This is a genomic window from uncultured Enterovirga sp. (genome assembly GCF_964242715.1).
Lineage (GTDB): Bacteria > Pseudomonadota > Alphaproteobacteria > Rhizobiales > Beijerinckiaceae > Enterovirga.
The window spans coordinates 1-84,592 of sequence record NZ_CAXTAZ010000013.1 but is presented as its reverse complement, the minus strand read 5'-3'; the positions used below and the strand labels follow the sequence as shown (position 1 = coordinate 84,592).

At 64.8% G+C, this 84,592-nt stretch carries 77 protein-coding genes and 11 pseudogenes; 28 read left to right on the top strand and 60 right to left on the bottom strand.

Annotated elements, in window-relative coordinates; all coding sequences use genetic code 11:
- Window positions 1-2,795 (top strand): beta strand repeat-containing protein (locus ACFE87_RS09200; RefSeq protein ID WP_375459323.1); only part of this gene is annotated, 2,795 nt, incomplete at its 5' end.
- A gap of 353 nt (window positions 2,796-3,148) precedes the next feature.
- On the opposite strand, the pseudogene ACFE87_RS09195 reads toward ACFE87_RS09200, so the two are convergent.
- The 12 genes and pseudogenes from ACFE87_RS09195 to ACFE87_RS09140 all read right to left on the bottom strand — a co-directional run.
- Window positions 3,149-3,318 (bottom strand): annotated as a pseudogene (locus ACFE87_RS09195) (IS5/IS1182 family transposase); the annotation flags it as partial.
- 71 nt (window positions 3,319-3,389) lie between these two features.
- Window positions 3,390-3,593, bottom strand: coding sequence for a hypothetical protein (locus ACFE87_RS09190; protein ID WP_375459322.1), 204 nt, complete (start codon window positions 3,591-3,593; stop codon window positions 3,390-3,392).
- A gap of 86 nt (window positions 3,594-3,679) precedes the next feature.
- Window positions 3,680-4,027 carry a HAMP domain-containing protein gene (locus ACFE87_RS09185; protein WP_375459321.1) on the bottom strand — a complete coding sequence of 116 codons (348 nt, stop codon included), beginning with the start codon at window positions 4,025-4,027 and terminating at the stop codon, window positions 3,680-3,682.
- A gap of 29 nt (window positions 4,028-4,056) precedes the next feature.
- Window positions 4,057-5,169, bottom strand: a complete 1,113-nt coding sequence (locus tag ACFE87_RS09180; RefSeq protein ID WP_375459320.1) for a type IV secretion system protein — start codon at window positions 5,167-5,169, stop codon at window positions 4,057-4,059.
- Between the two features lie 3 nt (window positions 5,170-5,172).
- On the bottom strand, window positions 5,173-5,367 hold the full coding sequence (locus ACFE87_RS09175) for a hypothetical protein (RefSeq protein ID WP_375459319.1): 195 nt from the start codon (window positions 5,365-5,367) through the stop codon (window positions 5,173-5,175).
- Entirely contained in the window at window positions 5,364-5,546 is a 183-nt protein-coding gene (locus ACFE87_RS09170) for a hypothetical protein (protein ID WP_375459318.1), read from the bottom strand. Before ACFE87_RS09170 ends, ACFE87_RS09175 begins: the two co-directional genes overlap by 4 nt.
- A 9-nt stretch (window positions 5,547-5,555) precedes the next feature.
- Window positions 5,556-6,266 carry a type IV secretion system protein gene (locus ACFE87_RS09165; RefSeq protein WP_375459317.1) on the bottom strand — a complete coding sequence of 237 codons (711 nt, stop codon included), beginning with the start codon at window positions 6,264-6,266 and terminating at the stop codon, window positions 5,556-5,558.
- A gap of 18 nt (window positions 6,267-6,284) precedes the next feature.
- Window positions 6,285-7,166 (bottom strand): hypothetical protein, encoded by an 882-nt coding sequence (locus tag ACFE87_RS09160; RefSeq protein WP_375459316.1) that lies wholly within the window; start codon window positions 7,164-7,166, stop codon window positions 6,285-6,287.
- Window positions 7,163-9,574 carry a VirB4 family type IV secretion/conjugal transfer ATPase gene (locus tag ACFE87_RS09155; RefSeq protein WP_375459315.1) on the bottom strand — a complete coding sequence of 804 codons (2,412 nt, stop codon included), beginning with the start codon at window positions 9,572-9,574 and terminating at the stop codon, window positions 7,163-7,165. Before ACFE87_RS09155 ends, ACFE87_RS09160 begins: the two co-directional genes overlap by 4 nt.
- 4 nt (window positions 9,575-9,578) lie before the next feature.
- The gene (locus ACFE87_RS09150) at window positions 9,579-9,875 is read right to left on the bottom strand and encodes a type IV secretion system protein VirB3 (protein ID WP_375459314.1); all 297 of its coding nucleotides are present in this window, start codon (window positions 9,873-9,875) and stop codon (window positions 9,579-9,581) included.
- Window positions 9,872-10,174 (bottom strand): TrbC/VirB2 family protein, encoded by a 303-nt coding sequence (locus ACFE87_RS09145; protein WP_375459313.1) that lies wholly within the window; start codon window positions 10,172-10,174, stop codon window positions 9,872-9,874. Before ACFE87_RS09145 ends, ACFE87_RS09150 begins: the two co-directional genes overlap by 4 nt.
- 14 nt (window positions 10,175-10,188) lie before the next feature.
- Window positions 10,189-10,926 (bottom strand): lytic transglycosylase domain-containing protein, encoded by a 738-nt coding sequence (locus ACFE87_RS09140; RefSeq protein WP_375459312.1) that lies wholly within the window; start codon window positions 10,924-10,926, stop codon window positions 10,189-10,191.
- Between the two features lie 148 nt (window positions 10,927-11,074).
- Between ACFE87_RS09140 and ACFE87_RS09135 the strand changes: the two genes are divergently transcribed.
- The 8 genes from ACFE87_RS09135 to ACFE87_RS09100 all read left to right on the top strand — a co-directional run bounded on the left by ACFE87_RS09135 (window position 11,075) and on the right by ACFE87_RS09100 (window position 15,693).
- Window positions 11,075-11,518 (top strand): hypothetical protein, encoded by a 444-nt coding sequence (locus tag ACFE87_RS09135; protein ID WP_375459311.1) that lies wholly within the window; start codon window positions 11,075-11,077, stop codon window positions 11,516-11,518.
- A 1-nt stretch (window position 11,519) separates the two neighbouring features.
- Window positions 11,520-12,140 carry a thermonuclease family protein gene (locus tag ACFE87_RS09130; RefSeq protein WP_375459310.1) on the top strand — a complete coding sequence of 207 codons (621 nt, stop codon included), beginning with the start codon at window positions 11,520-11,522 and terminating at the stop codon, window positions 12,138-12,140.
- Window positions 12,137-12,475 (top strand): single-stranded DNA-binding protein, encoded by a 339-nt coding sequence (locus ACFE87_RS09125; protein WP_375459309.1) that lies wholly within the window; start codon window positions 12,137-12,139, stop codon window positions 12,473-12,475. The genes ACFE87_RS09130 and ACFE87_RS09125 overlap by 4 nt, the downstream gene beginning before the upstream one ends.
- The gene (locus tag ACFE87_RS09120) at window positions 12,462-13,055 is read left to right on the top strand and encodes a thermonuclease family protein (RefSeq protein ID WP_375459308.1); all 594 of its coding nucleotides are present in this window, start codon (window positions 12,462-12,464) and stop codon (window positions 13,053-13,055) included. The genes ACFE87_RS09125 and ACFE87_RS09120 overlap by 14 nt, the downstream gene beginning before the upstream one ends.
- Entirely contained in the window at window positions 13,052-13,594 is a 543-nt protein-coding gene (locus ACFE87_RS09115; RefSeq protein ID WP_375459307.1) for a hypothetical protein, read from the top strand. Before ACFE87_RS09120 ends, ACFE87_RS09115 begins: the two co-directional genes overlap by 4 nt.
- Window positions 13,595-13,708: 114 nt before the next feature.
- Window positions 13,709-14,257, top strand: a complete 549-nt coding sequence (locus ACFE87_RS09110; protein ID WP_375459306.1) for a hypothetical protein — start codon at window positions 13,709-13,711, stop codon at window positions 14,255-14,257.
- 147 nt (window positions 14,258-14,404) lie between these two features.
- A complete protein-coding gene (locus tag ACFE87_RS09105; RefSeq protein ID WP_375459305.1) occupies window positions 14,405-14,971 on the top strand; it encodes a hypothetical protein in 567 nt (188 codons plus the stop codon).
- Between the two features lie 11 nt (window positions 14,972-14,982).
- Window positions 14,983-15,693, top strand: a complete 711-nt coding sequence (locus tag ACFE87_RS09100) for a hypothetical protein (RefSeq protein ID WP_375459304.1) — start codon at window positions 14,983-14,985, stop codon at window positions 15,691-15,693.
- Here ACFE87_RS09100 and ACFE87_RS09095 read toward each other — a convergent pair.
- The 16 genes and pseudogenes from ACFE87_RS09095 to ACFE87_RS09020 all read right to left on the bottom strand — a co-directional run bounded on the left by ACFE87_RS09095 (window position 15,668) and on the right by ACFE87_RS09020 (window position 33,295).
- A complete protein-coding gene (locus ACFE87_RS09095) occupies window positions 15,668-15,967 on the bottom strand; it encodes a hypothetical protein (RefSeq protein WP_375459303.1) in 300 nt (99 codons plus the stop codon). The genes ACFE87_RS09100 and ACFE87_RS09095 overlap by 26 nt on opposite strands.
- A 291-nt stretch (window positions 15,968-16,258) precedes the next feature.
- A complete protein-coding gene (locus ACFE87_RS09090) occupies window positions 16,259-16,582 on the bottom strand; it encodes a helix-turn-helix domain-containing protein (RefSeq protein WP_375459302.1) in 324 nt (107 codons plus the stop codon).
- Between the two features lie 547 nt (window positions 16,583-17,129).
- Window positions 17,130-18,716: a DHA2 family efflux MFS transporter permease subunit gene (locus tag ACFE87_RS09085; RefSeq protein ID WP_375459301.1), complete on the bottom strand. Its 1,587-nt coding sequence runs from the start codon at window positions 18,714-18,716 to the stop codon at window positions 17,130-17,132.
- Complete coding sequence (locus ACFE87_RS09080) at window positions 18,713-20,005, bottom strand: efflux RND transporter periplasmic adaptor subunit (protein ID WP_375459300.1); 1,293 nt, start codon at window positions 20,003-20,005, stop codon at window positions 18,713-18,715. Before ACFE87_RS09080 ends, ACFE87_RS09085 begins: the two co-directional genes overlap by 4 nt.
- Before the next feature lie 165 nt (window positions 20,006-20,170).
- Window positions 20,171-20,563, bottom strand: a complete 393-nt coding sequence (gene cyoD / locus ACFE87_RS09075; protein ID WP_375459328.1) for a cytochrome o ubiquinol oxidase subunit IV — start codon at window positions 20,561-20,563, stop codon at window positions 20,171-20,173.
- A gap of 188 nt (window positions 20,564-20,751) precedes the next feature.
- Complete coding sequence (gene cyoC / locus ACFE87_RS09070; RefSeq protein ID WP_375459299.1) at window positions 20,752-21,432, bottom strand: cytochrome o ubiquinol oxidase subunit III; 681 nt, start codon at window positions 21,430-21,432, stop codon at window positions 20,752-20,754.
- Window positions 21,429-23,435 carry a cytochrome o ubiquinol oxidase subunit I gene (gene cyoB / locus ACFE87_RS09065; RefSeq protein ID WP_375459298.1) on the bottom strand — a complete coding sequence of 669 codons (2,007 nt, stop codon included), beginning with the start codon at window positions 23,433-23,435 and terminating at the stop codon, window positions 21,429-21,431. The genes cyoC and cyoB overlap by 4 nt, the downstream gene beginning before the upstream one ends.
- Before the next feature lies 1 nt (window position 23,436).
- On the bottom strand, window positions 23,437-24,399 hold the full coding sequence (gene cyoA, locus ACFE87_RS09060) for a ubiquinol oxidase subunit II (protein ID WP_375459297.1): 963 nt from the start codon (window positions 24,397-24,399) through the stop codon (window positions 23,437-23,439).
- Between the two features lie 235 nt (window positions 24,400-24,634).
- Window positions 24,635-25,864: an oxalate decarboxylase family bicupin gene (locus ACFE87_RS09055; protein WP_375459296.1), complete on the bottom strand. Its 1,230-nt coding sequence runs from the start codon at window positions 25,862-25,864 to the stop codon at window positions 24,635-24,637.
- A 116-nt stretch (window positions 25,865-25,980) separates the two neighbouring features.
- Window positions 25,981-27,222, bottom strand: a complete 1,242-nt coding sequence (locus tag ACFE87_RS09050) for an OprO/OprP family phosphate-selective porin (RefSeq protein ID WP_375459295.1) — start codon at window positions 27,220-27,222, stop codon at window positions 25,981-25,983.
- A 49-nt stretch (window positions 27,223-27,271) separates the two neighbouring features.
- Window positions 27,272-29,575, bottom strand: coding sequence for an FdhF/YdeP family oxidoreductase (locus ACFE87_RS09045; RefSeq protein ID WP_375459294.1), 2,304 nt, complete (start codon window positions 29,573-29,575; stop codon window positions 27,272-27,274).
- Between the two features lie 506 nt (window positions 29,576-30,081).
- On the bottom strand, window positions 30,082-30,216 hold the full coding sequence (locus tag ACFE87_RS09040; RefSeq protein ID WP_375459327.1) for a hypothetical protein: 135 nt from the start codon (window positions 30,214-30,216) through the stop codon (window positions 30,082-30,084).
- Window positions 30,217-30,765: 549 nt separating this feature from the next.
- Window positions 30,766-30,909 (bottom strand): annotated as a pseudogene (locus ACFE87_RS09035) (integrase core domain-containing protein); the annotation flags it as partial.
- A gap of 116 nt (window positions 30,910-31,025) precedes the next feature.
- The gene (locus ACFE87_RS09030; protein ID WP_375459293.1) at window positions 31,026-31,406 is read right to left on the bottom strand and encodes a helix-turn-helix domain-containing protein; all 381 of its coding nucleotides are present in this window, start codon (window positions 31,404-31,406) and stop codon (window positions 31,026-31,028) included.
- A complete protein-coding gene (locus ACFE87_RS09025) occupies window positions 31,406-31,822 on the bottom strand; it encodes a hypothetical protein (protein WP_375459292.1) in 417 nt (138 codons plus the stop codon). Before ACFE87_RS09025 ends, ACFE87_RS09030 begins: the two co-directional genes overlap by 1 nt.
- Window positions 31,823-32,458: 636 nt before the next feature.
- Window positions 32,459-33,295: a formate/nitrite transporter family protein gene (locus ACFE87_RS09020; RefSeq protein ID WP_375459291.1), complete on the bottom strand. Its 837-nt coding sequence runs from the start codon at window positions 33,293-33,295 to the stop codon at window positions 32,459-32,461.
- A 272-nt stretch (window positions 33,296-33,567) separates the two neighbouring features.
- Here ACFE87_RS09020 and ACFE87_RS09015 point away from each other — a divergent pair.
- The 3 genes and pseudogenes from ACFE87_RS09015 to ACFE87_RS09005 all read left to right on the top strand — a co-directional run.
- Window positions 33,568-33,924, top strand: a pseudogene (locus ACFE87_RS09015) (transposase); the annotation flags it as partial.
- A 135-nt stretch (window positions 33,925-34,059) separates the two neighbouring features.
- On the top strand, window positions 34,060-34,485 hold the full coding sequence (locus ACFE87_RS09010) for a plasmid pRiA4b ORF-3 family protein (protein WP_375459326.1): 426 nt from the start codon (window positions 34,060-34,062) through the stop codon (window positions 34,483-34,485).
- Window positions 34,486-34,519: 34 nt separating this feature from the next.
- A pseudogene (locus ACFE87_RS09005) lies at window positions 34,520-34,860 on the top strand (EmrB/QacA family drug resistance transporter); the annotation flags it as partial.
- A gap of 89 nt (window positions 34,861-34,949) precedes the next feature.
- Here the strand turns inward: ACFE87_RS09005 and ACFE87_RS09000 are convergent.
- Together ACFE87_RS09000 and ACFE87_RS08995 are read right to left on the bottom strand one after the other, a co-directional pair.
- Window positions 34,950-35,747 (bottom strand): DedA family protein, encoded by a 798-nt coding sequence (locus ACFE87_RS09000; RefSeq protein ID WP_375459290.1) that lies wholly within the window; start codon window positions 35,745-35,747, stop codon window positions 34,950-34,952.
- A 282-nt stretch (window positions 35,748-36,029) separates the two neighbouring features.
- Complete coding sequence (locus ACFE87_RS08995; RefSeq protein WP_375459289.1) at window positions 36,030-36,596, bottom strand: HXXEE domain-containing protein; 567 nt, start codon at window positions 36,594-36,596, stop codon at window positions 36,030-36,032.
- A gap of 295 nt (window positions 36,597-36,891) precedes the next feature.
- Here ACFE87_RS08995 and ACFE87_RS08990 point away from each other — a divergent pair, with 295 nt between their 5' ends.
- Window positions 36,892-37,170 (top strand): hypothetical protein, encoded by a 279-nt coding sequence (locus ACFE87_RS08990; RefSeq protein WP_375459288.1) that lies wholly within the window; start codon window positions 36,892-36,894, stop codon window positions 37,168-37,170.
- Here ACFE87_RS08990 and ACFE87_RS08985 read toward each other — a convergent pair.
- The 3 genes from ACFE87_RS08985 to ACFE87_RS08975 form a co-directional block, all read right to left on the bottom strand.
- Window positions 37,154-37,342, bottom strand: coding sequence for an IS3 family transposase (locus tag ACFE87_RS08985; RefSeq protein WP_375459287.1), 189 nt, complete (start codon window positions 37,340-37,342; stop codon window positions 37,154-37,156). The genes ACFE87_RS08990 and ACFE87_RS08985 overlap by 17 nt on opposite strands.
- 659 nt (window positions 37,343-38,001) lie before the next feature.
- Window positions 38,002-38,436 carry a DUF2721 domain-containing protein gene (locus ACFE87_RS08980; protein ID WP_375459325.1) on the bottom strand — a complete coding sequence of 145 codons (435 nt, stop codon included), beginning with the start codon at window positions 38,434-38,436 and terminating at the stop codon, window positions 38,002-38,004.
- A 153-nt stretch (window positions 38,437-38,589) separates the two neighbouring features.
- The gene (locus tag ACFE87_RS08975) at window positions 38,590-38,760 is read right to left on the bottom strand and encodes a DUF1345 domain-containing protein (protein WP_375459286.1); all 171 of its coding nucleotides are present in this window, start codon (window positions 38,758-38,760) and stop codon (window positions 38,590-38,592) included.
- A 23-nt stretch (window positions 38,761-38,783) separates the two neighbouring features.
- Here ACFE87_RS08975 and ACFE87_RS08970 point away from each other — a divergent pair, with 23 nt between their 5' ends.
- The 4 genes from ACFE87_RS08970 to ACFE87_RS08955 all read left to right on the top strand — a co-directional run bounded on the left by ACFE87_RS08970 (window position 38,784) and on the right by ACFE87_RS08955 (window position 41,882).
- Window positions 38,784-39,530, top strand: coding sequence for a hypothetical protein (locus ACFE87_RS08970; RefSeq protein ID WP_375459285.1), 747 nt, complete (start codon window positions 38,784-38,786; stop codon window positions 39,528-39,530).
- Between the two features lie 2 nt (window positions 39,531-39,532).
- Window positions 39,533-39,712: a hypothetical protein gene (locus tag ACFE87_RS08965; protein WP_375459284.1), complete on the top strand. Its 180-nt coding sequence runs from the start codon at window positions 39,533-39,535 to the stop codon at window positions 39,710-39,712.
- Window positions 39,713-39,934: 222 nt separating this feature from the next.
- Window positions 39,935-41,212: an NRAMP family divalent metal transporter gene (locus ACFE87_RS08960; RefSeq protein ID WP_375459283.1), complete on the top strand. Its 1,278-nt coding sequence runs from the start codon at window positions 39,935-39,937 to the stop codon at window positions 41,210-41,212.
- A 100-nt stretch (window positions 41,213-41,312) separates the two neighbouring features.
- Complete coding sequence (locus ACFE87_RS08955) at window positions 41,313-41,882, top strand: hemerythrin domain-containing protein (RefSeq protein ID WP_375459282.1); 570 nt, start codon at window positions 41,313-41,315, stop codon at window positions 41,880-41,882.
- 303 nt (window positions 41,883-42,185) lie between these two features.
- On the opposite strand, the gene ACFE87_RS08950 is transcribed toward ACFE87_RS08955, so the two are convergent.
- The 8 genes and pseudogenes from ACFE87_RS08950 to ACFE87_RS08915 form a co-directional block, all read right to left on the bottom strand.
- Complete coding sequence (locus ACFE87_RS08950; protein WP_375459281.1) at window positions 42,186-42,551, bottom strand: addiction module antidote protein; 366 nt, start codon at window positions 42,549-42,551, stop codon at window positions 42,186-42,188.
- Between the two features lie 31 nt (window positions 42,552-42,582).
- Window positions 42,583-42,816: pseudogene (locus ACFE87_RS08945) on the bottom strand (type II toxin-antitoxin system RelE/ParE family toxin); the annotation flags it as partial.
- Window positions 42,817-43,541: 725 nt separating this feature from the next.
- Complete coding sequence (gene glp, locus ACFE87_RS08940) at window positions 43,542-44,807, bottom strand: gephyrin-like molybdotransferase Glp (RefSeq protein WP_375459280.1); 1,266 nt, start codon at window positions 44,805-44,807, stop codon at window positions 43,542-43,544.
- A 750-nt stretch (window positions 44,808-45,557) separates the two neighbouring features.
- Window positions 45,558-46,427 (bottom strand): formate dehydrogenase accessory sulfurtransferase FdhD, encoded by an 870-nt coding sequence (fdhD, locus tag ACFE87_RS08935; RefSeq protein WP_375459279.1) that lies wholly within the window; start codon window positions 46,425-46,427, stop codon window positions 45,558-45,560.
- 903 nt (window positions 46,428-47,330) lie between these two features.
- A complete protein-coding gene (locus tag ACFE87_RS08930; protein WP_375459278.1) occupies window positions 47,331-50,468 on the bottom strand; it encodes an efflux RND transporter permease subunit in 3,138 nt (1,045 codons plus the stop codon).
- Window positions 50,465-51,799: an efflux RND transporter periplasmic adaptor subunit gene (locus tag ACFE87_RS08925; protein WP_375459277.1), complete on the bottom strand. Its 1,335-nt coding sequence runs from the start codon at window positions 51,797-51,799 to the stop codon at window positions 50,465-50,467. The genes ACFE87_RS08930 and ACFE87_RS08925 overlap by 4 nt, the downstream gene beginning before the upstream one ends.
- A gap of 66 nt (window positions 51,800-51,865) precedes the next feature.
- Entirely contained in the window at window positions 51,866-52,987 is a 1,122-nt protein-coding gene (locus ACFE87_RS08920) for an ABC transporter substrate-binding protein (protein ID WP_375459276.1), read from the bottom strand.
- A gap of 251 nt (window positions 52,988-53,238) precedes the next feature.
- A pseudogene (locus tag ACFE87_RS08915) lies at window positions 53,239-53,932 on the bottom strand (molybdopterin-dependent oxidoreductase); the annotation flags it as partial.
- A gap of 161 nt (window positions 53,933-54,093) precedes the next feature.
- Between ACFE87_RS08915 and ACFE87_RS08910 the strand changes: the two are divergent.
- Window positions 54,094-54,462, top strand: coding sequence for an EAL domain-containing protein (locus ACFE87_RS08910; RefSeq protein ID WP_375459275.1), 369 nt, complete (start codon window positions 54,094-54,096; stop codon window positions 54,460-54,462).
- Between the two features lie 230 nt (window positions 54,463-54,692).
- Here ACFE87_RS08910 and ACFE87_RS08905 read toward each other — a convergent pair whose 3' ends face one another.
- From ACFE87_RS08905 to ACFE87_RS08865, 9 genes and pseudogenes are all read right to left on the bottom strand, one after another.
- The gene (locus tag ACFE87_RS08905) at window positions 54,693-55,847 is read right to left on the bottom strand and encodes an alpha/beta fold hydrolase (RefSeq protein WP_375459274.1); all 1,155 of its coding nucleotides are present in this window, start codon (window positions 55,845-55,847) and stop codon (window positions 54,693-54,695) included.
- A 166-nt stretch (window positions 55,848-56,013) separates the two neighbouring features.
- Window positions 56,014-56,580: an OsmC family protein gene (locus tag ACFE87_RS08900; protein ID WP_375459273.1), complete on the bottom strand. Its 567-nt coding sequence runs from the start codon at window positions 56,578-56,580 to the stop codon at window positions 56,014-56,016.
- A 185-nt stretch (window positions 56,581-56,765) separates the two neighbouring features.
- Window positions 56,766-57,755: an HlyD family secretion protein gene (locus ACFE87_RS08895; RefSeq protein ID WP_375459272.1), complete on the bottom strand. Its 990-nt coding sequence runs from the start codon at window positions 57,753-57,755 to the stop codon at window positions 56,766-56,768.
- A 768-nt stretch (window positions 57,756-58,523) separates the two neighbouring features.
- Complete coding sequence (locus ACFE87_RS08890; protein ID WP_375459271.1) at window positions 58,524-58,745, bottom strand: hypothetical protein; 222 nt, start codon at window positions 58,743-58,745, stop codon at window positions 58,524-58,526.
- Window positions 58,746-58,785: 40 nt separating this feature from the next.
- Window positions 58,786-59,670 carry a LysR family transcriptional regulator gene (locus ACFE87_RS08885; protein WP_375459270.1) on the bottom strand — a complete coding sequence of 295 codons (885 nt, stop codon included), beginning with the start codon at window positions 59,668-59,670 and terminating at the stop codon, window positions 58,786-58,788.
- 80 nt (window positions 59,671-59,750) lie between these two features.
- Window positions 59,751-60,038, bottom strand: coding sequence for a hypothetical protein (locus ACFE87_RS08880; RefSeq protein WP_375459269.1), 288 nt, complete (start codon window positions 60,036-60,038; stop codon window positions 59,751-59,753).
- An 11-nt stretch (window positions 60,039-60,049) separates the two neighbouring features.
- Window positions 60,050-60,961 (bottom strand): alpha/beta fold hydrolase, encoded by a 912-nt coding sequence (locus tag ACFE87_RS08875; protein WP_375459268.1) that lies wholly within the window; start codon window positions 60,959-60,961, stop codon window positions 60,050-60,052.
- A gap of 353 nt (window positions 60,962-61,314) precedes the next feature.
- Window positions 61,315-61,597, bottom strand: a pseudogene (locus tag ACFE87_RS08870) (transposase); the annotation flags it as partial.
- 171 nt (window positions 61,598-61,768) lie between these two features.
- The gene (locus ACFE87_RS08865; RefSeq protein WP_375459267.1) at window positions 61,769-64,219 is read right to left on the bottom strand and encodes a response regulator; all 2,451 of its coding nucleotides are present in this window, start codon (window positions 64,217-64,219) and stop codon (window positions 61,769-61,771) included.
- A 621-nt stretch (window positions 64,220-64,840) separates the two neighbouring features.
- Between ACFE87_RS08865 and ACFE87_RS08860 the strand changes: the two genes are divergently transcribed.
- Window positions 64,841-65,530, top strand: coding sequence for a helix-turn-helix domain-containing protein (locus tag ACFE87_RS08860; protein WP_375459266.1), 690 nt, complete (start codon window positions 64,841-64,843; stop codon window positions 65,528-65,530).
- 522 nt (window positions 65,531-66,052) lie between these two features.
- Here ACFE87_RS08860 and ACFE87_RS08855 read toward each other — a convergent pair.
- Together ACFE87_RS08855 and ACFE87_RS08850 are read right to left on the bottom strand one after the other, a co-directional pair.
- A pseudogene (locus ACFE87_RS08855) lies at window positions 66,053-66,648 on the bottom strand (aldo/keto reductase).
- Between the two features lie 7 nt (window positions 66,649-66,655).
- Entirely contained in the window at window positions 66,656-67,162 is a 507-nt protein-coding gene (locus ACFE87_RS08850) for a hypothetical protein (protein ID WP_375459265.1), read from the bottom strand.
- Between the two features lie 46 nt (window positions 67,163-67,208).
- Between ACFE87_RS08850 and ACFE87_RS08845 the strand changes: the two genes are divergently transcribed.
- On the top strand, window positions 67,209-67,463 hold the full coding sequence (locus ACFE87_RS08845) for a winged helix-turn-helix transcriptional regulator (protein WP_375459264.1): 255 nt from the start codon (window positions 67,209-67,211) through the stop codon (window positions 67,461-67,463).
- Between the two features lie 244 nt (window positions 67,464-67,707).
- Here the strand turns inward: ACFE87_RS08845 and ACFE87_RS08840 are convergent, their stop codons facing one another.
- Window positions 67,708-68,478 carry an alpha/beta fold hydrolase gene (locus tag ACFE87_RS08840; RefSeq protein ID WP_375459263.1) on the bottom strand — a complete coding sequence of 257 codons (771 nt, stop codon included), beginning with the start codon at window positions 68,476-68,478 and terminating at the stop codon, window positions 67,708-67,710.
- 285 nt (window positions 68,479-68,763) lie between these two features.
- A complete protein-coding gene (locus tag ACFE87_RS08835; protein ID WP_375459262.1) occupies window positions 68,764-69,471 on the bottom strand; it encodes an aspartate/glutamate racemase family protein in 708 nt (235 codons plus the stop codon).
- 957 nt (window positions 69,472-70,428) lie between these two features.
- Between ACFE87_RS08835 and ACFE87_RS08830 the strand changes: the two genes are divergently transcribed.
- The 3 genes from ACFE87_RS08830 (at window position 70,429) to ACFE87_RS08820 (ending at window position 73,239) form a co-directional block, all read left to right on the top strand.
- The gene (locus ACFE87_RS08830; RefSeq protein WP_375459261.1) at window positions 70,429-70,872 is read left to right on the top strand and encodes a response regulator; all 444 of its coding nucleotides are present in this window, start codon (window positions 70,429-70,431) and stop codon (window positions 70,870-70,872) included.
- The gene (locus ACFE87_RS08825; RefSeq protein WP_375459260.1) at window positions 70,850-72,082 is read left to right on the top strand and encodes a histidine kinase dimerization/phosphoacceptor domain -containing protein; all 1,233 of its coding nucleotides are present in this window, start codon (window positions 70,850-70,852) and stop codon (window positions 72,080-72,082) included. Before ACFE87_RS08830 ends, ACFE87_RS08825 begins: the two co-directional genes overlap by 23 nt.
- Window positions 72,083-72,336: 254 nt before the next feature.
- Window positions 72,337-73,239 (top strand): alpha/beta fold hydrolase, encoded by a 903-nt coding sequence (locus ACFE87_RS08820; protein WP_375459259.1) that lies wholly within the window; start codon window positions 72,337-72,339, stop codon window positions 73,237-73,239.
- A 129-nt stretch (window positions 73,240-73,368) separates the two neighbouring features.
- Here the strand turns inward: ACFE87_RS08820 and ACFE87_RS08815 are convergent, their stop codons facing one another.
- Both ACFE87_RS08815 and ACFE87_RS08810 read right to left on the bottom strand, forming a co-directional pair.
- On the bottom strand, window positions 73,369-73,713 hold the full coding sequence (locus tag ACFE87_RS08815) for an EthD domain-containing protein (RefSeq protein WP_375459258.1): 345 nt from the start codon (window positions 73,711-73,713) through the stop codon (window positions 73,369-73,371).
- 217 nt (window positions 73,714-73,930) lie between these two features.
- A complete protein-coding gene (locus ACFE87_RS08810; protein WP_375459257.1) occupies window positions 73,931-74,674 on the bottom strand; it encodes an SDR family oxidoreductase in 744 nt (247 codons plus the stop codon).
- A 739-nt stretch (window positions 74,675-75,413) separates the two neighbouring features.
- Between ACFE87_RS08810 and ACFE87_RS08805 the strand changes: the two are divergent.
- Window positions 75,414-75,947 (top strand): annotated as a pseudogene (locus tag ACFE87_RS08805) (IS5/IS1182 family transposase); the annotation flags it as partial.
- Between the two features lie 170 nt (window positions 75,948-76,117).
- Here the strand turns inward: ACFE87_RS08805 and ACFE87_RS08800 are convergent.
- The 3 genes and pseudogenes from ACFE87_RS08800 to ACFE87_RS08790 form a co-directional block, all read right to left on the bottom strand.
- Window positions 76,118-76,591: an Lrp/AsnC family transcriptional regulator gene (locus ACFE87_RS08800; RefSeq protein ID WP_375459256.1), complete on the bottom strand. Its 474-nt coding sequence runs from the start codon at window positions 76,589-76,591 to the stop codon at window positions 76,118-76,120.
- Between the two features lie 266 nt (window positions 76,592-76,857).
- Window positions 76,858-77,109: a hypothetical protein gene (locus ACFE87_RS08795; RefSeq protein WP_375459255.1), complete on the bottom strand. Its 252-nt coding sequence runs from the start codon at window positions 77,107-77,109 to the stop codon at window positions 76,858-76,860.
- Window positions 77,110-77,422: 313 nt separating this feature from the next.
- Window positions 77,423-77,534: pseudogene (locus tag ACFE87_RS08790) on the bottom strand (ClpX C4-type zinc finger protein); the annotation flags it as partial.
- A gap of 960 nt (window positions 77,535-78,494) precedes the next feature.
- Here ACFE87_RS08790 and ACFE87_RS08785 point away from each other — a divergent pair.
- From ACFE87_RS08785 to ACFE87_RS08770, 4 genes and pseudogenes are all read left to right on the top strand, one after another.
- Entirely contained in the window at window positions 78,495-78,947 is a 453-nt protein-coding gene (locus ACFE87_RS08785) for a response regulator (RefSeq protein ID WP_375459254.1), read from the top strand.
- Between the two features lie 456 nt (window positions 78,948-79,403).
- Window positions 79,404-79,985 carry a hypothetical protein gene (locus tag ACFE87_RS08780; protein ID WP_375459253.1) on the top strand — a complete coding sequence of 194 codons (582 nt, stop codon included), beginning with the start codon at window positions 79,404-79,406 and terminating at the stop codon, window positions 79,983-79,985.
- A 179-nt stretch (window positions 79,986-80,164) separates the two neighbouring features.
- A pseudogene (locus ACFE87_RS08775) lies at window positions 80,165-82,280 on the top strand (strawberry notch-like NTP hydrolase domain-containing protein); the annotation flags it as partial.
- 135 nt (window positions 82,281-82,415) lie between these two features.
- Window positions 82,416-83,342: a LysR family transcriptional regulator gene (locus ACFE87_RS08770; protein WP_375459252.1), complete on the top strand. Its 927-nt coding sequence runs from the start codon at window positions 82,416-82,418 to the stop codon at window positions 83,340-83,342.
- Window positions 83,343-83,725: 383 nt separating this feature from the next.
- Here ACFE87_RS08770 and ACFE87_RS08765 read toward each other — a convergent pair.
- A partial coding sequence (locus ACFE87_RS08765; RefSeq protein WP_375459251.1) for a LysR family transcriptional regulator occupies window positions 83,726-84,592 on the bottom strand: 867 nt, incomplete at its 5' end.

Sequence of the window (84,592 nt, the reverse complement as noted above, 5' to 3'; positions counted from 1 at the left end):
GCGCGGGCGCCGACACCATGGCGGGCGGGCTCGGCAACGACGCCTACGTGGTGGACGTCGCGACGGACGTGGTGACGGAAGCGGCGAGCGCCGGCACGGACGAGGTCCGGACCGCACTCGCGAGCTACACGCTCGGGGCCAACGTCGAGAACCTCGTCGGCACGGCCGCGACCGGGCAGGCTCTGACCGGCAACACGCTCGCGAACGCGATCACGGGCGGGGCGGGCAACGACACGCTGTCAGGGGGCGCGGGCGCCGACACCATGGCGGGCGGGCTCGGCAACGACGCCTACGTGGTGGAAGTCGCGACGGACGTGGTGACGGAAGCGGCGAGCGCCGGCACGGACGAGGTCCGCACGGATCTTGCGAGCTACACGCTCGGGACCAACGTCGAGACGTTGACCTATACAGGAGCTTCGACCTTCGCGGGGACGGGCAACACGCTCGACAACCTCCTTGTCGGCGGCTCCGGCAACGACACCCTTTCCGGCAGTTCCGGCAATGACACGCTCTCTGGTGGGGGTGGGTCCGATTCGATGACTGGCGGCGCGGGCAACGACGTCTACGTGGTCGATGTCGCGGGCGACGTCGTGGTGGAAGCAGCGGCCGAGGGAACGGACGAAGTTCGCACGGGTCTCGCGAGCTACACGCTCGGGACCAATGTCGAGAACCTGGTGGGCACGGCCGCGACCGGGCAGGCGCTGACCGGCAACACGCTCGCGAACGCGCTGACGGGCGGGGCAGGGAACGATACGCTGTCAGGCGGCGCGGGCGCGGACACCATGACGGGTGGGCTCGGCAACGACGTCTATCTGGTCGACGTTGCGACAGACGTCGTAACGGAAGCGGCGAGCGCCGGCACGGACGAGATCCGCACAGGCCTCGCGAGCTATACGCTCGCGAGCAACGTCGAGAACCTCTTTGGCACGTCAGCTACGGGACAGACCCTCACCGGCAACGCGCAAGCCAACGTCATCACCGGCGGAGGGGGCAACGACACCCTGAACGGGGCGGCCGAGAACGACACGCTGGTCGGCGGAGCCGGAACGGATATCGCCCAGTTCGCGTCCGCGCGGCAGGATTATTCCGCGACCGAGTCGGCGGGAGTAATTTCGCTCACGAAGACGAGTTCCGGAGAGGTCTACACGATCAGCGCCGTCGAGCAGTTTCAGTTCAGCGACGGCGTGATCACCGCTTCCCAACTCATCGGAGGCGGGAGCACTGGGACCGCCGGCGCCGACACGCTCACCGGGACCGCAGGTCCCGACAGCCTGTCCGGCCTTGGGGGGAATGACTCCCTGTCCGGGATGGACGGCAACGACACGCTCGACGGCGGCACCGGATCCGACACGATGGTGGGCGGGCTCGGCAACGACATCTACATCGTCGACGCCGCGACGGACGTCGTGACGGAGGCGTCGGGCGCCGGCACGGACGAGGTGCGCACAGGCCTTAGCTACACGCTCGCGATCTACGTCGAGAACCTCGTCGGAACAGTCGCGTCGGGACAGGCTTTGACCGGCAATGCGCTCGCGAACGTCGTAACCGGAAGCGGTGGAGCGGACACCCTCGACGGCGGCGCCGGCGCAGACACGATGCAGGGCGGGCTCGGCAACGACGTCTACCTGGTCGACGTCGCGACCGACGTCGTCACGGAGGCGGCGAGCGCCGGGACGGACGAGGTGCGCACGGCTCTCGCTAGCTACACGCTCGCGCTTAACGTGGAGAACCTCGTCGGCACGGCCGCGACCGGGCAGGCGCTGACCGGCAACACGCTCGCGAACGCCCTGACGGGCGGGGCGGGCAACGACACGCTGTCGGGCGGCACGGGCGCCGACACCATGACGGGCGGGCTCGGAAACGACGTCTACGTCGTGGATGCGGCGGTGGACGTGGTCACAGAGGCTGCGAGCGCTGGCACGGACGAGGTTCGCACGGACCTCGCGAGCTACACGCTCGGGACCAACGTGGAGAATCTCGTCGGCACGGCCGCGACTGGGCAGGCGCTGACTGGCAACACGCTTGCGAACGCCCTGACGGGCGGGGTGGGCAACGACACGCTGTCGGGCGGTGCCGGGAGTGACACGCTGACGGGCGGGGCCGGAAATGATCGCCTCATCGCGAGCACCGGCGATGACCAACTCTACGGTGGAGCCGATAGCGACACGTTCGTCTTTGATGCGAACAATGGAAACGACTACATCTACGACTTTGAGACAAACGACGTTCTCGAAATATCGAACGTACCGCTCGCGTCGTCGTACTCCCAAGTCATGGCTAACGCCTTTGAGGCTGGTGGAAATACGGCTATCGACTTCGGCGGCCCAGACGGTGTGTGGCTCGTAGGTATTCTAAAAGCTCAGCTTTCCTCGAGCAACTTTATGTTTGGAACCCAACCTTCGATCATCAATGGCGACAGCGGTGCGAACACGTTGACGGGCACTGCCGGCAGCGACACTATCGATGGCAAGGCCGGCGATGACACAATCAACGGTGGTGGAGGCAACGATCGGATCATTGCTGGCCAAGGAAACGACCAGCTCTACGGCGAAGCGGGAAATGACACGTTCGTGTTCGCAGCCAGCAACGGGAATGACTACATCTTTGATTTTACCCCTGGTTCGGATAAGTTGGAGCTACAAGGAGTAACAATGGCTTCTTCTTACTCACAAGTCATGGCAAATTCGTTCGAAGTAAATGGGAGTACGGCCATCGATTTTGGGGGGCCTGATGGCGTTTGGCTGGTCGGAGTGATGAAAGCACAGCTGCAGGCCAGCGACTTCATCTTTCTGTGAGGGTGTAGCTCCGTCTACGCAGGAGCAAGACGTGGCCTGGAACACGAAGGTATCCTTAGGCGGCCGGAGCGCGTGCAAGCGAAAGGCGACTACGACCGCTCGATCCCTGATCTTTCAGCAGAGGTGCTTGGCGCAGAAGCCTAGCACCTCATTCGCGCCGAGCACCGCGATGTGCGCGTAATCGGCAGTGCTTAGACGGACGGTTGAAGAAGATGCCAAGGGCGCGTACGGTGAATGCCGCGATTTAGGCGTACCGTCTGGTTGAAACGGAGTGATCAATTTCGCCGTCTCCGCGAACGGTGGCGTTGCGGTCTTTATCAAGTACCTGTTCTTATTCGGAAGCGAAAGCATCAAGGGCGGCTTGTTCGGTCCAGGAAGGGGCAGGACTGGTATCGATCCCGCCGCAGCCTGGCAAGATCGACGACTCGGTCGATCGACCAGAGCAGACGGTCGGCCGGCACGTGATTATCCAGCGAGAAGGTGTAAACAGCGCGCCGTGCTCGACCTGCCGCGGCCTTAGTATCTGCTTCGGTTCCCGGCGCCTCTCAGCAGGAATGAATCAGCTGGCCCTCACCGCCGCAACTATCACGTCTTTCAACCGAACCCGCCCGAGTCGGACGGAAGCTGACTCGAATGCGAGTAGTTCCGGGTCGCGCGGATGTCGATCCCCGTCAAGCCGCTGGCCTCGGCGCCGACGCGTGTCGCCTCCTCGGCGCAGAGCGCGAGGAGGTCGACCGGCTCACGACGTTTAACGCTGCCGTCGTGACGGAGCCGGCTCGCGAGCAGAATCTCTTCCACGAGTTCGTCCAGCTCGCCGAGGTCCGCGGCCCCCTCCCGGCGCGTCTAGGGAGAGAGTCCCCGCCGTAGGACCTCGATCGCGATCCTCAGCCGTGCGAGCGGCGACCGCAGCACCGCAGCTCGTGGCTGGCATTCGCGAGGAGAGAGCGATGCGCGGCGACCAGGCACTCGACCAGCGGCGAGGCCGCCGCGTTTAACGCGGCCGCGACCGCCGCGGCCTCGTCGCGCCCATCAGCGACGAGGCGTGCCGAGAGCGAGCCCGCGCCCCAGGCCTCCATGGCGCTCCGGACGCGTTCCAACCTCCGCGTGGTGCGGCGGACGACGGGATAGGCCACGAGGGCGATCACGGCTGCGACGAGCGACAGGACGTAGGCACGACTACCGCGCCCGGCGACCAGCCGCCGCGGCAGCGGAGGAGGACGCGATGTCAACACTCAAAACGTCGGCGACCCTGTCCGGGCAGCTACCTTCCCGGCATCGGCGAGCTCTGGTTCTTGATCTGCTCGGCGAGTCGGCGGGCCTCGGCTGATTGTGACCACGCGGCTGACCTGATCCCGATCCTGGTACGCTGCCGAGCAGCGAGCTCCTCTCGGCGCGAAGTCGAAAGCGGGTTCAGCGGATTGCGGATGGCGAGCCGGGCGGTGTTCGCGGCCATGCCAGGCTTGAACCCGGAAACGACCGCCAGGACGGCGCCAATCCGCGCAGCCGAGATCGGCACGCCGCCCGCAATTGCAGCCGCGACGTTGTTCAGCTGAGATAGCAGCAGCACGCCGATTATAGCGAGGAGCACCACGGGCCCGATCGTCGCCCAGCTCACGGTCACGGAACTCGAGACGCCGTTCAGCGCGTCGAGCGATTGCTGGATGAGGGAGACGTAGAAGGCCAGGAACGCGTAGACCAAAACCTGCACCAGGAAATATTGCACCAGCGCCCCGAGCCACCCCGAGAAGAACCGCGACGTCGCTCCGAACAGGAGCAGGATGATGAACACGGGCGCGAGTGCGAGCAGCAGCCACATGAACAGCTTCGACAGGATGATGAGGAAGATGGCGTAGCCGATCAGGAGCGCCATCACGACGTAGAAGACGGCCGCGAAGATGTAGGGTCCCCAGTTCGTGATGCCGGCGTTCTGGAGGAAGGCCTGGGTTGCCCGGTTGGTTGTGTCCCACATGTTCTGCAGGGCAGACTGCACGCCGTTGACCGAGGTCAGGTTGGCGGATGTCCCTGTGCTGCCAGCCGTGGTGACGGCGTTCAGGAGCGAATTGCCGATCGCCGACGGGCCCTGGTTCATCGCGTTGTAGGCCAGAGTCTGGAAGTCGTTCCAGCTGGTCGCGAGGGTGTAGATGAGGAAGGCCCGGAACAGCCGAAAGGCGTGATCGGCCGGGCCGCCGGTCGCGGTGCCCTGCCAGATGCCGATGCCCCAGACGATTACGTAGAGGGTGAGCAGCAGCCCCGCGACGCTCGTCGCCCCGCCAGCCGTCAGCGCGCTCGAGAGGGCCTGGTAGGCGGTCGAGACATAGTTCTGGCCGATCCGGTCGACGGATTGCAGCAGCGCCGTGATGCTGAAGCTCGACATGGCTCAGATCGGCCGCATCGGGCCGCAGCTGTCCTCGGCCGGCACAAGTTCGCTCCGGCGCGGAGCCTGCAGCGACGAAAAGGCGGTCGCGACGCCACCCTCGTCGGCCGCGCAAGGCGCCTTCAAGGGCTTGTAGCCGCAGCCGGAGAGCGCCGCCGCAACTGTCGCCGCAACGAGGAGGAGGACGGTCGCTCTCACGGCTTCGGTCCCGCAGGCGGCGAGAACGTCATGGCGTCCGACAGGCCATCGCGGGCAGGTAGGTTCGCGGCCGGCGAATCCCGCGCTGCCCGTTTGAAGGCGGATGTCGCGAACGCGAGGATGGCGAGGCCCGAGAGGGCGAGGACGAACGCCAGCAGCAAGTTCAGGCGGCTGATCACAAGGGAACCTCAGTTGGTGAACCGCATGGCGCGGGCGACCGCCGACTCGGCCGCGATGCGATCGAGGTTCGCCTGGTTGGCGGCTGTTGCGGCCGTGTTCACGACTCCGGTGAGCTCGTTGATCGTGTGCCCGGTCTGGACCTGCACCTGCGTGTTCTGGTCGACGCTGCCCTTGAGGTCCGGCGCGGAGCCGATCTGCCGGCCGCCTTGCGTGAACGATGACGAGCGCTGCCGGACCGCGCCTTCCGTCGAGCTGATCAGCCCCGAGAGGGTCGCCGCGACGTTGACGGCGTTCCGGTAGGAGGCGTCGGCCGGGTGGGCCTGGCTACCCGTCTGCCCCGTGATGGTCTGGATGAGCTGCAGCCCGTTGATCAGCTGCGAGACCATGTTCTGCGATCCCGCGCCCAGACCCGCGAACGAGAGCGTGCCGCCCGCGATCACCTGCCCGAGCGATGGCGCCTGGGACATCGAGAACCCCCCGCCGAGCGCCATCTGGGCGAGGCTGCCCTGGGCGAGCGAGCTCCGGTCCCCCGTCACGGCCTGGAGCGTGCGCTGCGTGAACTGCATGATCTCGCGGTCGAGCGTGAGGATCTGCTGGGTGCTGGTCGCGATCTCGGTCGCTTTCGTCAGGTTGGCGCTGTCGATGACGGGGATCTGGGCCTGGGCCGCGGCCGAGAGCGTCGCGCCGGCGATGAGCGCGAGGAGGCGGGTGAGCTGCACGGAGGTCTCCTGTCCTGGCTAGGGAAGTGAGCGAGCGAACGCTGCGATCAGGTCTGCGAGCGACAGCGGCGTCTGTGGGTCGAATGGGACGATGTTGCCGGCAGGTACGCGCGTGACAAAGAAGCCGGTGGCGCCCTGGTCATCGACGAAGCGACCGGTCACGCAGGCCGGATCGCTGACCGCGCCCGCAATCGCGGCCGCACAGACGCCGGGCGAGCGGCAGGGATCGCCGGCCGTGCCGCTGCCGACTGCACCGACCGGGCAAGCTGTAGCGGATGAGCCCGGCGCGACCGCGACCGCCTGCATTCCGATCGCAGCACGGCTCCGATCGTTGGTTCGCGCGAGGTTGAGAGCATTGAGGGCCGTAACCCAGAGGTTGGCCGACCCGGTTGCGCCGTTCCAGGCCTGGTTGACCTGGACGCGCACGGCCGAGTTCGCGTCGAGTGCGCCCATCACGGTCGGAGCTGTCCCGACCTGCTGCCCGGCCATCCGCAGGCTGGTCCCAGCGACACCGATCGTCGATCGGCTCGACTCCACCCCGGCGACCACGTCGCCCGTAGACCTAAAATGCTCCTGGCTGCTTCGCGCCGGGCCCCGCGCCTCGGGCGCCGGCGTTGCCGGCATGGCGGGAGCGTAGGGCTGGATCGAGCGCGCGCCCGCGCCCGGCTGCGGCTTCACGGTCGGATCGGTGATGCTCGCCTTCTTGCCGGTCGTGACCGAGCAGTTGACGCCCTTGTTCGCGTCTTTCCGCTGCGTCGTGATCGGCACGAGCTTCACGGTCGCGGCCGAGGTCTGCGATCGCTGCGTCAGCTGAGCCGCATCATCGGTCGGGATCGCGGCTGCGGCCGAGCCTGACCAAGCGCAGCCTGCGAGGACTAGGGCGCCGGTGAGGAGTCTCACGCGGCTGCCCTCCCCATGAAGATCGGAAGCCAGACCGCCGGATCGTCGCCGACTTGGCGTCGGAGCGCGTCGAGTTCGGCCACGGTCTCGGTCCGGCCGGACAGAACCTTGATGAGGTCCGGCATGCCCGAGAGGTTGAGCCGGGCGATTACGCTGTCGCGGCCGTGCTTGATCAGGAAGGACCGGCTCTCCGGGACGGTCGACCGGATCCAGGCGACCTCGCGGCTGGAGAGCCGGAAGGCGCGAGCGTAGCTCTCATCGTCTGCCTTCGGGTTCGGGAAGAACACGTTGGTGGCGGTCTGCTCGATCAGCGTCGAGGCCGAGCTCGACCGGACGATGTCGGCGGCCGATTGCGTGCCGAACCCGACGATCCCGTTCTGCTTGCGGATCGTCTTCAGCTTGTTCTTGATGAAGAAGGCGAAGACCGGGTCGTCGAGGAGCCGCCAGCCCTCGTCGAGGAAGATCATGACGGGTTCGCCCGTGAGCAGCTCCTCGGCGCGATGGAAGATGTACATGAGCGCGGCCGTCCGGATGACCGGGTCGTCGAGCACGCGCGTCATGTCGAAGCCGAAGATGCTGGACAGCGAGAACCGGTCCGTCTCGTTGTTGAAGAGCCAGCCGCGCTGGTCCGGGCGCATCCAGCTCTCGAGACGCGCCAGTAGGTCGCCCTCCCCGGCCCGGATTCGGCCGCGGAGCAGCGTCGAGAAGGCCTGGAGCGTGCGGCCCTCCGGCCCGGCCGCCATCGCCGAGCGAATGGCGTTGCGGATCACCTGCTCCTCAGAGGCCGAGAGCTCGCCGCCATTTGTCGGCCGGAGCATGAAGCCGAGGAGCTGGAACAGGAAGTCGCGGTTCGGGGCGGTGTCCGGCAGCGCGAGAGGGTTGAAGCCGGTCGGCTCGCCTGGCGCCAACACCTCGTACTGGCCGCCCATGGCCCGGATGAAGATCTCGGCGCCGCGGTCCTTGTCGACGAACAGAAGCTTTGGCCGCGGCTCGACGCGCTGCGACTGCGCCGAGATGAAGGAGAGGAACACCGTCTTGCCGGACCCCGAGGGCCCGACCACCGTGAAGTTGCCGAGATCGCGGACGTGGTGGTTGTAATAGTAGGCCGTCTGCGACGTCGTCTCGAACACCGAGATCGCAGGGCCCCAGTGGTTTCCGCTCGGCCTGCCGCTCGGGTAGTTGTGGAGCGACGTGAAACCGGCGAAGTTCTTGGACGAGATCACGGCCTTGCGGGCGATGTAAGCGAAATTGCCCGGTAGCTGGGCCCAGAAGGCCGGTTCGCAATTCAGGTCCTCGCGCGTCCAGATCACCGAGCGGTCGGTCAGGGCCGCGCCGACCGCGGTCACGGTCGCTCCGACCTCGGCGAGATCGCGGCCGAGGCACATGACCGTCATGTGGTGCTCGCCGTAGATTGCCTCGGCGCCGAGGAGCTCGTCCCGAGCTTCGTCCAGGTGCTCGGACACGATCGAGCCCGCCTCGTCCGACATGTCGACTTGGCGCGAGACGCGGTCGATCTGCCGGGCCGCCTCGGGCCGGTCGACGATCGCGAAGCTCTGGGTGGCGATAAACTCGTGCGGGACCCGGAGCAGATTATCGAAGGAGCCCGGCCCTGTCTGGGCCGGGTACTCCCGGATCGACACCATGGCGCCGAAGCGGGTGTCGTCGGGCCCGGCGCCCCGGATCTCGACCGCGTTCCTGCCGAAGAACAGGCGCGTCTGGGCAAGCGCGTCCGAGAGCGCCATGCGGGGCAGGTGCATGGGCCGCGGCAGGGCGCCGTTCACGAGCTGGACCAGGAACTCCAGCGGCTCGGAGAACCAAACCCCGTCCCGTCGCACGACGCCGAGCTGGCGCGCGCCGTACGGCGCCAGCGTCTCGCGGAGGGCGGTTGCGGCGTCGCGGAGCTCGGTCAGCGCAGTCTGGGCGGCGACGGACGCGCCCGCCTGGTCCTTGCGGCCGAGGAGCCGCGTCAGCGCGGCGTCGAACGTGCCGGCCTGGCCCTGCAGGGGCCGGCGCACGATCGTGACGTAGATCTCGTTGACGAACATGCGCCGTTTCGAGAGCGCCGCGTCGTAGCGTAAGTCGATCTCGCGGCAGAGCGCATTGTCGAAAGTCGAAGGGATGACCGGCTTCACCTCGCGACGGATGATGTGGCTGACGAGCGCGAAGCGGGAATTTGCGAGGGTGCGAACGAGGTCGTTGCGGGCGAGGAGCCGCGCGTTGATCTCGCTGATGTCGGCGGTCTCGAATGAGTAGCCCTCGAGCTTGAGGATCGTCATGACGAGGCCGTCACGGGTCTTCACGACGTGGTCGTCGACGTGGCGCGTGTAGGGAATGTGCGACGCGACCGGGCGCTCCCGACGGGACACGGCCCCGAAGGTCAGCTCGTCCAGGAGGGCGCGTGCGACCACGGGTTCAGGCCGCGTAGCTGTCGGCGGCCCAGAAGGCGCGAGAGCGCGGCGGGCACTTGGTCGACTTCACGAACAGGATCTCGAAGATGCGATCGTCCCGCAGCGTCATCACGTAGCCGAACAGGTGTAGCGGGATCGCGACCAGCAGCATCAGGAGGTTGTGCGAGAGCAAGAAGCAGACGGACGAGACGACGCCGTTGAACATGAAGTACATGTACGGCACGCCCATCAGCGTCGGGGCGCGGGTCAGCGCGCGCACAAGCGGGGTGATCACTGGCTCCTCGAGATCTTGGGCGCTCACGATCCGACCGCCGACTGGAAGAACTGGACGATCTGGGCCGACCCGAACACGAGCACGATGCCGAAGATGACGCTGCCGGCGATGCCCCAGGTCAGCCGGCCGGACCAGGCGAAGAACCCGCAGGCGATCACCGCGAGGGTGGCGAGCGCGGTCGCGATCGGGCCGGTCAGCGCCTGCACGAGCTGGTTCAGGGTCGACTGCACGGGCTGGAGCGTGCCGCCGGCCTGCGCCAAGGCGGAGCCGGCGCTCAGGGCGAGCATCACGAAGGTGGACGGCAATCGGCGAACGAAGGTTTGCATCAAGGCAGGTCCTCTCAGTCGACATGCAGGACGAAGCCGTCGTTCCAGCGCGGAGCGGCGGCGACCGTCGGGGGCGGGGGTGAGGCGACCGGCTTCGCGCGGTCGGGAGCGGCGGCTGGCTTCGCCGGCTCGAACTCGAAGATGCCGGGTGACGCTGAGGCTGCCAGGCGGGCGGACGCCTTCTCGCCGCCCGGGCTCGGCCGCGTGTAAAAGTCGTTGAGGACGTCGGCGATGAAGCGCACCGTCTCAGGGTACGGCGGCACGCCGCGGCTCTTCCGCACCGCCTCCTCGCCGGCGTTGTAGGCGGCCAGAATGTAGAGCGGGTTCCGGTAGCGCGCATGCAGGCTGCGCAGAAGGCGGATACCGCCCCTGACATTGCTCTCAGGATCGCAGAGATCGACCTCGAACCGCTTCGCCGTGTCCGGCATCAGCTGCATCAGGCCGTAGGCGCCCTTGTCGGAGAGGGCCGTCGAGACGAACCGGCTCTCGATCTTGGCGACCGCCAGCACGAACTCGGGATAGAACTCCTCCTCGCCGGCGACCCGGGCCACGAGTACGCGTGCTGCTTCGGGCGAAAGCGCGGTCGCCTCGGTGCAGGGCCCCTTCGGCACGCGCACGGCCAGGTCGGGTCGAGTCGCGGCCGCCCGGACCGGCAGAACGCGACCGGCCGCGTCGACGATCGCCGCGTTCTGCGCCTCGGCCGTCCTGTCAACCTGGGAGGCGACCAGGCCCAGCCCGATCGCGGCAGCCATTCGAAACACGTTGCCCAACGACGTCGTCCGAGATAGACACTATAATGTCAGTTGGTATAACGGACCGATGCCCGTGGTCAACCACCCCCTCGCCCCTCTTCCTCGCGTGCGCCAAACCTGCCTTCCTTCGGCGTTGGCCACCCTCCTCGTGCTGGCCCCTGTCAACATCAACGAGGCGTCGGCGCAGGACGCGTCCTTCGGCTGCAAGGTTCTCCTCTGCGCGGCTGCGGCCGCACCGGGCTGGGCCGCGATCCCCTATTGCGTGCCGGTTATGCAGGAGCTCTTCCGGCAGCTCGCCTTCAAGCGTCCCTGGCCCGTCTGTCTCGAGGCGAGCAAGATCGGCATCGGTTACGAGCCCCCTTCGTCCTGTCCGGCCGGCCTGACGCCCGCCCGGGACGATGATGGAGCATCATCGCAGGACGGTGACGTCCACGAGCCGTTGCCGCAGCAGGTGTGCGGGTCGGCAGAGAACGCGTCCTGGCGAGCGACCTACCCCGCCGTTGCCCGTACTTTGCGGTCGCATGCGAGCTTCGTCGACATGAGAACTAACGCCGGCGTGCAGCGCTCCAACTCTCCGCTGAAAGACTACTGACGTGCGGCGGGCTGCCCTCGTGTTTGCCGGGATGGTCGCGATCACGCCGCCCGCCGGCGCCGATCCGGCGATGCCGCGCTGGTTCCCGGTCCCGGCCTCGGCGACCTACCAGACCGGCGACAGCTGGATTGACGGCGGCGTCACCCACCGGCTCTACGGCGTCCAGTCCTGCCTCCGCGGCACAAGCTTCACGAACGCTTATGGCGCGAAGCGCGATTGCGGCGAGGCGTCTCTCGCCATGCTGGTCGCCCTCGTCCGGGACCTCAGGCCGCAATGCCATGAGGCGGCCCGGCTCGGGGACGCCAAGACGCTGTTCGTGTTCTGCGTGGCGCAACCGACCAGGGGCGCAGGCGCCGGCTCGCGCATCGACCTCGGGACCGCGCTCATCGCGTCCGGCTTCGCCTTCGCGGCGCTCGGCCCGGACGGAAAGCCGGTTCACGCGCCGTATCTGGCCGCACAGCAGGTCGCGGAGCGCAGCCGGGCCGGTCTCTGGGCCTTCGCCGACTTGCCGAACCCGACCGGCGTGATCCAGCGCGCCCTTCAGGCCGACGCCTCGGCGGCGCCGTCGTCGCCAGCTCGCCCCGACCCGACCGCGCGAGAAACAAGGAGGACTCACCCTTGAAAACCACGAACCTGCTCATCCTGCGGGGCCGGGTCGGCCAGGCCCCGAAGGCGTTCGGGAAGACCGCGAAGGTCAACATCGCGACTGATCGCTCCTGGACCGACCGGGACGGCAAGCGGCAGGACGAGACCGACTGGGTCACGGTCAGCCTGCTGAACGAGAAGATCGCTGCCTGGGCGCTTGCCCATGTCGGAAAAGGAGACGCTGTCTACGCCGAGTGCCGGGTCGCCGAAGGCAGCTTCAAGCGGGGCGCCGAGACGGTTTACACGACCGATGTCGTCGCGAACGCCTTCCACAAGCTCGACGTCGGTCCTCGCGACGATGCCGGCCGGTAAGCGTCTCGCCCGGGCCCTAATGACCGCCGGCTGCATCGCCGCGGGCGCGGCTGTGGTCGCGGAGCCGTCCGAGAAAGAGCGGGCGGGCATCAATCGGCCGGAGGCCGCGCAGCAGCTGCCGCCGCTCCGGGTCGAGGTGCTCGACGGCCGCCGCTTCCGTGACATTGAGAGCGGGACCGTCTACCGCCTTCATGGCGTCGACACATGCGCGCCCGGCCAGGTGGCTCGGCTCGGGCGTCAGCCCTGGCCCTGCGGCACGGTCGCGACGGCGTGGCTCGTCGCGGCGACGCTGAACCGGTGGCTGTCCTGCGCGACCGTCCGGGAGGAGGCCGGCGAGCAGCTGGCGCGCTGCGCCTCCGCCTCACACCCGGACCTCGCGGCCGCCATGGTGCGGGACGGGATCGCCGTCTCCCTACCCGCGACCGGGATCGATCCGGAGATCCGGGCCTACGCGGCGGCCGAGCGCGAGGCTCGCAAGGCGTATCGCGGCCTCTGGGCGAGCACGTTCCAGATGCCATGGGAGTTCAGGGCCGGGCGGCCGGACCCCGATCGCGTTGCCCGACAGGAGCGACCGCGATGAGGGCCACGGTCCTCGCGCTCGCGTCCGTGCTGGCGCTCGCGGCTTGCGCCTCCCCTCCCCCGCCGATCGTGATCGTCACCGCCCGGGCGGCGGATGATCGGCTATACGAGCCAGCCCGCGTCGAGCCGGGCCGCCTCGAATATGCGTCGGACCGCTCGACCTTCGCGCCCGTCCTCACCGAGCGGGCCGCCTATCCGACCCAGCCGCAGGCGAACGACGCCTATCGGCGGCACCTGGCGAGCGCCCCGCCCGATCTGCGCGCCACCTCCGTTCGCCTCTTCGGCTGCAAGCCGGGCGCGATCGACCCGCAGACCGCGCGCGTCGCACGCTACCGCGGCCCCGTCGTCCTCTGCGCCACCGACTTCCTCGATCCGAGCGGCGCGGTGATCGGTCGGCGGCCGGTGAACTTCGCCTACGCCCGCGGAACTTGGGCCATGCACCCGGTCGATCCGCCACGTTCGCCCGCGCCCTGGCTCAACCGCGAGCGGTCGCCGAACGATCCCTGGTCGTGGCTGCCGTTCCGCGACCGGTACGAGTGAGCGCCGGTGAAGAAGGCGCGCGCTTCTGTCTGTGCCTCTGCAGCTCTACGGCAGATCGGCTGGCATGGCCCGATAGCGCTCCGGCCGTGGCTGTCTGCGTCAGCCGTGTCCGTGATGATGGCCGTCCCTGGACACGCGCAGGAGATCACGCCGGACCCGCAAGCCTGGCGGCCGCTGGCCTATGCCGACCTCCAGCGGCCGTCGGACGCGACCCGGACCTACGCCGACATCTGGCGGGACGCGATCGAGGAGAACAATCGCGTGTACCTTTCCCGCGGGGACACGCGCTTTCGGGACGGTAACGCGCCCGTGACCGAGGCGCATTTTGTGATCTGGAGCCCTCGGAAATCCGTCGTCGTCACGATTCTCAACACCGCAACCGGCTGCACCCTGAAAGAGGTCGGAGCGTCCGCGCGGGCGACTGTGAAGCTCTGCCCGATGCGGCTCGCCATCTACGAGGGCGTGATGGTGCGCACGATGGACGGCGGTCCCGCCTGCTTCCTCGAACTCGTGACGCCGATCACCGGCTCGACCTCGGAGCAGAGCCGCGCCGCGGCTTACGGCTCCTACGATCCGGCCGCGAAGGTCGTGAAGATCGGTCTCGTGGTCGAGGGTCGAGCGGTCGATGGCTGCTCCCTCAACGTGCCGCTCTCCCCGCCATGAGCCCGATGAGGCTCTGCTGTTCCCGACCCTGCCATGGCCGATGCGGATGCGGTCAAGGCGACCCCTGCCGGGGCGTGCTTCGCACGGCCTGGACCGCATCCCCGGCCATGCCCGTTGAACCGCAGGTTTGAGCACAAGGAGATCGCGATGCGCACGTTAGTCCTCACTGTCGCCGCCGTGGCGCTCACGGTAGCGAGCGCCGCGCCCGCCCAGGAGGCCGCTCCTGGCGTCTGGCGGGCGATGACGTTCCACGACTTCTCCACTCCATCGACCGTCGATCCCCTCCAGACGATCGTCTGGCCGGACGTGATCCGCGAGCAGAACGCTTACATCACGACTCAGCTGAAACGTCCGCTGCACGGCAGGAACGCGCTGCTGACCGCCCTCTCCTCGAACTATCGGGAGGGCGAGCGGACCATCATCGTGAGCGTTGCGTCCTCTCGAGCCTGCGATCACGGCGCGAACAGCAAAGGCGCCGAGATCGAGGCGTCCGCCTGCCCCGTTCGCATCGCCACTCTGCAGGACGGCAGACTTCTCAACCTGAAGACCGTCGCGGGATGCTACGCCGATCACTCCGACCCTGACCTTCCTTCCAGGAACAGGACGGACGGCAACTTCACGCGCTTTGATCCGGTCGCCGGCACGATCGCGCTTCGCACGAGCGTCGGCGGCAAGGACGTTCCAGCCTGCGCCCGCACATTTTCGGTCCGGTGAAGGAGCAGATCGTGTCGACCCGTGCCGCGCGAGCTCTCCTCGTGCTGACCGCCTTCGTAAGTGTCGTCGCCGAGGTAGGATCGGCCGCCGCCCAGCGCGGGCAATATTGCGAGCGGACGAACTACTCCGCCCAGGAGATCACAGACGCGGTCCGGAACTCGCCGCTGCGAGACGACCTGAAGGCGACCTCCTGCTCTCTCGGAGGCCTTGGCCGGTTCGAGTCCGGCGGCAATAAGGGGGTCTACAATGGCAGCTGCTGCACCGGCATCTTCCAGCTAAACAGGCGGAACGTTCGCGATTACGCGGGAACGACCCCGGAGGGCTATGGATGCATGTCGCTGCAGCAGCAGGTGAATGCCTGGGCCAGCCTGACGAACGACGGCTACAACTCATCGGCCGTGCGTCAGCTCGCTTCCATGTCGACCTTCGACGGCCAGAAGGTGGACGCGAGCCTGATTGCTTCGTGCATTCAGCTCGGCACGGGTAATTGCCAGCGCATGGTGAGCTCCGGGCAATGCTCCGGCTTCGCTGACATCAACGGTACGACGATCTGCGGGATGGCCAGGAACGCGCGGGCTCAGGCAGACCCGAAATGTCGGGAGGGTCAGGTCGCCTGCGGGCCGATCGGGCCTGGCGACTTCCCGACTACCCCGGTTGGGATCGCCTCGAGGCCGCCAACGCCAGGGAGCGCCTCGATTATCGTCTCGTCGACCGACGTTTGACCGCTGGCGTCGTGTCAGTTTCGAGGGAAGAGGTGGGCTGCTTCAACGACGTTAGCAACTCGGCGCGAAACGCATCGAGCTGCTCGCTCGTAAGTGCGTTGAGCCCGTGCCCGCGGTAGAACGCGTAGACAAGCGCCCAGAAGACGACGTCGTCCGATCGTCCGGCAAACATGGCTTTTTGCATCAACCTTGCCGTCAGCGTAACGGCTCTCAGCGGATCGTAGCGACCCTTCAATTCACGAGCGAGTGTCGCGGCATTGCCAAGATCAAACACGTTCTCTCCTGATCTTCCTTCCTGCTTCACAGTCCATCGTTGACGGAGCGCGCACCTGGCAGAGGACCAGTGCGGCGCATGCGATTGAGGGCAGTTCCTCAGGATATCTTATGCGAATGGAAGCTGGGCGACGTGCCAACTCATGCCGCTCGACAACGACTTAGCTCGGACTCGACTCCTCGCCATTCCGCATAAGAAGCGTGTAGCCCCAAACCGCCTGGTCAGTCTCTGAAAAGGTCGTCGGCCTGTTGCACGATCTGAACGGGCCCAAGCCTCTTGCTGCACAAAGCGTTACTTCGGCTCGGTCCAGCCCTTCTCGGTCAGTCCGGACGCCCGAATCGCCTGGCGCTTGGTCAGGCCCCGCCGCTTCGGCCGAGACAGGCCGACCGTCGGCTGGTCCTCTGGCGCCGCTGCGCGCAGAAGGTCGGCCGGCTCCGCGTCGAGCGCGTTCGCGATCTCCCACAGGCTGACCACCGTCGGATTGCGCTTGCCGGTCTGAAGTCCGCTCAGGTACGCACGCCCGAACCCGGACCGGAACGACAACTCCTCCTGCGAAATGCCCCGCTCGCGCCGAATCCGCAGCACGTTCAGGCCCACGACCTTACGCATGTCCATGCGGCGAGGTCGCCGGGATGCATAGTGCCGTGCGACAAACTATAGTGAACATCGACCGGCTCCGCGCTGGGCCAAGCCGTAAGGAACGCTGACTTGTCGCAGCTCACAGATGAAGCTCTTGACGATCTCGACGAGGCCGTCAGCCGGCTAGCCTACTGGGTGGCCGCAGCCGACCCGCGCGCTCTGCTCCACATCATGGAAGGCTTTGGAGCGGCCGTCGCTGCGTCTGCTTCTATGCGCTAGGATGGGCACCGGCCGGAAGCCGTCGCCCTTGCACTAGCCGAGCGCACGCAAGCGCTTCAAGCTGGACAACAGGCCCAGCATGCAGGCTGGTTGTTACTATCTATCGCGCTCGAGCTGCGGAACGAGACACACGCCTCGAGCGCCCTGCCCTGCCGCAACGCGGTTGGCGGGATGCTGCGCGAGGTCGAGGAGATCGGAACGCGGCTGATCAGGCGAGGAACGAGGGAACTCGCCGAAGGGTGACCGCACTCTGAGAACGCGTCCATGGCGCGGGCACGACCGTCGCTTCTCCAGCTGTCCGCGACTAGTGGGCCACGGTGCCCGATTTCGGAGTTCCGCCCTTCAACAGGAAGGCAAGCGGCACCATCGCCAAGGCCATGAGGCAGAGCGCGAAGAAGAGGTCGATATAGCCCAAGAACGCGGCCTGGGTTGCAACCTGCTGGCCGATCCAGGCCACGGCCTGGCCGGCTGCGTCGGCACCGGACCCGTACTGCGCGAAATATTGCGTCGCCTGCTGAAGGGTCTCCTGATAGCCGAGCGCGGACGGCACGACGTTCTCCACGAGGCGGCTCTGGTGGAACTGCTGGCGGTCGGCGAGCACGTTCGCGCAGATGGAGACCCCGATGGACCCTCCCGTGTTGCGGGCCATGTTGATGATCGCGGACGCCTGATCCGTTTTCTCGGGCGGGATGCCCTCATACGAAGCGCTGGTGATAGATAGGAAAATCAGCGGGAGCCCGACCCCGATATAGATGCGCTGCCAGACGAACCAGCCGAAGTTTAGGTCTCCGTAGATGTTGGTCCTATTGTACATGGCGGCCGCGATGATTACCGCGCCCGTTGCGATGAGCCATTTCGCAGGCACGTATCCGGAAATCCGCCCCGCGATGACGAAGACCACGGCGGTGACGATCCCGCCCGGCGACAGGGCGAGCCCCGCCCAGGTAGCAGTGTAGCCGTAGTACTCCTGCAGAATTTGGGGCACGAACTGCGTCGTCGCGATCAGGACGCCGCCCGTCGCGAGCATGATGAGGAAGCAGGAGCCGAACTGCCGCCCGGCCAGCATCCTCAGATCGATGAGCGGGGCCTTTCGGGTGAGCTCCCAGGGCACGAACAGGATGAGGCTCACGATCGAGATCGTCGCGAAGGTGACGATGGTGCGTGATCCGAACCAGTCCTCGCGCTGGCCTTCGTCGAGGCAGTATTCAAGGCAGCCGAGAAACGAGGCGATAAGCAGGAAGCCGATCCAGTCGAAGGCCATTCCCTTCCTCATGCGCTCCTTTCGTTCCCGCTCCGAGGCGGCAGATTCCTTGACGAAGAGATACACGAGCACGGCGCAGACAAGCCCGACCGGACCGTTGATGAGGAAGCACCAATGCCAGGATAGGTTGTCGGACAGCCAGCCCCCGAGCGTCGGCCCGACCACCGGTGCGACTACCACCGCCATCCCATACACGGCGAAGGCCTGCCCCCGTTTCTCCGGCGGGAAGCTCGCCGCCAGGATGGATTGCGCCACGGGCGTCATGCCGCCGCCGGCAAAGCCCTGCAGCACGCGGAAGAACAGCAGGGATTCGAGGTTCCAGGCGAAGCCGCACAGGACGGATGCGACCGTGAAGGTGCAGATGCAGATCAGGAAGAAGTTGCGTCGCCCGATCGCCGCCGCGATCCAACCGGACGCGCACAGCACGATGGCGTTCGCCACTAGATAGGTGGTGACCACATAGGAGGCCTCGTCCGGCCCGACCCCGAGCCCGCCCGAGATGTAGCGCAGCGCCACATTGGCGATGGTCGTGTCCAGCACCTCCATGAAGGTCGCCAGGGACACGATCACGGCCACGAGCCAGGGGTTCACCCCGCCGGGAGCGTCCTTGAGTGGGGCCGCCCCGCTCATCTGACGCGGACCTTGGGCACGACCGACATGCCGGGCCCGATCGTGACATCCGTCGGCAGGTTGTCGAGGACCAGCTTCACGGGCACGCGCTGCACGACCTTGACGTAGTTGCCGGTGGCGTTCTGGGCGGGCAGCAGGCTGAAGACCGTGCCGGAGCCGGACTGCACCGAATCGACATGGCCCCGGAAGGTGCGGCCCGGATAGGCGTCGATAGTCATGTCCACGGGCTGGCCCGGCCGCATGTCGGCGAGCTGCGTTTCCTTGAAGTTAGCCGTGACCCACATCGCGTCCGGCACGAACATCGAGAGGGCCTGGCCCGGTTGCACGAGCTGGCCCCGGGCGCCGGTCAGGCGCGCGACCCGTCCGGGCTGGTCGGCCTTCACGTCCGTGTAGGCCAGGTTGAGCCTGGCCTGTTCCAGCTGGGCCTTGGCCTGCGCGACGTTTGCGGTCGCGCTCTTCTGCTGCGCCTGGAGCACGGCGATCTGCCGGACCGCCGCGTTCACCGCCGCCTGAGTGCGGGCGAGGTTGGCTTGTGCCTGGCTCAGATCGCTCGCGGTTTGTTGCGATCTCTGGACGGTGCCGACGCCTCGTTGAACCAGATCCTGCGCCCGCCGGTTCTCGTCGCGCGAAAAGTCGCCGGCCGCCTGCGTTTGCTGCACCTGGGCCTGCGCTTCCTCGATCTGGCTCCGCTGGGCCACGATCTGGGCCGCCGCGGATTGGACGGCCGCCTCGGCCACTTCGACCTGGGCTGCGGCCTGGTCGATGGCGATGAGATAGTCACGCTGGTCGATGCGCGCGAGCAGGCCTCCGGCGGCGACATGCTGGTTGTCCGTGACCGCCACCTCGACCACGTAGCCCCCGACCTTGGGAGAGACCGCGAATTGGCGTGCGTCGATGAAGGCGTCGTCGGTCGTCTCGAAATGTCGGGCGTCCAGGTACCACAGCACCCCGGCGACGACCGCCGCGACAAGGACGATCGTCCCGACCCCGACGGCGATCGGGTGGCGGCGCACGAAGCCGAGCGCGGCGGCGGTCTTGGAGGGCTTCTCGGGCTCCTCACTTTTCTCGGTCTCGCCTTCCCGATCGGCCGGCGCTCCCTTCTCCTGCTCCTGCTCCTGCTTGCGGCCGCCGTGCCCATCGTCGGACTTCGGGCCCGCTTGCTCGCTCCGGCGAGGTCGGCCCTCCTCGGCATCGGCTCCAGCCCGCGTGAGGGGGTCGGGTGCGTCTGGCTCCCGGTCCTCAGCGGCGGGCCGGATGCCCCCTTTACCGTGCTCGTCGGAGTTCAGCATCGAAGCAGACTATCTGCGTCCGGCTGGACGCAAGACCTCGACAGGCCGAGGCTAATCGGGACGACGATGCGCCCAGCACGCGTCCTGGCTCGCCGCATCACGGAGCGGGTCGGGCTGTTGTCGGCTCGAGGAAGCCGCGACGCTTCCGGGCGGGCGCGCGAGCCTTCATCGCTGCCTCTTCATGATCTCGTCCATTGGCATCATGTTGTGGTTCAGGTTGGCCATGATCCACAGCGAGCCTCCGATCAGCAGGATGACGATGAGCGTGCCGAAGGCGAGCGCCATGACGTTGTTGGTGTTGTCGGGCCCGGTGGTGATGTGGAGGAAGAAGACGAGATGGACACCCATCTGGGCGATCGCGAGCACGACGAGCAGAATGGGGACGCCCGGCTTCCAGACGAGGCCGTAGCGGGCGACCGTGAAGGACGCTGCCGTGAGCAGCACCGCGAGCGTGAGCCCGATGACATAGCTGCCGAGCCCGGGCGTGAAATCGCTTTCTGGTGCCGGCCGATCGCCTGGAGCCCGGTCGCCCCCCGTCGGTCCCGGGCCCGTCCATATGCCGCGGCCGGGATCGTGGTCCGACGGGCTTTCGAGTGACGGGGCAGCGGGTGCGGGTGCGGGTGCGGGCAGGACGGCGCGCAGCAGGGCGGACGCGAGCGTCGCGCCGATGAGGGTCACGAGACGGGTGCGCAGGCTCTCGGCCCGCGATCCGCCCTGCCCGGGCGGGGTCGAGTGCCGCTTTCCGCTCATACGGCGCTCCCGAGCAGGTAGACGACGGTGAACACCGCGACCCAGATGATGTCGAGCGCGTGCCAGAACAGGCCGAAGCAAAGAATGCGCCGCTGGATATCGGGCCGGAAGCCCTTGGCGAGGACCTGGGCCATCATGGTGAGAAGCCAGAGGAGGCCGGCGGTCACGTGGAGCCCGTGACAGCCGACAAGCGTGAAGAAGGCGGACAGAAAGGCCGATCGGGTCGGCCCGGCGCCCTGCGCGACGAGATCGGAGAACTCGTGCATCTCTAGAAGCAGGAAGGCGGCCCCGAGCGCGAAGGTCGCCGCCATGGCGAGGTGGAACGGGAGGGCGTGCCGACGTTCGGCGGCGAGCGTCGCCAGCCCGCAGGTGAAGCTCGAGGCGAGAAGGAAGCCGGTCTCGATCACGGTGTTCGTGAGGTCGAAGAGCTCCGCCCCGCGGGGGCCGCCTGCCGTGCTCCCGGCCAGCACCGCATAGGCGGCGAACAAGGCCGCGAACATCACGATGTCGCTGAGGAGGAAAATCCAGAACCCGTAACCGACGATGGTCCGCTTGGAGGCGGGTCCGCCGCTGCCGTGCCCCGACGCGCGCGAGGAGGTCGCGCGGCCGTGCCCGACGCGGTGGGGATCGACCTCCCTCGCAGGCGCGCGGTCGAGCGGCAGGGCGGCGCTCGTCACGAGGGCTGCCCGGCGCGGGCGTGCAAAGCCGTGAACCGGCTCTGCCGGTTGATCCCGTCGAGCCGCGCGACCGTCTCGGCCGGGATCTCCTCCTCGCTTCGGTCGCGCCAGGCGAAGACCACGAAGGTGGCGTAGGCGCCCGCGAAGCCGAGGGCCGCCATCCACCAGATGTGCCAGATCATCGCGAAGCCGATGACGGTCGCGAAGAACGCGCACACGACCCCGGTCGGGCTGTTGCGCGGCATCTCGATCGGCTCGTAGGCCGGCACGTCGCTCAGCCGCTGCTGCTCGCGCGCCCGCTGCTTGACGCCCCAATACGCTTCCTCGCCCCGGATGTTCGGCGGCACGGCGAAATTGAAGGGCGGCGGCGGCGAGGCCGTGGCCCATTCGAGGGAGCGCCCGTCCCACGGGTCCCCGGTCACGTCCCGAAGCTCCGCGCGACGCCGGATGCTGACCCAGAGCTGGGCGACCTGGAAGCCGATGCCGGCGAGGATGATCGCGGCCCCGACGCCGGCGAGGAGGAGCCAGGGGTGCCAGGCGGCGACGCTGTAGCTCTGCATCCGTCGCGTCATGCCCAGCAGGCCCAGCCAGTAGAGAGGCATGAAGGCGACGTAGAAGCCGATGACCCAGCACCAGAAGGCGGCCTTGCCGAGCCCCTCATGCAGCCGGAAGCCGAAGGCCTTAGGGAACCAGTACGCGTAACCCGCGAACCCGCCGAACAGCACGCCGCCGATGATGACATTATGGAAATGGGCGACCAGGAAGAGGCTGTTGTGGAGCACGAAATCGGCGGGCGGCACGGCCAAGAGCACGCCGGTCATGCCACCGATCACGAAGGTGACCATGAAGCCGAGCGCCCAAAGCAGGGGCGTCTCGAAACGGACTGTGCCGCCGTAGAGCGTGAACAGCCAGTTGAACACCTTCACGCCCGTCGGCACCGCGATGATCATCGACATGACGCCGAAGATCGCATTGACGTTCGGCCCTGCCCCCATGGTGAAGAAGTGATGCAGCCACACCGTGAAGGAGAGGAGGCAGATGGCCATCGTGGCGGCGACCATCGATCGGTAACCGAAGAGCGGCTTGCCCGAAAACGTCGACACGACTTCCGAGAACACGCCGAAGGCCGGCAGGATCAGGATGTAGACCTCCGGATGCCCCCAGGCCCAGATGAGGTTCATGAACATCATCACGTTGCCGCCGGCCTCGTTCGTGAAGAAGTGGAAGCCGAGGTAGCGATCGAGGGTCAGCATGGCGAGCGTCGCGGTCAGGATCGGAAAGGCCGCGACGATCAGCAGGTTGGAGGCGAGTGCCGTCCAGCAGAACATCGGCATGCGCAGGTAGGTCATGCCGGGCGCGCGCATCTTCAGGATCGTGGTGACGAGATTGATCCCGGAGAGAAGCGTGCCGACGCCGGAGATCTGGATGGACCAGAGGTAATAGTCGACACCAACCCCCGGCGAGTAGGTGAGCTCGGAGAGCGGCGGATAAGGCAACCAGCCGGTTCGGGCGAACTCGCCGACCACGAGCGAGAGGTTGACGAGGAGCGCGCCGGTCGCGGTCAGCCAGAACCCGACCGAGTTCAGCGTCGGGAAGGCGACGTCGCGGACGCCGAGCTGCAGCGGCAGCACGTAGTTCATCAACCCGATCATGAACGGCATCGCGACGAAGAAGATCATCAGCGTGCCGTGGGCGGAAAAGATCTGGTTATAGTGCTCGGGCGGCAAAAAACCCGTGGCGTCGAAGGCGAGCGCCTGCTGCGTGCGCATCATGATCGCGTCGGTGAAGCCGCGCAGCAGCATGACAAGCGCCAGCAGCGTGTACATCACGCCGATGCGCTTGTGGTCGACGCTCGTGATCCATTCCCGCCAGAGATACGGAAGGTGCCCGGCCCGGACGATCCAGGCCATGACGCCGAGGAGCACGAGCCCGACGGCGGCGGCCGCGATGAGCGGGAGCGGTTGGTCGAACGGGATCGCCGCGAGCGTGAGCTTGCCGAGCATGTCAGTTCCTCGTGCGAGGCGAGGACAAGGACGCAGTGGGCTCGCGACGGGGCGATGCGGGCGTGCATACCGGCGCTTGAAAGGTCGACGATCGGTGGGACACCTGGGGCGTCGGCTGCCCGCCCTCCGGGCCCCCGGACGGTGGGATCGCCTGCGAGACGATGTCGTGGAAGAGGTGGGGATCGACGGCGCGGTAGCTGGCGGGCTTCGCGTTCAGGCTCTGCTTGGCGAGTTCTTCGTATCCTGCCCGGTCGAGGGCCGACGCCGAGCCTCGTGCGCCCTCGACCCATGCCTGGAAGGCATCGTCCCCGACGGAGCGAAAGGCGAAGCGCATGCCCTGGAAGCCGTCCCCGCTGAAGTGGGTTGAGAGTCCCAGGAACTCGCCCTCGCCGTCCGCCTGGAGATGAAGGCGCGTCGCCATGCCGTTCATGGTGTAGATCATGCTGCCGAGCTGGGGGACGAAGAAGGCGTTCATGACGCTCGCCGATGTCAGCTCGAAGCTGATCGGGGTCCGCGCCGGGGCGAACATCTCGTTGACGCTGGCGACGCCATGGTCGGGGTAGATGAACAGCCACTTCCAATCGAGCGAAACGACCTGGACCCTCAGCGGCTTCCTCTCCGAGGCGAGTGGGCGGGAAGGGTCGAGGTCGTGCGAACCAACCCAGGCGATGCCGCCGAGGAACAGGATGACGAGCAGTGGTATGGACCAGGTGACGAGTTCGATCTGGCCCGAATAGGACCAGTCGAGGCGTCGCCGCGCCCGCGTGTTCGAGGCCCGGAACCACCAGGCGAATGCCAGCGTCGCCACGATGGTCGGGACCACGATCGCCAGCATGATGACGACGGAGTTGATTAGGATCGTCGCCTGAGCCCGGCCGACCGGCCCCTGCGCGTCGAGCAGGGACGACTGGCATCCCGCAAGCATCGATGCGGCAATGATGACGGGGCCCGCCCTGGCCGCCACGGGGCTCCCGGCAACCGACGGCAGCATCCTTTCCGTGCGGCATGCCCAGCGTGACACCGGTGTTGTCCCTGCTCGAGTGGGCGTCGACGTCACGACGGGCACGAACGGCCCGAGCAGGGCAGCCCGCATGGATGAGGGCGGGGCCGCAGGTGCTCGACCCACGCGTGCCGCGGCCGCTGTTGGCCGCAGAGCGAACCGGACGCGTGATGTCGGGCCACGGGGCGACCGGGCGAGCCTAGGTCACGTTCGGACCGGTGACCAACTGCTTGTCCTTCGGCAGTTTTTCGAGGACCGCCTTGTCGATGTTGAGGTGGGCGGCCACGAGGGTGGGCGGCAGCATGGCCATCCACTGCTTCAGCGACACGTCCTCGTAATGGTTGGAGCGGAACATCTCCAGGAAGCGGAGCGGAGTCGTGCCCGTATTCTCGATGTAATGTCCCATGGTCAGCGGTACGTAACCGACGTCGCCCGCCCGGTAATCGAAGGTGATGGCGTTGGTTCCGGACCCGAAGACCGTCATCCGACCTTGGCCCTCGAGATAGTACTGCCACTCGTCCGTGTTGGGATGCCAATGCAGCTCGCGGATCTGCCCTGGAAGCACTTCGACCAGCGCCGCCGCCATGTCGTTCGAAATGGGGAAGTTCTTGGAATCGACGACCCGCACGCTGCCGGACTTGTTGGAAAAGGTGGGCTCCATGGCCGACATGCGGAACGTGAAGTCCGCCCGCGAGCCGGCAGGACCCTTGATCCGGTCGGCGTCGAGCGCCCCGGGCAGCGGCGCGTCGAAGATGTAAAGCTCCTTTTGAGGGATCTTGTCGAAGGTCGAGGCGGGGACGCCAAAATTCTTGGCCAGGACTTCCTTGGGCAGGGTCAGGAACCAGTTGCTGATCAGGAAGGTCGAGTTCTCCGAGAAGCCTCCGTCCGCGAAGGCGAGCAGGAACTCGCAGCCCTCGGGCTCGAGTCCCTGGATGGAGTGCGGGATGCCGGACGGGAAATACCAGAGATCGCCGGGGCCGACCTCGCCGACGAAGTTCTGGCCGGCCTGGTCCACGGCCGTGATCCGGGCTTTGCCGGCCAGCATGAACGCCCATTCGGCCTCCTTGTGCCAATGCAGCTCGCGGACGCCCCCTTTGTTGAGCCGCATGTTCACGCCGGCGATCTCCTTGGAGATCGGCAGCTCTCGGATGGTCGTTTCCCGGGCCCATCCAGCATTCGTCAGTCGGTTATGGGAATCCGCGAAGGACCAGCGCAGGTTCGGGATCGAGCCGCGATCGGTCTTGGGCGGGGTAAGGATGTCCGGGTTCTCGCGGTCACGGATCGCATCGCGCGGGCCGAGGTCGCGTGCACCGCGGCTGCCGGCGATCGGCTCAGGTGGGCTCTGTTGAGCGGGCGAGGTCTGGGCCGCGGCCTCGGACGCGAGCACGAGCCCGGATGCGGCGATGACGTGTCGTCGTGACATGCTCATAGGGGTACCCTTTCGAGGGGCAGCCTGCGTCGCGTCACCCGCTTGACGCTACAGGTCTGAGGTTTCGATGCGGACGGGGAACCAGGACGGAGGCCTCACGCTCGTGATGCTCCCGTCTAGAAGGCGATCTGCAGGCGCACCTGCCCGATGTCGGCCTGGGTCGCACGCCCGGTCACCTTCGCGGCCGTCGGATCGGCCCAGGCGTGCACGTAGTTCGCCATGATCCGGATGAACGGCTCCGGGTACCAGTTGAGCCCGGCCGTGACGTCCTGCTGGTAGCCGCCGCGGATGTTCCGACTCGTCAGCTCGACCGCCGAGTAGCGGGCCGCGAACTCGAAGACACCGCTCCCGCCACGCGACACGCGCTGGCCGCTTTCCGGCTCGACGCGCTTGAAGACGCCAATCTCGGTCGCGTCGTCGGCGTCGAGAGAGTATTTCGGGCCTTTCCCGTTGATGACCCAAGCGCCGTAGACGTAGCCGCCGTTGAACGTGACCGCGCTCCGTTCAAAATCGCGGTCCACGTCGACCGTCATGAACTCGCTCTGAATTCGGAACGGTCCGTTGGCGTAGGCGGCCTCGAGCCCGACGCGCCCGACCGAGCGCCCGTCCGTGATCTTGCCCGTGTCGACGAGCGACGTCCTGAAGAGGAAGCTTTCCGGCCGGCTACTGAAGGATTGCTCCGGGCCCGCGCGGTTGAGCGAACGATAGCTGCCCGCGACGCCGAGATGGAGGACTTCCGTCTCGGTCAGGATGGGGGCGATGGTCGCCCGCGCCGTGCCGGCGATGCCGCCCTTGTCCACGGTCGAGTTGATGTTGCCGCCGAACACGCCGGCCGACAGGCTCCACCATTCCCCCCGCCCGGCCACCGCGAAACCGGTGTTGCGGGACGGCGTGAAGGTGTCCGCAAGCGAGCGCTCCATGAAAGTTGTGTCGTTGTTCGATTGCAGTTGTTCGAGGCTGAACGGCTCCTTGAAATTGCCTCCGGTCAGGATGAACGGCGAAAAGCCTTTGTAGCTGACGAACAGGTTGTTGATGGGCGTCGACGCGCTCGTCGGGTCGTATTGCAGGTTGAAGATCAGCTTCTTGTCAAAGATGATCTTCGGCTCGATCCACACCCGCCGGAAATCAGCGGAATCCGGGAACTCGCGCGAGACGGCACGACTCCCCCCCGAGCCGAAATCGGCGTGCAGCCGTCCGCCGAGGTGGAACTCAAACTCGTCGTTGGAACCGGCGCGCAGGGAGAACCCCTTCGCGTCCAGCGTGACCTTGGGCTCCTCCGCCCCCGCGGGAGAGCCGGCCGACGCTGTGAGCGCGAGCGCCACCCAGCCCCAACGTCGTTTCCGCTTTTGACCCACCATCGCTCTGTGCCCTCTCCAGAGATCGTTCGGCCCGCTCGAAGCGCAGCGATCATGCAGCCATCGCCAGTTTCGCCTTGCTCAGGATCCGAACCGGAATGGCCTTGGCGGCCGGCGTTTTCGCCCGCTTGGCGTAATGCCAGAGGGGGATCAACACGTTCAGCTCGGGGTAGTAGCCGCCGCAATTGCCCTCCGGGATGTCATACTTGACGATCGTGAGGCCCCGGATCTCTCGCGCGAACTCGTCAGGAACGTTCGTGACAAGCCCGACCTCCTCGCCGTCCTTGAGGTCGAGCCGGGCCATGTCGTTCTCGTTCATGAACAGGACCATCCGGGTCCCGGACACGCCCCGGAAACGGTCGTCGTAGCCGTAGATCGTCGTGTTGAACTGGTCGTTCGACCGCAGCGTGATAAGATCGAGCACGTCGCGACAATGGTGCCGCATGTCCGTGTCCTCGTCCAAGCCGTCCGGCGCGACGAAGGTGGCGCGACCGCTCGCGGTCTTCCAGACGCGGTCGCGGGCGGCGAGCGGCTTGTGGACCCCCCCCGGTTCGAATAGGCGCGGGTTGAAGTCCTTGAACGTGTCCGGATAGGTCTCCTCGATGGCGTCCCGGACCTTCGCGTAATCGGCAACCCAGCCGTCCCAGTCGACCTTCGGGTTCGGAGGAAGCGTCGCCTTGGCGAGGTTCGCCACGATCCAGGGCTCTGACCGGACATGCTCGCTCACGCGGGTCGCCACCCCGCGCGAGCCGTGGAAAGCCGAGGTGGAATCCTCCATCGAGACGGCCTGAGGTCCGCTCTCCTGCTCGTCAATTTCGATCCGCCCAAGGCAGGGGAGAATGTACGAGATCGCGCCGTGCACCAGATGTGAGCGGTTCAGCTTCGTCGAGATCTGGACGCTCAAGCGCAGCCTGCGCCAAGCGTCTTCCATGCGGGTCGTGTCCGGGACCGCGCGGACAAAGTTGCCGCCAAGTGCGACGAAGGCCTTCACGTCGCCCGAGATGATGCCCTCGCAGGCCTCGACCGTGTTGAGGCCCTTCTCCCTTGGTGGCTCGAAGCCGTACTGCGCGGCCAGCTTGTCGAGCGGGGCGAGTTCCGGCTTTTCCGTGATGCCGACCGTCCGCTGGCCCTGCACGTTCGAGTGCCCCCGAACCGGGCAGATCCCGGCTCCAGGCTTACCGATGTTGCCGCGCAGCAGAAGAAGGTTGACCAGCATCTGGACGTTCTCGACGCCCGTGCGATGCTGGGTCAGGCCCATGCCGTAGATGGCAATGACGTTGCTCGATCGCCCGTAAACCTCGGCGGTCGCCTCCAGCGCCTCACGCCTCAGGCTGGAGCGCGCCTCGATCGTCGCCCAGTCCTGCCCGTCGCAGAAGGCCACGAAGGCGTCGAAGCCGTGGGTGTGCTCCGCGATGAAATCGATGTCGAGAAGGCGCGGACGGCCCTCCCGCACGGCCTCCCGGTCGGCCGCGATCAGGGTCTTGCAGATGCCCGTGATGGCGGCGAGGTCGCCGCCGGCCTTCACCTGGTGATATTGCGTCGAGATCTCGGTCGAGCGCCCCGTCAGCATCTCGGTCGGGGATTGCGGGTTGGTAAAGCGCTCGAGGCCGCGCTCCCGAAGCGGGTTGAACGTGATGATCGGGACGTCGCGCTTGCGCGCTTTCTGGAGCGGATGAAGCATGCGCGGCGAGTTCGACCCCACGTTCTGCCCGAAGAACATGATGAGGTCCGAATCCTCGAAGTCGTCGAGAACCGTCGTTCCGACCGGCACGCCGATTGACTCGAGAAGACCGATCGAGGTCGGTTCGTGGCACATGTTGGAGGAATCGGGCAGGTTGTTGTGCCCGTAAAGCCGGGCGAACAGCGCGTACATGTAGCTCGTCTCTAGCGAGGCCCGGCCCGACGTGTAGAAGACGGCGCTCTTCGGCTCGAGCGCCTTCAGTTCGCGACCGATCTCAGCGAGCGCATCTTCCCAGGCGACCGGGACGTAATGGTCCGTCGGCGCGTCGTAACGCATCGGATGGGTGAGCCGCCCTTTTTCCTCCAGGTCGTAATCCGGCCAGGCGAGGAGTTCCGTCACGCTATGCTTGGCGAAAAAATCCGGCGTGACGCGCTTCGCGGTCTGCTCCCAGACGGTCGCCTTGGCCCCGTTCTCGCAGTACTCGAAAGGGCGAGGCTGCGCCGGCTTCGCCCATGCGCATGACACGCACATGAAGCCGTCCGGCTTGTTCTGCTTCATCATCATCGCGGCGCCGGACAACGGGATGTGCTCGCGCACGAGGATTTCCGCTAAGGAGCGCGCGGATCCCCAGCCTCCGGCGGGATCCGTGTAAGCCACGACCTTGGGCTCGCTCATTGAACAGACCTGCTACCCGCTGAGGCAAGGACGATAGCTGAGGCGCCGGCGAGCCGCTGGATGAATATCCGCATGCCCAGCGCGCGAATTTGCACGTAATATGGATCTGCCCGCTACATCAGCCGGAGTATGAGATCGGCGCCCAAAGCTGCGACAACGGCCAGGCTTTGTAGTTCGCCGCTTTTGGAGGACCCCGAGCCGGCGCGCCGGCGCGCCCTCGACCCCCCGTGGCCCCGAGAAAGAAGAATCCGGAGACGGTCAGACGGACGGACGGGACCTGGACGATCCCTTGGGCCGAAGCTCAACGAGGCTCCTGATCGACGCTGCTGTCGACCATTCGCCGGACCCCGCGGGCCGCGAGTGACATCTCCACGACGAAGGCCACCAGAGCCCCCATGGTGAGAAATGGCGCCGCCGAACAGGAGAAAAAAGGAGGCCCTCAGCGCCCGCGCCCCGGACCTCTCCTAGAAAGAGTACCAGGACTGCTCCGCAGGTGAGAGTTCCAGCTAACGCCGCAAGCAGGACTGCCCGTCAAGCGCAACAGATCGCCAGCGCAGGATGCGAAGGCGAGTCTCACGATCGATTTCCTCGCGCAGAGTGGTCAGCGCGTCCGCCTGATCGGCGACTCGCCCAAGTCTCACCGCGAAGACGTTCAAGAGTGCGGCAATACCTGAAGGCAGGAATACAGGGTCAGCGCGAGCTGAACGATCCGCGCGGCAGCTTCCATCGAAGCGTCAGCCATGCCAGCCTCGATCTCTCAAAGAGCCCCGGAGAAGCGAGAATCGAGGCTGGATCTACCTCGGAAAATAGATCGGCCTCCTCGTGCGGAAGCCCGCGGCGCTGGGACCAGCGGTGGCTTATTGACCTTTGCTGGCGCATGTCTGTCGGCTAAACGCGTCCGCCTCGGTCAAGGCCCGGGGCCTGATTCAAACGCTACGTCGAGGTGCACCGGCCCGTGAAGGGTGTTTGCGATGGGTGACCACAAGACGGCGTGCGCGATGAGCGGGCGTAGCGCCTCTGGGGATGCATCCGCATCCATGAGCACGATCACGCGGATGGCCTCGAACCCGATCGCGCTTGGCTCCTCGCCGATCGGCGCCCACATGGGACTACTGGCAACATCAACCTCGAGATCCAGCGTGAGACTGCGGAGGGTGATGCTGTTGTTGCCCTCGAACGACCGGACACGGTCACGGGATGACGCGAGCCCTGATGAACTCGCGGGGTGAACGGTAGCCGAGGGCTCGGTGCGGGTGAACCTCGTTGTAGTGGGCGATCCAGGCAGGAAGCTGTCGGACGACGGTTTCAGCATCCGGCCTCGGGCTGACGCGGACGCTCTCCAGAACGATCCGGAGCTTCTCGTCCGCCGACCAGCGTCGCCGACGACCGGTCTCGACGATCTCAAGCCGCCCGAAGGCACTGTGCGTATGACTGTCCATACGCACTGCTCTCAACACCGACCCGACCCCCGCAAGGCGGCTCTCACCGGAGGCTCACGGTTCGTGTGTGTCAGCAGACGGTAGGCTCTCTCGAGGCGCTGACGGAGCATATAGGCGAACGGCGTGCATCCGACTGACCGTCGAAACTCGCGCGCAAAGTGATGTAGGCTGAGGTTGGCCTCGGCCGCGAGCTCGCTCAGCGAGGGCGAACGGGAAACCGGGTCGCCGAGCCGTTCCGCGACAAGCTCCTGAACTCGTAGAACCTGCAACCTGGTCAGACCACCCGATGCGCGACCGTGATGGTGGTCGTGCCTTTCGATTAGCCGACTTGAGACCCGCAGGGCGATGCTCGACAATAGTAACGGATCAATGTCGTCTCCGTCGTACAGCATCACAAGAGGGCGGAGAGCGCAGCGTCTAAGTTCATCATCTGATTCGAGGAAACGAGGACGAACGGAGAATTGTTCATTCTCGCCCGCTGCTCTTGCAAGCTCATCATTGGGACGAACAACTGAACGACGTCCGTTGTTCCCCTGATACGGAACTGCGTCGCTTCGTTCGGATCTGCAACGGTCAAGCGACCGATGCAGCTAGGTTTGTGAGCCCAGGTCCCCCTCCAGCGTCGCTCGATCCGGTGTTCGTCCGAGAGCGTCAGCACCAAGCCAACTGCGTCCTCGCTACCGAGTTCGAGCTCGGCATCGCCGTGCCGCCAGCGCGCTACTGTGAGTGGCCTTTTCGGGTGTGGCACGGGCGCACTGACCGCAACGGGCGTGCCCAACACGCCGATCGTGTTGAGGAAAATATCCATACGAGGCTGCACCTCCTATCGAAACCCCAGGGCGGCTTGCCGAGACGCCGGCCTGGCTGGCCGAAGCTCGCTGAGGCGCAAGTCCTGCTGAGGGCACCGGCCAATGTTCCTGTTCAGCAACGTTGATGAGCCGCACAAGCAAAATAACAAACAAAAGCTCATAGGCGGTACAGGCGTAGCGGTATCACCTCCAGCGCGGCGATCCCATTAAGGAGGAAGGGAAACTCGCGACAGTGCGACTCCGCTTCCTACTGATCGGAACATTCAGCGCCGGCAACTGTGTTCTCCTGGGCGATACCCAGCTCTCGGTGCGGGTAAAGTTTCTTCCAAGCCATACGTTACGTGCCAACTCGGTGCGGCCCGGACGGAAAGGCCGCCTAGAGGTCATTGCGGCCGGAGTGTCACTTGTCGTTCCAAGCTGGCCCCTTCCCCCTAGAGTTTCGCAGCGGATGGTGGTCCGAGAAGCCCTTAGTTCCGTCCCAGAGGTCCCCGAAGGCCAGCCAATCCCCCGACGCGGGAATGAAAACGCAGGCGCGTAAAATGAGGGGTGCTTGAAGCTGAACAGACCTGCATCAGCTTTGTACTGGCTCTCCGTGCGCATCGCTCTCGCCTTCCGCGGACGCAGGGCGTTCGGCCCTATTGAGCCGGAGCAATCGCGTCCGGACGGATCGATGTCGGAAGGGGCCGGGCATCGTGGAGCGCGGGCCCTTCGGTGTCGGTTCGCGCCGCCGCAAGGTAGCCTCCCACCACAAAAACGAGGCCGCCGCCGATGTTGCCGATCGTGACCCAGAGGAGGTTCCGAAGGGCCCCGACGAAGCTGATCGCAGGCTGCGGGTCTAGGAGGCCGAGCGACAAGGCCGTCATGTTAGCAACGGAGTGCTCGAACCCGGCTGCAACGAAGGCCATCAAGACCCATCCCAGCACGATGCATTTGGCCGCGTCGCCCGCGACCCGTGTGGCGGTCCAAATCGCTAGGCAGACGAGCCAATTGCATAGAACAGCACGGGCGATCAGTGCGGTCGCGTCCGCCTCGACCTTGTGGGTGACGTAAGTATTTAGGTAGGCGCCGCCATCGGCCAGGGCCACGCCCCCGCCGCCTGCCATAAAGACCCAGGCGAGGATCAATGCGCCACCGAGATTGCCGATCCAGACTACCACCAGCATCTGCACCGCCCGGACCCAGCCGATGCCGCGGCGAGCGAGGCCGAAGCCCGTGTACATCACGTAGCCGGTGAACAACTCCGCGCCGGCGAAGATCGTTAGGATCAGCCCGACCCCGAACGTGGCACCCAGTATCAGAGGCCGAACCCCGGGCGGCAGCCCCTCTGCGGCGCTCAAAGCCAAGATCATGGCCATGCCGATATACGCGCCAGCGAACATCGCCCCTACAAAGAATCCCAGGGGCGAGCGATCCATCGCCTTAGCCTTGTCGCGGGAGACCTCGGCGAAATGGACAATGGTTGGTTCGTACACCAGTCAGTCCCCTCTCCTGTTCACAGGACCCTGGACGTTATGTCGACGGGCGGAGGAATTCCGGAAAACTGAGCTCATCGAGAGCACATCGGGCTCAGGCCGGCACGTCGACCGCTTGCGCGACAGTGCGTTTGCCACGACGGAAAGGTACAGAACCGTTTTCACGTACCATACGCGCAGGATCGCACTCCGCTTCGGGCAGCGCGGTTTCGTATCAGCTAACGTGAGCTACGCTGGCGTCCTGCATCGCTGCACGCGCCTTGGACAGAAGCGCTCGTCTGTCGCGTCATGCCGACGTCGCCAAGGCGATGGACTACATGCTCAAGCGCTGGCCCGCCTCCGAGCGCTTCCTTCATGACGGGCGGGTCTGCCTTACGAACAACGCCGCCGAACGCGCGCTGCGCGGCATCGCTCTCGGCGGGAAGGTGTGGCTGTTCGCCGGGTCCGACCGCGGTGGAGAGCGGGCCGCCATTATGTAGGCCCTGATCGGGACCGCGCGCCTGAACGACGTCGATCCCCAAGCCTGGCTCGCCGGCGTGCTCGCCCGCATCAACGACCATACGGTGCGCGACCTCGACGCCCTGCTGCCCTGGAACTGGAGGCGCGACGCGGGAAGACTGGCAGCATGAGATCGCCGACCGCCGTTGCCCGCCTGAAGGTCACTCTCGACGACGTCGAGCCCTCCGTCGTCCGGCGGCTCATGGTGCCGCTCGACCTGCGTCTCGACCCCCTTCACGCACCTCTGGGAGTTCCGCGCCCGCGATATCGGCTGGGGCATTCCCGATCCGGAATGGGACCGCGGATCGGGTCCGCTCGACGCCCGCATGACCCCGCTGCTCAAGGTCGTCGAGGATACCGGCGCGAAGACCCTCACCTACCTCTACGACTTCGGCGACGGCTGGGAGCACACGGTCAAGATCGAGCGCATCGAGCCTCCACAGCCTGCCGTAACTTACCCGGTGCTGATCGAGGCCCTCGGACGCTGCCCGCCCGAGCACGTCGGAGGACCACCCGGCTACGAGGAGTTCCTGGCAGCTCTCGCCGACCTAGGCCACGAACGCCACAGCGAAATGGTCGAGCGGCATGGCGAGACCTTCGACCCGGCCGCTGTCGACCTCGTCGAACTCGATCGCGCCCTCCAGGACACCGCCCCGTCGTGGAACCGGACCAGGAAAGCCAAGCCGACCTGACCCGCGGTCCTCAGCGGAGGCTTACGTCGTACGAGGCATCCCGCCGGAGAAGACCGACCAAGCCTCCGCCCTCATCAACGTGGCGCGCAACACCGGCGGCTCAATCGGCGTGTCAATCGGCCAGAACGTGCTCGCCGACCGCCTTCAATTCTATCAGAGCAGGCTGGTCGAGTTCTCCTTCGCAAAGCGCCGGTTCCGGGATCGACGCGCAGGCCCAGGCCTTCGACTGGATCGGCCAGCAAGTGCAGATCTAGGCCGCCTACTGGCCCTATATCGACGTCTTCGTTCGCGCTCGGCTTCATCGCGCTGACTGCGGCGCCGCTCGCACTGCTTCTGAAAGGCGGCAAAGCCAAGAGGGGCGCCGGCCCGGAGTAACCTCGTGCCGCCGATCACAGGCGTCAGGCCAACGGTGCACAGCCGCCTACCCCCCCCGGGCTCGCTCCTGCCGCGATCGCGCCGGATGCTCAGGCCGCGCTGACCGGCGCCCTGAGATTGGTTCGAAGCGGCCCGGGCAGGGCCTGCTCGGCCTTGGCAAGGAACTCCGCTTCGTTTCGACGGAAGAAAACGAAGCCGCCGGCCATGAACACGAGCGCGAAGGCGAGCAATCCGATCCCGACCGGTCCAGACACGTGGCTGACGGTGCTGCCGAGGGCGTACGCGGCCGACCCGACCAGCGTCGCCCAGACGCTGGCTCCGGCAGCGTTGAAAACCAGAAAGCGTGACCAAGGCATGCGGTTCACGCCAGCCAGGAGCGCGGTGGTGACGCGAAGCATCGGCACGAATCGCCCGGCGAAGACGATCGTGCCGCCATGACGTGCGAAGAGGTACTGCCCGAGCTTAAGCCGCCCTTCGTTCAAGCCGATCCTCGCACCGTGACGAACGAGCAGGCGGAGCCCGACCCGCCGCCCGACCCAGTAGCCGATCGAATCCCCGACGATTGCTCCCGTGACTGCCGCAAGGATGACCCAAATAATGCTAAGCTCGCCAGAGGAGCCGCCTGAGAGCGCCGCAGCCCCGATGAGCACGGTCTCGCCGGGCAACGGAAGGCCCATGCTCTCCAAACCGACAACGACCGCAATGACCCAGTAGCCGTGAAGAGCGACCCAGTGCATCGGATCGAGAGAGAGAAGCTGTTCCATCGGACGACAACGCCGTTCATCGTCCTTCGATACGGGTCGTGGCGAAGGTTCGAGCTGATTGCGATCCTCACTGATGCGCCTGCGCCCACGCCTTTTCGTATCGGCGGCCGTTGGGCTGGTCACGTTCATGCTCCTGCCGGGAGTGTGGCCGCTGATAGGACGGATTCTTGCGGCATGGGATACCGGCGCCATTCTGTATCTGGGCCTGGCTTGGCGAATGATTGCCGGATCGAGGATCACGGGAGGCGCGAGCATGTCGCTGTTCTGGTTGTCGGATGAGGCGCGGGCGGCGATGGAGCCGCACCCGCCCAAGAACCAGCCCGGGGGCCGGGCGGGTGGACGACCGGCGGGGTTCTTCCCCGCCGGTGCGCATAACACAACCATCAGATCGGACAGGATTCTAGCTCAGGCGGTCTCCAGGTCCTGGCGGAAAAACGGCATATGCTTGGTCTTCTGCAGCACAATCGGAAACAGCATGAGTACGAAGCCTAGAACGCCTGAGACGATGACCGCCGTCGTCGTCAAAACGCCGTCGCGCCACGCACCCCAATAGGCCCATGAGCCGACCGGGAGGAATAGCACGACCGCGGTGATCAGGCCTGGCGAGAAGATGCGGGTTACGATCACCGGCAGAATGTGAAACACGACGGCGTTCACCAGCATGAACCCAGGGAAGATCAGCGCGGCGCCCGGTAGCCGCCATCCCACCATCGCACAGCTGCCACCGAGCACGATGACGATCGCGTTGACCATGTAGAACTCGCTCCACTCGGCCTCTAACCCGAGAACCCGCCGGACCCAGCCGTACCAATTGTAGATGGTCTCCTCGATCATGTGGAAACCGTAAGCGGCCGTCGCGATCCAAAGAATATATTCGTGCGTCATCAGAGCAATCCTCCTTTTGCGGGTCTCATTCGTCATGCCAAGATAAACGGCGACCTTTTGCCGGGCGAACCCTTGCACCTCGGGCACTTCCTCATCGGTTCCCCGAGATTACCCGCCGATCATCCACCTTCCGAGCACCAGGCTGGTTTCCCCGAGAGAGCAACGGTTGGGCCCAGCCTACGTCGCGCCCCGGCTAACAGGTCCTTGCTAAAATGCGCGCCGGGTCCGTCTCGAGCCGGCGTTTTCCAAGACGACTCCTGTATATGGCTCGATAGCCGAGAATGCTTGCGGCGTTTGTGGAGCTGTCAGGGGCCGTCAAGCACGTTCTATTCGGAACGATTGTCCTCCGGCCGTTAGAGCGCCGCCGCTTTCAGGAGGGATTATGATATCGAAGCGGACATCTCGTCCCTATGCGACTCACGCGGTCACGGCGCCCGGCTACTGGATGATTGGCATCTTGTGGCGGGTGCTTGCCAGTGGCGTGCAGACAGGCAACGCGATGTGCCTGCTCGATCAACGCTGCTCGGCGGGATCAGGGCCAACGCGCCACAGCCACCTGCAGGAGGAGGGGCTGTACGTGGCCAGCGGCAAAGTGAAGTTCAGCGCGGGCGGGATGGACCTCGCTGCCGGCGCCGGCTCCCTCGTCACCGTTCGCGCATGAGCCGCCGCACCTTCTTGCTGTTCACAAAGTGGCCCTGGTGGCGCAACTCGGCGGTGACCCGACGATAGCCGTAGGCCTCGAACTCCGCGCAGATCGCCTCGATGCGGGTGAGGATCTCGGCATCACGATCGGCAGCGGGCGCGTCGTAGTAGGTCGATCGAGCGATGCCCATCAGCCGGCATCCTTGAGCGACGGAGAGACCGCGGGGCCGGCAATCACGGACGTAGGCGCGCTTCTCGGAAACCGTCCTTGCTGCAGAGCCCCCTTTAAGAACTCGATCTCGAGCGCCTGGCGGCCGACCATTCGCTCCAGCGTTGCGATCTTAGCCTCGCAATCCGCCAGCAGGTTGGCGGCGTCGATGTCAGGATCGAACTCGCCGGCCTCGGATTTGGCGATCCAGATGCGGATCAGGTTGCGCGAGAGGTCGTGCTGTCGTGCCAGGCGTTGAGGGTCGCGCCGGGGGCGTACTCCTGTACGATCCGATTCTTGAGCGCGAGACTGTGGATGCGATGTCGAGCCATGAGCCTTATTCCTGCAAGGCTCAGACCCCTGGTCAATCGTCAGTGATCGGTGTGTCCGAATGAAAGGGCGCACTCCAATCAGGGGTCAAGGTTCGACGCCGATTGACACTCGCAATCAGTTCGCGTTGGGACGCCGAGCGAACGGCGCGGCACCTCAGCGGTCCCAGGCTCCATAAGAACTCGATGGTCCGATCGATACCCGTCCCGGCCCACCCCTAAACCCGGTCGTCGTCCTGAGCCGTGCCGGCCACGGCATCATGGGGCGGATTGTCGGCCGGGGTCGGGCCGACGGCAAGGGCGGGGAACTCGTTCACCGCGCGGCGCTGCTGTCGACCACCCGTCTGACGCCCCGCGCCGCCAGCAACATCTCGAGGACGAAGGCGACCAATGCGCCCATGGTGAGAACGATAGCGCCGCCGAACAACAGGAACAGCACCATGGCGGCGCTCGACCCTCTCACCTCGCCGAGGAAAAGGACCAGGACGGCGCCGCAGGTCAGGGTCCCGGCCAAAGCCGCCAAAACAACCGCCCAGTCCAGTGCGATCGATCGCCACCGGAGGAGGCGCAGACGTGCGTGACGAGTGACCTCATCGGGCTGATCGGCCAGGGCGTCGGCCTGGTCGGCGACACGGCCGAGCCGCGACGCAAACACGTTCAACAGCGCGGCGATGCCAGAGAGGAGGAAGACGGGCGTGAGGGCGAGTTGGACGATCCGCGCGGCGTTATCGAGAGTCTCACCTGTCATGCTCTGCACCCCGGCAGCGCCCGAACGGCACCCGCCGCGCTGGGTTTCGGCGGGACCTGGTGTGCAGTGTCCGGCACTGAGTTTCCGCAGTTCCGGCCGGGGCGAAGCTTCATCGGAAGAGCCTTGAAGTGCAGGCGCGACTCGGGCGACGCGTCAGAGCAATCCTGCCCCTACATAGATGACCAGCGCCAGAACCTTGGTGTTGAACAGGAACGAAAGGACGGTGTGAGCGAGCACGAGGCGACGCATCGGGCGCGAACATACCCCGACATCCGACGTCTCAGCCCCAGCCCTGTCGAACGCTCGAGAGCTGTCCGGAAACACTCCGGTTGAGGATCAGAGTAAGTATGCGACCGCAAGCCAACTGCTTCACCCTGTGGCCATCCCCGTGGAGTAAAAAAGATAACGGCCTTTTGTCTCTGGGAGAGACGTTGCCGAGAGGCCTCTACGCCCTGGTCTGGCGGATCAGCAGCAACGATCAGGTCTGGCTGTGCATTATGTCGGGTCTTATCGCCGTCCTGAATACCGTGCCGATCGAAATCCAGCGGCGTGTCGTCGACCACTCGCTGAAGGAGGCGAGCTTTCGGGCGCTCGCCCTGTTCGTTGCGGCGTACGCATGTGCAGTCCTGCTGCAAGGCGCCTTGAAGCTCCTGTTCAATGTCTATCGCAGCTGGGTCTCGGAACATGCCGTTCAAGGCATCCGATCCCTCATCAACAGATCCGACTGCAACGAGGTACCCGTGGCGAGCGCGAAAGCGGCGGGCGAGGGAACAACGATCTCCATGATCGTCGCCGAGAGCGAACCGATCGGGGGCTTCGTAGGCGAATCGATTTCCGAGCCTCTCCTGCAGGGTGGGATCATGATCGGCGTGACGGGTTATTTCGTGTTCCTGCAGCCGTTGATGTCGCTCGTCATCGCGGCCGTCTATCTTCCGCAGTTCGTGTTTGTGCCGCTGATGCAGCGCGCGATCACCAAGCGTGCCCAGGCGAGGATCGCGACGCTCCGATCGCCAGCGCGGCGATCGTCGGGGAGGCAGACGGATACGGCAGAAGGCAGGAGCAGGACGCTCGGTTCGCGAGCGTCTTCGAGCTGAATATGGGCGTCTACGAGCTGAAATTCTCGATGAACTTTCTGATGAACCTCTGCCACCAGCTCGGCATTGCCGGCATCCTGGGAGTCGGAGGCTGGTTCGTCGTCCGTGGTCAGACGGAGATCGGGACCGTGGTCGCCTTCATCTCCGGACTGGCGACGATCAAGGATCCTTGGACGACCTAACGAACTGGTTTCAAACGTTGATGGTCACCCGGGCTCGATACAGGCTCCTGAGCGACACTCTGCCATCTCCCGCCGCCCGGGAAAGGACGGCCGCGGCGGAAGGCTGAGGAAAGCGTCAGGGTCACCGGAGGCCGGCTTCGAAGCCTTAGGATGAGGCGTCGGTCTCGCTTGGGGTCCGCCAACAAAAGGGTCAAGATGACGAAGCTACCTGCGGCGAGGGGCGTGCCCGCTCCGACCATCCCGGGCTCGCCTCCACTCAAGTCGGCCGGTTTCTTCAAGCGCTTAGGGCCCGGTCTGCTGACCGGGGCGGCCGACGACGACCCGAGCGGCATCGCCACCTACAGCCAGGTGGGCGCCCAGTTCGGCTACGGTCTTGCCTGGACCATGCTGTTCAGCTTTCCCCTGATGGCGGTGATCCAGGCGATCAGCGCCCGCATCGGCGCCGTCACCGGCTACGGCATCGCCCAGAACCTGCGGCGCCATTACTCGCCGTGGCTCGTGCGCGCGGTCGTGCTGCTGCTGCTCGTCGCCAACGTGATCAATCTTGGCGCGGACCTCGGCGCCATGGGGGCCGCGGTGGGCCTGCTGATTGGCGGCCCGGAGCACCTTTACACCGTGCTGTTCGGCCTCGCCTGCATCCTGCTCGAGACGTTCATGAGCTACGCACGCTATGCCGCCGTGCTGAAATGGGCGACCCTGTCGCTGTTCACCTATGTGGCCGTGGTGTTCGCCGCGCAGGTGCCCTGGGGGTCGGCTCTCTACGGCGCCCTCGTGCCGCATCTCGTCTTGGATGCGCCCCACGCCATGGCCCTGGTCGCCGTCCTGGGCACCACGATCAGCCCCTATCTGTTCTTCTGGCAGGCCGGGCAGGAAGTGGAAGAGCTGCACCGCCGCGAAGCATCGGCGCTGCGCCTCAAGCCCCTTGACGCCGCGCCGGAACTCGCACGCATTCGAACCGACACAGTCGTGGGCATGGGGATCTCGAACCTCATCGCACTGTTCATCATCTTCGCCACGGCGGCGACGCTGAACGCCAACGGCGTGACCGATATCCACACGTCCTCTCAGGCCGCGGAGGCTCTCCGGCCGATCGCGGGCGCGTTCACGTTCGCGCTGTTCGCGACCGGGATCATCGCCACCGGCATGCTGGCCGTGCCGGTGCTCGCCGGCTCCGCCGCCTACGCGCTCAGCGAAGCCTTTGGCTGGACGGAAGGCTTGCACCGCCGTCCGCGCGAGGCGAAAGCGTTCTACGCCACGATCGCGGTCGCGACGCTGGGCGGCGTCGCGCTGAACTTCACGCCGCTCGATCCCGTCAAGGCGCTCTATTGGAGCGCCGTCGTCAACGGCGTGCTCGCCGCGCCGCTGATGGCCGTCATGATGGTGATCGCGATGAACCCGCGCGTCATGGGCCGGCTGACGCTGCCGCGGTCGATGCTGTTTATCGGATGGCTCGCGACGTCGGTCATGGCGCTCGCGACGATCGGGTTCTTTATCATCTGAAATAGGTTCAGTGGAGTGGTTGATCCGCGCGGTGGGCAGGCCAAGCCAGTCAAACGAGTCCGCCCAATCGTTCGATCCGGCCGGACAAGGAGTTCTCACGATGGACATCACCCAGCTCATCCTCGACGATCATCACGAACAGCGCCGCCTCTTCGCGATGATCGAAGAGATCGACCGCACCGATACGGCGGCACTCGCCGCTCTCTGGACCCGCCTGTCGGCGCTGCTCGACGTCCACGCCGAAGCCGAGGAGCTGTTCTTCTACCCCGAAGTGCTGAAGCTCGGCACCGGCGCCGGCGGCGCCGACAGCGCCGCTGGCGAAACGAAGGACGCCATCCACGACCAAAACGAGATTCGCGATACCGCCGCGGATGTCGCTAGGCACGATGTGGGAAGCCGCGACTGGTTCAACGCGGTGGACAAGGCCAACAAGGCGAACAGCGAGCACATGGGCGAGGAGGAACGGGAGGGCCTGACCGACTTCCGCCGTCACGCCTCGCTCGAGCTCCGGCACGATCTGGCGTACGGTTCGCCGCGTACGATGCGCGTCATATCACGGGGTCGCCCCGGTCGACAAGGATCCAGCGAAGTACATCGCCTAGAGCCAGTAGGATCGACACGACGATCCCGTGCGACCTGGCAATTCGTGCCCGAGCCGGACAGGCAATGAGGGAGCCGAATGGGAGTTTCCCGACGGGCGTTCGACCTCGACTATGCGGTTCGCCGATGTGGTCGATCGGACGTCGACCGCGACTCTCGGCTGTGAGACTGGTCAGAGGTGGCCATTGTCAGAAAACAGATGTTTTCCGACGCTCCACTGCCCCGTTTCGTGCTGTGACCTTCAGCCGGAGTGGCGGGTTTCATCAGAGTACGGCGATCTCCATGCCCAGGAATGGCGATCAGGATTACGCCACGACCCGTGCGATCGAAGATGCCACAGATGAGCTCGATCGACGTTTCACTCGCGCATAACTCAGGCTGCTCGATCACGCCCTTCGGCGCCGCCCGGTGCCACGGCAAGGCGGAGCCCCACGGCGGTTAGCACCTTGAGCACGGTCTCGAAGGTCGGCGTCACGTCGCCAGACAGCGACTTGTAGAGACTTTCCCGACCTACGCCCGCGCGGCGGGCGATCTCGGTCATCCCATTCGCGCGCGCGACGATCCCAAGGGCTTGGGTGAAGGCGGCCGGGTCGGGATTGTCGCGCAGGTACTCGTCGAGAAAAATGGCGACGTCCTCCGCCGTCTCGAGCTCGGCCGCGGGGTCGAAGCGGCGGCCGACCGTCCGGAGCCGGGCTAATGCCCCCGCGCCGAGCGGCCGGTTCGGGTCTAGATCGCTCACACGGCGGCTCCTCCAGAGCCCTCGCAACCGCGAGGGCATTTCTAATGTCGGCCGGCTGGGTGCTCTTGTCGCCGCCGCCCAACACTACGATCAGGGCCGGCCGTCGGCCGACGAAATACACCCGATAGCCGCGCCCGTGGTCGATCCTGAGTTCGCTGACGCCTTCGCCGACGGGCCTCACGTCCCCGGCGTTGCCGTTCGCGAGCCGCGCCAGCCGGGCGGCGATGCGCTTGCGGGCGACGCGGTCGCGCAAACCTTGGAACCACGCGTCGAACGCGGGGCAACAGGATCATCTCGACCATGACTGACGTATCCTACCGGATACGAGAGCGTCAAGCGTCTCACCTGCCGGTCGAAACCTCACGCCGTTTGGGAACCCGGTCCTCCTTGCTCCAAGGCAACCACCTCGGCACGAACTCGCGCGGGACGGCCCGGAAGAAGGCGGGATCGTCGCTCCTCCAGCGCGGCTATGTAAGTCACGTCCGGTCTCGATGCCCTCGGGCCAACGTGCTGTTCTGGAAAACACTGGCTTAGTTGATCACCCGACGAGGGTGCTGCTGGACAGATACTAAGAAGTCCATCGGACTACGCGGCGCTGATCTGCGAAACGTTCAACCCAATCAACGGCGGCGTGATCGGCTTCTCGGGCGAGGGCGACCCGCGGGCGAGGCAGCACGACCCCAGCCGAGACCATCGGTTCCTGGACTCTTTGAGGATTACGGGGCCGGCGGCGGCATTGGTTTCGGTCGGTCCTGCATCTGTGGCCGAACGGTTCGGATTCGTGCCCGCAGCCGCTTGGCTGCTTTGTGCGTCGAGATGACCGCCTTCCGCAAGGAGTCGGTTCGAGCCCGACCGCCCGCACCTTCTCGCCTGCGGACGCATCCCATGGCCTCCAGTCGCGCATGGTAGAGACACTTGCTGCTCGCCGCACTCACGTTACCACCTGGCGCGTCCGCGGCGCAGGAATATCCCGTGTTCGTCGATGAAGGGTCAGACCGAGAAGCCGTCTCGAAACGGGTGGAAAAGGACGTTTGAACCGGGTTCAACAGGCGCGTGCAGGGCGTCGATCTCGACCAGACCGTCGGCCTCGACGAGCGGACGGAGACGGGCAGAACCTCCCCGTCCGAGGATCTCGACTGCGGCACCATCGCCCTGCCTCACGATACGGCCAGGCGCGAACTCCGTCCGTCCCGCTCGGCGTTGGAAGCGGGTCGCCGCGGGAATGGGACATCCGGCGCGGCGACGATGGGTTCTGCCGTCGATAGCAGCAACGACTGCTCCACCCAAAATCAACCAGGACACCAGCGCCGAGACCGGGTTGCCGGGAAGCCCGAGGTAGACGGCTGACCCGATCCGGCCCGCCACCGCCGGTTTCCCCGGCTTCAGCGCCACGCGGAGTGTCTCGCAGGTTCCTCCGGCGAGAACAGCGGCCGTCGCGGAATGATCTTCCTCACCGACGGAGGCACCACCAGTCGTGACCACCATGTCGCAGTCTGCCGCAAGTCCTCGCAGTACCCGAGAGACGGCTTCGACCTCGTCTGGGACCCAGCCCCCGTCCACAACGTTGAAGCCGGCCTGCGCCGCCAGGGTCATCACCATCGGGCGGTTCGAGTCGTAGACGCTCGCCTCTAGAAGCGGTCGTCCGGGCTGTACCAACTCGTTTCCGGTCGAAACAACGCCAATACGCAGGCGTCTCCGGACCAACACCGAGGAGCGACCCTGTGCTGACAGGAGCGCGATGTGGCGGGCGTCAAGTCGCTCGCCGGGAGCGAGGAGGCGGTCGCCAGCTTCGATGTCCTCGCCCCGGCGGCGGACGTTGTCACCCGGGCGGACCACGCGGTTGAGCACGAGATGACCGTCCTCCGCCCGACCATGCTCCTGCATCAACACGGCGTCGGCCGTCACCGGCATGGGCGCGCCCGTAAAGATGCGAACGGCGTGACCTGGAGCCAGCGCGGACGCACGGTCGCCTGCGGCAATGCGGCCTTGTAGCGGTAGTCTCGCGCCCGGTGGCAGCATGCCGCCCTGGAGTGCGAGCGCAAACCCGTCCATCGCGGATTGATCGAAGGCCGGGAGCGCCAGATCGGCGGATACATCCTCGGCCAGAGTGCGGCCGGAGGCCCGGTGCACCGACACCGCTTCTGTTTCCACGACTGGCGAAGCATGCGAGGCCGCGCGTTCGCACGCCTCGTCCAGGCTGATCAGTCCGCCGGCTTCCGAGCAGAGGTCCAACAAGCCCGGAGAGTCGATATTCATGGTCACCTCGCCCGCGGGACCGCACGCGTCCTTTGCGACGCTCCCTGGCGCCTCAAGACAGACGGTGAGAAGCCGGTCGGCGGGATTGCCGGCCGGCTGCATTGGTACGCCCGCTCAGGCCGGAGGCGTGTACTCCTTCTCCTTGAAGGACAGGCCCCGCACAGCTTCCGGTGCGTCCGCTAGCTTGCGAATGTTGCCCCAGGTTTGTTTGCAATTTGGGATTATCCCAGACGTCGCCTCGAACGACGGCGTCGGCCACGGCGAGCCCGAGCCCGTCGAGGTAGATCGTCGCGAGGGCCGAGAGATGCCGCGTCTGGGCTTCCTGCAGACGGCCCAGCACTCGCTCTGAAACGAACACCGCCACTACGGCCATGAAGCCTGCCAGTTCCCTGCGCGAGATCAGGAAGGTGGCGTTCAGGGACTGCGGCCAGCGGCTCAGAGAACCCGGCCGACTTAGCACCTTCGGGCGAGCGCGAACAACCCGGCCCCGACCCTTCCAGATACTTGAGACGCCGAGCTGCCAAAGCCTACCCCGCCGACCCCGACCACCACCGCCCAAACGCCTGCCCGAGTCCCGGTCCATCGACCACAGGCGAATTCCGTGCCTACGGCTGTCGTTATCGTCGAGCCAAGTTCTCGCGGCGTAGCCACGCTGGGCCGACCCTTGCGCTGGGCGAACCGTCGGCGCCGCGGCCCAGACCTCGGTCGGCTTCATCTTCCGGTTCCTTGAGCGCGCACTTCCCCGTATCATCAGAGGCCAACGGCGTTTTTCTGGTCTACAGCATCCGGTCGGCTGGCTGCACGACCTGCGATGCACTCATCCGCCAATCTCCAGCCACCCGTAAAGGCCGTGACACCGTCCTCGCGTGCGATCGCGATGAGCGCCATCCCGAGCCGCGTCGCTTTGTCTATGGCAAGCGATGTCGGACCAGATACTGCCACCAGCATCCCGGCTCCGATGGCCGCTGCCTTGTCGACCATCTCGAACGAGCATCGGCTCGTGATGACGATGAAGCCGGCTCTCGTCCCGAGCCCGTCGAACAGGAGCCGGCCAATGAGCTTGTCGAGCGCGTTGTGTCGGCCGACATCCTCGCGAACGTGAGTGATGCAGCCGTTGAGGTCCGCCCAGCCCGCCGCATGCACGGAGCGGGTTTCCGCATTGAGAGCCTGCTCGGCCTCCAGCTCCGAGACCGCGCGTCGAAGGGCGTGGAGGGGCACCTCAGGGACGCTCACCCTTTGTTCGCAGCCTGAGTCGAGGGCCGCCAAATCCTGAATGCCGCAGACGCCGCACCCAGTCCGGCCCGACAGCGCCCTGCGACGGGCCAAGTGTCCCGCCATACGGTCAGGCACGAGTTCGACGTCAAGCCGGATCCCGTCCACGCCTGTGGTGACCGACACGCGGCGGATATCGCTCGCCGATCGGATAAGCCCTTCGGTGAGGCTGAAACCGTAAGCGAAGTCCTCCAGGTCCCGAGGCGTCAGCATCATGACTGCGAACGGAACGCCGCCGTAGCCGACTTCGACCGGCGTCTCGACCGGAACGGACAGGCGCCGTGCGCGAGGCTCGCCGGGGTCGTAGGTGAAGCTCGTGACCTCCACGGGCCGAGCAGACTCTGCCACGTTCCGCGGGACTCGGGGGTCGGTTGGCGCCCGCCTAGGACCTTGTGGACCGACGTCAGTCAGGGCTGCTGGCGACATTCCGATCCTCCCAATGGTGGCTACCTCTACGAGGTCGTGGGCCGTCCCGCTGGGGACGCAGCCGCGACCGCCATGACGGCCGTGGCGGTCCAGCCAAGAAATCGAACGAGCCCCGGCAGCGTAGAGGCGCCCATGACGCCCGGACCGGCTGCTTGACCGCGTCCGGCGCAGGAGAATGGCAGGCGGTCTCGTGGTCGTTCGGCATGATCGGGCCTGAAGGGTGAGCATGTGAGACATGGTTGCCGGGTCACAGCCGCCGACGTGCTAGCCCACCGTTGCCTCCCCAGCCACGTGCTCGGGATCGCACGTGCCCTGGAGGCGCGCGGTTGAGAGGTCCCGAGGATCTCGAGAACGGCGGCAGCACCCGAGGCGTCAACCCGTCAGCGCCTGCGGGCGCCCGGGGACCGCCTTTCCTTGGCCGCTTCGTCGAACATCTCGAGACACGTGAGCAACTCGACGTAGGACGGCGGCCCGCCCGACTCGATCTCGCCCACGCAGTCCCGGCGGCTCGCGACGGGGAACCCCCCATCGTTTCTCCAGCTGCCCGCGGGCTTGCTGCTCGTCCCGGGCACAATCGCTTGCCTTGCGGCTGCTCTCGGGATCGAGGAGCGCAGCATTGCCGCAGCCTGGGGCCGGATCGAATTGCGCATCTGGGATTGTGCGGATGCCGGGGTGGCGAGCGCCGCCATGGTGGGACCTCATCAAAGGGCTCAAGATGACGCTTCCCCGATTGCCGGCGCTTGCGCTCGCCACGAGGCCAGGAGCATCGCGAGGCCGAGCCGTCGCGGACACGCCCAGCGAACTCGGGCAGCGCGAGTCGGGAGATCATGACGGCACAGCTTGAGAGGGAGCGAGCCCTCCCTCCCCGCGATCCTCGGCCGGATGTGGTCCGTCGCGACGCGACAGCGCGCGGCTGAGCTTGTCCATGTAGATGTACACGACGGGAGTGGTGAACAGCGTGAGCACCTGCGACACCAGGAGGCCGCCGACGATGGCGTAGCCGAGTGGCTGCCGGATCTCCGAGCCGGCGCCGGTCCCGAGCATCAGCGGCACCCCACCCAGCATCGCGCACACGGTCGTCATCAGGATGGGGCGGAATCGCAGGAGGCAAGCCTCGTGGATGGCGTCTTCCGCCGACTTGCCCTCGTGCCGCTCCTTCTCGATCGCGACGTCGACCAGCATTATGCCGTTCTTCTTGACGATGCCGATGAGCAGGACGATCCCGACGATGCCGATGAGATCGAGCGGACGGCCGACGAGCGTGAGCGTCGCCAACGCACCCAGGCCCGCGGAGGGCAGCGTCGACAGGATGGTCAGTGGGTGGATCGTGCTCTCGTAAAGGATGCCGAGCACGATGTAGACCGCGAACAACGCCGCGAGGATGAGCGGCGGCGTCGAGCCGAGCGATGCCTGGAAGGCCTGCGCGTTGCCCTGGAAGCTGGTCGCGATCGAGGCCGGCAGGTGGAGGTCGGCGGCGGCCTGCTGGACGGCCGCGACGGCTGCCCCGATCGTGGCGCCCGGCGCCAGGTTGAAGCTCAATGTGACGGATGGGAATTGGCCCTGGTGGTTGACCGCCGCCGGCGCCACGCTCGGGACGAGTTTGGCGATCTGGCTCAGGGGGACGGCCGTGTTGTTCTGCGAGCGCACGTAGATGCGCTGCAACGCGTTCGGCCCGAGCTGGAAGCGGGGGTCGACCTCGAGGATAACATAATACTGGTTGAGCGTCGTGTAGATGCGGGCGACGTGCCGCTGGCCGAAGGCGTCGTAGAGTGTCGCGTCGACGACCGCTGGGTCGATCCCAAGCCGCGCGGCAACGTCGCGATCCAGCACGACGTTGAGCATGCGAGCCGTCGATTGCTGGTCGCTGGCGACCGCGGTGAGTTCAGGCAGCTTCTGCAGGGCGGCCAGCAGGCGCGGCGCGTAGAGGTTGAGCTGCTCCAGATCGATGTCGGTTAGCGTGTACTGGTACTGCGTCTTCGAGAGCCGCGCACCGATGGTGATGTCCTGCGCGGCCTGCATGTAGAGCGTGATGCCCTGGACCTGTTGCAAGGCCTGGGAAAGCCGCGCGATGACCTGGTCGGCCGTCACGTCGCGCTCCTTGGCGGGCTTGAGGCTGATGAAAACCCGCCCGTTGTTCTCCGTCACGGTCGGACCGCCCGGGCCGATATAGCCGGCCACGTCCGCGACGGCCGGATCCTGACTGATGATCCCGAGGATGGCTTGCTGGCGCTGCTTCATTCCTTCAGGCGAGATGTCCTGGGCCGCCTCGCTGATCCCGTTGATCAGGCCGGTATCCTGCTGGGGAAAGAAGCCTTTCGGGATGATCACGAACAGCGCGACGGTCGCCGCGACCGTGGCGAGCATGACGCCAAGCGTGATCCTCCGGTGGCGGATCGCCACCTTCAATCCCCGGTCGTAGCTGTCCACCAGCCAGTCGAAGAAGCTCTCAAGCGCGCGCGATATCCGTCCCGGCTCGCTCCCCCCATGTGCCGGCAGGAGCTTGGCGCACATCATGGGCGTGAGCGTGAGAGAGACCACGACGGAGACCAGAATGGCGACCGCGACCGTCACGGCGAACTCCCGGAACATCAGCCCGACGACACCCCCCATCAGGAACAGCGGAATGAACACGGCCACGAGCGAGATCGAGATCGACAGGATCGTGAAGCCGATCTCTCCCGCGCCGTCGATGGCCGCCTGCAGGGGGCTCGCGCCCTCCTCGATGTGGCGCACGATATTCTCGACCATGACAATGGCGTCGTCGACGACGAAGCCGATCGCGATCGTGAGCGCCATGAGCGAAAGATTGTCGAGCGAGTAGCCCAGCAGGTACATGACCGCGAAGGTGCCGACGAGCGAGATCGGCACGGACACGGCCGGGATCACCGTCGCCCAGAGCTTGCGCAGGAAGAGCGCGATCACCCCGACCACGAGCGCGAGTGTTAGGAGCAGCGTGACCTGCACGTCTTCGACACTGGCCTGGATTGTCTGGGTGCGGTCGGACGCGATCTTGAGGTCGATGGCCGGGGGCAGCGACGCCTGGAGCTGCGGCAGCGCCTTCTTGATGGCCGCGACGGTCGCGATCACGTTGGCGCCGGGCGAGCGCTGCACCGCCACCGCGACGGCCGGCTTCGTGCCGAGCCAGCCCGCGAGGGTGGTGTCCTGGGGCGACTTCACGGCGCCCCCGATGTCGCGCACCCGGATCGGTGCGCCATTGCGATAAGCGACGATGGCGTCCTCGAAGCCGGCAGCCGTCATGAGCTGATCGTTCGTCTGCAAGGCCGTCGCCTGCTGCCTGCCATAGAGCTGCCCCTTGGGCTGCAGGACGGTGAGGTTCGCCAGGGCGGCACGGACGGTCTCGAAGTCGAGGTTCAGAGCTGCGAGCTGCGCGGGGTTGACCTGAACGCGGATGGCTGGGCTCTGCAGCCCGCCCACACCGACGGTGCCCACGCCCGGAATCTGCGAGATCTTCTGCGCCAGGATGGAGCTGGCATAGTCGCTCACCGTCATGATCGGCAGAATATCGGATGACAGCGTGAGCAGCAGGATCGGCGTGTCGGCCGGATTGCTCTTGCGGTAGGTGGGCGGGTTCAGCAACGCAGCGGGCAATTGTCCCGCGGTCGCGTTGATGGCGGCCTGGACGTCGCCGGCCGCCGAATCGACGGTCCGGCTACGATCGAACTGCAGCGTGATCTGCGCGAACCCCGTGCCGCTGCTCGAGGTCATCTGCGTCAGGCCGGGGATCTGGCCGAACTGACGCTCGAGTTGAGTGGCGACCGATGACGCGACCGTCTTCGGGTCCGCGCCGGGAAGCTGCGCCGTGACCTGTATCGTCGGCGAGTCGATGTTGGGCAAGGCCGCGACCGGCAGGAGCGTGTAGCTGATCGCCCCCACCGCAACGGCCGCGACCATCAGGAGCGCGGTCGCGATCGGGCGCGTGATGAAGCCGGCGGACAGGTTCATGGCAGCATTCCGGCGCTCGCGGTCGTGGTGTTCGGCACCTGCGCCGGGTCGGAGGCGACGACCGTCGTGCCGGGCGTAAGGCGGTATTGCCCTTGCACCACCACGGTCTCGCCCACCTTGAGCCCTTGGGCGACGAGCGCAACGGCCCGCAGCCGCTGCGAGACCTGAACGGTCCTGACGGAAACCTTGTTGTCGGACCCGACGACGAAGACGAACTGGCCCTTGTCGTTCAGTTGCACGGCGTCGGTCGGCACCGTGAGCGCGCCTTTGACCAGGGATGTCGTCAGCTGCGCGTTGACGAACGTGCCCGGCCAGAGCTGCCGGCGCTCGTTGGGGAACGTGGCCTTGAGCTGGACGGTACCCGAGTTCGGGTCCGCCTGATTGTTGATGAGCAGCAACGCGCCCGTGTCGAGCTTCGTCGTGCCGGCCTGGTCGTAGACGTCGGCCGGAGCGGTCCCGCGCGCGAGAGCCGCTTGAACCGATGCGATCTCGCTCGCTGGGAGGCTGAAGACAACGCTGATGGGCTGCATCTGCGTCAGCACCACGAGGCCGTTCGTATCGGTCGGGCGGATGACGTTGCCAACATCGAGAAGCCGGATGCCGGTGACGCCGTCGAAGGGCGCCTTCAACGACGCGAAGTCGAGCTGGGTTTGCGCACTGTCGATCTGGGCTTGGTCAGCCTTGAGCGTGCTCTCCGTCTGCGAAACCTGCGCACGCTGTCCGGTGACCTGCTGGTCGGTGGCGAAGCCGCGCTGGAGGAGGGGCTCATTGCGCGCCAGGTTTGTTTGCTGATTGGTCAGCAGGGCCTGGTCGCGCGCGAGCTGCGCCCGCGCTTGGTCGAGCTGCGCTTGGAAAACCCGGGGGTCGATCTGGGCCAGCACGTCGCCCTTCTTCACCTCCTGCCCTTCGGTGAAGTCGACCTGCTCCAGAATGCCCGTGACCTGGCTGCGGATGGCGGCCGTATTGAGCGCCTGAACCGTGCCGAGCCCAGTCACGATGATCGGAACGTCCTGCTGCTGCACCGCCGTCGTGACGACCGGTACAGCCGGTGGGGGCGCAGCCGCCTGCTTGGATGCCTCGCCCGCAAAGTGCCGCTCCACCGCGAAACCGAGCGCCGCGACGACAATCGCCGCTACGCCCAGTTTGCCCCATAGGAACGCCCTCGAGCGTGGCCGGAGCTCAGGATCGTCGCTGCGCGGCGAGCTATCGACTGCAGGAGAGGACGGGCCCTGCATGCCCACCTTCCCTTGTTGGCTTCGCGCCCGAAGGTTGTTCGGGAGGGTCTCCGCTGCCGCTTGGCTCGGTTCGGCGTCAGGCCGATGATTGTTCATCGCTCGTCTCCCCCCTCCGCCTAAGCGCAACCGACGTCGCGCCTCGACCTTTCTTTGACCGTCGGGTCACTTCCACATTCCGCAGCGCGCCTCGGACCGGGGCGTCCACGCGGCGTCGCCAATGATCGTGTCGACGTGCTCGTAGAAGTCCCAAGGTTCCGTCGAGGCCGCCGGAGCCTTGATCCGGAGTAGGTGCATGTCGTGAACCATGACGCCGTCCGGGCGAATCCGCCCGCCTTTGACATACGTGTCATCGAGCTTCGTCGACCTTAGCTGGGCCAGCACCGTGTCCGGGTCGTCGGTCCCGGCTGCCTCAACCGCCTTGAGGTATTGTGTTGCCGCGGAGTAGTCGGCCGCGTGAAGGGACGACGGCATTCGCTTGAAGCGATCGAAGAAGCGTCGACTCCACAAGCGGCTGTCCGCGTCACGAGTCCAGAACCAGCTGTCCGTCACGTAAACTCCCTGCGCCGCCGAGAGCCCGAGTTCATGAATCTCGTCGATGAAGAGGAACGTTCCAGCGAGCTTCATCGTCCGGCCGATGCCCTGCGCTTTCGCGGCGTTCACGAGGTTGATCCCGTCCGCGTGGCCACTCGCGAAGCCGAGCACCTCGGCTCCGCTGTCTTGCGCTTGGCGAAGAGCGGCAGTGAAATCGATCGCGCCGTAGGCGTGTCGGACCGAGCCGCGGACGGTGCCACCCTCGGCCTGGACGGCGTTGGCGGCAGCATCCTGCATCTGCACTCCGAACGCGTAGTCAGGCGTGATAAAGAACCAGGACTTGGCGCCTGCCCTGATGAGACCTAACCCTAGCGCGCGGCCTTGCGCCGTCGTGTCGTAAGCATATTGGACGGTATAGGGCGAGCACTGCTCTTGCGTGTGAGCCGAGTTCCCGGCGCCAACGGCGATGTACGGCCGCCTGCGCTCGCCCGCCAGCTTCGCCATCGCGAGACTCGGGCCGGAGTTGACACCTCCGATCAAGACGTCGATCCGCTGCCCGTCCAACAGCTCGCGCGCCCGAGCCACGGCAACATTGGTCTGGTTCTGGTGATCTGCCACCTCCACTTCGATGCGCTTGCCGGCGACCATTCCGCCTAGATCTGCGACGGCCATCCGGATGGCCTCACCCCCCGCGGAACCGTCGAGCTGGGCGTAAGGGCCCGAGAGATCGGTGATGAAGCCGATCCGGATCACGTCGTCCGAGTACCGCGCCCGGGCTGGAGAGGGGGCAACGGCGGATACGACCGCGGCCGCTACGATGCACGCGTGCTTCATGTCTCGAAGACCTTCATGCTACGATGGATCCACGTCGCCGTGAGTCAGACGTCTCCGTGGTGCCTCGGTGGATCCGCGTAGGCGGAGCGGTCCCTACTCAGCGGCTGCAGGAGGCCGCGCTCGCGTAACGGATTGAAGGTGATGATTGGAACGTCTCGGTTCCTGGCCTACTGAAGTGGATGAAGCATCCGAGGCGAGTTCGAACCCACGTTCCACCCCAAGAACATGATGAGGTCGGTTGTCTCAAAATCGTCGAGCACCGTCGTCCCAACCGGAACCCCGAGCGAGTCGGCCAGTGCGATCGATGTCGGTTCGTGACACATGTTCGAGTAATCCGGCAGGTTGTTGTTGCCGTACATGCGCGCGAAGAGCCCATACATGTACGACGTCTCAAGGGGAAGCTCGCTCAGACGCGTAGAAGACGGTACTCTTCGGCTCGAGCGCCTTCAGCTCCCGACCGATCTCAGCGAACGCATCCTCCCATGCTACGGGTCCGTAATGATCCGTCTGGGGATCGTAGCGCATGGGATGGGTGAGCCGGCCCTTCTCCTCCAGGTCGTAATCCGCCCAGGCCAGGAGCTCAGTCACGCTGTACTTTGCAAAAAATGCCGGTGTGACCCGCTTCGCGGTTTGCTCCCAGGCCGTCGCCTTTGCGCCATTCTCGCAGTACCCAAAGGGGCGAGGCTGCGCCGGCTTCGCCCAGGCGCAGGAGACGCACATGAAGCCGTCCGGCTTATTCTGCTTCATCATCATGGCGCCACCGGAGAGCGGGATGTGCTCCCGCGCCAAGATGCCTGCCACTGAGGCGGCGGAGCCCCAACCCCCTGCGGGGTCCGTGTAAGGCTCGACCTTGGGTCCGCTCATTGGATAGACCTGCTGCATCTTCTAGGGCAGCACGATAGCGCGGCTTGTGGCGAGCCGTTGTATGAATATTCGCACATCCAACGCGCGATTCTGCACGTAGAAGAATCAGCCGCTACGCTGGCGGGACTGCAATGACCGGCACGCTGAGGAACTGCTGAAGAATGCCGATTTCGCACTCTACAGTCCCAGGAATGCGGAGCAAAACCGACTCGTCTTGTTTGAACCCGGCGTGCGTGAAGGAGGTCGAGCGCCCTACCACTCTGTTGCGAGAGATTAGCGCCGGGCTCAAAGCGGAGGAGTTCGTGCTCTACTACCAACCGCTGGTGGGCGGGGCAAAGCCACGAGTCGTAACCGGTTTCGAGGCACTGACGAGCTGGCGGCTCCCCGTCCGCCGCGTGCTCACCCCAGACAAATTCCTCACCGGAGTTCGAAGACCTCGAACTCTCGCTCGCGTTGAGGGAGATCAACCTTGGCCTCTAGCCACTCTCGGGATCTGCCCCGTGGCTCGCGGCGTCGAGAACATGGAGTAGCTCGAGGCTCTCGGTCCGATGGGACGCAACAGGTGCAAGCTAGTTTTGCATGCCGGAGCAATCTTCAAAGGTTCGTTGGTTCTTCTCGTCATCAATGCACATCTTGTCCAAGCTGCGGGGCCTCCTCTTTGCTAGACAAGCACAGTTTATTCTGGATGTTCAAAAGTTTTACAACTTCGAGTCGCCGGTTTCGAGATGCCGATCAGCGCGGTTCCACGCCCCGGCGACACTTACCAGGCGGCGGCACGAATGACTTCCGCGATCGCCTGTGGCTGCTCCATCTGCGGCATATGCCCCGCATTGGCGATCAGGCCAAAACTGGCGTTGGGAATGGCGCGTGCGAAGGCCTCGCCGTAAGCGGGGAGGACGATGCGATCGCAATCGCCCCAAAGTACGGACGTCGGGATCGCGATCTCCGCCAGCCGCCCGCCTAGGCTTGGATCATGCATGAAGTGATTTCCGGCATAGACATTCAACACCCGCTGGTTGGCCCTCACCCGCTGCGCAGCTTCGGGATCAGGAGATCCTAGCTTTGTCGGATCGGCGAAGGCGAGCTCGGCCAAGCGTTGCGCAGGAATCTCCAGGGGATTGAGGATGGGGCCGGTCGTCTCGGTGGGTTTGATGCCGACCGCGTTAAGCAATAGGAGTCGTGCGATCGCGCGCGGCCGTCGGGTAGCCATCTCCGACCCGATCCAGCCGCCGGCGGAATTGCCGACGACCGTCACGCCTTCCAGCTCGAGCGCATCGAGCAGCGCCAGATAGCAGAGCGCGAGATCACTGATCGACGCCAGCCAGCCGGGACGCTCCGTGCCGTCAAAGCCGGGATGCGTGGGCAGGACAACGTGATGATCTTTCAACAGTGCTAGCAGCTGCTGCATCATCGCCGGCCCGGCGCCGCCATGGAGGAGCAGTACAGCCGGACCGTCGCCAACGCGCTCGACAAGCGGCGTAACGGTTCCGGAGAGCAGCGGAACTGTTGACGGGGTCATGCGACCCCCCCCCCCCCCCCGCAACCAGCGTTCGGCAGCGTCGGCGCTGTCGGTCGGGGTATGGTTGAATGCTATCGAGGCGGTCGGAGCCCCGTGTCGGATCGCGTTCACGACCCGCTCAAACAGTTCTAGCCGCTGAGGCGGCAACCGCACTCCACCGCCGATGACGACGCAGTCCCAATCCTGCTTCGCGAGACAATCCGTCATCGTCGCTTCGGCGCTGTCGTCGGGCATGATCGCACAATGCTCCGCTTGCCAGCCACGCCGGTGCATATCGGCCAGCGTTTGAGCAATTCCTTCGGCAATGGACTTCGGCGTGGTCCCAGGCGGAATGGCTGGGTCGGATGGATCGACCACCTTGGGATCGACACCGATGATTAGAACCCTGGGCGTCATGATCCTATCCTCCTCCTTTTGATCGGGTAGAGGGTTTGCCCGTGCAACCTGCCTGGTCACGTCAAAGCCTCAACTCGGGAACGTCGCTTCCGGGCGTTATCAGGCTCGTCCAACAGGCGCGCCGCCGAAAACCATCCCATGGACCATGGGGCGGGCCATGAAAGCGCTAGGGAAGATAGGCGCGATCAAGGCTCAAAGCCTGGTTCAATGCGACATCGAGGTGCACCGGGCTGTGCAGGGTGTTTGCAACGGGTGACCATAAGACGGCGTGCGCGATGAGAGCGCGAAGCGCCTCGGGCGAGGCATCAGCATCCACGAGCACGTTCACGCGGATCGCCTCGAAACCGATCGCGCTTGGTTCCTCGCCGATCGGCGCCCACATGGGACTGGTAGCAACATCGACCTCAAGTTCCAGCGTGAGACCACGAAGGGCAATACTGCCTGCGACAAGGTTGGCGTGGATGCGCGTGGCCAAGCATGAGCCTAGGGCAGCCAGAAGGGTTTCGGATGGGGTGGCAACAGGCGCCTCGTTGGAAGGTCCAAATCGCTCCTCGACTGCCAGAGGCGGTAGGTCACGCACATAGTTGAACTGCTTGGATCCGCCGGCCGCAACTGTCCGACAGCGCAACCTGGTCCGTGGAGGCGACGGAGCTTGGATGCTCTGACGACCGTCACTCTCCCCGGCGCAGGACGGCGCCGTCTCTGTCTCAGAGGTCGTCAGGTTGATCGTCATTATCGAACGCCTTGAGGTCTAGCTTACAACTCGCGCGCAGGTCGGAACCGGCGAGGGTGTAGGTCACGATCCGATCATGCGCCTCCACACCCCGCGATAGTGAAGCGTTTATGAGCGGATACGCTGCATGATCGCACTGGGCGATTCACCACAGGCGATCTCGACGCTCGCCCGGTGCCACCGCGCTACCGCAGGGTCACGGTCGGAGTGACCGACATCCCTGGTCCTACCTGTCCGGGAGGCCTCTGGTCGAAGGTGATCTTCACCGGGATGCGCTGCACGACCTTGACGTAGTTGCCGGTGGCGTTCTGGGCCGGCAGCAGACTGAAGGCGGTCCCGCTTCCCGACTGGACGCTGTCAACACGGCTAGGAAAACTCTGGCCGAAGGCATCGATCGAAATGTCGACCGGCTGCCCGACCTTGACGCCCGCAAGCTGCGTTTCCTTGAAGTTGGCGGTTACCCAAGCCTCTAACGGAACGAGGATCATGACAGCTTGCGCCTGGGTTGCGAGTTGACCGGGCGCCGCCGTCAACTTGGCAACCCTGCTCTCCACGGCTGCGTAGATCTTCGTCCGAGACAGGTTCGCGTCAGCGCTTTCCTTCTGCGCTCGTGCTTGCGCGACTTGCGCCTCGGCGCTCTTTTGCTGAGATTTCAACACGTTGATCTGTCGCTCTGCAACCCTCTGGGCGGCTTGGGAGGTCACTAGGGCCGCACTCGTCGATCGGAATTCTGACGAGGCCTGTTCGGCCCGTTGCTCCGTGCCGGCCCCTTTCTGGACGAGATCCTGATACCGAACATTCTGTTCCTTCGAGAAGTCCAGCGTCGCTTGCGCCGACACCACCTGCGCGACGGCTTGAGCGATCTGCGACTCCTGCGCCAGAAGCTGCGCGGCGAAGTTCTCAAGGTTCGCTTCCGCCTGCTCGATCTGAGCGGTCGCCAGATTGACGGCCGCGAGGTAGTCGCGGTTGTCGATCTCGAGGAGCAGATCGCCGACCTTCACGATCTGGGTGTCCGTAACAAGGACTGCCACGATGACGCCGGTCACCTGCGGGTTGATCGACACGGGCCTGCCGTCGATGAAGGCGTCGTCCGTACTCGCGTAGTTCAGGGAGTGCTGATACCAGAAGTACCCTGCAATAGCTCCACCGATTACGACGGTGGCGGCAAGTGACACGGCGATCCAATGCGCGCGCAGATTAGCCACAATGGACTGACTCGGTTCGTTCTCTGTCGCCTCTTTCCCTGGGGTAGCATCTAGCCCCCGGTCTTCCGCCTGCGCGGGGGGGGGTCGGCGTTCATGGGGAGCAATGGACGCTGTCCGGAGGGGTGTTCGGCGGCAACATCAATGACGGTCGAGAAGGGCGGCACGGCCGGAACCGTGCGCGCGACGTTCGCACCCATTCTGCGAAACGACCAAGTGCTGCATCTCGGCATTGCGGGCAGCTACCGCGCGATCGACACGTGATGCGCCCGCGTTCTGTTCACGACGACAGCGAGGATGAACGGTGAAGGCCGGACACGCGGCTGCGCTCATGACAGAGCGGAGCATAAGGGCATCGAGGTCCGTCGAGTCCGTGCAATCCTGCGTGCGGGCTGCTAACAAATGCCAACGCCTGAAACCGTCGCTCCCGTTGAACCGGGCCGTGGTGCCCGTGCGGCGCCTAGACGGCGTCTGGTCACGCTGACCCATAGCCAGCTGCTCTGAAGTAGCTTGCGCATTCTTGGCTGCACATGTGCTCGAGGGATGTGCCGGTCCTGCAAGAGCCGTGGGACGGAGCGTTCTTCGGCTAGTCGCAGCAGGATTTGAGCTGGCGAACATCATCTCGATCGGGTGAGGTCGGGGAAGTAGGGCGGCAGGAAGTGCAGCGTGGCGCCCCGCGCCTCGATGGCGGCCCTTGACCTTGGGCTCTTGCGGCTGCCGAGATTGCCCATGACCACGATATCACGGGGCCGAAGGGTCGCAGCCACCCTTGCCGACCATGCGCTCGCCCCGACGACAGTGTCGCCGGACCGGAGCCATGTTGGTCTTGGCCCAGGTCTCATCGACGAACACCAAACGGCTCGGGTTGAGGTCGAGCCCATCGCACCAGCGCGCGCGAGCCGCCGCAAAGTCACGGCGGTCCTGCTCGGCGGTGCGCACGCCTTTTTTGAAGGTCAGCTCCAACGAGGTGGGCCCGAGGGCATGCGGGCACGCTACCCGCTTGCTAAGTTCCCGCAAGGCGGTCGCGCACCGCGTCGGCGATGCAATCCAAAACTGTGCGAATTCGCGGTACTTGGCGATTCTCGCGGTGAACGCCTAGCCAGACTTGCGCGCCTGGAGCCGGGGTTGATGTAGGAACCATCGACAGCGTAGACTCCGCATCCGCCCGAAAGCGCGGTAGGAGCGCGAGCCCGCCTCCACTCGCCGCAGCGGCAAACTGCGTTTCGTAGCTGTCCGCCTTCAGTACGACCTGGGCTCGACCGGCATGTTCAACAAGCCAAGCTGCCTGTTCGGATAGTTCGCGATGGTCTAGCAATGTGATAAGATGAGCCCCAGAGCAACCGCTCTCTAGATCAGGGCCTCCGTGAGCCGCTAGATAGGATCGACTACCGTAGAGACCAAAGGCGACGTCTCCGATTCTACGAAGTAGGACGTCGTGTTGTTCAAATTTGAGGAACTGCAGAGCAATGTGGACGTCCTGAGCAGCCAGAGGCTCGCCTTCCACAATGGGTAGGGCCTCGATCAGAATGTCGGGATGTTGAGCGTGAAGTGCTGCGAAACACGGCGCCAGGAGATGGCTTGTGAGGAGTTGGGAGCTTGCAACCCGGACAACCCCTTCTAGCCGAATGTCGTGGCCTCCGACAGTGCGTTCGATCCAGAGCGCTTCCTCCTCTATCCTTTCGACGTGTGTCCGGACGCTCTCCCCCGCCAACGTCAGTATGTAGCCCTCTGTGGTGCGTTGAAGGAGCCGCACCCCGAGCCTCCCTTGCGCAGAGTTGAGTCGCCGACCGACTGTAGACTGCGTGACGCGTAAGTGCTTGGCAGCCGCAGCCAGAGTACGGTGTCTTGCAACGGCCAAGAAGAAGCGGAGATCGTCCCAGTCCAGCATCTTCGCACTCGCTCCCTCCAATTCCCATATACTCAGGTATCAATTCTCTATCCCCGCAAGGATTGGGCATCTTCGACGTGTCAGAGGAAGTCGTAGCTCCTGAAGCCGGTGCAATTATAGCGGTGTACGCTCAGGTCCGACCCAACGATCGAAATGCCGACGACCTGAGGGGTGGCCGCTAATGCACACAAAACGAAACGCCCCATTGCGGCATCGTCGTTGACCTCGGTCCGGCCTTCGCGGACGAGATCGAGACGCGCGCTCACGCGCTCGGTCAGTCGATACGCCACCGGTTCGACGCAGGGCAGCTTGAACGCGTGACCCGGAGGCTTCATGACCAAAGACGCGTAGCCGCCGAGGGCACTCATGGTGATTTACTTCAGGCCGCTGCGAAGGCGGCCAGTTCGGCGTTGAAGCGATCGGCTTCCTCGTAAAAGGGCGCGTGTCCTGAGTTTGGATAGAGCGAAAGCGTGGCTCGAGAATTCAGGGCGAGCACGCGGTTGGACATCTCAGGCCGGGTGAGCGCATCCCGACCGCCATAGGTCACCAGCATCCGCGGCGGGATCGCAAACGCCTCGTCGACCCCGTTGCTCGAGATACGCCCGATGCCTTCTTGGAGTTCCCGTGGCACCATTCCGTTGTAGACGAGCATTTGCCTGAGCTCCGCTTCCGGTGGCGCTCTCGCGAAGCAGGCACTCAGGAACATCACGATCGCGTTCGAGCGGACCGACAAATCCGAAGAGGCGAGGTCGCCTGCGAAGCCGACCGATACCGAGCCGAGCAGTTCTGGCGAGAGCTTCGTGACGGCGTCGACCAAATTCACGCCTGCTACCCGTCCGTCGCCGTACTTGGCCAGGTAGTGCCCGACGATGAGACCACCGAGGGACCAGCCGACGAGCACCGGGCGGCGAAGACCCGCTGCTACTCCGACGGCGTGAAGATCATCGGCCCAGCGCGGCCCCTCGGTGTAGGCCTCGACGGAGGCGGGCCTATCCGAGTCACCGTGTCCGCGGAGGTCATACGCCACGACCCGAAAGCGCTCCGCTAGGACGTCGATCTGCCGGGCCCATGATAGCCGGCTCTGTCCTAGGCCGTGGACCAGGAGGATTTCCCGCTTTCCCGCATCGCCGTAAGCCCTCACCGAGAGCCTGAGGCCATCGCTCGATTTGGCGACCAACACCTCGCCCACCGCGGCTGTTCGGCCCGCTCCGGACGAACCATCCACGAGCGACCCGCTGGGCGAGGCCGCCTGCACGGGTCGCCCTAGGGCGGAAGCCGCGACACCCGCCATCGCGGCTTTAACAACACTTCGACGGGCAACATGCATCGCGGACCTCTGTCTCGTGCTAGGTTCTCTGCAAAGAAGACCGGGTCACGACTCCCGCTGTACTTGTGTTGAGAAGGTCCCGCGCCCGAATGTCGTCGTGTTGTGACCGCCCACGGGCCTCGCAGTCCGAGCCGGATGACGGGTTCGCAGTTCGCCGCTAGCCAATAGACTACCGCCCGGTCGGACTAGGATCGGAAAATACCTACCGCATCGGATCGGATAGGCTTGAGTTGGCGCGCTTCGAAGCAGAACGAAGAGCGGGCACCCGCCGCCGAATGGAGTTGACCCGGTTCCGTGGACAGTGACGGGGTTGGATCTCAGCTCTCGGACAGCATCTTCGTCTCGTAGGCGATCGGGGACAGGTAGCCCAGGGCGGAGTGCCGCCGGCCCGGATTGTACCAGCCCTTCGATATAGCTGAAGAGCGCCATCCTAGCCTCTGCCTGCGAGGCAAAGCGGCGGCGGGCGAGAAGCTCGCATTCGAGGGTTGCGAAGAAGCTCTCGCACATGGCGTTGTCGTAGGCGTCGCCGACGGAGCCCATCGAGGGCCGGACCCCGGCCTCTCGGCAGCGACCGCCGAACGCCAGCGAGGTATATGTCGTCCTGATGGCGCTAGGCGAGTTCGCCGTGTCGGCGGCGGGCGTTGGCTTGGCTTCCCTGACCAGGACGTGCGCGCGTGCGCGTTCCGGCGTCGGACGGCAACCAACTGCGCGCCCGCGGGTCGGCTTGTCCTTCGACCTCCGCGAAGGGACCGATGACCGCTCCGCTCCGACCTAAAGGGACATCTGCTCGCCATCAGCCGCGAGTGCAAGTCGAGCCAATTCCGGTAGGGACCTCGAGCCTGTTTTCTTCATGATCGCGGCACGGTGGTTCTCCACCGTCCGTTGGCTGATACCCAGATCTGCTGCGATGTTTTTGCTTGGATGGCCAGCAAGGACGAGATGCATGATCTCGCGCTGTCGCGGTGTGAGTCTTGCGACAAGCTTCGTCGCGTTTTCCCGCAGCGCAAATACCTTCGCTCTGTCCCGCGACTGCTCCAAAGCTCGCTCGATGCTCGCGAGCAAGTCATTCCGGCCGATCGGTTTTTCTATGAAGTCAGTGGCTCCCGCCTTCATCGCCTGTACGGCCATCCTGACATCGCTGCTGCCGGTGATCATGATCGCCGGCAAAGAATCGCCCGAGGCGCGTAAGCGCTGAAGCAGCTCTATGCCACTCATTCCCGGCAGGTATGCGTCAATCAAAACGCACCCTTCGCGTTCGCCGGGGTAAGCTGCCAAAAATGCTTCGGAGGATGGATAGACGCTAGCGTTTCGTCCAAGATCCTCGCACATCTCCCGTAGAGCCTCACATACGTTCATGTCATCGTCGACGATGAAGACAGTCGAAACAGCCGGGCTCGGCTCGGTGGGCGAAACCGAGAAGCGCGACCGCGCCGCAACCTGAGACATGAGCCGCTCGATCGTCGCCCTCATCTCCTTCAGCCTGACGGGCTTGCTGAGATGAACGCAGTGCTGGAAGGCGACTTCACGCAACGTCTCCGTCGAGATGTCCCCCGTCAGTATGATGACGGGGATCTCGCGCTCGAACATCTCGCGAAACCGCGTGGCAAGCTGAAGCCCGTTTAGTTCCTTTGGTAAGTTGTAGTCGGCGATTATCAGATCCGGACGAGCTGCCCGTCGAATGCCGAGTTCAACGGCGGCCACGCCGTCGCCCGCGGTCACCGTGTGATAACCCTCCCCGATCAAGAACACCTCGAGAAGGTCGCGCAGTTCTGGGTCGTCCTCCACGACGAGGACCGAGCCTGTATGGCGCGCTCTCGTGCCGGCTTCCTCGTCGATGGTTTCGAGACGAGGCTCGTGTGATCGCGGTGCCCCTTGGTCTGGCAAGTCGACTTCGATCGCGAACACCGAGCCCCTTCCACGACGCGAGCTGACGCGAACCTTGTGGCCCAGCAAATCCGCCAAGCGTTGTACGATCGAAAGGCCCAGGCCGAGACCACGGCTGCGTGCCCTGGAAACGTTGTCGACCTGATGGTACTCTTCAAAGATCGCCTCGAGCTCGTCGTGCGGTATGCCGATACCGGTGTCCCAGACTTCGATGCTCAACATTTGTCCGCGTCGCCTGCATCCGACCAGGACCTTGCCCTCATTCGTGTATTTCAGGGCGTTCGAGATGAGATTTCGAATGATCTGCTCGAGCAGCCTTCCGTCGCTCTGGATCGTCGCCCCGCAAGATAGTACCCGCAGAGCGAGCGATCGGGCCTTCGCGTGGTAGGTGAACTCACCTCTCACCCGATCGAGCAGGTCATCCAGCGCAAAGGTCGAGATCTCTGGCTTGACGATGCCGACCTCAATTTGATTGATGTCGAGTAGGATGTTGAGGAGGCCCGACATCGCGTCCAGGGTCTGCCCAAAGCGCGCTACCAGCTTACGCGCCCGATCGCCCTCGGTCGCTCCCTCCAGCAAGCCGTGCAGAAGCGTTAGCGTTTGCAGCGGCTGCCGCAGATCGTGGCTCGCCGCCGCCACGAAGCGTGACTTGGCCCTGTTCGCCAGCTCAGATCTCTGCTTCGCGAGCTCCAGCGCCTTGGAAGTTCGCCTTTGATCCGTTACGTCCGTGAAGGTTATAACGACCCCCCCTACCTCCTTCTGGTCCCCCCGATAAGTGGATATGCGGCGGATGAACCAGAGCCCGCCGGGAGCCTCGACCTCCCTCTCCATTGGATCGTGACCAAGCAGAGCCGCCCGCGCGTCCGTTGTGAACTGATCGCCGGTCGCCCACGAGCTAAGGTCCGACAGGGCCCTGCCGATATCGCCTTGACCGACGTCGAACAGTGCCTCGATCGAAGGGGTCAGAAAACGAATTCTTAGATCCCGGTCCAGAAACAGCGTTCCGATACCCGTACTGGTCAAGACGTTTCGTAGATCATTGAAGGAGGCCCCTTGTTGCGCCTTCAGGGCCTTGACGTGGTCGCGCAAGCCCGCAAGCCGTTCGTGTGTCCCCCGGAGTAGGCGACTGATCCGAGAGTCCGCGCCCTTGTCGCCCTGTCCTTCAAGCCGGCGGATCGCCTCCAGTAACTCGGTGGCTGTAGCTTTGAGTTCCTTTTCGAGCGCCGCGAGCCGTACCACCTGGAGATCAGCGGGATCCGAAGACAGGCGGTCCGACTGGGATCGTAGGCCTCGTCCCTCGAACGCGGTCGTTGGATCGCCGGCAGGCGGATCTGTCATGCGGCTTCAATCCCGGGCTAAGCCAAAAAGGAGCGTTGCCGGACGAGTATCGGGCTCCCGCCATCCATCGCCCCCGCTAACCTGAACCGTCCAGCCGGCGCCCGCTCCGCGACACTGTCGTTCACCTCGCCTAGCTCTCAGAACCTCACGTGGTCGCGGAGTGACCCGGCAGCCCCCAAACGTAGGTCGAAACTTGCATGGAGGGCGCCGCGTGACTTGCCCGAAACGGTCGCGAGCTACGAAAGGCCGACATAGAGTGCTGCACTGAACGGGACGGGTTGCCGCAGCGTAGGGTCCGCTCGTGCCACGGGCTCGCCGGCCCTGTACTCGCGCACAGTGTCGTGGTTAAACGGCTAGCGGAATGATCTCCAAGCGCGGGGAGAGCGCAGGTCTGTCTCCGGCTATGGCAAACCGTTGGAGGACGCAGTGGAAGGCGAAATCGTTCGGAGGTCCGGCGAGCCGATCCGTAGATCAACTGCTACGCTGCTGTCTGCACACGTCGCGAGTTCGACGACGGTGAAGATCGAGGTCTTGAGAAGGCGAGGCGTTCGAGCGGAGTTCAATTTCGTCCAACCGAGGCCCGCGCTAGTCTGGGAACGACGGGGAGGGATAAGGTATCGAATGAATGTCGATGGCGAAAAATCCGACTTGAGCGGGGTGCTTTCGACAGGTCTCTGCTTCTTCCCGGCATTCGCACCGGTGCTGATGGACGCGGAATTTCAAGAGACTTCAGACTACGCGGTCGCCTTCTTCGATGATTTACAGGAGCACCCCGAGTCACAATGGACGTGCCTGCAGAGGGCGCTCGTCGGATTTCGACACGCCGAGATAGAAAGGAGTTTCGCCGTGGTGTGCCGCGAGGCCGTCGCCCCCGATGGCGCGTTCGATCTGTTGGTCGAAGGGTGGGCCATGCAAGTACGGGGCTATCTCGGGCGAGCGATGGCCGAACCCCTTTCCGAACGATCCCGCCCGAGGGCCAATCAGTTCAGCGGGCCGAAGCGTCGTATGTTGGAAGAGTACCTCCGACTGCATCTCGATGCGAAGATCCAGACGACGGATCTTGCCTCCGTCGTCGGCCTAGGCTCACGCCAGTTCAGTCGCGCCTTCTTTGAAACGTTCCGTGAAACGCCTTACCGGCATGTCCTCGCGATGAGGATCGATCGCGCGAAACAACTCCTGCTGATCACGACGATGTCCATAACCGAGATCGCTTTCGCGTGTGGCTTCAGCCAAGCGCAGCATTTCACGACGGCTTTCAAGCGGATCGTAGGGACGTCACCCTCAATGTTCCGACATTCCTGCCTCACGTAGGGCCGTAGCCGAGCCTGGTTCGTAGTCTTCCAGGACGTGCGCCTTCCTCCTGCGGCAGCTCGTCCGCAGTCAGGTCGGTACCTTGTCGACGATCTTCTGGCAGAGCGGCGGCACGCGAGACGGACGCGTCTTGTCCTCAGGAGCCCGTGAACGCACTTCTCGGCGAAGCGCTCCTGCCAGCGCCAGACGCATGTCTTGGGCCTCCCCGCCGCATGATCGCGAATGTGCTGACCCCCTCGGCCGAGAGCAGCACGATCTCAGCGCGCCAACATGCTTATGGGAAAGTCGTGATCGCTGATAATGCCATCCAGCCTACTGGGGTCGGAGCTCATCAGGTGGTCAGAGGCCTAGGGCGCATGCCCCCAGACGCATGCTCAGAACCAGCGGAAACCCTGTCCGAACTCGCCCGTCAGGTTCGATCCACTGGCGCATCCGCGCATCGACCCTGGCGACTCTTATACCCTATCCGGCTCGTCAGCAGCATTCTCGGAGGCGCAGGCATGAGGTGGCTCTGGTCGCCGCTCAACTGTCCAGCGAGATTGTATTGCTTCGCAGGTCTTTCATGCCGTCGTTTGCGCGCACCTGCGATAACAGCTCGTAGGGTTGCCCGAGAGCGGGCCTGCTCAGTTGAGACAGGCGATTTGCAAGCGGGTCGGGCAAGCGCAGTCTTGCAGCGGCAAGGCCTGAGGTTAGTTGGGCCTCGTCGCGGGGGCCTAGCACGGGAAGGATTCCTCTACTAGCGATCCAGGACAGCGCCACGGTGGCAGGCTCGGACCCAAGGTCGTTGGCGACCTCGACGAGGGCGTCAACGACAGGGCTCCTTTCGCCGCTTGCCGGCACCCGTGTCCTTGCCGTGATCTGCCCGCCAGCCAGGGGAGAGTAGCCCATAACCCCGAGGCCATGCGCAGCCGCCAGCGGAAGGTGCTCACGGTCGGCGCTGCGCTCCAGGAGGCTGTACTCCAGCTGCAGCACTGCTACGGGTGTCCAGCCGCGCAGCTCGGACATGACAGTCGCCGAGGCTGCTCGCCAGGCCGGAAAATTGGAAAGCCCAACATGGGTGACCTGCCGGCACGCACCAGGTCATCGAGCCCATGCATGATCTCCTCCACCGGCGTCACGCCGTCGTCAAAGTGCGGGAAGTAGAGGTCGATGCGATCGGTCCCAAGCCGCCGAAGGCTCCCGATGCTTGCTAAAATTCTGGGTCAGCGGCATGATGGAGGCCAGGCTGCACGGGCCAGCGCGGGTGGTATCGGCGCTGAAGGCCGTCGCGCCTGAATTGGGCGGTGTGTCCAGGACGTCGTGCGGCTGATCGCGGTCCCAGACGCAGCCCGCCTTCGTGGGGTCGCTGGTCCAGAAGGCCTGCGAGGCGGAATCGACCCAGGACGAGGTGCGCAGCGAGCCCAGATTGACGTTCGTGTCGAACGGGACGAGGGCGATCTTGAGGGCGCCCGGCTGCGTGCTGTTGGCTTGCAGCCCGTCGATGAAGCGATGGGCGGCCTCCTTCAGGGTCTCGAGCTTTTTCAGCTCGCTCATCGAGCCGGTATTGTCGAGTACGAGGGCAAGCTCGACCTTGTTGTCGCCAAACATCGCTTCCGCCGAGCTGCTGACCGGTCTCTTGTTGACGCCGATCACGTTCGCGTCCGGCAGAGAGTGCGGACGCGGTGCGAGAAGCTGAAGGGTGGGGCGTTCGCGTCCGGCAGGAGCCGCTACTTCACCCGCTCGAGAACGGAGACGTAGTTCGCGACCGCAGCACTTGCGTGAACTCAAGCGTGACGGCGTCGTCCGCAGGATGGTTCACGCCGAGGTCCCGCCTCGAGTCGACTACATCCTAACGCCGGCAGGTCAAGGGCTGCGGCCCGCGCTGGAGGCGCTGTTGTCATGGGGCGTCGAACACGTCCGCCTCAAGGAATCGGGAAAAGAAGGCGTTGCGTAACCGGTATCCTTTGGGCCTTGCGGGAAAGTAGCAGCAAGCGCTGACGGTTTCTATCCGCTGCAAGGCTCACGTGGCAGACAAACGGGAAGCCAGCGCCAGCCGTGCTCTCGATGTTGCAAACGGCGCCGCTGTTGAAGAGTAGATACGAGGGCCGTTGCGAACATCGGATCAGTCACTGCCAGCAATGGTCGTCGCAAGACACCGACTCCGGCTGCCAACAGGATGATCCGCGCCAACGAGGGTTCTAGCTGCGTCGGCCGGCGGAGTTCTTTATCAAGTCCGCGATCTCCTTCGGGTGGCTGACGAGCGATAGATGGCCGGCGTCTAGCTCAATGGTGGTAGCGTTCATGCGTTTCGCAAAGAACCGCTGTAGATCGGGATTGATAGCGCGGTCTTGTCGGGACACGGCGTACCACGAAGGCTTTGCCTTCCATGCCACGGAGCTCGTCCGAGCTGAGAAGAGCTTGTCGGAGATTGGACCCTGTACTGCGAATAGAACGCGCGCCTTGCTCGGCGCGACGCCATTGGCGAAATCCCTTAGGAACGCTTCCTCGCTGAGCTGAATGAAACCGTCGGACTTGACGATCCCCGCTCCAACGGGCGCCGCTGGGAATTTTGTCGTCAGTTCCGTGTAGTCTTCCCCCAGGTCCGGTGCACGAGCGGCAACGTACACGACTGCTGAAACCTTTGGATCGACCCCGGCCTGGGTGACAACTGTCCCGGCATAAGAGTGTGCCACTAGGACCGTGGGACCATCCTGAAGTGCAATCGCACGGTGGGTCGCCGCCACGTCGTCTGCTAGCGACACGAGGGAATTCTGCACGGCCGTCGCCCTGAACCCCGCCGATTGCAGATGCGCTATGACTTCGGACCAACTGGACCCATCCGCCCAGGCCCCGTGAACCAGCACCACGTTGCGAGCGGTCACCGGAGCCTGGGCCCTGCCGGCACCCACCAGGAGCGACGTGGCGGCACCGGCAAGGAGCCCAGTCGATACTGTCCGTCGATCCAACATGTGGTAGCCTCATCAGCGCTGCCAGCTCAAAGCTACCAAGCGAGTGTCGACGAGAACAGGTTCGGAAACTACGCAAGGCTAGTGGGCATGGGCATACAAGGAGGGAGGCGCCATCGCCGGGGGAACTCGCTCCCGTCGTTCGGCTCGGTGTGCGGAGACATCTTCAGGACGTACCCCAAGAAGCTCGAACGCGTGCCGGTGTCACGCGGCTTCGATGCGGCGCGCTGATTGGCTTGGAGTTCCGACTAGCCGCGCTCAACGCCCCGACGCACTCGACCTTTTCGCCTACTCGATCGCTCGATCGCTCCGTCCCGCGATCGCGAACTGAACACAGGCGCCGCATTGCAGCACGAGCGGGTCTACCACCGTCATGCCTGTAAGGGCTTGGTCGATAACCAGTGGCAGCTCCGTACAAGCGGTGACCACCGCCTGACATCCAGCGGCCTCGTGGGTCCCGAGCAACTCGGCGAAAAAGTCAGCGAAGCCTTTGCGTACCTCGCCCCTCGACAGCTGCGCTTGTATGACTTGTATCGCTTGCCGATCGCTCAGCTTCGGAACATCGACCCGGATCCCGGTAGCCGTCATCGGGGCCGCGTAAAATCCATCCTCCATCGTGAACTGCGTGCCGAGCAGGAGAACGCGCTCGAAGCGGCGTTCCACCAGATGGTCCCGGGTGAGGCGAACCGCATGGAAGAACGGGATCTCGCTCGCGAGTTGTGGTGCGATCAGGTCATAGGCTTTATGGAGGGTATTGTTCGCCAGCATCCAACAGTCGGGACGGAATGAGAGCAGTGTCTCGACCTCTTGCCTCAACAGCTCTGGTATATCGCTCCAGCCTTCATGGTACCGGCTTTTGATAGCGTGGTAGTCGATGCTGTACAGGACTATCCGCGCCGACTGATGACCCTTAAAGCGGTCCTGGATGCCTTCGTTTAGCATGCGATAGGGGAGCATCGTCGACGGCCAGCTTGTGCCGCCTAGAACACCGATCATTCGCAAGGGTCCTACTCCCTCGTGAGCCCCGCAGTGTCGAGACCGAGGCTCTATGGCATGTCTTGCCCGCATTTGCCGCCAAGCTTGCGGCTGCCGTGTACCACGGCGGCCAAGCCACTGCATCGTCGAGACCGCCGCCAAGCGGACAGCCCATGACGTGCAGCACCTCAAGCGGACCGGGACGATAAAGATCTCATGCGAAGCCGTACCAGCTTCGGAGTTTACTCAATGCCGTTCGATGTCGGTCCGGGTACGTTACAAAGCGCGCGGTAGCACAGCATTCTCCCGAGTCGTAACGTCAGGCTTCCCCCCGGAGCTCGCGCGGAACAGATTGATCTCACAATCCCGACCGCCCGCACCGCGCAGCTCGGTCATCCGCCGAAGAGTCGCTCAGGACGCCAGGAGAAAGGTCTGTACGGGCTGGTCGGACCCGATCGCGCTGTCCCAGGCTTACGGCAAGAGCGGGCGCGACCACTTCACCCGCGGCCTACGGAATGAGTGACCCGATCACGGACCCGCGCTGGCTTGGCCGGCACGTTTCGGACGGGACGCCTAGGCACGGCTGGGTAGTTTCCGAGTCTCGCCGCCTTCCTCCACCTAGGCAAGACTGAGTTCGACACGAGAACGCGTCGGAACGACCGACCTTCCCCGATCGAGCCACTGGACGCGCAGCCCTCCTTCGATTTCCCGATCTCTCGGAGTAGTAGCCTGTTTTCGACCCTCGGGGTGCGGGATGAGCCGGCTTCGAACTCTCGCCGTTTGCTGCCGTGCACGTGGCACAAGCAAGCTCACCATGCCTGAAAGCGTCAGATTTTCGGGCCATGGGACTAGCGCGGCTTCCTTCCCGCCCGTTGGGTCCGTGCGAGGAACTCGCGGCGGTCGGCCTGTGAGCGACGGCCTCCCAGGCTCAATTCTCGGGATGAGGGCGAGGCGGGCAAACGGGTGAGGAGTTTTTGCGTGCCGAGGGTCTTAATTGCCGAGGACGACCTGATGATCGCGGACTTGGTCGAGGGTACCTTGACGGAACATGGATACGAGGTCTGCGGAATCGGTCGGACCGTGAGTGAAGCACTCTCGCTCGCGCGCCTTTTCGACCCGGATCTCGCAGTCCTGGATCTGCGGTTGGCAGACGGCGAGCTCGGAACCGAGATAGGTTGTCGGCTCATCGGACGATCTAGGGTTGGAGTTCTGTACGCCACCGCCAACATCTCTGAGGTAGATCTGACGGCTGCCCAAGGCCATGCCTGCTTGACGAAGCCGTACCGAGGAGCCGACTTGGTCCGGGCCCTCGAGGTCGTTGCAGGGATCGTCGCTACGGGAGAGGCAATTCCGCCTTTCCCTCGCGGTTTCCGTATTCTCCCACCGGCGCGGATCAAACGTGAACCGATCACGATCGACTGAAGACGACGCGGCCGAGGTCCGTAAATTGCTCCGACAGCAGGCGGCGATAGCCGAATTCGGCAGCTTCGCGCTCCGCCAGGTGGACCTGCTGACTGTTCTCGGTGAGGCTGCGCGCGTTTGTGCGGACGGCCTCAGCGTACCTTTCTGCAAGGTCTGTCAATACCGGCCCTCGGAAAACGACCTGCTGGTTGTTGCCGGTCAAGGATGGAAGGCCGGAGTGGTCGGCCACGTGGTTTCCCGCGCCGATGAAAGCACGCCGCAAGGGCGGGCCTACGTGACCGGGATGCCGTCGGTTTGCCGCGACTTGCGGCTCGACGGCCAGTTCGACTTGCCGCCCTTCTATGCGTCGCACGGGATCATCTCCACCATCGACGTAGTCATAAGGGGCAGCGATCAACCCTACGGCGTATTGGAGATCGACAACGATCGTCAGCACGACTACGACCAGCACGACATCAATTTCTTGACGGGCTTCGCCAACGTACTTGCGGAGGCGGTTGTTACTTCAGAGCGGACGAAAGTTCTTCATGCCACCATCGACCAGATGAAACTGCTGGTCGAAGAAAAAGACGAAATATTAGCCCAGAAAAGAGTAATGGCCGAAGAGCTGCAGCATCGAGTTCGGAACAATCTACAACTCGTCTATGGAATGCTAAGCAGTCAGTTGAGGGAAACACGAGACATCGATGAGCAGCAGGGCATCAAGGCCATTGCCCGACGAGTGTCCACCTTGGCCCAGGTCTACGACCACCTGCTCGGCGCAGACATGGCGCGGAACGCCGACTTCGGCGGCTACCTGGAGTCACTTTGCGTCAGCCTAGCAGAGTTCCAGGGCATGCCGGACGGGACAGTTACGCTATCGTGTCGCAGCGAGCCGGTTGTGGTCGATCTCGACGTGGTCACTGCCTTAGGCATCGTCGTCACGGAACTAATCACGAACAGTTACGATCACGCGTTCCCCGACGGCCGCGGCTCGATCGTCGCGTGGCTGAGCCGCTCTGGGGAGAGCGCGCAGGTCGCGACAATGGTCATCAGCGACAACGGCGTCGGCTTCAGGGTCAAACCGGACAGCAAGCGACATGGGCTAGGCCTGGTGCGGCGGCTTATCGAACAGGTTCGCGGAACTGTCAGCCTCGAGGCAACCAATGGAACGGTTTGGACCATAGTGTTCCCTGCGCCCTCAGGCGCGCCGACCCCGTCGGGCGCCTGACGGCCCCGCCTGGGCACCTAGCAGTCCTCGGCGCAGATGTGATGGTTTCCCGGTGCTCGGCAGTCCATGCCTTGCATGAGACACGCCGCAAAGGCGACGATCGTATCGCTTATTCAACCCGCGAACCCGACAGCCAGGCCAATCATGCGGGAGGGTTGACTGCAGCCCGTGACGTCCACGTCGCCGCGTCTCGCGCCGGCTCCCTCTGGCTGGCTTCCATTCCTTCATTCGCGCGAATTTGAGGGTGCACTTCGATGAGGCAAGCGCCCCCCTTCTTCGAGGGCTTCGAACAACTCGACTTCCAAGCTGGCGGCGTCCGGTTCAGAGGTGTGGTCGGGGGCCAGGGCCCCCCTATACTCTTGTTGCACGGCTTTCCCCAGACGCATGTCGCCTGGCGACTGGTCGCCCCGCAACTGGCCAAGTCCTTCACGCTGATCGTCCCGGATCTCCCGGGATATGGCGACAGCCGAACGCAATCGGCGACCCCGCGCTGGACGAAGCGCCGGGTGGCGGACGCGCTGGCTGTATTGATGGGAGGGCTGGGGCACCGGCGGTTCGGCATCGTCGGGCACGATCGCGGCGCCCGGGCGGGGTATCGACTCGCGCTGGATCATCCCGATCGGGTGACCGCGTTCGCGTCGCTGACGGTGGTGCCGACGCTCGAGGCGCTCGAAGCCATCGACAAGGACAAGGCGTTCGCCGCCTTCCACTGGTTCATGTTCGCGCAGCCGTTCGACCTCCCCGAGCGTCTCCTGGCGTGCGACCCCGACGCGTTCTTCGACACAGCTATGACGAAGATGAGCGTTGACATCGACCGGTTCGATCGCAACGCTATGCAAGCATATCGGATGGCTTTTCGCGACCCGGCGGTCCGCCACGCTATGTGCGAAGACTACCGCGCGGCTATGAACGAAGACCTAGCTCATGATACGGCAGACCGCGCCGGAGGGCGACAACTTGCCTGCCCGGTCCTCGTCCTTTGGCCCGATGCCAAGATGAGCGCGCTCGAGCCGACGCCGCGGCAAGTCTGGCAGCGATGGGCAGGCGACGTCGATGGAAAGGCGATAGCCGGAGGCCATCTCCAGCCGGAAGAGTCCGCGGACCAAGTCTTGACCGAATTGCTTCCGTTTCTCGCGAGGTCCCGCGCAAGGGCGTAAACGGGGTAGCGCGTTACAGCCTGCAAAGTGACGGTGAAGCGAAGTTTGATCGACGGCCTATTGCGCCAATGCCATGGGAGGGATGACCGGAATGCAATCCTGGTGGAATCGATGTACCTACCGAAAGGATCAATCCGCAACGACATTCTCCCTCGAAACAACGAACTCGCACGCGTGTAGGTCGAGGAACGACGCCTCGTCCGGACGGACGCGCGCCATGTATTCCGGATCGGAGAAGCAACGGGCGAGCGCGTCCACGTCAGCGAACCACAGCTCCGTAATGCCGTCATACTTGACAGGCGGCATTCCGGGGAGTTCGGCCGGGATGGCGTGCTGCTGCACATATCGCCGGACGGTGGCCTTCACGACAGGCAGTGACATAAAGAGGCCCGCGTGGACGCCCTTGTGATGCTCGACGAACTCAGCATGGCTCAGGGACGGCGCGCGGATCAGAAGGACCGTAAATTTGATCATCGTGGAATTCCTGCAGCCGCCCCGCACCCGAAAACTAGTGTCGATCCATCCATCGCGTCATGCTCCTGAGAGGATCGCCACTCCGCGAACGTGAGATCACGCTTCCTCACCGCCCCTGGGACTGTCGAAGATTCCGTCTAGACCTCGTGGAGATGGCAGCCCCGAAACTCTTTCAGCAAGATTGTCGGTGGTCTTGCGTCGCGGGTTCGGGCCGGGATCATCGGGCGTTGAGCATCGCAACCGCCCGGTCGAAGCGGCCCTCCGCTTCGGCGTGGCGGAGAAAACCGACCCGGTCGACGCAGATTTCGACCGGCGTGGGCTGCTGCTTGAACAGCACCATTGCCTCCTCGACGAAAACTCCCAGCTGCATGTAGTCGGAATTGTTCGCCTGACCGGGAGTGAGACCTGTCTGGATCGCAGGCGGCACCAGTTCGATCACTTCGATCCGTCCCCGGAGCTGCTGGCGAAGTGAGACCGTGTAGGAGTGGATCGCGGCCTTGGTCGCCGAGTAGGTGGGCGTGGAGGTCAGGGGCACGAACGCCAGTCCCGAGGACACGTTGACTATTGCGGCGTCCGGCGCTCTAGCGAGGTGGGAGACGAGCGCGTTAGTGAGCCGGATCGGTCCGAGCAGGTTGGTGACGATGGTCGCCTCCGCGTCGGCCAGGTCCCGTTCCGCCGTCAGATCCTCCGCCCGCATGATGCCCGCATTGTTGATCAGCACGTTAAGGTCGGGGTGCTCGGTCAAAATCCGAGCTGTGAATGCGGCGATGTTCGCAGGATCCCCTACGTCGAGAACGAGGAAGGCCATACCCTTGCGGCCAGCGACCGTCTCGTCGAGCGCCTCGGGACGACGTCCGGCGACGATCACGCGATTGCTCAAGTCGTGGAAACGGTGGGCTAGCGCGCGACCAATCCCCGAACCGCCTCCCGTGATGAGGATGGTGTTGCCCGTGGCATTCATAAGTTTGTTTCCACTGCTTAGAACTGTTATAATGGGTCTAGCTCTGGTTTGACGTCGGTGTCTACGACCGCTTTAGCTGACCAATGCGGTCGTTGACCTCGCAATGTCCCTCGTCGGCTCAATCCCGCGTGATTTTCCGTCCGGGCACGCTGCGACTGCTAGGTAAATCGTTCGGACGATTAAATAAGGATCGGAAAATACTCACCGCCCTGTTATGCCTACCCGTCCTGGTGCACCGAGGCCGTCCGGAGAGGGCGTCGGTAGGCCAGCTATCGTCAGCGACTGCGTTTTCGGGTCGACGATCCGGTCGAAGGTCACGTCATCGACGTCGCCCGACTGCAGCGCAGCCTCTTGAGCGTGGTCCCGTCCCGACTCGCCTTCTCGGCGATGAGAGCCGCCTCCGGTACCCGATGACGGGGCTCAAGGCCGTGACAAGCGTGACGCTATTCTCGACGTAGCCGGCGATCATCTTCTCGTCCGGCTGGGTTTTCTCGACGGAAAGCCACAACTTCTCGCGACCGTCGGCAAGGATGTGAGTCGAGTGGAAGATACCCTTGATGATGATATGACACATCGCGTTCAGCTCGAATGCCTGGCTTGCCGGCTGAGATTGCCCCCGAACTGACCGGACACGGTCTCCCACTTGCGAAGTGTGAGGCTTACAACCGTGTCTATGACCAGCACGTCCGATCGAGTTGAGATCATCACGTCCGTCCAGCGTCGTCGGCGCTGGAGCCCGTCCGAGAAGGTCCGGGGCGCGCGCTGGACTGTGAAGTGATCGAGGGCGACCCCCGCCGCCGACGGATCGCCGCCGGATCGATCTCGCTGTGCCGGTCTTTGGGTACAAGAACCACGTCGGAAACGACCGGCGCCAAGGCTGATCCGACCTGGACCACGACGGACCAGCCCGCCCCGACGGCGCGCATTTGACCACCCTCGTCACCCGGGCGAACACGGGCCGCGGCGTCTGGGCCTGGGACAGCCTATCGCTCGAAGGCGAACGAGCAGCACCTGGCCAGCGGGCTTCCTCTCGCGCATCCACCGTAAGAAGCCTCTAGGCCGGTCGACGCCGTCAAACGTCGCCCGCGTGAATTGCGGCAAGTCGAAGGTCCGCAGCGCCGTCGAGCACGTGTTCGCCCGCCAGAAGGGGCCGATGGGTCTTGTCGTGCAAACGATCGGGATCGCCCCGGCGACCGTGAAGATCGACCTTGCCAACCTCGTCTACTACATGCGCCGCTGCCTGGCTCACTCGGCAACAAGCCTACCAGCTTGACAGCAGCGGGGGAGACGCCTCAGAGGCCGAAACTGCCCCCCAGCAGACAAGCCCCCCAACTACGCCCAGGTAGCTAGCCCGGCCCAAACCCGCTCAGGATAGGATATGAGGTTCTTGGAGGCGTCCAGCTTACCGAGCGCAAGCGCCCGCCCTTCAACTCCCTCCGGCTTCTAGCTGATCGGTTCGACCAGGATGACGAGTCCACGCTTGACTTCCCGCAAAACCGCTAGACTTGTCAGACCGTTAAGGGTCGGGAACGCCGCCTGGTACCTTTCCAGAAAGTCCGCGAATGCTTCCATGTCGCGGGCGACCACCGTGAACGTGAAGTCGGCCTTGCCCATTACGATGTCCGCGCTGATCACCAGTGGATCCGCGCGAAGAACGTCCATAAATCGCTCGTGGGTGTCGGGGCGGTCTCGATCGATCGAGCACGAGACGTTGACTCGGACGGAGTAGCCGACCGCCTCGGGCGAGACGAGGGACACGTCGGCCACGATCACCGCGTACTCACGAAGTCGCTTCAGGCGCCGCACAACGCCGCTGTGCGAGAGGCCAATCTCGTCGCCAATCTCACCCGTGGTCAGACGATTATCGACCTGGACTAAGTTGAGGATCTGAGCGTCCTTCTGGTCGATCTGCATCATGGCAGCCTCCCTACAAGCCAGATAGCTCTCGCTTCTATTTGATCGAGCGGTTCCGAATTAAGATTCGAAGGCTTGCTATAGATACTTATCGTGATATACAGCGGCTAAAGTCACGGTCAGTACAGATCAGAGACCATCCGGCCCCAAAACCCGTGTTTTTCACCGGAACTCCGAAGGTGCACCTTAAGCGCCGTACCACGTGAGTTCGGCACGTTGGACCCTTCCTTCGATACACCTATTGCAATGCTCGAGAATAGACTCGGGAATTACGCATACTGCGACATGAAGATAATCCGTTCGTCTTGGTTTGCGGCGTCATCGCGCGAGTCGAACGTGCTGTCGTTGACCTCGAAATGACCGCGTGCGGGAATGAGATAGGCCCTCCAGTGTCGCGCCTGCTGATCGACGAGCAACTGGCCGACGCCCAACGTCGCTCCCAAGCCGCCAGCGTCCGCGCGGATCGGCATCTCCTGCGAGGCCTTTTCATTTCGCTTTGCGGGCTGTAACGCCCGGGACATTGCGGCGGGTTGTCCTCGTCCCCGGTCTGAGGTTTTAGGAAGATTGTGAAACCGAAGCCGGTCGCGTCGAAATAGACCAGTTGGTCCGCTGTCGATTAGGTGAAGCGCTCCCAGGCAGCCTGGCGAGAAATGCCGAGCGCCGCGCCAAGCTGTGCCCAACTCACCTCTCGTGACCTTAAGAGGTCGACGACATGCTGGAGTTGGTTGCTCCTCCCTTGCAAGGTTTCTTCAATCGCCTGAAGGCGCTCTAGTAATCTCTCTGTAGGCAGATGCTGATCTGTCGCCTGGCCTGAGTTACCCTTATAAGTCCCTGCAATGACGCCATTGCACAAGCCCACGCACTCATCACAGATAAAAATGCTGGCTGGTCCGGATACAAGGGTCCTAACCTCATGCTGAGACTTAAAGCAGAACGAACAGTACAGCGAATGAGGGGGTACCGTCCCGCCGGGGACGTTAGCTGGCGCGTCAAGAATCTGTGCTATCGCTTCGGGCATGAATGACCTCCACTCGGCTGATTGCAATTCGTCAGGTATTCCTTGACGCCGCTCATGTCAAGGCTTTCCTGACGCAGGCCAATTCGGCAACCAGGTCAACTTAGCTGATGCGCCGGTAGTGTGTCAGCCTGCAATCCGCCCCGGTTGACGGTCGCGCTCTGGCCCGCCCACGCTTAGCGGGAGCAGGGTGGGGAGCGGTGGAGTGAGGTCCCGGGCTTCGTTGCCGAAGCGGCGTTGCTTAGGCCGACGGTCTGGACCCGTGGGAGATTGATGCGGCACGGGAGGCCTTCGCCCGCCGAGGCCAATTTTGATGGAGGCATCCGGCAGGTAGGCCGCTCAACGCTGTGGTCAGCACGGATCCGCATTGGCGCTCAAGGGTCGTTGAGTGATTTCCGAGGCTAGAATTGCTCCCACCGCAAACTAGCTTCGCCCCAGTTACGGCGGCTCGATCCGTTTAAGCGCTAATCGGCACCGCAGCCCAGGTCCGCAGCTCGCTCGACGCTGGACGGCGCCCTGGCACGGGAGCCTGCGATGATACCAAGCCCGCATGAGTTCGTGCCGAGGAAACACCGGTGTCCCAGATTATGCAGAAGTCAGCCCAAAAGAAGGCTTTTAAGGGAGAAGCAGACCGCGTCCGTCGAAACTTCGTTGTCGCGGCTGAAACGACCTGGACAGCTTTGGGGTTCACCAGGACGGACGGAGACGGGCTCGTTTTCCGTTGGCCGGAGCAGAACGGGCCGCCGCCCATATCCTTGATACCGAGAGGCTCCGGATCCCGCGTGATCGAACGGGGCCTGGGACACGAGTGGGGAGGGAGGGCGCGGCTCGAATATCAGGCCGCGGGCATACTCTGCACGATCGACGTCCCTTCACCGCGGGAATGTCAACATGGCTGAGCTGTTATCCGGCCGCCACATCCTGGTCGTTGAGGATGAGATGATGATCCTCATGATGATCGAGGACATGCTCGCGGACCTCGGCTGTAAGTCGATGACGGCAGTCGCGACCGTCAGCCAGGCTCTAGCCGCGATAACCCATGAAGCCTTCGACGTGGCGATGCTGGACATGAACTTGAACGGTGACAAGAGCCACGCCGTGGCGGCGGCGCTGATGGTCGGCCGGGTGCCGTTCCTGCTGTCGACCGGCTATGACAGCTGCGAGATCGGCGACCGCTACCGGGATCGGCCGATCCTGAGAAAGCCGTTCACGTCCGGCGACTTGGCGGTCGCCATGGCTCGAATCTTAGAAGGAACGCCGCGGACCAGTCGGCCTGGCCAAACCGCGACCGGCACGGCCTGCCGAGCTCCGAAAAACTTTCCTCGGAAATTCGTCCGTGGCTGACGCTCCTTTTCCCGGCATAAAATGCAGTCTAGCTTCAAGACGTCTAAGCTATGGCCGTCTCCGTGGAGGGCGGACGACGGCGGTCGAGTGTTCTACGGCCGCATGCTGCCGGCAAGTCTTTACGGGCTCGTGGGGCGCGTCAGCGGATGGGACCAGCTATGGCTATGCCTCCTGTCCGCGAGTCTTGCCGTCCTGAATACCGTTCCGATTGAGCTACAGCGTCGCGTGGTCAACGAATCTCTTAAGGACGGGAGCGTTCGATCCCTGGTGATCTTGGTTTCGGCCTATGTGGGAGTCATCCTGGCTCAGGGCTGCATCAAGTTGGTACTCAACCTCTACCGGACCTGGGTCTCGGAGCACGCGACGCGCGGCCTGCGCTCATTCTTGAATCGGCGTGAGGAGGGTCGCAAGGACCTTCAGGTTCAGACGGCAGCCAGCCAAGGAACGGAGATATCCATGATCATATCCGAGAGCGAACCTGTCGGGTCCTTCATGGGAGAGGCCATCTCTGAGCCTCTCCTCCAAGCAGGGATCATGCTCAGCGTGAGCGGTTACCTAGTCGTGCTTCAACCCTTCATGTCGCTGGTGATCGCCGCCGTTTTCATCCCACAGCTGGTGTTCGTGCCACTTATGCAGCGTGCCATCACGGTCCGCGCCGAAGCCAGGATTGCGGCCCTCAGATCCGCCAGTGGAGCTCTCGTCGGCGAGGGCGATGGCGACGACAGAAGACGTCAGCAGGATTCGCGGTTCGAGGATGTGTTCGTGCTCAACCTCGGCGTTTACAGGCTTAAGTATTCAATGAACTTTCTGATGAACCTCTGCCATCAACTTGGGATTGCCGGAATTCTTGGGATCGGGGGATGGTTCGTGGTGAGCGGAGAGACGCAGGTCGGGACGGTTGTCGCGTTCATTTCCGGTCTGGCGACCGTGAAGGACCCGTGGGACGACCTGACGAACTGGTACCAGACCATGATGATCACGCGCGCTCGGTACGCGCTCTTGCATCGAGTGCTCGAACGGGAGGGAGCGGCTCCGTAGGTTCAGCGATCTTTTCGGTTCCTGTCGGCGCGCGGACGTCACGCACCCGCAGCGAACATCCTCATTAGAGGTATGTGGCGAACCCTTACGGCCCCTCGTTGCACGCAGGAGGTGACGCGCAATCGTGACCAAGCCGACCTGATCGTTGCGGGCACGGACTAGGAGGTGGAGGTCTCCCCCGGAGCCGAAGCCCTGCTGGTCTACGTCAGTTCTCAACGCCGATCGGGATGGCTCACGCCGCGGCCGTCGCCGCCGCGATCGCGCCGGGCGACCTCGTCCTCGAGCCTCGGCCGGGACTGGCCTTCTCGCCATCTTCGCCGAGCTGGCCGGTGGGCGCCTCGCCCTCAACGAGTTCGCGGAACTCCGTGCCGACCTGCTCGGGCGCTTGTTCCCCGGCGTTCCCGTCACCCGACACGACGCCGCGCAGATCCACGACCACCTCGACGCCGCTGTTCGGCCGAGCATCATTCTCATGAACCCGCCCTTCTCGGCCTTGGCAGGGGTCGATGGCGCGTTCCGGGGCGCGACTTCCCGGCATCTCGCCTCGGCGCTGGCGCACCTCGCTCCGGGAGGCCGCCTCGTCGCCATCACGGGCGCAGGCTTCTCGCCCGAGAGCCCGTCGGGGCGCGCGGCCTTCGAATGTCTGCAGGAGAGCGACCGCGTCGTGCTGAGCGTTCCCGTCGCCGGCCGCGTGTTCGCGCGCCACGGCACCACGATCGAGACGCGGCTGACCGTCATCGACCGCGTTCCGGCCGAAGAGCCTCGCGCGTTCCCCCACCCGGTCGGGATAGTCGAGATCACCGCCGAACTCCTCACGCACGTAGCCGGCCTGCCCCCGCGAGCACCCTGCCTCCCCTCCCCTCCCCGGCCGGTCACAGGTTTCGCGGATCCTGAGCGCGATGTCGCCTCGCATCGCGGCGGCCTCTTGGCCCGGATCAGGCTGGCGCCGCCGCTGACGACCGCCTGCGCCCTGGACAGCGTCGATCTCGCCTATGAGCTCGCCGAGCCCGTCGAGAGCGAGAGCGCGAGCCGGTTTGACGGTATCCAACTCTCGGATGCCCTCTACGAAGGCTACGCGCTCCAGACGATACGCATTCCGCACGCGAAGCCGCATCCGACGATGCTCGTCCAGTCCGCCGCAACTGGCCTCGGTCGCGCCACCGCGCCCGAGCTACCGGCCGCGCCTGCCGGCGATGGTCGTAGACCGCGGCCAGCTCTCGGACGCTCAGCTCGAGAGCGTGATCTATGCGGGCGAGGCCCATGCCAGCTATCTCGCTGCGTCGTGGCTTGTGGAGGCGACCTCCGACACGGTATCGGCCGCGCGGATGACGCCGAGGGCGTGGTCCGCTTCCGCCGTGGCTGGTTTCTCGGGGACGGCACCGGGTGCGGCAAGGGGCGCCAGGTCGCGGGCGTCATCCTCGACAACTGGCTCCAGGGCCGCCGTCGTGCGCTCTGGGTGTCGAGTCGGACAAGCTGATCGAGGACGCGCAGCGCGACTGGTCGGCGCTCGGCCAGGAGCGCCTGCTCTTCACGCCGCTGTCCCGCTTCGCGCAGGGCAGGCCGATCCGGTTCGACGAAGGCATCCTGTTCACGACCTACGCGACGCTGCGCTCGGCCGAGCGCGACGGCAAGGCGTCGCGCGTCCAGCAGATCGTCGACTGGCTCGGCCGCGACTTCGACGGTGTCGTCTCGACTGGAGAGGCCTTGATGGAGCGTAGGCTCGCCGAGATCCCGACGGCGGAATGGGCCGACCTCTCCGTTGACATTACCCCGCGCGAGTACGTCCTCGACTATCTCGCGCATTCCTTTCCGACGCAGCTCTTCGAGCCGTTCACGGACGGCGACGGCAACCTGTCCTCCCGTCGGGTGCTCCGGGACGGCCAGCCGGTGGAGTCGCGTGAAGCCGTCGAACGTCGCGACCGCATGATCGAGAAGCTCGCGTCCTTGCCGCCCGTTGCAGGCGCGCTCGACCAGCTCGTCCAGCGGTTCGGGACCGAACAGGTGGCCGAGGTCACCGGCCGCTCGCGCCGCATCGTCCGCAAGGTAGGCTCGGACGGCGTGGATCGGCTCGCGGTCGAGGCCCGGGCAGGCTCGGCCAACCTCGCCGAGGCTCAGGCCTTCATGGACGACGCGAAGCGCATCCTGGTCTTCTCGGATGCGGGCGGGACGGGTCGGAGCTACCACGCCGACCTCGGGGCCAAGAACCGGCGGCTGCGGGTGCACTACCTGCTCGAGCCCGGCTGGAAGGCGGATGCCGCAATCCAGGGGCTCGGGCGCACGAACCGGACGAACCAGGGCCATAAGGTTCCTACCTATGCGCTCGGCCCCGTTTGGGCCGCTGCCTGTGGGTGCCTATCTGACTTCTCGTGATTGCCGTTGGTAGTGGGTCGCACGTAGGATCAGTTTCAATGGGATGTTGAAAGTGGCGCGATGGACGTCGAGGATTTGCACCTGTTCGTGCGCATTGCCCGGCTGCGGAGCATCAGTTCCGCGGCGCGCGACTTGAACCTCACTCCGGCCGGCGCGAGCGCCAGACTGGCGGCCCTGGAGAAGAGGCTCGGAGCCCGGCTTCTGCACCGAACAACGCGGCAGACCACCCTGACCGAGGACGGCCTCGCTTTTCTGCCTCATGCAGAGCATGTCGTGCTCGCAGCGGAAGCCGCCCGAGCGGCGCTCGGGCGGGAGCAAGCTGTGCCGCGGGGCACCTTGCGGGTAGCGGCTCCGGCCTCGTTCGCGCGCATGCACATCGTGCCGGGCCTGCTCGACTTCTGCAGCGAATATCCCGACTTGGCCATCGACTTGCGCATCTCGGACAGCATCGTCGATCTAGTCGAGGGTGCCTTCGATGTGGCGGTTCGCTACGCGGAACTCAGCGATTCGTCCTTCGTCGCGCGGCGGCTCGCTCCAGATAGGCGGGTGCTGGTTGCGTCGCCCCAGTACATCGAGCGACGCGGACGTCCGAACACGCCTGACGACCTCGCCGAACATGCATGCCTGGTCGTCGGTACGCTCGACCTCTGGACGTTCCGAGAAAAGGGTGGACAACTGATCGAGCGGCGGATCACCCCGAGCCTGCGGATCAACGACGGCGGTGCTGTGCGCGACGCAGCCTGCTCGGGGCTCGGCGTGGCTCTGATGGCGACTTGGTGCGCCGCGGACGAACTACGATCTGGTGCCCTCGTCCCAGCCCTTCCCGAATACCCACTCGTCTCCACGCAGACGCTTTGGGCGCTCTACCCAAGTTCGCGCGAGTTGGCGCCGAAGGTTAGGGTGTTCATTGATTGGCTCACTGAACGGTATGGGGGGCAACCATACTGGGATCGGGGGCTCGAGGCGATCTTAGAATCCGGTCAATGAACTCCGCTCCCCTGCCGCTTTTTGTAACGCGCGCGCAAGGTTTTCGGGTTCGCTTGGCCCACGGCGGCCTGAGTGCCAAGCGCGGCGAGCGAAGGTCTCGGGACGGTCATTGTCCGCTGCCGGGAAGCCAATGGAGCACTCTGCCCGGCCGGAATGGACGCGAAGCCGCCGTGACGTCTTCTGGCCGAAAGGAGAAGGACTGCTTTCCGGCATGCGGAGGGGGAAAGCGGACGTTGCACTCAGGGCGAAGTGGGTTCGACCGCGCGCTTCGCGCGGCGACCGAGGACGGCATCCCAATACGCGACATCGCCGAGGGGCTCGGCGTCCCAGTCCGCAGCAAATCGGTGACCAGGCGCTGACGCATTTCGGCTGGATGGCAATGTTCATCGCGGTGGCCCGCTCCTGAGGTGATCGATCAGGGCACGCAGCTTTGCCGGCTGATGCTGTCGCCGCGGAAAGAACAGAAAGAAGCCTGGAAACGGCGGCGAGAACGATTCCAGAACGGATACGAGCTCGCCTCTTTCCAGATACAGACGGAACGTCTCCTCCATCCCGAACGTGAGACCCGCTCCGGCGCACGCCAGGCGGACCATCACGTTCATGTCGTTGGTGGTGACTCGCGGCTCGACCGCGACGTCGAAGTCACGGCCGTTCTCCGTATACTCCCATCGGTAGGGTGCCACGTGCACGTCGGGACGCCAGCCGATGCACAGGTGGTTGACCAGGTCTCGCGGATGGTCAGGGACACCATTGCGAGCGACATAGTCCGGAGACGCGACGGTGAACTGGCGCTGCTCGCCGGACACAGGAACGGCGATCATGTCCTGCTCGATTACCTCGCCCAGCCTCACGCCCGCGTCGTACCCTTCGCGAGTGATGTCGAACTCCGCGTCGGTGATAGTGATGTCGAGGCTGACGGCCGGATGCGCGGCCAGGAAACCGGCCAGCACCGGGCCTTTGAGGAAGCTCTCGGCAATTGAGGAGACACAGAGACGGAGACGACCCGCCGGCCGCCCCCGCAGCTCCTGCGTCGCTTGCAGGGCCGCTCCCATTTCCTCGAAAGCCGGCCGGATGCTTTCCCACAGCCGCTCTCCGGCTTCAGTCAGATGGACGCTCCGCGTGGTCCTCTGGGCAAGTGCAACGCCGAGCCGGTCCTCGAGCCGCTGGAAGGCCTGACTGACAGCTGAGCGCGTCACGCCGAGCCGCTCGCTCGCGGCCCGGAAGCTGCGCGTCTCAGCGACGGCAAGAAA

Coding starts and splice junctions, on each gene's coding strand:
- ACFE87_RS09085 (WP_375459301.1), bottom strand. CDS start 18,716: ATGAGCGGGGCGGCCCCACTCAAGGACGCTCCCGGCGGGGTGAACCCC.
- ACFE87_RS08800 (WP_375459256.1), bottom strand. CDS start 76,591: ATGATGCAGATCGACCAGAAGGACGCTCAGATCCTCAACTTAGTCCAG.
- ACFE87_RS09090 (WP_375459302.1), bottom strand. CDS start 16,582: ATGGACATGCGTAAGGTCGTGGGCCTGAACGTGCTGCGGATTCGGCGC.
- ACFE87_RS08900 (WP_375459273.1), bottom strand. CDS start 56,580: ATGACGATCAACCTGACGACCTCTGAGACAGAGACGGCGCCGTCCTGC.
- ACFE87_RS09055 (WP_375459296.1), bottom strand. CDS start 25,864: ATGAGCATGTCACGACGACACGTCATCGCCGCATCCGGGCTCGTGCTC.
- ACFE87_RS09115 (WP_375459307.1), top strand. CDS start 13,052: ATGAGGGCCACGGTCCTCGCGCTCGCGTCCGTGCTGGCGCTCGCGGCT.
- cyoB (WP_375459298.1), bottom strand. CDS start 23,435: ATGCTCGGCAAGCTCACGCTCGCGGCGATCCCGTTCGACCAACCGCTC.
- ACFE87_RS08875 (WP_375459268.1), bottom strand. CDS start 60,961: ATGGCGGGTGTCGCGGCTTCCGCCCTAGGGCGACCCGTGCAGGCGGCC.
- ACFE87_RS08955 (WP_375459282.1), top strand. CDS start 41,313: ATGGACATCACCCAGCTCATCCTCGACGATCATCACGAACAGCGCCGC.
- ACFE87_RS08840 (WP_375459263.1), bottom strand. CDS start 68,478: ATGTTGGATCGACGGACAGTATCGACTGGGCTCCTTGCCGGTGCCGCC.
- ACFE87_RS08930 (WP_375459278.1), bottom strand. CDS start 50,468: ATGAACCTGTCCGCCGGCTTCATCACGCGCCCGATCGCGACCGCGCTC.
- ACFE87_RS09050 (WP_375459295.1), bottom strand. CDS start 27,222: ATGGTGGGTCAAAAGCGGAAACGACGTTGGGGCTGGGTGGCGCTCGCG.
- ACFE87_RS08785 (WP_375459254.1), top strand. CDS start 78,495: ATGGCTGAGCTGTTATCCGGCCGCCACATCCTGGTCGTTGAGGATGAG.
- ACFE87_RS08880 (WP_375459269.1), bottom strand. CDS start 60,038: ATGAGTGCCCTCGGCGGCTACGCGTCTTTGGTCATGAAGCCTCCGGGT.
- ACFE87_RS09045 (WP_375459294.1), bottom strand. CDS start 29,575: ATGAGCGAGCCCAAGGTCGTGGCTTACACGGATCCCGCCGGAGGCTGG.
- ACFE87_RS08770 (WP_375459252.1), top strand. CDS start 82,416: ATGGACGTCGAGGATTTGCACCTGTTCGTGCGCATTGCCCGGCTGCGG.
- ACFE87_RS08990 (WP_375459288.1), top strand. CDS start 36,892: ATGATATCGAAGCGGACATCTCGTCCCTATGCGACTCACGCGGTCACG.
- ACFE87_RS09080 (WP_375459300.1), bottom strand. CDS start 20,005: ATGCTGAACTCCGACGAGCACGGTAAAGGGGGCATCCGGCCCGCCGCT.
- ACFE87_RS09140 (WP_375459312.1), bottom strand. CDS start 10,926: ATGGCTGCCGCGATCGGGCTGGGCCTGGTCGCCTCCCAGGTTGACAGG.
- ACFE87_RS09025 (WP_375459292.1), bottom strand. CDS start 31,822: ATGGATATTTTCCTCAACACGATCGGCGTGTTGGGCACGCCCGTTGCG.
- ACFE87_RS08885 (WP_375459270.1), bottom strand. CDS start 59,670: ATGCTGGACTGGGACGATCTCCGCTTCTTCTTGGCCGTTGCAAGACAC.
- ACFE87_RS08795 (WP_375459255.1), bottom strand. CDS start 77,109: ATGTCCCGGGCGTTACAGCCCGCAAAGCGAAATGAAAAGGCCTCGCAG.
- ACFE87_RS09145 (WP_375459313.1), bottom strand. CDS start 10,174: ATGCAAACCTTCGTTCGCCGATTGCCGTCCACCTTCGTGATGCTCGCC.
- ACFE87_RS09120 (WP_375459308.1), top strand. CDS start 12,462: ATGCCGGCCGGTAAGCGTCTCGCCCGGGCCCTAATGACCGCCGGCTGC.
- ACFE87_RS09030 (WP_375459293.1), bottom strand. CDS start 31,406: ATGCTGTACGACGGAGACGACATTGATCCGTTACTATTGTCGAGCATC.
- ACFE87_RS08970 (WP_375459285.1), top strand. CDS start 38,784: ATGCGACCGCAAGCCAACTGCTTCACCCTGTGGCCATCCCCGTGGAGT.
- ACFE87_RS08965 (WP_375459284.1), top strand. CDS start 39,533: ATGGGCGTCTACGAGCTGAAATTCTCGATGAACTTTCTGATGAACCTC.
- ACFE87_RS08815 (WP_375459258.1), bottom strand. CDS start 73,713: ATGATCAAATTTACGGTCCTTCTGATCCGCGCGCCGTCCCTGAGCCAT.
- ACFE87_RS08835 (WP_375459262.1), bottom strand. CDS start 69,471: ATGATCGGTGTTCTAGGCGGCACAAGCTGGCCGTCGACGATGCTCCCC.
- ACFE87_RS09105 (WP_375459305.1), top strand. CDS start 14,405: ATGCGCACGTTAGTCCTCACTGTCGCCGCCGTGGCGCTCACGGTAGCG.
- ACFE87_RS08865 (WP_375459267.1), bottom strand. CDS start 64,219: ATGACAGATCCGCCTGCCGGCGATCCAACGACCGCGTTCGAGGGACGA.
- ACFE87_RS08925 (WP_375459277.1), bottom strand. CDS start 51,799: ATGAACAATCATCGGCCTGACGCCGAACCGAGCCAAGCGGCAGCGGAG.
- ACFE87_RS08910 (WP_375459275.1), top strand. CDS start 54,094: ATGCCGATTTCGCACTCTACAGTCCCAGGAATGCGGAGCAAAACCGAC.
- ACFE87_RS09110 (WP_375459306.1), top strand. CDS start 13,709: ATGATGGCCGTCCCTGGACACGCGCAGGAGATCACGCCGGACCCGCAA.
- ACFE87_RS08905 (WP_375459274.1), bottom strand. CDS start 55,847: ATGACGCCCAGGGTTCTAATCATCGGTGTCGATCCCAAGGTGGTCGAT.
- ACFE87_RS08820 (WP_375459259.1), top strand. CDS start 72,337: ATGAGGCAAGCGCCCCCCTTCTTCGAGGGCTTCGAACAACTCGACTTC.
- ACFE87_RS08860 (WP_375459266.1), top strand. CDS start 64,841: ATGAATGTCGATGGCGAAAAATCCGACTTGAGCGGGGTGCTTTCGACA.
- ACFE87_RS08980 (WP_375459325.1), bottom strand. CDS start 38,436: ATGACAGGTGAGACTCTCGATAACGCCGCGCGGATCGTCCAACTCGCC.
- ACFE87_RS08780 (WP_375459253.1), top strand. CDS start 79,404: ATGATCATATCCGAGAGCGAACCTGTCGGGTCCTTCATGGGAGAGGCC.
- ACFE87_RS08985 (WP_375459287.1), bottom strand. CDS start 37,342: ATGGGCATCGCTCGATCGACCTACTACGACGCGCCCGCTGCCGATCGT.
- ACFE87_RS08810 (WP_375459257.1), bottom strand. CDS start 74,674: ATGAATGCCACGGGCAACACCATCCTCATCACGGGAGGCGGTTCGGGG.
- glp (WP_375459280.1), bottom strand. CDS start 44,807: ATGAATATCGACTCTCCGGGCTTGTTGGACCTCTGCTCGGAAGCCGGC.
- ACFE87_RS09180 (WP_375459320.1), bottom strand. CDS start 5,169: ATGTCGAGCTTCAGCATCACGGCGCTGCTGCAATCCGTCGACCGGATC.